This is a genomic window from Paenibacillus curdlanolyticus YK9, from assembly GCF_000179615.1.
Taxonomy (GTDB): domain Bacteria; phylum Bacillota; class Bacilli; order Paenibacillales; family Paenibacillaceae; genus Paenibacillus_T; species Paenibacillus_T curdlanolyticus.
Window position 1 is genome coordinate 202024 of sequence record NZ_AEDD01000004.1, and the last position, 115343, is coordinate 317366.

General features: G+C 54.2%; 91 protein-coding genes and 1 pseudogene (1 of these 92 running past the window's edge). 28 read left to right on the forward strand and 64 right to left on the reverse strand.

Features of this window, described 5'->3' with window-relative positions:
* A pseudogene (locus PAECUDRAFT_RS26790) lies at window positions 1-2793 on the reverse strand (hypothetical protein); the annotation flags it as partial.
* A gap of 40 nt (window positions 2794-2833) precedes the next feature.
* On the opposite strand from PAECUDRAFT_RS26790, the gene PAECUDRAFT_RS08770 reads away from it, so the two are divergent.
* The gene (locus PAECUDRAFT_RS08770; protein ID WP_144266492.1) at window positions 2834-3331 is read left to right on the forward strand and encodes a hypothetical protein; all 498 of its coding nucleotides are present in this window, start codon (window positions 2834-2836) and stop codon (window positions 3329-3331) included.
* Between the two features lie 110 nt (window positions 3332-3441).
* On the opposite strand, the gene PAECUDRAFT_RS24550 is transcribed toward PAECUDRAFT_RS08770, so the two are convergent.
* The 20 genes from PAECUDRAFT_RS24550 to PAECUDRAFT_RS08870 all read right to left on the reverse strand — a co-directional run bounded on the left by PAECUDRAFT_RS24550 (window position 3442) and on the right by PAECUDRAFT_RS08870 (window position 28680).
* Complete coding sequence (locus PAECUDRAFT_RS24550; protein ID WP_006037773.1) at window positions 3442-4323, reverse strand: peptidoglycan-binding protein; 882 nt, start codon at window positions 4321-4323, stop codon at window positions 3442-3444.
* Between the two features lie 32 nt (window positions 4324-4355).
* Window positions 4356-5459, reverse strand: a complete 1104-nt coding sequence (locus tag PAECUDRAFT_RS24555; protein ID WP_006037774.1) for a VgrG-related protein — start codon at window positions 5457-5459, stop codon at window positions 4356-4358.
* A 23-nt stretch (window positions 5460-5482) separates the two neighbouring features.
* Window positions 5483-7942: a hypothetical protein gene (locus PAECUDRAFT_RS24560; protein WP_006037775.1), complete on the reverse strand. Its 2460-nt coding sequence runs from the start codon at window positions 7940-7942 to the stop codon at window positions 5483-5485.
* Window positions 7943-7971: 29 nt separating this feature from the next.
* A complete protein-coding gene (locus PAECUDRAFT_RS24565; RefSeq protein ID WP_006037776.1) occupies window positions 7972-10065 on the reverse strand; it encodes a phage tail protein in 2094 nt (697 codons plus the stop codon).
* Window positions 10046-12040 (reverse strand): putative baseplate assembly protein, encoded by a 1995-nt coding sequence (locus PAECUDRAFT_RS08795; protein WP_006037777.1) that lies wholly within the window; start codon window positions 12038-12040, stop codon window positions 10046-10048. The genes PAECUDRAFT_RS24565 and PAECUDRAFT_RS08795 overlap by 20 nt, the downstream gene beginning before the upstream one ends.
* 438 nt (window positions 12041-12478) lie before the next feature.
* Window positions 12479-15589, reverse strand: a complete 3111-nt coding sequence (locus PAECUDRAFT_RS08800) for a putative baseplate assembly protein (protein ID WP_006037778.1) — start codon at window positions 15587-15589, stop codon at window positions 12479-12481.
* A gap of 18 nt (window positions 15590-15607) precedes the next feature.
* Window positions 15608-16003, reverse strand: coding sequence for a GPW/gp25 family protein (locus PAECUDRAFT_RS08805; RefSeq protein ID WP_006037779.1), 396 nt, complete (start codon window positions 16001-16003; stop codon window positions 15608-15610).
* 45 nt (window positions 16004-16048) lie between these two features.
* Complete coding sequence (locus PAECUDRAFT_RS08810; protein ID WP_006037780.1) at window positions 16049-16339, reverse strand: PAAR domain-containing protein; 291 nt, start codon at window positions 16337-16339, stop codon at window positions 16049-16051.
* A 36-nt stretch (window positions 16340-16375) separates the two neighbouring features.
* On the reverse strand, window positions 16376-17044 hold the full coding sequence (locus PAECUDRAFT_RS08815; protein WP_006037781.1) for a phage baseplate assembly protein V: 669 nt from the start codon (window positions 17042-17044) through the stop codon (window positions 16376-16378).
* The gene (locus PAECUDRAFT_RS08820; RefSeq protein WP_006037782.1) at window positions 17041-18126 is read right to left on the reverse strand and encodes a phage late control D family protein; all 1086 of its coding nucleotides are present in this window, start codon (window positions 18124-18126) and stop codon (window positions 17041-17043) included. The genes PAECUDRAFT_RS08815 and PAECUDRAFT_RS08820 overlap by 4 nt, the downstream gene beginning before the upstream one ends.
* A gap of 1 nt (window position 18127) precedes the next feature.
* Complete coding sequence (locus PAECUDRAFT_RS08825; RefSeq protein ID WP_006037783.1) at window positions 18128-18763, reverse strand: CIS tube protein; 636 nt, start codon at window positions 18761-18763, stop codon at window positions 18128-18130.
* Between the two features lie 55 nt (window positions 18764-18818).
* Window positions 18819-21557 (reverse strand): hypothetical protein, encoded by a 2739-nt coding sequence (locus PAECUDRAFT_RS08830; protein WP_006037784.1) that lies wholly within the window; start codon window positions 21555-21557, stop codon window positions 18819-18821.
* Entirely contained in the window at window positions 21554-21994 is a 441-nt protein-coding gene (locus PAECUDRAFT_RS08835) for a phage tail protein (protein WP_006037785.1), read from the reverse strand. The genes PAECUDRAFT_RS08830 and PAECUDRAFT_RS08835 overlap by 4 nt, the downstream gene beginning before the upstream one ends.
* A gap of 24 nt (window positions 21995-22018) precedes the next feature.
* Window positions 22019-22246, reverse strand: coding sequence for a DUF6760 family protein (locus PAECUDRAFT_RS26630; RefSeq protein WP_006037786.1), 228 nt, complete (start codon window positions 22244-22246; stop codon window positions 22019-22021).
* On the reverse strand, window positions 22198-22566 hold the full coding sequence (locus tag PAECUDRAFT_RS08845; RefSeq protein ID WP_006037787.1) for a hypothetical protein: 369 nt from the start codon (window positions 22564-22566) through the stop codon (window positions 22198-22200). The genes PAECUDRAFT_RS26630 and PAECUDRAFT_RS08845 overlap by 49 nt, the downstream gene beginning before the upstream one ends.
* A 45-nt stretch (window positions 22567-22611) precedes the next feature.
* Window positions 22612-23049, reverse strand: a complete 438-nt coding sequence (locus PAECUDRAFT_RS08850; protein WP_006037788.1) for a phage tail protein — start codon at window positions 23047-23049, stop codon at window positions 22612-22614.
* 48 nt (window positions 23050-23097) lie between these two features.
* On the reverse strand, window positions 23098-24858 hold the full coding sequence (locus tag PAECUDRAFT_RS08855; RefSeq protein ID WP_006037789.1) for a phage tail sheath family protein: 1761 nt from the start codon (window positions 24856-24858) through the stop codon (window positions 23098-23100).
* Window positions 24859-24904: 46 nt separating this feature from the next.
* Entirely contained in the window at window positions 24905-25753 is an 849-nt protein-coding gene (locus PAECUDRAFT_RS08860) for a hypothetical protein (RefSeq protein ID WP_006037790.1), read from the reverse strand.
* A complete protein-coding gene (locus PAECUDRAFT_RS08865; protein ID WP_006037791.1) occupies window positions 25750-26334 on the reverse strand; it encodes a DUF4255 domain-containing protein in 585 nt (194 codons plus the stop codon). The genes PAECUDRAFT_RS08860 and PAECUDRAFT_RS08865 overlap by 4 nt, the downstream gene beginning before the upstream one ends.
* Window positions 26335-26394: 60 nt before the next feature.
* Window positions 26395-28680 (reverse strand): ATP-binding protein, encoded by a 2286-nt coding sequence (locus PAECUDRAFT_RS08870; RefSeq protein ID WP_006037792.1) that lies wholly within the window; start codon window positions 28678-28680, stop codon window positions 26395-26397.
* Between the two features lie 296 nt (window positions 28681-28976).
* Between PAECUDRAFT_RS08870 and PAECUDRAFT_RS08875 the strand changes: the two genes are divergently transcribed.
* On the forward strand, window positions 28977-29159 hold the full coding sequence (locus PAECUDRAFT_RS08875; RefSeq protein WP_006037793.1) for a hypothetical protein: 183 nt from the start codon (window positions 28977-28979) through the stop codon (window positions 29157-29159).
* Between the two features lie 46 nt (window positions 29160-29205).
* Here PAECUDRAFT_RS08875 and PAECUDRAFT_RS08880 read toward each other — a convergent pair whose 3' ends face one another.
* On the reverse strand, window positions 29206-29829 hold the full coding sequence (locus tag PAECUDRAFT_RS08880) for a hypothetical protein (protein WP_006037794.1): 624 nt from the start codon (window positions 29827-29829) through the stop codon (window positions 29206-29208).
* Between the two features lie 184 nt (window positions 29830-30013).
* Window positions 30014-31429 carry a pyruvate kinase gene (gene pyk, locus PAECUDRAFT_RS08885; protein WP_006037795.1) on the reverse strand — a complete coding sequence of 472 codons (1416 nt, stop codon included), beginning with the start codon at window positions 31427-31429 and terminating at the stop codon, window positions 30014-30016.
* Window positions 31430-31552: 123 nt separating this feature from the next.
* Between pyk and PAECUDRAFT_RS08890 the strand changes: the two genes are divergently transcribed.
* On the forward strand, window positions 31553-32320 hold the full coding sequence (locus PAECUDRAFT_RS08890) for a helix-turn-helix domain-containing protein (protein WP_006037796.1): 768 nt from the start codon (window positions 31553-31555) through the stop codon (window positions 32318-32320).
* A gap of 13 nt (window positions 32321-32333) precedes the next feature.
* On the opposite strand, the gene PAECUDRAFT_RS08895 is transcribed toward PAECUDRAFT_RS08890, so the two are convergent.
* The 6 genes from PAECUDRAFT_RS08895 to PAECUDRAFT_RS08920 form a co-directional block, all read right to left on the reverse strand.
* Window positions 32334-33152: an N-acyl homoserine lactonase family protein gene (locus PAECUDRAFT_RS08895; RefSeq protein ID WP_006037797.1), complete on the reverse strand. Its 819-nt coding sequence runs from the start codon at window positions 33150-33152 to the stop codon at window positions 32334-32336.
* Between the two features lie 94 nt (window positions 33153-33246).
* On the reverse strand, window positions 33247-34170 hold the full coding sequence (locus PAECUDRAFT_RS08900; protein WP_006037798.1) for an NAD(P)/FAD-dependent oxidoreductase: 924 nt from the start codon (window positions 34168-34170) through the stop codon (window positions 33247-33249).
* Between the two features lie 125 nt (window positions 34171-34295).
* Window positions 34296-34511, reverse strand: coding sequence for a zinc ribbon domain-containing protein (locus PAECUDRAFT_RS08905; RefSeq protein WP_006037799.1), 216 nt, complete (start codon window positions 34509-34511; stop codon window positions 34296-34298).
* A 174-nt stretch (window positions 34512-34685) separates the two neighbouring features.
* Window positions 34686-35465 carry a MerR family transcriptional regulator gene (locus tag PAECUDRAFT_RS08910; RefSeq protein ID WP_006037800.1) on the reverse strand — a complete coding sequence of 260 codons (780 nt, stop codon included), beginning with the start codon at window positions 35463-35465 and terminating at the stop codon, window positions 34686-34688.
* Window positions 35466-35497: 32 nt separating this feature from the next.
* Window positions 35498-36358, reverse strand: coding sequence for an AraC family transcriptional regulator (locus tag PAECUDRAFT_RS08915; protein ID WP_006037801.1), 861 nt, complete (start codon window positions 36356-36358; stop codon window positions 35498-35500).
* Between the two features lie 259 nt (window positions 36359-36617).
* On the reverse strand, window positions 36618-37391 hold the full coding sequence (locus PAECUDRAFT_RS08920) for a dioxygenase family protein (RefSeq protein WP_006037803.1): 774 nt from the start codon (window positions 37389-37391) through the stop codon (window positions 36618-36620).
* Between the two features lie 152 nt (window positions 37392-37543).
* On the opposite strand from PAECUDRAFT_RS08920, the gene PAECUDRAFT_RS08925 reads away from it, so the two are divergent.
* Window positions 37544-37852: a winged helix-turn-helix transcriptional regulator gene (locus tag PAECUDRAFT_RS08925; RefSeq protein ID WP_006037804.1), complete on the forward strand. Its 309-nt coding sequence runs from the start codon at window positions 37544-37546 to the stop codon at window positions 37850-37852.
* A 97-nt stretch (window positions 37853-37949) separates the two neighbouring features.
* On the opposite strand, the gene PAECUDRAFT_RS08930 is transcribed toward PAECUDRAFT_RS08925, so the two are convergent.
* The 5 genes from PAECUDRAFT_RS08930 to PAECUDRAFT_RS08950 form a co-directional block, all read right to left on the reverse strand.
* Complete coding sequence (locus tag PAECUDRAFT_RS08930) at window positions 37950-38582, reverse strand: fumarylacetoacetate hydrolase family protein (RefSeq protein ID WP_006037805.1); 633 nt, start codon at window positions 38580-38582, stop codon at window positions 37950-37952.
* A 34-nt stretch (window positions 38583-38616) separates the two neighbouring features.
* A complete protein-coding gene (locus PAECUDRAFT_RS08935) occupies window positions 38617-39744 on the reverse strand; it encodes a metallophosphoesterase (protein ID WP_006037806.1) in 1128 nt (375 codons plus the stop codon).
* 169 nt (window positions 39745-39913) lie between these two features.
* Entirely contained in the window at window positions 39914-41392 is a 1479-nt protein-coding gene (locus PAECUDRAFT_RS08940; RefSeq protein WP_006037807.1) for an alpha/beta fold hydrolase, read from the reverse strand.
* On the reverse strand, window positions 41382-44006 hold the full coding sequence (locus PAECUDRAFT_RS08945) for a tetratricopeptide repeat protein (RefSeq protein WP_006037808.1): 2625 nt from the start codon (window positions 44004-44006) through the stop codon (window positions 41382-41384). The genes PAECUDRAFT_RS08940 and PAECUDRAFT_RS08945 overlap by 11 nt, the downstream gene beginning before the upstream one ends.
* Before the next feature lie 89 nt (window positions 44007-44095).
* A complete protein-coding gene (locus PAECUDRAFT_RS08950; RefSeq protein WP_006037809.1) occupies window positions 44096-45331 on the reverse strand; it encodes an MFS transporter in 1236 nt (411 codons plus the stop codon).
* Between the two features lie 357 nt (window positions 45332-45688).
* Between PAECUDRAFT_RS08950 and PAECUDRAFT_RS08955 the strand changes: the two genes are divergently transcribed.
* Complete coding sequence (locus tag PAECUDRAFT_RS08955; protein WP_006037810.1) at window positions 45689-45892, forward strand: hypothetical protein; 204 nt, start codon at window positions 45689-45691, stop codon at window positions 45890-45892.
* A 91-nt stretch (window positions 45893-45983) separates the two neighbouring features.
* Here PAECUDRAFT_RS08955 and PAECUDRAFT_RS25875 read toward each other — a convergent pair whose 3' ends face one another.
* Entirely contained in the window at window positions 45984-46145 is a 162-nt protein-coding gene (locus tag PAECUDRAFT_RS25875) for a hypothetical protein (protein WP_006037811.1), read from the reverse strand.
* 151 nt (window positions 46146-46296) lie between these two features.
* Window positions 46297-47157 carry a hypothetical protein gene (locus tag PAECUDRAFT_RS08960; RefSeq protein ID WP_006037812.1) on the reverse strand — a complete coding sequence of 287 codons (861 nt, stop codon included), beginning with the start codon at window positions 47155-47157 and terminating at the stop codon, window positions 46297-46299.
* Window positions 47158-47351: 194 nt separating this feature from the next.
* On the opposite strand from PAECUDRAFT_RS08960, the gene PAECUDRAFT_RS08965 reads away from it, so the two are divergent.
* Window positions 47352-47999 (forward strand): hypothetical protein, encoded by a 648-nt coding sequence (locus tag PAECUDRAFT_RS08965; RefSeq protein ID WP_006037813.1) that lies wholly within the window; start codon window positions 47352-47354, stop codon window positions 47997-47999.
* A 65-nt stretch (window positions 48000-48064) separates the two neighbouring features.
* On the opposite strand, the gene PAECUDRAFT_RS08970 is transcribed toward PAECUDRAFT_RS08965, so the two are convergent.
* Window positions 48065-48961: a DNA-3-methyladenine glycosylase 2 gene (locus tag PAECUDRAFT_RS08970; protein WP_006037814.1), complete on the reverse strand. Its 897-nt coding sequence runs from the start codon at window positions 48959-48961 to the stop codon at window positions 48065-48067.
* 163 nt (window positions 48962-49124) lie between these two features.
* Here PAECUDRAFT_RS08970 and PAECUDRAFT_RS08975 point away from each other — a divergent pair, with 163 nt between their 5' ends.
* Both PAECUDRAFT_RS08975 and PAECUDRAFT_RS08980 read left to right on the forward strand, forming a co-directional pair.
* Complete coding sequence (locus PAECUDRAFT_RS08975; RefSeq protein ID WP_006037815.1) at window positions 49125-49709, forward strand: bifunctional transcriptional activator/DNA repair enzyme AdaA; 585 nt, start codon at window positions 49125-49127, stop codon at window positions 49707-49709.
* Window positions 49702-50280 (forward strand): methylated-DNA--[protein]-cysteine S-methyltransferase, encoded by a 579-nt coding sequence (locus PAECUDRAFT_RS08980; RefSeq protein WP_006037816.1) that lies wholly within the window; start codon window positions 49702-49704, stop codon window positions 50278-50280. Before PAECUDRAFT_RS08975 ends, PAECUDRAFT_RS08980 begins: the two co-directional genes overlap by 8 nt.
* Window positions 50281-51254: 974 nt before the next feature.
* Here the strand turns inward: PAECUDRAFT_RS08980 and PAECUDRAFT_RS08990 are convergent.
* Window positions 51255-55241, reverse strand: coding sequence for a hypothetical protein (locus tag PAECUDRAFT_RS08990; protein WP_006037818.1), 3987 nt, complete (start codon window positions 55239-55241; stop codon window positions 51255-51257).
* A gap of 357 nt (window positions 55242-55598) precedes the next feature.
* Here PAECUDRAFT_RS08990 and PAECUDRAFT_RS08995 point away from each other — a divergent pair, with 357 nt between their 5' ends.
* The 5 genes from PAECUDRAFT_RS08995 (at window position 55599) to PAECUDRAFT_RS09015 (ending at window position 60932) form a co-directional block, all read left to right on the forward strand.
* A complete protein-coding gene (locus PAECUDRAFT_RS08995; protein ID WP_006037819.1) occupies window positions 55599-56285 on the forward strand; it encodes a response regulator transcription factor in 687 nt (228 codons plus the stop codon).
* A complete protein-coding gene (locus tag PAECUDRAFT_RS09000) occupies window positions 56282-57799 on the forward strand; it encodes a sensor histidine kinase (protein ID WP_006037820.1) in 1518 nt (505 codons plus the stop codon). Before PAECUDRAFT_RS08995 ends, PAECUDRAFT_RS09000 begins: the two co-directional genes overlap by 4 nt.
* Before the next feature lie 166 nt (window positions 57800-57965).
* Window positions 57966-58979: a hypothetical protein gene (locus PAECUDRAFT_RS09005; protein WP_040711969.1), complete on the forward strand. Its 1014-nt coding sequence runs from the start codon at window positions 57966-57968 to the stop codon at window positions 58977-58979.
* A gap of 132 nt (window positions 58980-59111) precedes the next feature.
* Window positions 59112-60125, forward strand: a complete 1014-nt coding sequence (locus tag PAECUDRAFT_RS09010) for a hypothetical protein (RefSeq protein ID WP_006037822.1) — start codon at window positions 59112-59114, stop codon at window positions 60123-60125.
* Window positions 60126-60461: 336 nt separating this feature from the next.
* Entirely contained in the window at window positions 60462-60932 is a 471-nt protein-coding gene (locus tag PAECUDRAFT_RS09015) for an NUDIX domain-containing protein (RefSeq protein WP_006037823.1), read from the forward strand.
* 92 nt (window positions 60933-61024) lie between these two features.
* Here PAECUDRAFT_RS09015 and PAECUDRAFT_RS09020 read toward each other — a convergent pair whose 3' ends face one another.
* Window positions 61025-61702: a YEATS-associated helix-containing protein gene (locus PAECUDRAFT_RS09020; RefSeq protein ID WP_006037824.1), complete on the reverse strand. Its 678-nt coding sequence runs from the start codon at window positions 61700-61702 to the stop codon at window positions 61025-61027.
* A 104-nt stretch (window positions 61703-61806) separates the two neighbouring features.
* Here PAECUDRAFT_RS09020 and PAECUDRAFT_RS09025 point away from each other — a divergent pair, with 104 nt between their 5' ends.
* Window positions 61807-62955 carry an NADase-type glycan-binding domain-containing protein gene (locus PAECUDRAFT_RS09025; protein ID WP_006037825.1) on the forward strand — a complete coding sequence of 383 codons (1149 nt, stop codon included), beginning with the start codon at window positions 61807-61809 and terminating at the stop codon, window positions 62953-62955.
* A 1-nt stretch (window position 62956) separates the two neighbouring features.
* Entirely contained in the window at window positions 62957-63673 is a 717-nt protein-coding gene (locus PAECUDRAFT_RS09030) for a hypothetical protein (RefSeq protein ID WP_006037826.1), read from the forward strand.
* 57 nt (window positions 63674-63730) lie between these two features.
* On the opposite strand, the gene PAECUDRAFT_RS09035 is transcribed toward PAECUDRAFT_RS09030, so the two are convergent.
* The 3 genes from PAECUDRAFT_RS09035 to PAECUDRAFT_RS09045 form a co-directional block, all read right to left on the reverse strand.
* Window positions 63731-65710, reverse strand: coding sequence for a glycoside hydrolase family 3 protein (locus PAECUDRAFT_RS09035; RefSeq protein WP_006037827.1), 1980 nt, complete (start codon window positions 65708-65710; stop codon window positions 63731-63733).
* A 133-nt stretch (window positions 65711-65843) separates the two neighbouring features.
* On the reverse strand, window positions 65844-66698 hold the full coding sequence (locus PAECUDRAFT_RS09040) for an NAD-dependent epimerase/dehydratase family protein (RefSeq protein ID WP_006037828.1): 855 nt from the start codon (window positions 66696-66698) through the stop codon (window positions 65844-65846).
* Window positions 66699-66720: 22 nt separating this feature from the next.
* Window positions 66721-67944 carry an enolase C-terminal domain-like protein gene (locus tag PAECUDRAFT_RS09045; RefSeq protein ID WP_006037829.1) on the reverse strand — a complete coding sequence of 408 codons (1224 nt, stop codon included), beginning with the start codon at window positions 67942-67944 and terminating at the stop codon, window positions 66721-66723.
* Between the two features lie 221 nt (window positions 67945-68165).
* Between PAECUDRAFT_RS09045 and PAECUDRAFT_RS09050 the strand changes: the two genes are divergently transcribed.
* A complete protein-coding gene (locus PAECUDRAFT_RS09050) occupies window positions 68166-70808 on the forward strand; it encodes a beta-glucosidase (RefSeq protein ID WP_006037830.1) in 2643 nt (880 codons plus the stop codon).
* 114 nt (window positions 70809-70922) lie between these two features.
* Here PAECUDRAFT_RS09050 and PAECUDRAFT_RS09055 read toward each other — a convergent pair whose 3' ends face one another.
* From PAECUDRAFT_RS09055 to PAECUDRAFT_RS09105, 10 genes are all read right to left on the reverse strand, one after another.
* The gene (locus PAECUDRAFT_RS09055) at window positions 70923-71807 is read right to left on the reverse strand and encodes a copper amine oxidase N-terminal domain-containing protein (RefSeq protein ID WP_006037831.1); all 885 of its coding nucleotides are present in this window, start codon (window positions 71805-71807) and stop codon (window positions 70923-70925) included.
* Window positions 71808-71835: 28 nt separating this feature from the next.
* A complete protein-coding gene (locus PAECUDRAFT_RS09060) occupies window positions 71836-73032 on the reverse strand; it encodes a hypothetical protein (RefSeq protein WP_006037832.1) in 1197 nt (398 codons plus the stop codon).
* A 79-nt stretch (window positions 73033-73111) separates the two neighbouring features.
* Window positions 73112-74320, reverse strand: coding sequence for a hypothetical protein (locus PAECUDRAFT_RS09065; RefSeq protein ID WP_006037833.1), 1209 nt, complete (start codon window positions 74318-74320; stop codon window positions 73112-73114).
* A gap of 368 nt (window positions 74321-74688) precedes the next feature.
* On the reverse strand, window positions 74689-76797 hold the full coding sequence (locus tag PAECUDRAFT_RS09070; RefSeq protein WP_233516745.1) for a carbohydrate-binding protein: 2109 nt from the start codon (window positions 76795-76797) through the stop codon (window positions 74689-74691).
* 123 nt (window positions 76798-76920) lie between these two features.
* Window positions 76921-82809, reverse strand: coding sequence for an S-layer homology domain-containing protein (locus tag PAECUDRAFT_RS09075; protein WP_006037835.1), 5889 nt, complete (start codon window positions 82807-82809; stop codon window positions 76921-76923).
* 92 nt (window positions 82810-82901) lie between these two features.
* On the reverse strand, window positions 82902-84455 hold the full coding sequence (locus PAECUDRAFT_RS09080) for an extracellular solute-binding protein (protein WP_006037836.1): 1554 nt from the start codon (window positions 84453-84455) through the stop codon (window positions 82902-82904).
* Between the two features lie 91 nt (window positions 84456-84546).
* Window positions 84547-85428, reverse strand: a complete 882-nt coding sequence (locus PAECUDRAFT_RS09085) for a carbohydrate ABC transporter permease (RefSeq protein WP_006037837.1) — start codon at window positions 85426-85428, stop codon at window positions 84547-84549.
* A 24-nt stretch (window positions 85429-85452) separates the two neighbouring features.
* A complete protein-coding gene (locus PAECUDRAFT_RS09090) occupies window positions 85453-86379 on the reverse strand; it encodes an ABC transporter permease (protein WP_006037838.1) in 927 nt (308 codons plus the stop codon).
* Window positions 86380-86890: 511 nt separating this feature from the next.
* Window positions 86891-88693, reverse strand: coding sequence for a sensor histidine kinase (locus PAECUDRAFT_RS09100; protein ID WP_006037839.1), 1803 nt, complete (start codon window positions 88691-88693; stop codon window positions 86891-86893).
* Entirely contained in the window at window positions 88686-90317 is a 1632-nt protein-coding gene (locus tag PAECUDRAFT_RS09105; RefSeq protein ID WP_006037840.1) for a response regulator, read from the reverse strand. The genes PAECUDRAFT_RS09100 and PAECUDRAFT_RS09105 overlap by 8 nt, the downstream gene beginning before the upstream one ends.
* A 248-nt stretch (window positions 90318-90565) precedes the next feature.
* Between PAECUDRAFT_RS09105 and PAECUDRAFT_RS09110 the strand changes: the two genes are divergently transcribed.
* The gene (locus PAECUDRAFT_RS09110) at window positions 90566-93289 is read left to right on the forward strand and encodes an alpha-mannosidase (RefSeq protein ID WP_006037841.1); all 2724 of its coding nucleotides are present in this window, start codon (window positions 90566-90568) and stop codon (window positions 93287-93289) included.
* Window positions 93290-93791: 502 nt separating this feature from the next.
* Here PAECUDRAFT_RS09110 and PAECUDRAFT_RS09115 read toward each other — a convergent pair.
* The gene (locus tag PAECUDRAFT_RS09115; RefSeq protein ID WP_006037842.1) at window positions 93792-94748 is read right to left on the reverse strand and encodes a CapA family protein; all 957 of its coding nucleotides are present in this window, start codon (window positions 94746-94748) and stop codon (window positions 93792-93794) included.
* Between the two features lie 256 nt (window positions 94749-95004).
* On the opposite strand from PAECUDRAFT_RS09115, the gene PAECUDRAFT_RS09120 reads away from it, so the two are divergent.
* Entirely contained in the window at window positions 95005-95502 is a 498-nt protein-coding gene (locus PAECUDRAFT_RS09120) for a DinB family protein (RefSeq protein ID WP_006037843.1), read from the forward strand.
* A 179-nt stretch (window positions 95503-95681) separates the two neighbouring features.
* Entirely contained in the window at window positions 95682-96539 is an 858-nt protein-coding gene (locus tag PAECUDRAFT_RS09125) for a CAP domain-containing protein (RefSeq protein ID WP_006037844.1), read from the forward strand.
* Between the two features lie 405 nt (window positions 96540-96944).
* Here the strand turns inward: PAECUDRAFT_RS09125 and PAECUDRAFT_RS09130 are convergent, their stop codons facing one another.
* The gene (locus PAECUDRAFT_RS09130; RefSeq protein ID WP_006037845.1) at window positions 96945-98363 is read right to left on the reverse strand and encodes a hypothetical protein; all 1419 of its coding nucleotides are present in this window, start codon (window positions 98361-98363) and stop codon (window positions 96945-96947) included.
* Window positions 98364-98408: 45 nt separating this feature from the next.
* Window positions 98409-99107 (reverse strand): ankyrin repeat domain-containing protein, encoded by a 699-nt coding sequence (locus PAECUDRAFT_RS09135; RefSeq protein ID WP_006037846.1) that lies wholly within the window; start codon window positions 99105-99107, stop codon window positions 98409-98411.
* Between the two features lie 125 nt (window positions 99108-99232).
* On the opposite strand from PAECUDRAFT_RS09135, the gene PAECUDRAFT_RS09140 reads away from it, so the two are divergent.
* From PAECUDRAFT_RS09140 to PAECUDRAFT_RS09165, 6 genes are all read left to right on the forward strand, one after another.
* On the forward strand, window positions 99233-99586 hold the full coding sequence (locus tag PAECUDRAFT_RS09140; RefSeq protein ID WP_006037847.1) for an ArsR/SmtB family transcription factor: 354 nt from the start codon (window positions 99233-99235) through the stop codon (window positions 99584-99586).
* A gap of 85 nt (window positions 99587-99671) precedes the next feature.
* Entirely contained in the window at window positions 99672-100193 is a 522-nt protein-coding gene (locus PAECUDRAFT_RS09145) for an SRPBCC family protein (RefSeq protein WP_006037848.1), read from the forward strand.
* A 465-nt stretch (window positions 100194-100658) separates the two neighbouring features.
* The gene (locus PAECUDRAFT_RS09150; protein ID WP_006037849.1) at window positions 100659-100961 is read left to right on the forward strand and encodes a hypothetical protein; all 303 of its coding nucleotides are present in this window, start codon (window positions 100659-100661) and stop codon (window positions 100959-100961) included.
* A 94-nt stretch (window positions 100962-101055) separates the two neighbouring features.
* The gene (locus PAECUDRAFT_RS09155) at window positions 101056-101550 is read left to right on the forward strand and encodes a MarR family winged helix-turn-helix transcriptional regulator (protein ID WP_006037850.1); all 495 of its coding nucleotides are present in this window, start codon (window positions 101056-101058) and stop codon (window positions 101548-101550) included.
* 5 nt (window positions 101551-101555) lie between these two features.
* The gene (locus PAECUDRAFT_RS09160; protein ID WP_006037851.1) at window positions 101556-102803 is read left to right on the forward strand and encodes a multidrug effflux MFS transporter; all 1248 of its coding nucleotides are present in this window, start codon (window positions 101556-101558) and stop codon (window positions 102801-102803) included.
* A 118-nt stretch (window positions 102804-102921) separates the two neighbouring features.
* Entirely contained in the window at window positions 102922-103470 is a 549-nt protein-coding gene (locus PAECUDRAFT_RS09165; protein WP_040711972.1) for a DUF4269 domain-containing protein, read from the forward strand.
* Here the strand turns inward: PAECUDRAFT_RS09165 and PAECUDRAFT_RS09170 are convergent.
* From PAECUDRAFT_RS09170 to PAECUDRAFT_RS09180, 3 genes are read right to left on the reverse strand one after another with little or no spacing between them, the layout of a single operon-like run.
* The gene (locus PAECUDRAFT_RS09170) at window positions 103451-104242 is read right to left on the reverse strand and encodes an ABC transporter permease (protein ID WP_006037853.1); all 792 of its coding nucleotides are present in this window, start codon (window positions 104240-104242) and stop codon (window positions 103451-103453) included. The two genes, PAECUDRAFT_RS09165 and PAECUDRAFT_RS09170, sit on opposite strands and share 20 nt — an antisense overlap.
* Window positions 104243-104246: 4 nt before the next feature.
* Window positions 104247-105035, reverse strand: coding sequence for an ABC transporter permease (locus tag PAECUDRAFT_RS09175; protein ID WP_040711973.1), 789 nt, complete (start codon window positions 105033-105035; stop codon window positions 104247-104249).
* A gap of 2 nt (window positions 105036-105037) precedes the next feature.
* Entirely contained in the window at window positions 105038-106027 is a 990-nt protein-coding gene (locus tag PAECUDRAFT_RS09180) for an ABC transporter ATP-binding protein (protein WP_006037855.1), read from the reverse strand.
* 193 nt (window positions 106028-106220) lie between these two features.
* Here PAECUDRAFT_RS09180 and PAECUDRAFT_RS09185 point away from each other — a divergent pair, with 193 nt between their 5' ends.
* Together PAECUDRAFT_RS09185 and PAECUDRAFT_RS25220 are read left to right on the forward strand one after the other, a co-directional pair.
* Window positions 106221-106823 carry a histidine phosphatase family protein gene (locus PAECUDRAFT_RS09185; RefSeq protein WP_006037856.1) on the forward strand — a complete coding sequence of 201 codons (603 nt, stop codon included), beginning with the start codon at window positions 106221-106223 and terminating at the stop codon, window positions 106821-106823.
* Between the two features lie 121 nt (window positions 106824-106944).
* Window positions 106945-108296 (forward strand): IS1182 family transposase gene (locus PAECUDRAFT_RS25220; protein WP_085979468.1). Its coding sequence is split into 2 segments (ribosomal slippage): window positions 106945-107512 and window positions 107512-108296, totalling 1353 coding nucleotides; the frame shifts between segments, so codons are not numbered across the junction.
* Window positions 108297-109005: 709 nt separating this feature from the next.
* Here the strand turns inward: PAECUDRAFT_RS25220 and PAECUDRAFT_RS09205 are convergent.
* From PAECUDRAFT_RS09205 to PAECUDRAFT_RS09215, 4 genes are all read right to left on the reverse strand, one after another.
* Window positions 109006-110124 carry an IS110 family RNA-guided transposase gene (locus PAECUDRAFT_RS09205; RefSeq protein WP_006036924.1) on the reverse strand — a complete coding sequence of 373 codons (1119 nt, stop codon included), beginning with the start codon at window positions 110122-110124 and terminating at the stop codon, window positions 109006-109008.
* Window positions 110125-110217: 93 nt separating this feature from the next.
* Window positions 110218-110490, reverse strand: coding sequence for a hypothetical protein (locus PAECUDRAFT_RS25660; RefSeq protein WP_144266496.1), 273 nt, complete (start codon window positions 110488-110490; stop codon window positions 110218-110220).
* The gene (locus PAECUDRAFT_RS09210; RefSeq protein WP_006037859.1) at window positions 110447-111553 is read right to left on the reverse strand and encodes a lactonase family protein; all 1107 of its coding nucleotides are present in this window, start codon (window positions 111551-111553) and stop codon (window positions 110447-110449) included. The genes PAECUDRAFT_RS25660 and PAECUDRAFT_RS09210 overlap by 44 nt, the downstream gene beginning before the upstream one ends.
* A gap of 242 nt (window positions 111554-111795) precedes the next feature.
* Window positions 111796-112983: a glycoside hydrolase family 130 protein gene (locus tag PAECUDRAFT_RS09215; protein ID WP_006037860.1), complete on the reverse strand. Its 1188-nt coding sequence runs from the start codon at window positions 112981-112983 to the stop codon at window positions 111796-111798.
* 166 nt (window positions 112984-113149) lie between these two features.
* Here PAECUDRAFT_RS09215 and PAECUDRAFT_RS09220 point away from each other — a divergent pair, with 166 nt between their 5' ends.
* A complete protein-coding gene (locus tag PAECUDRAFT_RS09220) occupies window positions 113150-113965 on the forward strand; it encodes an AraC family transcriptional regulator (RefSeq protein ID WP_006037861.1) in 816 nt (271 codons plus the stop codon).
* Window positions 113966-114046: 81 nt separating this feature from the next.
* Here the strand turns inward: PAECUDRAFT_RS09220 and PAECUDRAFT_RS09225 are convergent, their stop codons facing one another.
* Together PAECUDRAFT_RS09225 and PAECUDRAFT_RS09230 are read right to left on the reverse strand one after the other, a co-directional pair.
* Window positions 114047-114874, reverse strand: coding sequence for a hypothetical protein (locus PAECUDRAFT_RS09225; protein WP_006037862.1), 828 nt, complete (start codon window positions 114872-114874; stop codon window positions 114047-114049).
* On the reverse strand, window positions 114871-115343 hold the 3' portion of the coding sequence (locus PAECUDRAFT_RS09230; RefSeq protein WP_006037863.1) for a histidine phosphatase family protein. The gene runs 67 nt beyond the window's last position; the window shows 473 of its 540 coding nt (coding positions 68-540); its start codon lies beyond the right edge, outside the window; it ends in the stop codon at window positions 114871-114873. The genes PAECUDRAFT_RS09225 and PAECUDRAFT_RS09230 overlap by 4 nt, the downstream gene beginning before the upstream one ends.

Genomic DNA, 115343 nt, shown 5'->3' on the forward strand with positions numbered 1-115343 from the left:
TTTGGCATTCACGACAAGCTCATTCTGAACATCGATATTAAACTTCGGAAGGACATGCTCGCCTAAAGTCGCTTTCGTATACTTATCTAATTGATTGTAAGCTTCCGTAAGCTGATTCAATTGGCTTTGTGTCGCTTCTCTCACTACCCGCTGCACGGTATCGATGTCAGGGTTGATCTGCCAGCTCCAGATCTCCTTCTTGTTATCGTAAATCTTCTCGGCCAACTGCATCAACGGATTGTCATTTACATTGAGCGTTGTAAGCTTGGCCGCTCTTGCTCGTTGGATATCATCCAATATCGCGTCTTTTCTGGCGTCTATTGCTGCCTCTTGATCCTGATTTCCTTTGTAAACGACGCTTGCCACTGAGATACGAATGATCTCGTCGTTAAGTTGATCGAGCTTCGTGTTGAACTCTGTTGATAACGTAGCAAATTCGTTTTTGCTCATGCTCTTCAGCTTATCCGCGGCCAGCTTCATAATCTGATCGTCCATCGTGACAGCTGCCGCCCAAAAATCTGATTTTGCTTTCAGTATGACTTCATTTGCTTCATCTAGCTTCACAATCCGATCCGCAAGCCCATTCGCACCCAGCACATTCTTCGCAATGACCTTATACTTATCCAAGCTAGCGTCGGGAGCCAGCAGATTCTCCTTGCGCGCCCACTCCCGGCTTTTCAATTCATAGAGGAAGTCGTCGACCTTGGATTGCACGAGCGTGCTGTTGCGTCGGATATTGAGCGTTGCGCCTTTATCCTTCAGCTCCTGCATGTAGTCTAGCGCGTTCATGGCTTTATCGAACTGGGCATTCTTCAAATAATCGTTCAGGGCATTACGCGCCGTCAGGAAATTGGTATTCAAGGTGTCCACTGCCGTCGTCTTAATAATGCCTTCCACGCCTGCTGCATCTTTCTGAAGCCCCAGGTAGATAGCCTGCTGGGAAGCAGCGAGCTTGTTATAATCGTTCGTGCTTGCCGCATCTGCGGTCGTATTCGCCAAGTCGGTGTAGGCCCAATAATTTTTCTTGGCTTCCATGATCTGCGTGTTTACCGTGTTCACATAGGTGTTCCTCGCATCTACGTCCAGCTTCATCGCTTTGAACTGATCATAGATGCGTTGGCGGTCTGCCGCCTTCTGGGCTTGGCTGCCTGGGGCTGCTGTCGTGGATTGGGAAACCTCCTGCCAGTACGCGATGTCTGCCGCTTGAACGTCCCGAATGGCTTGAGACAAGCCGCTCGTGTCGACCTTCGTAATTAAGCTTTGGAAGGACCGATCCTTGGTTTTGGCATTGGCATACAACGTATTCGCTTCCGTTAACGCCGTGCTGGCAGCCTTGGGACTCCCCTGCAGCGTGAGTGAGGCCCAGTCTGCAAGCTTCGATAAAATTTGCTCGCTAACAAGATCAATCTTATACGAGCTGCCGTATAACGAGGCCCCGTTGTTCACAGCGCTCTGCATGCCTGCAAGCGCATCGGCCATCGCCTTCATATTGCTTGCATCTATGCCGGTTCGAGCATCATAGTATGCTTTCTTATTCTGCAGGAACAACGCGTTCTGCGCGTCGAGCTTCACCATCGCATCCGTATGGTCGTTCACGTAAGCGTGGGAGCGCAGCTCCTTGGCCGTATCCTCTGCGGACTGCATGCCTGCTGCATCCATATCGGCGTAGGCTTTCCACCATTCCTTCTTGCTTGCCAGCAGCTTGCTCTCGTCCGACAGCTTCGATTGCAGCTTTTTATTATAGTCTGCGTCAAGCGCTCTTGAAGCGTCTGTTTCCTGAGCGCCGTGCGTGCGCAGCGACTGCCCTTCTGCCTCATATTTGTCCATCAAGGTCTGGTTATCGGCAAGTCGAGCTTCCCACCAATTCTTCTTGGCAGTGAGTAACTGCTGATTGAGCTGACTTTGCTGCGCAGCCGGCAGTGTACCATTCCCTGGATTCACAACTGGCGCGGCTTTGGACATATTGTCCCATTTGATCTGGTTTTGCTTATCCATGTTCTGCATCTCGGCCGTTTCTACTGCACCTTGCGAACGTAGACTGGCGCCCTTCGTAACTGCTGCATCCATTGCCTGCTGATCGTTACGGAACCGAGCGTCCCACCACTCAGCCTTCGCGTTATACAGCCTTTGGTTCAAATCGTTCTGCCGATCGACGAGCAGCTGCGTATTGGTCTGGTCCATCTTGCGCATCGCTTCCGTCTCTTGCGCGCCCTGCTTGCGCAGATCCTCGCCGCGTTTAGCCGCACTGTCCATCTTCGTTTGGTCATTGGCAAACCTGGCATCCCACCAATCCCGCTTCGCTTGCTCCAGCGCCTGGTTCAGTGATTGCTGACTAGGCCCTGTGCCAACCGAGCCCGATGACGTTGTAGGCGTCATACCTGTTGTCGGTGTTGGTTTGCTGACTAATGGAGCTGCCGGAGCTTGCGCCGGCGTCGGTGTCGATACCGGTGCAGGAGCTGGAGCTGCACTTCCGGTGCTAGTGCTTGGCTTAGCCGTGCTGGCAGTACCGCTGCCCGCTGACACGTTGACATTCGTTCCCGTGGTCGTCGAGGACGGAGCGGCTGTTACGCCTTGCGCATTATACGTTACAGGCGCTGGCTTGGGCGTGAGCGCCGCTGACTGCTGCAACGCTGCTTTGGCTTCCTCTAGCGTCTGATCGGCTCGAATCGTCCCCCCTTGCTGACGCGCTTTCTCTGCCTGCTCTTGGGCGGCCTGCATCGCAGTCCGATTTCCGGCAGCTGCTGCTGCCGCATATTCCTCTTTTGCTTGTACAATCGCTCGGTTGGCATCCATCTGCGCCTGAGTAAGCGGTGCTGTCGCTGCTGGCGTGCTTGTGGCTGGCTTGCTTGCTGTGGATGTTGATGCTGCTGGCGTGCTCGTGGCTGGCTTGCTTGCCGTGGATGTCGATGCTGCTGGCGTGCTCGTGGCTGGCTTGCTCGCCGTGGTTGTCGATGCTGCTGACGTACTTGCGGCTGGCTTGCTTGCCGTGGATGTTGATGCTGCTGGCGTGCTCGTGGCTGGCTTGCTCGCCGTGGTTGTCGATGCTGCCGGCGTGCTTGTGGCTGGCTTGCTTGCTGTGGATGTTGATGCTGCTGGCGTGCTCGTGGCGGGCTTGCTCGCCGAAGATGTCGATGCTGCTGGCGTGCTTGTGGCGGGCTTGCTCGCCGTGGATGTCGATGCGGCTGGCTTAGATGCAGTCGATGTGGTCGTTGCTGGTTTTGAAGTTGCGCTTGTAACTGCCAATACGGTTTACCCCCTATATCTTTACAGTTCCATAATGTATTACCAATATAAGGTCGAAACCAGCGGCTGTCTATTAAAATTTACATAAAGTTACAAAATGTATCTAATATTAATCGCTTACATAAAATTATCCAAATAAAAAACCACTCAGCATCCTTCGCCAAGTGGTCCTCACTACTCTAGCTACCTAACTTGCCCTTAATTGCTAAACACCCAGAACTGTCCCGCTTCCCGGCGAAACAGCGATTCTCTCGCGGTAACTCGGCCGTCGTCCTTCGTGCCTTCATCCACGAGATCATCATGGCCATACCGCGTATTGTCCATGTTTGGGTCCAGCACCTCGATCCATGCATCCATCGATCGTTTGATTATGCCATGCAGCAGAATGTAGTGCCCACCAAGCGTAAAATGTCCCGGCCGCATCGAGGCGATAACAAGATGGCCATCCTGCGCGAGCGCATGCTTGGCATCCTCCCAGTCCGAGGTCTGGACGCATCGAACGCCGTGAACGGGAGCGATTTTGCCGAAAAATCCCCATGCCGTTCCGCTATCCATGGTACGGAAGCCATTGTCGACGGCGAACTTCGCCAGCACAGGCGGCAGCAAAGCCTTGCCCGTAAGCGTACTGATCGCCATGGCCGCGCAGGTCGGCCCGCAGCCGGACGTTCCGACCGTCTGGCTCGCATCCCGACGATTGGAGTAGAGCAGGTTGCGCCAGCGCGCATCCTCCTGATTGTAATACACTAGCTTCTTGCTCGAAGCCGCTGACGAACCGCCGCCGCCAACCCGAACGCCAGCGGCATTCAACGCATCCGGCGAGAACAGCGCCTTCCAGGTTTGCGGGCCGACCTTGCCCTGCGAAGCGCCGGTATTGCCCAGCTTGTTGGCCGCCTTGAAGGCGTTCACGGCATAGAGCGTATTCGGTCCAAATTTGCCATCGGCGACGAGCGGCTTCTGCGTGGAGCCTTTATAGCCTAACGCATTAAGCTGGCTCTGCAGCTGCTGCACCTCGGGCTTGAACGTGCCAGGATCCAGCGACAGTACGCCTTCAGGCGGGTTTTGATCCGGTCGGTTGGACATGGGACGACACTCCTTTGTATAGAAGGAATAGATTAGAGGCCGTTGAACTTATAATCTTTGCCGTAAAGCAGCTTAAGCGCCTGCTCAGGCTCGCCTTTATTCAAGCGATAATACACGCCAGCCTGCATCGCCGCGCCGTTTTTGGAAAAATGCTTCATATACTTCCCATCAACCTCGTCAGCCATCGCTTTGACGTTCTTTTCCTTGCTCTTCTTAATCGTATCGCCGTCCATCTTGTTGCTGGAGTCCGAAGGCTTATCTGACGTCATCTTGCCGCTTTCCTTATAAATCGCCCGAATGATCTGCTCATCGTTGGCGGTCGTTAGGTCCATGCCCTCGAAGGAAGTTATAAGAATTTTGAGCAGTCCCTTATTCTTATTCCCGACGCCGTGCTGGACAGCCCTGGACCAGATGACATTCTTAAGCGCGAAGCTTCGCGAGTTGATGTCGAGCCCGAACTGGCTCTTAATGCTGGCGACCGACTTGTCGTAATACATTTCCTTCGTATATTCATGCTGCAGCTTCAAGAACGCTTTAGGCTGATCTTGCCCCAGCTTCTCGAACGCCTCGTTGAATTTGTCCCCGATCTTGTTGCCATCCGCTTTGAAACCCGCTTCCAGTATCGCGTAGGTTTCGGAGTCGTGATTTTTGACCCATGCATAAAAGTCGTCGATGACCTTGAACTTCGAGCTGAACTGATACGCGCCGTAGGAGCGGCCGCCGGAATCTCCCGCACCGCTGGAGATCAATCCCGGCTTGCCGTTCGACTCATACTTGGATGACAGAACGCCAAGCTCCTGCTCATCGCCTCCGGCGGATTTCGCTGCGGGAGCCGCTGCGCCGGAAGCCGTCTTGCTCGCTTGATCGGCCGATACGACAGGCGAAGACCTCGTCTCAGGCGCTTTCTTCGCTTCATGCTGCCCTTCATCGCTTAGAAACGACTTCAAATATTTCACTACCGAGTTGTTGCCGATATATCGCTGCATCTGCTCCAGAACGGACGGCTCCGTTGCCGGATGCGCCTCAGCTTTCTTCTGGGGGGCCGCCGCCTTCTGTGCCGTGCTCGTCGCCTTCGCTGCAGCAGCCGGCTTCTTTTTGCGCTTGCGCTTCGGCTTCTCGGCTACGCTCTTAACCATTTTATCAGCTCCGATCGTTCACCTTATGATTCAGCCGGCGGGTCGCCCGGTGCAGGCTGCGTCGTATCCTTCACGACTGGCTTACGGACACGCTTGATCGTCTCGGGTGCAGGCTCCGTCAGCTTGATTTCGTCTGCCAGCTTGTTATCCGCAACCGTCTCTTCCGAAACCTTCAGATCCGTCAGCCTCGCACTGGAAACACCGCCAACCAGACTCGTATCCACGCCTCCTGAGCCTGTTCCTCCCCCTTGCACGATGATGCCGCCTGTTTGGACCGTTCCAGCAAACGCCCACCATGTCACAATCCAATTGACTGACTCGTTAAGCCCGGTAAAGACTCGGCGATCCTGCAGCGTGATGGAAAAGCTGGACGACGAGTTCGTTCGATAAGAGGCGACGACAAGCGGCGATTCCGGCTCAAGCTCGGCAACATTACCCATCTGCATGAGCGGGTACAAGTTTGGGAAGCTTGGCGGGACCGGGCCAGGATCGGGCTGGACGATAATCGGCGGTGTCGTTCCGCCGCCCCCCGTGCTAAGCGACGCCGAGAAGCTTTCGGCCGCATCCAGCTTTTCGACAGTCGCAAGCTTATCGATCGAATCGGAAGATTGAACGAGCTCCGCTGACTCAATGATTCCCCCGGACAAGAACGATTGGGCCACGCCCAGCACGATGCCCACGTTATTGGACAGCAACTGATGCGAAATGGCAGGAGAGGTAAGAATCTGACCCGGCGCGACGTCTTGGAACGTTACCGAGCCGGAGGAAATAATCGCACCCGAGCCGCCGCTCGATCCGCCGCCAGCAATGGTGACGTTAATTCGATTGTTCGTCGGATCGTCCGTCGCGATAACGCCAGCGCCCGTAAAATTGATTTTCGGCCGCGCCGTGAGCGCAGTGCCCTCATCCTGCACGAGCACCTTCTGCGGATCGGCAAGCGTGCCGGACAGATTGTTCACGTTTATTTCGTCAGTCCCGCCATCCTGATGCGTCGCTGCATGGCTTAATGACGCGCCGCTGATCGAGACGTTGATTCGGCTATTCGTTGGATCATCCGTGGCCGTTACGCCCGGGCCGACGAAATTGATTTTGGTACGAGGCGTCAGCGCAACGCCCTCTTCCTGTACCGTAACCTTCTGCGGATCGGCAAGCGTGCCGGACAGATTGTTCACGTTAATCTTATCCGCTCCGCCGTCCTGATGCGATGCCGCATGGCTGGTCATGCCTGCGATTGTCACGTTCGTACGGTTGTTGACCGAATCATCGGAAGCCGTAACCCCCGCCCCGACAAAATTGATTTTGGTGCGAACCGTTAGCGCAGTGCCCTCGTCCTGCACGGCAACCTTCTGCGGATCAGCAAGCGTACCGGACAGATTGTTTACATTCAGCTCATCTGGCCCGCCGCTGCGATGCGTCGCCGCATGCGTCGGCAATACCGGGGGACGCTGCTTCTCGCTGAGCAGCAGTTGGAACAGCAGCTCATTGTTGTACACGAACGGACGGACCGATTCATCGATCGCCGTAATCAATCCTTTGTTGCTAATCGTCAGCGCCGCAAGCACAACCGTTCCTTCGCTTGCTCCGCCGTTGCTCAGCTGCTTGTCAAAATACTGCTCCGCCAGCAGTCGAATGACCGAGCGGTCCGCAACGACTGCCAATTCCGACTCATGCTGCGAATTGAACAGCACGCTGTTAATGAAAACATTGCCCCCGATCGTTCCTCCGGCAGGCAGCTCCCCTGCGCGCGCATAATAGCGCTGCGAACGCGTCGTATTCATCGGCAACCCCGTTAAGACGAACGGAATTTTGTTATCCTTCCAGCTGCTCAGCTGCGTGAACAGGCTCGGCAGGCTTTCGACGATATCGACCTGCAACGTACCGGTTGGCGCCAGCTTGGTCGTCACGCTCAGCACAACCTCGATAATATCGCCGGGATTGACGACGCGCGGCACGGAACGGTTCACGATGATTTGGTCATTTTCAAAAATCGTGACCGTCTTGCGATACACAGCGTCCAAATTGGCCGATGCTGCCGGCGGCTCCGTCGTTAGCGCGAAGCGGAACGTCTCGCGGATTTTGTTCGTCTCGATGCCGTCCTGCCCCGGAATCGCGTTCGCTACCGCCGGAACCGGCTCGCGCGCTGTCTCGTCATACGATAGCGTCGCATACAGCACGCCGCCGCCATAGACAGGCGGGTATCCCGCAAGCTTGCTAATATCAGCGATGTCCACGTTCGCGGCAACGACGATCTCGCGCCCGTTAGCATCAAGCGCTGTGCCCGGCGTCAGCCGAATGCCCGTGCCATCGATGGGAGCCAGATGCAAGCCGCCGATTACGCCCGTGCCATGCACGAACCGATTAAGCAGATTGCGTTTTTCGTTCATGTAGCTCTGTTCCAGTTGGAAATCCCTTACCGTTAGAAGCTTGCCATAAAAATAATGATTGCGCTCAAATTGCTGCAGCTGCAGCTGACTATTCGTCACGACTTCATGCCTCCTATCATCACTCTCGATTAAGCTAGCCTTGTATCCGCGCCTATTCCGGATCGAACATCCACTTGCCCGAATGGCGTATTGTCAGTCAACAACGTATCCCGCTGCAGAATTGAGTCGTCATCCAATCGGGAGGACGGCTTCGTCAGCAGGGTGTTCATGCCCAAATAGGTGTGTCCGCCCAAATAAATCCACGGCTGCAGCCATGTCACATCCGCAACGGTATGCGCCGGTTTATCGAGCTCAATCATTCGCTTCACTGCCGTTAGCTCGGTTAGCCCCGTCAGCTGTTCCGGCTTTAGCAGCACGCAAAACCGATACGGATCATCGCCGAACAGCTCCGCGTACACCTTCTTGGCCTCGGGATCCGGAATCGCGCTCAATTGATGGTTCTCGACGATGATCGGGCGCTCGCCCGTATAGATTTCGACCAATTGCTCCAGTCCTGCCTTCGTGCCCCGCTTCCGATGCAGCTCAGGCATCTGCTTGATCAGCTTGCGAAGCTTCGCCTCCGGCCAACCCGGGTCCGCCACCGCGCCAATCCATGTCGCGAGCCACCGCAAGTAGTCGCCTTGCATCGCGTCAACATCCAGCCAGCGAGGAGAGGAAGCGATGGTGCCGTCCAGCTCGGTCATGAACGATTCGATCAAGGCGAGGAACCGCTCTAGCAAGTCGCGGCTGGCGGCATCCTCCTGATAAACCGCAGGCAAATATCGCAAATACGATAATCGCGGAAAATCAGCGCGGATGCCTACCACGCTGGGTGTCAGCTTATCGCTGCCATACAGCTGAATACGCACCCACATATAGCGTCCCGGCTCGGCGCGGACGAGCACTTCCCGCGGGTTCACGCTAGGCTCCGACCAAGGCAGCTGCGACAGCGCCGCCGCCTTCTCACCGGTTCTCAGCGCGGAGTCGGCAAGATAATCATCCAGGCTCCGATCCATGCCATCGATGTGAAACATCGGCGAATCGGACACCAGATACGTAACACGGATGAGCGTATTGTCTGGTATGGTCCGGTCAATCGCGAGCTTATGCCACCGGATACCTTCCTCCGTGCTATCGAGGCTGTGCGAGATATACTCGCCTTTGGAAATCGGCGAACCGCTCTCGCGGAACAGCGCTTCTTTGCGCCGCAGAAGCGTCATGGTCCGATTGTCCCGATGAAACAAAATCATCCGCTCTCGGCTGAACACGATCCGATGGGCAGCGCCGCGGTAGGCTGTCATTGGACCAATCGCATCGCCCTGCGCGTTAAACAGATGGATCATCGGCTGCTGGATGCCTTCCTGCGCATCGCTTTCCCCGATGTAGATCACGCCGCGGTTATCCATTGCAATCGAGGCTGGATGCATCGCCGCATCCAACTGGACTTCGCGAAGCAGCACCGCCTGCGGCGAATATAGCCTTAGCACCTTAGCATCGATGTCGAGCAGCGCGAGCGAGCCATTATCGGCAATTGCCGCCGTCAGCCGCCTGCCAGTAGGCTGGTCAAGCAGAGTCGCGCCGAGCTCCTCCGAAGAAGGCTGTTCCTCTTCCTTCCCGATCCAACCTCCGAACCGACCTCCGGGATCGAAGCATGCGGCAAAAGCTCCTTCGGTTTGCGTCACGAAGCTCCAGCCCTTATGATCGATCGCAATATCATAGGGCGACCAGCCAGCCGCTTCTCCCTTCTGATGATCCGTGGTCCAGATGAGCTGTCCTGTAACTTCAGAGTAAGCGGCTAGTCGAAGCTGCTCGCCTTCTCCCCGCTCCAGCGCATAGATCACGCCGCTCTCGCCGCGAGCCAGCTTATAGCCCGCGTCCAGCAGACGAAGTGTCCCTTCCGGGCGATCCAGCTGCATCGTCAACGGATTAAAAGCATAAACGTTGCGCGTCGCTTCATCTAATAGCAGCAGCATGCCGCTCGGCCCTTCCGCGATATCGATGATATGTGCCCCGCTTGGCAGCAGCGCATCCAGATCAATAGCCAGCTCCGTGCTGTAGTCGTTAGCGGATTGAATCCGAATGCCGGCGTCGTCAAGCTCCAGCTGATGCAGCATGCCTTGGCGCCAGCTTAAGGGGGAGCGGATGGCATGATAATGGATTTCGTTATGGTCCAATACGGGCATATGCGGCTCCTTCCGCCGCCGGGCGCCATGACCACGGAAGCTCAATTTCCACTTGATGATAATCTGAAAATACAAGCGCGTTCGCGGCAATGACGACATTGCCCTGCTCATCGAGCAAACCGCCGTCTCCGCCAGCCGTGAACAGCTGCAAGCGCTCTACGCTGTCCACCCCGGGCACCTGATCAATCAGTGCATACAGCTCCGAGCGATAAACCGTTCGGCCAAACGCCCAGCCTTTCCCCGTCGCTCCACCCTCCAGCGGGTGAAGAAAACGCGTCAGCGCTGCTATTACTTCCTGCTGTACATTCACGCTGTCATAGCCGCTTCGCATCGTAATGAGCGTATTCACCTGCACCTTCACATACTGCGGAGCCACGACCGTAACGCGCGTCGTCAGCAGGCGATGCTGGTCGAGATGCCTTGCCACCGTCTGCTGATACCCGCTGCTCGGCTGCGGGTTTGGTTTGTCGCTATAGGGCACAACGACGACGGATACGGCATTATCGTCCAGCAGCAACGCTTTTGCACGAGCAACTCGAAGCCCTGGGGTCTGGCAGGCAAGCCGCTCATAGTCATCATCCGTGACCGCTCTTGTCAGCTGCTTCAGTTCCTTGCCCGCACGGGTGACCGCGTCATCCAAGCTCTCAGCATTCGCGCCCCCGATTGCAGGAGAACGCTGGTCAATCCGCAGCAGCGAAGCAAGCTCGTTATCCTCCTCCGCAAAACGCCGAATCGCCCCTGCCCCAACGTTGCTTGCAAGCCCCGCTGTACGCTGGCAGGACACCCGAATGCTTTGCGTCTGATCCGAGGCAGCGGCAGGCGGCACCATGCCGCGCAGGCCATCGCCGAATTGAATCGAACGGCTGTCGCGATCAAACACATAATGCCGATCATCCGGCACCGAAGCGTCCCAATCCGCCACGCGCGTCCATGCCTGCCAATCGCCGGCCAACGGCTCAAACACTTCAACCGCCATGCTTTCCGGCACGATTTCATCGCCGCCGCGAAGCGCATACGACTGATTGCCTAGCCCATTGGAGCGGCCCAGCCACTCCAATGAGGAGGCGAGCTGCACAGCAGAGACCGAGTTTAGCGTGACGCTATCGACCCGCGGTGCCAGCTCGTAGCCTGCTTCCACGACTGTGCAGCGGAACCAGCAGCAGGCTGCCGCCATAATTGGGAACAAGCGATGCAGGCCGCAGCTCTCCGGCGTACGAAACTGGAGGCGACCGGAGCGCGTCAGCATTCCCGTGTCATCGCGCTCGACTTGAAGCGGCGACCACTCCGCATTCTCGTTCATATACTCCCAAACCAGCTTGGCAGGCGGCGTCACTTCTCCCTCGCGCTCGTCTTCTGCCCTTGCTATTGGAACAGGGTATTGGTCATACAGGCGGAACAGAAGGGAAAGCGAGGTTTGCGGCGCCAGCGTCTGGTCAAAGCCGAGATAAAGGCTGCTGCCTGCCTCCGCCCTGTCACCAAACGCCATAAACGTTAACCCCTCGTGACCCGCCGCTTCCGTCTGGTCCAGCATTGCCGAGCCGGCTAATGTTACGATCGCGGCAAGCGATGCTGGTGTAACCGTTAGCTCCTGCTCGGTCTCGAATGCCAGCTCGCCAGCCAGCAGCCGCGTTCCTGCAGGCACTCGAATCGCATCCTTCATCGCAATGCCCAGCTCAGCCAGAGGAGGCGTTGACGACTCATCCCTGAACGAGAAGGATACGTCGGCTCGCGCTGGCTTTGGCGAAAGCGGCGCTGTGCCCAGCAGCTTCAAATATTTGCGAACATGATCATCCCGCACCTGATCCAAATAAAAGCGCTGGCTCTCGGCTAGCCAAGCAAACAGCTCCAGCATCGTAATGCCCGGATCATGCGCGTTGTAATCGGTCCATTCTGGCGCATACCGCGGAATTTGCTTTTTCGCATCCTCAACCAGCTGCGCGAATGTCTTATCATCCAAATTAGGGATGGGCAGCATCGTGTCACCTCCTCAGCAATTGTCTAGTTGCTTACGAATGAATATATTTCATTAATTGATTAGTGATCGCTTTCTCCCCATTGCAGTTTGTACAATGAAAGCCCAGTTATCTGCTCGCGGAAACGCATCCCATTGCAATCTGTACAATGCGCGCCTACCGAACGGCGCTTATAGGAGTAAAATCATCCTTTTCAACCGTATCCCGTTGTACAAAATGCAATGAGCTCATTAGCAGCCACGGCTTCCCAAGGTCTTATTGCATAAAGTGCAACGGGGGACCATTTTCCACATGCCACTTTCATACTTGAGACGAACCCCATGCACACAACACAGGAATACTGCCGCAATGCGAGACTAAACGCATGCGCATAGGAATACTTGCCGCGCGCGAGACGCTTCCTATGCCCGGGACTAACCCCGCACGCATGAAAACTCAGCTCATCGGCCCATACTCCTAACGACAACCTGATGCTCTCCGCTATAGATGAGCATATGCGGCGGGAAAGCCGTCATCGATGCGGGCTGCGATGCATTGATTACCCATTCATTGCCCTCGCTGTCGCGTATGAGCATCTCCAGCCGATCCACATAAGCTAAACCCGCCACACCGCTTAATAGCGCATACAGGTCGGACAGCGCCGGCACTCTTCCGAATTCCCAGCCTTGGCTGGCTGGCCCTCCCGCGAGCGGATGCAGGAAGGATTGTAATCGCCCGATCGCAATCCGTTCCACCTCGGGCACATCCTCCATGCCAACAGCAACCAGCACCGCTCGAACAGCCACTTCCGCATAGGCCGGGCCGCGCACATGAATATGCCCGCGCCCTGCAACGACGTTTGCTGCCCGCTCTTGAATATAGCCGGTTACGAGCTGCCTCAGCGTCGCGCTCGGCTGCGGGAGCTGGTCAACCGACTGCGGCACGATGATCAGCGTCATTCGGCCTGCCTGCGGAAGCCCCTGCTCATTCACATTAGGCAAACATTTGACCCTTGCGATTCCGCGTGCCGCTTCGAACGCCAGACTCTCATAATCAGCTGCCGTCACAGCGCGGTTGCGATGATGAATCATGACCGGTCCCCGCGCTTTTGCCGCTTCCGCATCCTCGGTATCATAGCCCCCAGCTGCGGCGCATGGGTTAACGACGCCATCTACATAAGCAATCGAAGACTTCAGCATCGTAATAGCGCCCGCCGGCACATTGCCTCTTGTTCCGCCCCCGCAGCGATAGTGCAGCTTGATGTTGTTCGTTCCGATCGGAGGAATCATGCCATGCACGCCATCGCCGAACTGCAAGCGTCCCGAGGTTCGGTCAATCGCGTAGCTCCGCTCGTCTGGAGCTGCGGCAGCCAGCGTATCCGTCGATTTCCACCGTACCCAAAAGCGCGTCACGATTCCCTTCTCATCCTTCTCCTCAACGAAAACCGTGCCATTGTCCTGCAGTAGCTGACGCTCGCGATCAGAGATCGAAGACAGCTCGTCAATGAACAGCTCCTCGGCTACGACTGGCACCTTGGATACCGTGAACACGGCATCAGGCGTCCCGCGCGATGAGCCGATAACCTCATCCCGATAGCTCTCGGCCTGATCGACCAAAGTTGTGTTCCGATGCAAGCCCTGAATGATCGGAGCAGGCGCACTGCCGCTCTCCCCCGAATCCGAATCCGCCGTTCGAAACACGCCTAATGTATCGACTCCCCTCAGCCAGTAGCGCTGTTTGCCGAACAACGCTGCCTCTGTCCAATCCGGCAATCCGATGAACGTCAGGCAACCGCTTTTGGTCAAATGATCCGTACCGTCGTCCACATCCAGCTTCATCCACCTCGAGCCGCCCCGCTTCTCTGCATAGTACTGCCACTCGATAAGCGGATGCCGATCGGGGTTATAGACTTGATCCGCCAAATCAGCATATAGGCTAATCGGCCCGCGAAGCGGCGCTCGATCAAAGCCGATATAGATCGCCTGCGCATCATCTCGTTCAAGGCTCGACTCCCTGCTTGCGCCTTCACGCCAATCTACATATTGCAGATTGCGATAAGCCAGCACCTGCTCAGGCGCTGCGCTAACCGAATAGGAAACGGAAACATCGCTAATCGCAAGCCGCTTGCCAGCCACCTCCAGCTGCCCGTCAGCATTGAATGCCAGAAGCCGACAGCGTATCCAATAGTTCTCCTGGCCTTGAACCGAGGCAAGCGCAATGTCATTGCCATTGCGGAACTGAATCCGGCATTGGCCCGCCGCTGCTTCATATTCGATCGATTGGCGATCCCAGCGCAACCAGCCGCCGCCGTTCCAATACTCCCAGGACACCTCATCTGTCAAAATCGACTTCACGGCCGACTCCTGCGATTCTTCCCCGATCGCGAAGCATAACGTTACCTCTCCGCCTCGCTTGGACAGCGCCTCCGCGCCCGCCAGATACAAGGTATCGCCCGTGCGCGGGCTAGGGCCGAACAGATAAAAACCGCCGCTGCCCCCATCAACCGGCTCGACGGGGTTGTTGTTGCTGAAAACCAAATCCGGCGGCACCGCATCACCTGCGGTTTTGATCTGCCACTGCCGCATGCTTGCCATGCCTCCGCTGCCCGTTTCGATGATCTGCCCGCGCAGCCAGCGATTCATCTGCCCATTCACAGCTATCATCCCAATCTGCGCCGTACCGGGCTTCACTCTCAAGTGATCGCCATCGGACAACAGATCCTCCCAACCGTTATTCCAATACTGCCAGCGAATGAGCGCATCGTCTGCCTCCAAGGCAGCGCCTGCTTCATTCACCAGCCGAATGGCCGTTTTTCCACCGCAGCCAAGCACGTTCTCATGCGCCAAATACAAAACATTATCCTGTTTGTTCACGCCTTCGAACAGCTGGAATGACGTTACTCTGCTGACCTCAGTGCCAGCAGCATAGGTCGCAAGCAGTGGTGACGCCAAGGTGATCGTCTCTCCTTTGGCTGCTTGCACCTCTGCATATCCGCCCGCGTCGCCAAACGACAGCAAGTCGCCTGACGCCAGTCCTTTGGCGTTGTCGACAAGCAGCGTAACATCCCCTTGGCGCGCTGGCGCTGCAAGCACCGCCCACAAAGGGGCGACCGGCTGCTCCGCCATGCCTGGCGGGGCTTGATAAATTCCGCCGCTGGCGGTGACGCTCAGCAGCTCCACGATTCGAGCGGGCGTCGCCAGCATCGGCTGTCCCGTCTCATACACGATCGGCTTGCCGCCATCCGTCGGCGAAGCCGCTACCTGCGTCCGCGCCGGAATCAGCACCGCATCCTTCAAGCCTGCGCTCAGCCGGAACGTAACCGGGGCGCGCGCTTGCGTCGCGGGAAGCAGCGAGATGCCGAGCTTGCTGAGGAATACGATGAAATTTTTATCCGGAACCCGATTAAGGCGCTCCAGCGTATCCACGTACTGGCCCGCAAAAATACGCAATACCGCGGCCGCTGGATCGCGCTCATTGCGCATATTCCATTCCGGCACGTAATATGGAGCCAGCTCCAGCAGCTGCTCGATGATCTGGCCGACATCCCGGCCGTCAATGAGCGGAGCACGCATCGCAACACCCTCCTGACGCTATCCCTCGCGCAAATAAAACGGATAGACCAAATTAAATTCATTATTCGTGGAACGAACCCGATATCGGATGGCGATCCCCAGCTTGCCGACCGCGCCGCGCTCAGGCTGCACCTCGACGGACAGCGTCTCAATACGCGGCTCCCATCGGTTCAAAGCATCGCGAACGCTCGCTTCCATCTGCCCAGCCGTCGAGACGCTCATCGTCTCAAACACAAAATCGTGAATGCCGCAGCCAAAGTCAGGGCGCATGACGCGCTCCCCTTTCGCCGTGAACAAAATGATCCGAATCGCCTCCTGGATATCCGACTCATCCGCCGACATTGCGAACGCGCCCGAGCCTGGCTCCAGGGCGACAGGAAATTTCCACCCTGTACCCAGAAACGATTGATTCATCGATCTTCGCCACCTTCAACCGTTATATGTAAATCGGTGAGCCCTTTATCCGATCAGCACGGTCGGCTCGCCCATCATGATTGCATTAGGCCCTCCCGCTTCGGTGATCGTGTCACCCATCCGTACAGCGGGAAGCCCGTTAATAAACACTGTGGCCGATCCAGCCGCGACTACGCCTCCTGCATGCGGATTCGGCGTTGCCAATGGGCATGCATGAAAATCGGAAGCCGCTCGCCAAGCCGGCTTTCCCCCGATCAGCACGTTGGCGCTGCCCGGTCCCGGGCTAAGCGGCGTGCCGTGGCTTGTCGGATCTCCCATTCTTGCTGCAGGCGGCATCGCGCCAGCCCCCCTCATTTTGCGAATAAGACTGCATTAGTTGATTTGCACGATCGAGCCTTGGATCTTGAGCGTGCCGCTGGACTTCAGCGTCATCGACGCATTCGCCTCCAGTTGCACCTCATTCGACTTTATCGTGATCTTCTGGCTGCTCTTGAGCGTTATCGCGTTGCTGGCGCCATCGATTACAACTTCATTGCCGTTGGCATCCTTCAGCGCAATGGCCGGACCATCCGAGCCGTCGGCTAGCTTAATCGTCTGGCCGTCTTTGCTCGTAATGGTAATGTTCTCTTTGCCGTCTGTATCATCAAGCACGATCTCGTGCCCGCTTCGCGACTTGATGATTCGTTTATTGTTATTGCCGTCATCATTGCTGCCAGGCGGCGTGTCTTTGCCATTCCAGAGCGAACCGAGGACGTAAGGGTAGTTGATGTCGCCATTTTCGAAAGCAACGAGCACCTCGTCATCCACTTCGGGCAGAAAATAAAAGCCTCGCGCCTTGCCGGCGCTCGGCACCGCGATGCGCGCCCAATTACTTTCGTCTGAAGCGCCTCCGCCGGTACCGCCGCGCCACGGATACATCAGCTTCACACGGCCTATTCCCTCGGGATCCTGATTGTTCGTCACGATCGCAATCATGACGCCGTAAATGCGCGTTCGATCCTGACCGCTGCCGCCGAGCAGTCCCCCCAGATCCATGGTCATATCATGTTCCCCTTCACTTTAATCGTCGTCCGGTAGCCCGAGGCATCCATGCTATGGCCCGTTTCTTCAATATAGTAAACCGTGCTGAACATTCGTCCGAGCCCCTGCAATGCAATTCGCGAGCCCGGCAGCAAATCGGGAATGCCTATCGCCTCCGCACGGCCGGTAACGAATTGCTCGGCGCGCTTGTTCAACATGGACCGGGCAATACGATCCGCCTCTGCCTGTGAAAAAACGGGGCGCCGCACCGTTTCAACGACTTTGCCTCGATGCAGCTGCTTCATATAGGCGCTTCCGCTCTTGCGTCCTTTGCCGTCATCTGCGAGCTGCTCATCCCCCGAGCGCGCCGTCCCGATGATCTCCTTCTTCTCCTTCGGGTCCCAGCCGCGCACCTCGACCTCTGACACTTGGCCGGTCAGATTAACATCGGGACGAAAGCTGAGAAGCGATTTGCGCCATTCCAGCGTAAGAATCGGCTCCGCCTTGATCGCTGGCGTTTTGAACATAAGCTTATCGCCTGCAATGTAAAGGTCGTAATAATTTTGCTCGGCGAGCGACTTGAGAAACTGGTAATCGCTCTGCCCCTCCTGCTTGGTCAACTTCGGATGCGTGACCGGCGTTGCTTCGCAATCCGCTTGAAGCCCGTAATCGCTAGCGATCGCGGACGCGATGTCGCTGTGCTTGATATTGTCCCATGATCGCGCTTCGTTGCCTTTCATCATCGCATAGGTCGTGTCGTATCCGCTGACCGTCATTTGGGGCGTGCCCGACTCGCCAAAATCAACCGAGATCGCCGTCACATGGCCGATCAGCATCACCTTCATTGCATCTGCGTAACCGAATTTGATCTCGATTTTTCTGCCGAATGAAAACAGCGACTCCACGCTTCGCAAATCCTGCCGCACGTGATCAAACGCATCGTCGATGGTGAACGAGAAGTAGCCAGCCTCCTCCAGCGAATGCTCGACGCTAATGCCGGCAATCACCATTCCTTGACGAAGCAGATCCTCGCCCTCGATACGGATTTCAAAGCGCGGCGCGTAAAAATTGCGATACTGCTGCTCTAGCTGTTGAAATTCCATCTCATGCCTCCTGCGGCGGTATGATGAGCGTTCGGCCCGCAGGCACCTTACGCGGATCAGCGATGCCGTTCGCGCGTGCAATCGTCCGCCATTTTCCTGGGTCGCCATAGATGCGGCCTGAAATCGACCATAACGTTTCGCCTCGCTTGACGGTTACCTGCTTCGTTTGATCCGCCTGATTCGTCGTCCGCTGCTGCTGCTCCGTTATCGTCCGATACTCTCGGAACGTGACGCTGAGCGTCGCACGCACCGGGATTCCTGAATCCAGAAACATCGTAAAACGCTGTCCGACCCGCTCTACGACGGCTTTGAACTGCATTTTGCCCCAGATCACCATGCAAACCGGCGGTGCGTGCAAATCCGGATTCATGTCCATCAGCCCGGTTACCTTGCCCGTATGCTGCCGCACATCAACGCCCTGCTCATACGTATCGAAGAAGAGCTCCATCGACAGCGTCTGTCCGCCGCCGCCGATAAATTGCGTCACTGGCGTGGGCAGGCCGGGAATAACCGTGCTTTGCAGCTGATTGCTTTTATCGATGGCATACTCCGTCGGGTTGAACAGCACCTTGACCGCTTCGCCCTTCGGATTGCCCTCGTAATCGAGCGGCTGAATCAGCGCCTTCTCCAATGCCATGACCTGCTCTCCCTTCTATTGAACAACTGACATTAACTCAATGATAATGATTGGCCTACAGGCCGCGGCGCTCCTTCGTAATCGCAAGCTTTCGCTCCAACAGCCGGTAAACCTGATCCGTCAGCCGTTTCATATCCGCAGCGGAAAGTCCGGCATTCGGCTGCTGCGAGCCCGGTTGAAACGTGGAAGCTGGCGTCGAAGCGAATTCGGGCGCAGGTGCAGCTGCTCGCTGCGTGGATGATGCGCCGTTCGCACTGCTCTGTCCGCCATCGCGATTGCCGTGGCTGCCAGACTGAGGCGATGGATGATGGAGCTCCACTGCCGAGTTCGGCCTCGCCGAAACCGGCGGCGTTAGCGATGATGTTGAGGCGGCGGATTGATCCGTCTGCACTGCCGCGTGCTGTAAGCGCGCGCTCGCCTGCGTTTGCTGTAACGCTGCTTGGACAGATGAGGCTGCCGCAACTTGCGATGCCATTGTGGCTTGCGATGCTGCTGTCTGCAGCGGTACTAAAGCTGCATTCGCTGCAAAAATAGGCGATGCTGCAGGGCTTAATGCTGCTGTTTGCGTTACTGCGGACCGCGGGGCAATTTGTGCGATTGAAGGTCCCATGGCATTGGCTAGAGTCGCTGATGCAGGTGCCATCGAGCGTGAATTCACTACGCGTCCTAAGCTGATTTGCGCAAAAGGCGCATGTGATGTCCGCGCAACGGCCGATTGCTTCGGCGCTGGCGCAGGCCCTCTTTCCGCCCGATCCGATTGGGTGCGCAGCCGCTGTGCATCGGTCGAAGGCTCTATAGCCTGCGCAGGTTCGAGCCATTGCAAATTGTGAGGCTGCAGGTGCCTCGCCACAGGCAGCGTTTGCGAGACGAGCGCATGCGTTGCAACCTCGGGCGGCTGCTGCGCTGACGCCGTTCGATGCAGCGCAAGCGCTCGCGTTGCCACTACCGCGAGCGGCTGCTGCGCTGACGCTGCTCGATGCACCGCGCGTGCATGCGTTGCGACCCCGGGCGGCTGCTGCGCTGACGCCGCTCGATGCAGCGCAAGCGCTCGCGTTGCCACTACCGCGAGCGGCTGCTGCGCTGACGCTGCTCGATGCACCGCGCGTGCATGCGTTGCGACCCCGGACGGCTGCTGCGCTAACGCAGCAGCTGTTGCTTGCCCTTGCCAGTGGGCTTCGCTTGATCCGCTGCTTCGCAGCGGGCTCGCCTTTGGAGCGTCAGACCGTAATACGTTTGATGCCCGCCGTTCCTGCGGCATGTGCAGCTGAATCGTTGGTTGGCCTGCACGTTCATGTGTCACATCAGGGTTCTTCGGCTGCTGCGTTGTTGCCGCAATTGCATGCAGCGCAGTAACGCGAAGTTCGCTTGACGCCAAAATCCCGGATTCTAATATGCTGGATATTGCTTGGCTGGCTAGTGGCACTCGCATCCGTATACGCGTCGCATTTGGCGAATTGCGCTGCTGCTCTGCTGCTATCCTAGCTCGCGGCAAAGCAGCCATTGGCGAAACCAACTGCGACGGTACACGCCACTCCCGCTCCCCTCGCGTTGCTAACAAGCCGCCAGCTTTTGAGGGCATTGATGCATTCGTTTCGAGTGCAGCCTGCTGCCGTTGTGTCTGCAACGACAGCATCGCATTTAATCGAGCTAGCTGTTCCGCTGCCGACGGCAACGCTGTTTTGCGCTGCTGCAATTGCTGAATTTGCTCGCCGTGCACAGGATGCTCCGCATGCGCCAATCCATGGGAGGAAAACGGATGGACCGAAGGCTCCGCTATTGGAATCAGCGTCTGCTGACGTCTCTGACTATCGGAATGCTGCCTGCCACTTTGCTGCTTCTCCATCCTACCGACAGGCATTTCACCTAGCAGCTCCAAACGCTGCTTACTGAGCTGGACAGTAAGCGACGGCTCAGCAGGTGTCGCCATCCTCGCAAAAGCTGCGCCCCGCTCCTGCCCTTGCCTGCCCAAATACCGCTGAACCATCGATTGCAGCAGCTTCATGCCAGCCGCCGTTTGCGTTCCGGGCTGCAACCGCAAAGACAATCCTCGTGCAAGCGAGCCTCTTTGCACATATGGTGGCTGCGCTAAAACCGGACGCCCTGATTGCTCAGTATGCGCGGAAGCTCTAGCTGCCCCATCGGCATTAGCTTGCTTCCTTACCGATGGATTCTCAGCACTCGCCGTTCTATCCGCAGCAGGAGAAGGAGCAGGCATCGCAGCCATTTCCAGCCCCGTCTGCCATGCTGCGCCATGCCTCTGCGGCGAGCCTGCATCCGCCGCCAGCGGGCGGATCTGTTTCGCCAATAATCCCTGCCTCATGGACAAACCGCTTGCAGCAGCGGCAACAAGTTGTGCTGCAAGCGAGCTGTCCTCTCGCATGCTTGTAAAACGAACAGCTTCTATTGCTCTGGACAACAGCGGCGGCACCGTCAGCGGTGCTCCTACATTCCCGGCTGCTGCATGCAGCTTACGCCCCCGATCGTGCTGATCGGAAGGCGATCGCCGCCCAGCATCCGCTTGTTTTCCGCCTTCTTGCGCCAATCTCGGCGAAGCCGTCAGCGGCGCGGAAAGCCGATCGCGTACGATAACCGTGCGCTCAATTCGGCGCTCCACCAACCGCTCAATCGTCTTCTCGGTGCTTGGCGACTGCTCACTATCGCCATCGCCAGTCTCATTCATCAAATAAACGAGCGCTAGCATCGCCGGCGTACGGATGGCTTTGCCATCCGCATGCTTCTGAACCAACGAAGCGGCAAAGCCCGGATCGCTAATAAGCCGCAAACGGCCGATCATATCCCGAACACCGATAAGCCTTGATGGGCAAGCTCAATCGATTCGACAGCAATGCTGCTGCTGTCTGCGCGCAGCTCGGGGCCGGTCCATTTGACAGGGTAGGCGCCGGCAAAATTCCACCGCCACGCCTCCTCGCCATACGCATCGAGCAGGATGATGGAGCCGTCGCGGCGAGACACCCAGCCGTCGGATGCATCCTTGAACCAGAACCACAGGACATCCGAGCCGGTCAATCCGCGCTTCAGCGTCAAATTCGACTGGCGCGTCATTTTGGGAAGCCGATGAATGAATCCATTGACCCCGCCCTCCCGGTACTCCTCCGTCTCGATCTCTGCTTCAAGTCCCTGCACCTCGCTGAAGCCCCCGACAATAAGACCGTCGAGCTCCACTAAAAACCGGAACCCCGACAACGGGTCTCGCCTCGATCCTGTCGGCATGAACCGCCCCTCCTCCACGCATCATCATCTGATGTCAAAAATATTTTTGGGCTCCTTGCTCACCTTCCGGTGAATGCGCGATACCTCCTCGCACCATCGCTGACGCTCGCGATGATCCATCGCCATTATGTCGTCATGCGTCCAATGCAAGTAATATGCGATGAAGGCTACCTCTTCATAGAGCCGATCCACCGGGTAGCTGCTTAGAACTCCCCCGCCGCGGCTACCTCCAAATGAAACTGGTGCTCGCATTTCGGGCACTCCGCCTCAATGGTCGCGCTGCCGTCATCGTTAATGCGCTTGTATAATTGCTGCAGATAAGCGAGATCCGAAGAGAACAAGCCCTCGATAACCGCCGGGTTAATCATCTGCACATCGCCAAGCTTCGTAATGACGCGGGATAACAAAATGATCGTTAAATAGGCCGGGTTTTGCTGAACGCGCGGGTCCTTCAGCGGCAAAATCTCATCCGCCGCCGTCGATAAGCGCATCGTCCCTTCGCGATGAAGCGTCCCTTGCTTATCGACATACCCTTTAGGCAGCACAAATTCAAATTCGGTTACAAATGCCATCGATGATCCATCCTCTCATTGCTGTTCATGACCTTAGCTGCCCGATTAGCTCTCGCGCGTCATGCCTTCATGCACGATCTCGAGCGATTCGATGCCGACATCGCTGCTCTTCGCGCTGAAGTCAGGCGCATCATACTTGGAAGGCCAAGCATTGATGAAGTTCCAACGCGACTTGTCGCTGCCCGTTTCGTCCACAAGCACGATCGAAATGTTTTTGCGCTGCACGTTGCCCTTCGTCACTTCGTTATACCAGTTATAAATTTCGGCCGAATCCGTAATGCCCCACTTCAGGCTGATGTTGCCGTACTTCGTCAAGCCCGTCAGCTTGCGCGTCGTCGGCACCTCATTGCCCTCGCGGTATTCAATAACGTCCACCGACGAATCGAATCCCGATACGTCCGTAAATCCAGCCTGCTGCAAGCCGTCAATTTCCACCCGGAATCGGAAGTTGCGGTATGGATCCTTTCTTTGCCCCGTTGCCATTGCTTGCTCTCCCCCTATTCGATTAACTAAAAGTAACGTTCAACCATCTTACTCGGCTGCGTCTGCGCCGCCGGATACTTGCGCGATGCGGAAAATAACGAACTCGGCCGGCTTCACCGGCGCAACGCCAATCAGCACGATCAATCGGCCATTGTTGATATCGTCCTGCGTCATCGTCGAACGATCGACCTTCACGAAGAACGCCTCTTCCGGCTTGCGGCCTTGAAGCGCGCCGTCACGCCATAAGCGGGTAAGGAATTCCGTCACTGTACGGCGAACGCGCGCCCACAGCTTATCATCGTTCGGCTCAAAGACGACCCACTGCGTGCCGTTAAAGACCGACTCCTCCAAGTACAGGAACAACCGGCGGACGTTCACGTATTTCCAGAGCGGATCGCTCGAAAGCGTGCGTGCGCCCCATACGCGAATGCCGCGGCCCGGGAATGCGCGAATGACGTTTACGCCCTTCGGATTCAGCACGTCCTGCTCGCCCTTCGTAATCTGGAATTCCAAATCGACCGCACCGCGAACCGTATCGTTGGCAGGCGCTTTGTGCACGCCCCGCTCCACGTCCGTTCGCGCATACAAGCCGAGCACATGGCCGCCCGGAGGCACGATGCGCAGCAAACCGGAATCCGGATTCACGACCTTAATCCATGGGTAGTAGAACGCTGCATACTTGGTCTCGTTCGCGCTGCGCGGATCAAGCGAATCCGCCTTCGCGTTCACTGGCGAATCAAGAATAACGAAGCGGTCTCTCAGCCGCTCGCTGTGCGAGATCAGCTCGCCGACCAAGCCCGTCACGACCGAAGCGTTCGGCGAATACAGCAGGGAAATATCATCGATCGCATCCAGCGCCGTCAGGCCTTTGCGTTGACCAGGCTGGTTCGAATCCGCGCGGACAAAATCCGCCAGTACAAGCTTGTTCGAGACGATCCGGTAAACCGAGCCTGTCGTCGGCGTTGCCGCTGCGTCCCAGTTGCCGCCCGACACCGTCGCAACCTTAGTCGACCCGACATAACCTGTAATCGTCCGTACTTGCCCTTTGGCAGGCCCGTCGATAATGCGAAGCTCCATGCCAACGTAGTCGCCATCCTTCGCCGAAGCTTCTGCGCTCAGCGTGATCGTGTTATCCTTCGCTGCCGTAGGAGAGCCGTCCGCCTCATCCGAATCCGCGCCGCCTGCCAAATACGCGATCGCGCTCACATCGGGAATTTGAATCGTTTTGCCAGGAACGGCGCTAAGCGAAACGAGGTTCGAAATGCCGTTCACTTTCTTCTCGTAATAGTCCGGCGATGCGGCATCAAGCGATAGATTGTCGTATTGCTCGGCAACAGCCGGACGCGGCAGTTTCTTCGTATCCGTCTCTGGATCGAACACGGCAATCTCCTGCTTCCAGTAGTAGACGGACAGCTTGAAGCCGGAAAACGTGCCTTTCACGACTTTAACCGCGATGCGGTTGCCCCATGAGCCTTCGCCAATCGCTTCGACCAAAAGCGCTTCTGCCGCACCTTTCTTGAGGCGCAGCTCTGACCGAACAGCCGTCGCTCTCGTCACTCTAGCAATGTACGCGCGCTGGCCGCCGTTATCGAAGAAGCCTTGCACCGAATAAGGCAAATAACCCGTATCGCTAAAATAACTGCCGAACACGCGCTGGTAGTCAAGCCAGCTCGTTACGAATTGCGGCGTCGTCGGACCCCGCTCTGTTTCTCCTAGAAAACCTGCCGTACTCGTCGACACGCCCTCAACGGGCTTACTGCCGATCTCGATTTCTTCCACATAGACTCCTGGGGACAAATATTCAGGCATCGTCATTTCCTCCTCAACATGAATGAATGATGAATGGCTATTATTGCTATATAGACAACAGCGTAATGATGCCTAACGAACCCGTTCGGCCCTCGTCACACTGAATATCTCGTACATATGTCCTGTAGCCCTCTCGCTTTACCGACAGCGACACTAGCGTTCGGCTGAGCGGCATACGGACTATCGGAATCGCGACATCGCCCCGGCTATCTGCCCGGGAAACGATCGTACCTGCTTGCTTCACCGGATATACCGTCGTTCCGGCAGGATGCGCATACTGGAGAGGCGCTGCCAGCGGATAGCCCTCCGCGGCAGAATCGGCAGGCAGCGGCGTTGCAAATCGAACGTATTCCAACCGCTCGACGTTCGTATTTTTGAGCAGCCATACCGTATCGGGAGCCGGAGCTTCGCCCTGCAGCCCGCTTAGAAATAGCCGCGTGCCGCCCATGGCGCCAGCTGCAGCCAGCATCGCCGCGTAGCTGTCCGCCGGCTCCAGCCTTACTCCCTCTACGACAGCGTCGTTCACTGGCACGCCCGCCTGGTCCTTCACAACTCCCCTCAGCAGGGTCGCATGCGATGGAAAGGGATAGCTGCTTCTAGGCAGCAGCGGCACATCCAGCGCGACCGGGTCAGCCCCAGACTGAACCGTAATGGAAATTTCAGCGTCCAAATAATGCTCCGAAACGAGGCGCCCCACGTAATTCCCGCTGGGCAAATCCATAAAAACCTGCCAACCGCTTCGGTTCCGCAACGGTTTGGCCGTTATGCCCTCCAGCGTAATCTGCACCTGCCCGATGGGCGATCGGTCCGCTGCCAGCTCATCGATCGGGCGAATCGCCGCGGACACGCGGCTTACGAATGACTCTCCGTGCCCCGTCGAAGCCGCGCTGCTCATAAGGCCACCCCGTTATCGACCGGGTCGAAAGCCAGCGTCCGCTCTTTCACAGCAGCAGACTGGGCATCGATAGCCGAATCAAGCTTCACAGGCGATACTACATAGCCGATGGACGGACGGTAATGCTGCTTCGGAATCGCATGCCAGATCGAGGTCAGCTCCGTTAGCGGGAGCGGATTCATCGTGATGCGAAGCGTTTCATCCGTTCCCCGAAGCGAGCCCTGCAGCCGCGAGCCATACAGCAGGCTGTTATCATAAAGCAGCCGCATGGCTCGCCCGAGGACGCGCTGCTCCTCCAGCGTCCGCTGCTGAATGTCTTGCACCGGCGTATAGGCGGTGAGCAGATAGTATAGATCCAGCGCGAGCGGCGGACGATCCCGGCCGTTGAAGGGCTGATCATTTTTGAGATGAGGATTCTCTGCGATATAATAGAGGAAGAGCGTCAGGCTGACGTTCTGGCCCTCCACATCCGCTGGCGAAAGCAGCACGATCGAGCTTGGCTGAACCAAGTCGCTCATCCCCTCGCGCAGCAGCCGAAGCAATGAATCGCCGACATCGGCGATGGCGGTATCCGACGCCACTAGTACACCCTCCTTAAAATCCAAATCGATAGTTTTGCAGCTGCTTGACTAGCAGCCCATCTAGCTGATCCACTCATAGTAGGGACCAAAATCCGAACGCAAGCAAAGCTTGCCGAGCTTATCCAGCTCCTGCTTGACTGCGCGAATCAGATGGCGCATGCCGATCGGCGCGTCCTCTTCCGAAGCCAAGTAGGCGGCTGCCAGCACCGCGTTTTTGATATTGCCGCCTGCAAGCTGGATGCTTCTCGCCAGAAACGTATAATCGATATCGTCACTCCGCGGTGCCTCTGAAGGAAACATCGCTTGCCATAGGCGAAACCGATGCTGCTCCTCTGGAATCGGAAATTCGATACGGAACGCCATCCGACGTGCAAAGGCTTCGTCCATGTTGTGCTGCAGGTTCGTAGCCAGAATCGACATCCCATCGTACTCCTCCATCTTCTGGAGCAAATACGCGACTTCCGTATTGGCATGGCGATCATGCGAATCTTTTACTTCGGAACGTTTGCCGAACAAGGCGTCTGCTTCGTCGAACAATAATATCGCGTTGCTGTTCTCGGCTTCTGCAAACAGCCTTCCGAGGTTTTTCTCCGTCTCCCCGATGTACTTGCTGATGATCTGCGACAGATCGATCCGGTACAGGTCGAGACCAAGCTCGCCCGCAATCGCCTCCGCCGCCATCGTCTTGCCGGTGCCTGGGGGGCCAGCGAACAGCACGTTCGTGCCTTTGCCCCGCGACAGCTTGCGGTGAAAATTCCACTCCGTCAGCACGCGATGGCGCTGCTGCAGCTGCGCGATGATTTGCTGAATCTTGAGTGTCTGCTCAATCGGCAGGACAAGGTTCTCTACCCGATGCTGCGGAAGGATTCGCGTGGCGATGCCGTCTAGCCCATGGTGGCTCTGCCGCTGGCAGGCTTCGCGAATGTCGGCCTCCGTGACGCGGACCGCGTGCAGCCGGTCACCATTAACCGCTTCCCGCCACTGTGCCAAAGCCAGCGCAAGCTGCCACGCTCTGCCAATCCCGCCCGACGTCAGCTTATACTGTTCGGCGATTGCCATCCATCGGACAGGCTGCGCAAGCTCGATGCCTGTTTGTTCCGACTGCTGCTGCCAGAGCGCGGCGCGCTCTCGCACATCAGGCATTCGCATCGACAGCTCGATCAATGGCGCCGGATAAGCTTCGCCCTTCGGCACGACACGCTGCGTACTGAACAGCACCGTCGGCTTCGCACCTGCCATCTTATGCATGTACAGCTGCTGCCATTCCAGCTTTCTATCCGCATCAGCACGTTCTTGCAGCAGCTCCGCATGCAGCAGCCCCAGCACGGCCGAGCGCAGCAGCGCTTCCCGGCAAGCCAGCTCCAGCAGCGCGATGCGCTGCGGCTCTTCTTCCGGCAGCCTGCTGAGGTCAACCAGCATTAGCGGCGCCTTCGCTTTCGCGCATGCAGCCGCCGCTAATGCGACGCGGCCGCATCCCGGCTGGCCGAGCAGCAGAAAGGCTGGTTGTGACGAGCTCGTTTCGCTGCCCGCCCCATAAGGCGCAGCAGCTATCGCCGCCGCAAGCTTTTGCTCCAGCAGCACAAGTTCACGGTTCCACCTAAAATCAGCCGACATGCCCGCAGCGCCAGCACCGTTACCGCCCGGCAGCAAGCGAGCTACATCCCGAACGCGATCGTCTAGCTGATCAGGCTGCAGAAGAAACTGGATAACGCCATCGTCCAGCTTCACGTACGAAGCAAGCATGGGCTCGCCCCCCGCATCCGCTTGCCGAGGGGCAAGAGCAATTAGCCGATGCCTTCGAAGCCTGGCTGTCGGCAGCCAGTAGGGCAACTGCCTTGCAAACTCCGCATCTCCCGTGCATAGCAGTCTAAGCGTTAACGCGACGGTCGGCTGGCGGCTCGTTGCATCATCGAGCAAAAAGCCATATAGCTTGCTATATTTCTCATCCACTTGCACAGCCGCAGCGACGATAACCGCATCCCGCTCAAAACGATCTAATCCGTAACATTCAACAATCCGCTCTAATGGCAATATCCGCCCCTCAGCAGCTGTTGCTTGCGATCTCCTATAGATGCTGCGCTCCAGCGTCTGCAGCTCTTCTTCCAGATCAAGCAGCCTCATTCGCTCATGCGCTGACAGCTGTTCGTTAATCGGCCCGACCTCATCCAGCAGCCGAACCATCTCCTCGCGAGTCAACGCAATGCCCGCATATTGGCGCGTCAGCTCGTCCTGAGCCTCTTCCCGAATCGCCATCCGTTCCATCTCGATGCGAATGCGTAGATCCAACCGACCAAGCTCATCGAGCAGATGCTCCCAGTGGTCGGCATAAGGCTTTATCTCACCCATGCAGTCGGCGCTCCTTTTTGCACAATAAAAAACGGCGCACGCTACGTCGTGTATGCCGCCTTGCCACATCTCCCAGCAACCTGCAATTTGCCTCCTTATGGCAATTTTTTGTACAAATTGTATCATGAACCTCATAGGTAGGCAACGCAAAAACCGCCTTAATTTTTCCAATTGAAGCGCTTCCAATCTAAAGTATTATTAAAGAGATTTTCATGAGTGCGTTTTGCCCTTCCGGGGCAACCTATTAGCAGCAGTTGGAACCCCTATCCATAACATGCAAAAGGCGGCGATTACGAATGAAGCGCAGAGATCCTGATTACGATGAAACGTATAACGAAACATCCAATACGGCGGCAGGCATTAACACGCCCAAAGATCATGAGGATTCCGGTCCGATCGACATGATTAGCGAAGCTATCGAGGAAATCGTCGACAACGTCCAGCATACGTTCGATCACAAGGGACATGAGCGGGATTAGCCCGCTGCCTACATGAATCCCGCGCATATAAAAAAGGCGCCGTTGCTTACGCGGCGCCTTTTTTCTGCATGAATCTTCCCCCCCATAACTGATAACGCATCAATGCACTCAGTTCGCTCGCCTTCCGCCAGCGTCGATGATTTCGGACATACAGCCATCCAAGCGCGCTCCCATAAACCAGCAAAGGCGCGAGGACATCCATAAACCGAAGCGAAACGGGCGCCGCTAGCGCCAAATACAGCTCTGTCAACGCGCCCAAAGCTACGGCTTGAAACGGCAGCACAACGACAGGCTTCGCTGCCTCAGCCCTTAATTCATAGGGCAGCGCCCCATCCAGCTCCCTCGCCTTCGCGCGCAGCATCCGCAGTCGAGGCGCTGTTACGAGCCAGAGCGCCGCCATCGGCAGTATAGCTAGCGGCAAATGAAGCCCTAGCCAATCCAGCCAGAGATGCGGCGCCATATCCGCTGCCAGCATCAATGCAGCTGCGGCAATTGCCCCTGCTGCAAGCGACGCATATGCTGCCCATGCGATCAGCCTGCGCGTGCGGCGCGCCATTTGGCCGGCTGAGCCTGCGCGGACGAGCCGAAACGTCTTGATCCCCCCTACCCACGCCAATATTGCGAGCAGCGACAAGAGTCCCAGCTCGATTCCAAATAACGTACGGTACACAACAATGCCCCCTTATTGATTCTGATACCCCCATAATAGGGGAGCGAATCGCATTGCGAAACAGCCTTAAGGACAATGGAAACCCCGACCACAGGCTAGGAGGACTTTCGGCCTATAAAAAAAACGCCCGCGCTAGAAGCCGATAATCGACTCTAGCGCGAGCGTTTTAAGTTATAAATGCGATTTATACTTGTTCGATTTTAATCAGGTTCGTCGCGCCGGATTTGCCGCTCGGCACGCCAGCCGTAATAACGACCGTTTCTCCCGAGTTGATCAGGCCAGCTGCGCGGCCAGCTTCAATCGACGAAGAGAACAATGCGTCCGTCGACTCCGATTTCGTACCTTTAATCGCCGTTACGCCCCATACGAGCGCAAGGCGGCGTTGGATACGCTCGTCCGACGTAATCGCGACGATTGGCGCTTTTGGACGATATTTGGAAACCATGCGAGCCGTAAAGCCGCTCTCCGTCGGCGACAGAATAGCGCTTGCCTCAAGCTCCAGCGACGAGCTTACGACCGCTTGGCTGATGACTTCCGTAATGGAAGAGGATTGGCCGAAGCCTTTCTTGTGCAGGTTGCTGCCGTATTCGATCAGCGATTCCGCTTTGATTGCGATCGTGGACATCGTGCGAATCGATTCTACCGGGTATTTGCCGGCAGCCGTCTCGCCCGACAGCATCACTGCGTCCGTGCCTTGCAGTACCGCGTTCGCTACGTCCGTCACTTCTGCGCGCGTAGGGCGCGGGTTTACTTGCATCGACTCCAGCATGTGCGTAGCAACGATTACCGGTTTGCCAGCAGCATTACATTTGTCGATCATTTCTTTCTGGATCAAAGGCACGTCTTCGACTGGAATCTCAACGCCGAGGTCACCGCGGGCAACCATGATGCCGTCCGATGCTTCGATAATGGCATCCAGATTTTCAACGCCCTCTTGGTTCTCGATTTTCGATACGATCTGAATGTGTCCAGCGCCGCCCTCTTCCAAGAGGCGACGAATTTCGAGCACGTCTTCCGCACGGCGAACGAACGATGCAGCCACAATGTCCACACCCTCGCCGATACCGAACTCGATATGCTTCACGTCGCGATCCGTTACGCCCGGAAGCGTCGTGCGAACGCCCGGCAGGTTAACGCCTTTGCGCGGTTTGATTACGCCGCCATTGATGATTGTGCAATAGACGTTCGCAGCGTCTACGGAATCTACGCGCAGCTCGATCAAGCCGTCATCCAACAGGATCACGCCGCCCGGCTCCATTACCTTCGGCAGGTCTGCATAGTTAACCCACAGCTTCTCGCCATCGCCGAGCTGCTCTTCCGTTACAAGCGCCAGCTTGTTGCCTGCTTTGAGCTCATACGAAGCTTCCTTCAGCTTACCGATACGGATCTCTGGTCCTTTAATATCCATCAAAATCGACACGTTCGCGCCCGTCTCTGCTACCGCTGCGCGGATTTTGGCGATACGATCGCTGTGATCCTCCAGTTCGCCGTGCGCCATGTTCAGGCGCGCAACGTTCATGCCTTCATTCATCATGTTCTTCAAAATTTCTACGGAATCGCAAGCCGGACCCATCGTACATACAATTTTCGTTCTGCGCATTATTCGTTTTCTCCTCCTGATATGTGCTCTATAGTCCAATTGTACTGCCGAACCTTTCTTTCGCATATGAACTATAGTATTCTAAATGTACTATAGTATGATGTATAGATCGGAGGATTCGACATGCTGGAGCTGCTGGATGTGTCGCTGGATCGGGGAATGAATTGGTACGGGCAGTGCGATGATACGGACGGCGTATACACGCTCGTTCTAGTCAGCTACGGCAAATGCGTTTACTGGATTAATGCGGACAAGCTCATTCTCGAAAAAGGCGACGTGCTGCTGATTCCGCCCCGTGCCGCCTTTTATGGCAAATCTGTGCCAACTGTCTTCCACGAGAAGCTTGTGGCGCGATTCAAGGCTGCCCCTGCGATCGTGCGCGATCTGCCGCTGCTCGCACGGCAAGATGCCGTCCAAGGCAGGCCTGGACGGTTCGAATGGATGCTGGAGCGGCTTCGCGTGCTGCACGCCGAACGGGCGGACCGCACGCCCTATGCCGAGATCCGAGGCGCTGCAATCATTACAGAGCTGGCCGCGCTCTGGAATCGCGAGCTCGATCAAGCGCCTATGGCGTCAGGCACGCACAAGCTTGTCGAGCGAATGAAGCAGCATATCCAGCTGAACTACAGGGACAAAGTCACCAAAGAGGAGCTAGGCGCCTGCATTAACCGTACGCCTAACTATGCCGCTTCGCTTTTTCGACGGGCAACCGGCCAGACGATCAGCGAGGCAGTCAATGCAGCCCGGATGAAAACAGCCATCTACATGCTGACCGACTCGCTGCTTACCGTGAATGAGATTTCTGATTACCTCGGCTACCGGGACGTTTCCTACTTCCAGCGCGTATTCAAACGGACGACCGGACGCACGCCATCTTCTTTCTTGCGCTAACACCTCTACTGACTTACCCCACGCAATGGGGAATGATCTCAGGGTCATGATTCGTCAAAACGGCCCAACAATCCTCACGCCCAGCGAATTCCCTTACCCAATTCAACGATTGCTGCGCATCCCTCTTGCTAGTGGTTACGCCTGGCAAGATGTTCGCATGAATCGATCTCGCCGCATAGCCAACATCGCCGGCTAATAGAACCCATCCGTGCTGTGTACGGACCAGTACGGAGCAGTGCCCCTTGCTATGCCCGGGCGTATAAACCATATAAATCGATCCATCGCCAAAAAGATCAAGCCCAAGTTTATAAGGTCCGTATGGAATGGGCGCCAGTTCAAATGGCGTGATCGTAACCTTTCGCCACATGGACTTCACATAGCCTAGTTCGCGATGAGCCGCTTTCCATTCCGGTTGACTTACGAGCATATGACGAGCCTGCGATACCTGCTCGATTCCACTAACATGATCGTTATGCATATGCGTAAGAAGCACATAATCGATGTCGCTAGGGTGCATGCCATGACATGCCAATTGCTCATGCACTGCGCGGCCCTCAGCTACTCTTGCCTTGCATAAGGAAGAACCTAATAACCCCAAATGCTTTCTCTGGTTATGTCTAACTTCATCATGCCATCCCGTATCTACAATGATGTTTCCTTTGGGATGCTCGATAAGATACGCCGAAACGGGAAACCAGCTTTTGTACGATTGTGGCCTTAACCATCCCGTGTAGGGCATCGGATGCCAAGATCTCTCCCGAAATGCGAGCGCACGGTCCATGTACACCTCGCCGGTATGCCACACGTGGACTTTTGAATACTCCGTCGCCATCTGACTTTCCTCCATTAAATGACATGTCTCTCACAATAGATGACGCGTCATTTAACTGTCAACATCTTTCATTTTTTCAAAATGCCGCACCTGCTCACCAATCCGCATTCACAAGCGCGCGATTGATGGCGACCCCCGCCTCGTAGCCTTCTCCCGCTGCGCCGGCGATGCCCGTGAACCCATGCTTCGCATCGCCAATAATATACAGTCCTTTAATTCGCGTCTGCCCATGTCCCTTCGTCCGGTACAAGCCCGATTTATCCATCGTTATACCGAGCTGCCGCGGAAGGTCGGACGCTTGATAAGCGCCGGTATCCACCATAAACCCGCCTCTGCGAGCCACCCGTCGCCCATCTGCAAATACAATTTGCGTTAATTGCCCGTCAATCGCCTCCAGCGCAGCAATCGGCTGCTCGATAAGCGCAATCCCATGCACTGCGAGCTGCTCCCGTTCTTCCGCCTTCAACGCAGCTGGTCCATCCGAGCAGACCACGAGATCCTTCGTCCAGTTGTGGATAAGCTGGATATGCGACAGCAGGCTTTCCCCTCCTCCGAGCAGCGCTAGCGGCTCATTGCGCATTTCCCATCCATCGCAATAGGGGCATGGAAATACCGAGCAGCCGTACACGTCCGCCAGCCCTGGCCAATCCGGCAGCCGCTCCTTCATGCCCGTCGCAAACACGGCTACTCGGCTGCTCACCGCGCGTCCGCCGCTTGTCCTTAGTTCAAAGCGCCCCTCGGCCGCTTGAATGGCAACTACGGTATCCTGCCAAAGCTCGACATTCTCGTAACGGCGAAGCTCCTCACGCGCATGCAGGCGAAGCGCTTCCGGCTCGATTCCGTCACGGGATAAAAACCCATGCGATCGCTTTGCAATCCCGTTTCTTGGGTTTCCCTCGTCTACCACGACAACCCGCCGCAAGGCGCGACCCAGCACCAGAGCCGCGCTCAGCCCTGCCGGCCCTCCTCCAATAATGGCAGCATCAACGATTGCCATTTCCTCCGAAGCATGTTTCATTTTGCGGCGCCGCCCCTTTCCGTCACTCATTAGGTTGCGCCAATCGTAGAAATTTCGTGCATGGAGGGCAAAAAAACATCAAAAAGAGCGCACCCGCGAGGCGCGCTCTTGCATCATTCCTTAATCTAATCGATCCAATCGTCCAGCCCTTTGCGAACACCGGTGTGAAAAAACTCGCTGTGCCCGCAGTTCGGGCATACGTACACATTAAACGTTAGATGCTCCTCCACATCAAACAGTGCACCCAGCAGTCCCCGATTGTTATCCTTCGATTCGAATCGGTATTCCTTCAGAAACTGCATATCCCTACTGCAGCGCAAGCAGTCGATGGATTCTCCCACGTCAGCCTCTCCCTTCGCTCGCCTATTGTCATAGCTATAAACGAAGGAATGGGCAAAATGTTTCACTGTGCACAAGCCGTTTGGAAAAATTCACTTTTATTCACAATGTGGTTTAATTATACAGAACTCATCCACAACCTGATCTGTGCATAATGTGGATAAGTTGTGCAAAAGCTAACCGGATTCCGGTTCCCCATCGACGCGGTCGCAATGGATATGGATCGCTTCCCGCATGAATGCGGCAAGGCCAGGCGCGTACTTGTCAATATTTTTCGTAAACCTCGGGTCGTTCACGTACATATCCCCAAGTCCCCGGTAAATCGCAGTAGAGCAAGTGTAAAAGTTATCCGTAATATGCTGGCGATGGCTTGCAACAACCGCTTGCGCTTGCTCATCGTCTGGCCCGAACGACATTCGATCGATCAATCCTTGATAAATCCGCTGCTCCGCTGCTTTGATTCGTTTCCAATCCTCTTCCGTATACTGCGCGGTCTTGCGGGCCGATTCCTTGTACGCATCCGTACTGCCCCACCGCTGTTGGACTTCCTGCTCATATTTCTTCTGGTGATCCTCAATCTCTTTCATGTCAAACGGCTCAAACATGTCCTGCTTGCTCATCGCGTAGCCTCCTTCAATCGATTGCAGCGTCTGCTCCACCGACTGGATAATCTGTTCGAGGCGATGCTTCTTCTTCAATAGAAGCTCCTTATGAAGGGCCAGCGTCTGCTTGCGATCATACCGCGAATCGTCCAGGATGGAACGCACCTCCTGCAGCGGGAGCTCCAGCTCCTTAAAAAATAAAATTTGCTGCAGCCGCTCCAGATCCGCTTCGCTGTACATGCGATACCCATTATCGCCGATGGCGGCTGGCTTCAGCAGCCCGATCTCGTCATAATGATGCAGCGTCCGCACGCTTACGCCTGCTAGTGCTGCGACTTCCTTCACTTTGTACATCACGCATCACCTCTTAGCTGCATCGTAAAGGATCACGTTACGTGAGAGTCAACTTTATTTTCATTGTTTTGCGCCACTCGAATACGATACTCCTCCGGCGACATTCCGACTGCCGCTTTGAAGGCATGGATAAAATGCGCCTGATCATAATAGCCCAGCTCCATCGCCAGCTCCGGCCAGTTCAGCTCTGCGCCATCAGCCAGCTTCTCGATCGCTTCATGCAGCCTGTACCGTTGAATGACCCATTTTGGCCCGACTCCGACGTACTGGCTGAACAGCCGCTGAAGCGACCTTTTGTTCATCGTCAGATCATCCATCGCTTGATCCACTCTCGTAATCGCCCGATCTTGCATAATTCGCTCCGCAACATGCTGGACAACAGCAAGGCTCGGATCTGGCTCCGGCACGATGCCCAGTAAAAACTGGTCCACAAGCGATGCGCGTTCAGCAGGCGTTAACTGGCCAAACAGCTCCGACTCCAGCTCGCTGCTATTGCAGCCGAACACGTCTTCGAACGGAATAGACGTATCCGTCAGCTCGCTGACGGACTTGCGCCAGAACGGGTAGAAGCCGCCAGGCTGAAACAACACGCCAACGACGCAGCCTTTCCCCTGCAGCACTTGTGACGTGCGCTCGTTTGCGATGCCGTAAATTCTTGTCGCGCCCGGCATGAAGATAAGGTTTAAGCATGGCGGCTGGATAACTTCCTGCTTGAACGGCAATTGCCCATCCAAGTCCCATTCCACAACCCAATAATGCCGGATGAATGGCGTAAGCGCCTCTGAGGGAACATGCCGCGTGATCGAAAATTTCTGCTTCCCTTCGCGCAAATGCAGGATCGCTTTGTCCGTCATATGAAGATCGTTAACATCACGTTGGTTATGCAAGCCCACCTTATTGCCTCCTGTTCACGTTTCATCTATAGCTATAGTTAAACCAGAATGAGGAAATAATAGCAAGAGGGTTATACAGATGTTGTCCACAGCTTGTTCTGTGAATAATGTGGATAAAAATCGGGGTAACTTTCCTTTTTATCCATTGATACCGATCTCGCTGTCCACATGTGAACATGTGCGCTTTAAAGGTCTGGCTATCGCTCGTGAAGCACATAAAAAAGGAACCTGCTAACTAAAGCAAGTTCCTTATCTTGGTTTACTCAAACTTAATGCACAAATAGCTGAGCGAGCCCATCTCATAGCTGCGATGGATAATTTCCGGTTTGCGCTGCGGATCGCCGCTGCCATAAGCAATGTACAGGGGTACAAAATGCTCTGGCCGGGGAACGGCCAACCGTCCGTTAGGCGCTTGCGTATCGTAGTGGAACAGCGCCTCCAGATCGCGCTTCGTCATATGATCGACCAGCCAATCGTCAAAATCGATTGCCCATTGCTCCGGCTCGCCGCCTCCCCAGCGCATTTGCTGGAAGTTATGCACGGTCGCGCCGCTGCCGATCAGCAGCACATCCTCCTCGCCGATGCCGCGCAGCGCCTCGCCAACGCGATACTGGTATTCAGCCGGATGGAACGGCTGTACGGATACTTGAACGACTGGAATGTCAGCCTCCGGAAACAGCCGCGACAGCACAACCCATGAGCCGTGGTCCAAGCCGCGTTTGTGATCATATTGCACGGGAATTCCCTGTTCGCTCAACCGCCGACCAATATCTTCGGCAAGCGCTGCGGAGCCAGGTGCAGGATAAGTTTTCTCGAACAGCTCCCGCGGGAAGCCGCCGAAGTCATAGATCGTATCGTAAGGACCTTCCGTTGAGGAAATCGTCAATACATCAGTTTCCCAATGCGCGGTAAAAATAACGATAGCCTTAGGCCGTCCAAGCTTTGCTCCGTAAGAGGACAGGAACCGTCCGCAATCGTTATCCTCAATGGCCATCATCGGTGATCCGTGTCCAATAAATAATGCAGGCATCATGATCGTGCATCCCCCTCACTAATAGATAACTAATTACTTTATGTAAGTAAGTTTAAAATATGAACTACATCAAAGTCAACGGTTTCCTGATTAAACTAACTATATTTTTTTTAGTTAGCTTGCTATAATACACATATCGAGGTGATAAGAGGATGAACGGGACCGCCCTATGCCCCCGCTTTGAGAAAGCTGTCAGCTTGTTGAGCAAACGTTGGGTTTCGCTTATCGTATTTCAATTGCTTCCCGGGCCCCGCAGGTTCTGCGCGCTGGAAGCCTCCCTCCCCAATATTAGCGGCCGGCTGCTGTCGGAACGACTGAAGGAATTGGAGCAGGAAGGAATCGTACGAAGAGAAGTATTCCCCGAAACGCCCGTTCGAATCGAGTATTCGTTAACGAGCAAGGGACAAGCGCTTGCTCCAGTATTTAATGAAATCGGCCAGTGGTCCTCCAGTTGGCTGTAAGGAATTCGTCACAAACTCAAAAAGCCGTCCTTCATGCTGATTCAGTCAGCAAAGGACGGCTATTTTCGTTCATGCACGCAAAGGCGGGATCGTTGCTTTACAGCGATATGGTCAGCGGACCGAACGCCTCGCCGTTCAAAACCAGCGTCAGCTCGTCCCCATCCTTCACCGCGCCCACTCCAGCAGGCGTGCCCGTGTAGATAATGTCGCCTTCGCTCAAGCCGAAGGTGTCGCCAATATAAGAAACCAGCCGCTCAAGCGGGAAAATCATATCGCGAGGGCTGCCAGCCTGCACCGTCTCTCCGTTGCGCAGCAGCTGAAAATCCAACGAAGCGAATGCTTCCACGCCCGGGAACGGCCGGAACGGCGATAACACCGCCGAATGCTTAAAGCCCTTGGCCAGCAGCCACGGATGCCGTTTCTCTTTCAGAACGGACTGTACATCCCGCGCCGTCCAATCAATGCCGATCGCCAAGCCATCGATGATTTGATCGACTGATGCGCCAGCTTCGTAAGGACGTCCAATGCGAACGACAAGCTCTGCCTCATAATGAATCGATCCGATACCATCTGGCAGCTGCAACGTCCCTTCTGCCGGGTGGAGCGCATGCGTCGGCTTGGAGAAAATCATCGGCTCCTCCGGCACCTCATTGCCCAGCTCCTGCGCATGGAGCGCATAGTTGCGTCCTACACAGTAAATGTTTCGAATAGCTGCGAATGCGTTCGTCATAGCAAGCCCATTCCTTCCTTGTCCGTTCTCCTAATTAAGCTTCCCGAAGCTGTATCGTGATATCAATGATCTCCGAGCGACTCAGCAGCCGAATCGGCGGCCCCCACGAGCCGAAGCCGGACGATACGATAACGTGCATGAGCCCTTTACGCATATAGCCCCAATCAAGCTCGAACAGCCGACGAGTAAAGAAATGATTCGGGAAAAACTGTCCTCTATGCGTGTGGCCGCATACGAGCAGGTCCACGCCTGCCTCTGCTGCTTGAGCAAAGCCGTACGGCTGATGGTCCATCGCGAGAATCGGCAGCGACGGATCAAGCTTCTCGACGAGCTGCGCCATCGGCAAACGGCCAGCTCTCGCTTCCGCCGTCTTATCCTTTCGGCCTGCCACATGGAATAAGCCTGCCTTCGTAACGGTCTCGTCTTGCAGCACCTGAATCCCGATCTTCTCCATCGCCTGTACATATTGTTCAATATGCCCGCCGTAGTACTCATGGTTGCCAAGCACAGCATAGATGCCATGCTTCGCCTTCAGCTGCTTCAGCGTATCCCCCATCCGATTGCGCAAGAACGGCTCAATGACATCATCGAGCACATCGCCTGCGAGCAGCACCACGTCTGGCTCCATTGCATTCATATGATGGACGAGCTTGCGCAAATGCCGATTGCCGACCATCGTGCCGAGATGCAGATCGGAAGCCATTGCAACGCGCAGCTCTCGCTTACCGCCTGCCTGAGCTGCTTTATCTACCTGCAGAACATGCTCACGCACGATCGGAGACCATGCATTATAGGAGCCTCTCAGCAGCAGCACGGCAATAATCGCAAGGACTGTCCCGGACAGCAGTTGAATCACCGTATCTGGTTCCATGCCCGACAGCCACATGATCCATCCGGCCAAATCAGCGAACGGCAGCAGGAGCACCGCAAACTCGAAAAATGCCAGATAGTAAGCGCCAATATTTTTCAGAAGCCTGCCGACAGCTCCCAGCTTGGATATCCGGCCTGCCAAATAACCGAATGCGATAACAACGAACAGCAGCCAATAAAGTGCCGACGGAATTCCAAGACCTGCATGATCGACTGCAAGCTTGCCATGCCAACCAACATAGACGTTCAATACTAGAAATATCGAGATCATGATAACGAAGCGTTTGGCCATCTCTTACTCTCCTCTATGATCCTATCGAATGATCGAAAAATGTAGTCTATTAAAAATGTATCATAGGCGACTGCAATATCCAAATAAGCTGCTTCGAACGATCCTACATTATAAAAAAAGCCTGCCAATTCATCGAAGATGATTGGCAAGCCGCCCTATCCTTACAACCTTACACCACAAACGCTGGCACATAATCCGGCGCAGCATAATCATAGACATGAACAGGACAAACCGCCGTCAGCTCATGTCCAATGAACGTAGCAACGCTTAGCGGCCCGTTCATGAACAAATGGATTTGGCGCGCGCCATCCTTCACGAGCTCCGAAGCGGCCTCTTTAACCGCCCGGGCGAATGCTACCGCTTGCCCCGCGTTAGCGACGCCGAGCTCGCCCGGACCGCCTGGAGGTAACAAATGAGCAACGCATCGATACGATATACCCGAACGCTGCAAATATTGGAGGACGCCTCGCTCAATATCGTCCCTGATGCTGAGCACGATCACCGCACGCTCGTCATCGCGATTCCCGCTGCGCGTATACTGCGGCACGACAGCGTACCCCGGCTCCGCATGCTCGGACGACCAAAGCTCGTCATAGTGATCGACCTCGATCACGACATTTTTCGGGCGGGAGAATCGGCTGCCGAGCAGGATGCCGCCGGGCAAGCTAATCTTGGTGTACAATTGCAGGCGCCGGCTCTGGGCTGCCCACCGTTCCGACCAATGTGCCGCAACTTGATCCAATTCGCCCGCTAGCTCTGACCATTGCTCGCTTGACGGAAGCCGCTTCGGATGTACGGAGAAGTATCTCGTCCAGTCCAAGCTTTCATTCGCCTGCTGGCCGTATTGCCGTTTCTCATAGCCATGGACATGAAGCACCATCGCGCTCTGCTTGGTCGGCGCTGTCAGCTCATGGATATACCTTTTCAGCAGCTTATAGGTTGGATGCTCTTGCTCCATTTTACAAATACTTTTGTGCCCTTCATCTACAGCATGCCGCTCCGCATCAAGATAAAGCGGCGATGCCGAAGATTCCGGTACCACCTTGTCCCGCTTGCCATAAAACGTAATGTTGCGAATCGCATGCCTCAGGTTGCGCGGACGCGAAGGATCTCCTCCGCGGTCGACATAAACGCGCCACAGCTCATCCAATCGAGCCAAAGCAGGACTTTTACGATGAAGCGATTGGATTTGTTTATTCACGATCCATCGCGGCAGGATCCCCGCCAATCGGGAGCCTTGGAACGGTACGGCCAAATAAATAGCGCCTTTCACTCGCTTAAGCGGCGCTTCCTGCTGCTCATCGAACCGGTCGACAATATATTGGCGAACGATTAGCCCTCCCATGCTATGAGCGACGAAAATCAAATCGCGGCCGGGCACTTCCGCCTGTATCATTGTGTGAAGCACCTTCGCGTGGGAAACGAAATTATAATGACCGTATTCGATAATGCCTGTCGGATAACCGTAATAAAACAGCTCCGCGTTGCTTAGCTCCGGCTCTCGCGCCAACATGGCCGGCAGTGTGGCATCGGTTTGCGCTTTGCGCCACGTATTTTCTTTGTCTCCGTTTAATCCGTGAATGAAAATGACAGCGACGGGCGATCCCGTACGCCTTGTCTTGGAGACAGGCACAAACTCAGTCGTCATGGTTCTCCCCCTTTTTCTCTTTGTTGGATGCCGAAGAAGAATTGCGCCTGCGCGGGACAGGCTTGTCTACCTCGATCTCAAAACCCGCGGCCGCTTCTGGATTATCGATAACGAGCTCAAGCAGCCGCTGCTCTAATTCTGGGCTCTGTCGCCCTTTGGCTTCCTTTTCTCTATAAACATCCATTGCATATGCAATAAGATAAGAATTTTCTTTCAATAGTTCCATGAGTTTATTGACGTACTTGCTCTGATTGTTTTCAAGCTCTGCCTCAATTAAATCCTCGAGGGCAAGATTCGGTTTATCCATCCGCATATAACAGGTCGATCGATTCCAGTACATCCCATGGCGATTCTTCTGCCCGGCAAGCTCAATCGCACGCGTATAATCTTCCAATGCCCTAGCCTGCGCCTCGTCATCTTTTAACATATTCCCATATAGATCATCTGCAAAAGCTCGCATGTTATAATCTTGATACGTCATTTGCTTCTCGTAGCGGCGATCCGACATATAACGCTCAAACTCTACATTTGCCAGCCTATAGTATTTTAGGGTACTCTCTTGGTCGTTATTAACATATTCAATAATCAAGAGATTAAGATACGCCATTACGAGCTTTCGATTCATGCTTGGACTTACCTCGTCGTAGACTTCCAACCCCTTTTTATAATAACGAGCCGCTTGCTCATATTGCTCCTTCGATAGAAACGCTTCAGCAACCCGGTAATAATTGGACGGATCGATTTCATCTCCGAATGCCTCGATCTGCTGTTCATAGGTTTCAAATCTAGCAGGCAACGGCTGATCCTTCTCCCATTCATCAATCTTATCGATGAACGGGCGGAACAGATTACGGATCGTCTCCTCGTTCGGCAGCTCTGGAATGAGGTTGACCATCCCGTCCTCCGACACGATTGCGATAACGCAGCCTTTGTTCTCCTTGTGCAGCTTGTTCATATAACGAAACGCGGAGTTGTACCGCGCTCCGCGACCCGAGTCGCCTGTCTCAATCGCCAGCCCGTCAAGAATAACCCCAATTCCGTGACACTTTCCGTAAATATCCAAATAAATAGCGCCGTCAATGGCCGTCAAATGCTTAATAAACGCCGGATCAATGTCTATCGGATCGATAGGCGTAGATTGCATGCTTAGCGCGTGCAGCTCCGACTTGGCCGTGTCGCGATCGGTAATGACGACCATCGTGCCGTGCTGCTGCTCTTTGGCCTTCCTTACGATACGCTCCAGCTTTGTGATTTCCTTGCTCGATATACCAAGCGAAGCGAATTGCGAACGCACGATTTTTTCGAACCGTTGGGAGGAAAAGCCTCCTTCGCCGATTTCGGGATTTTTGAACGAGACGCCCAGAAGCTTGTCAGCTTTGATCTCGATATCCGCCCGCATCCGGTAAACTTTACGATCCTCCACCATCGTCAATTGCCCTTCCGAGCTTTGTTGGCTCTCGGTCGATATGAGCGTCAGACGGTATTGCGACAATCCTTTGAACTCCAGCTCGTATAGCACTTCACCATCGATCTGGTTCCATTCAATTCGCCCGATTCCGTACACAATTTCGTGGTCAGCGATCAGATAAAGATCGTTCTCTTTGTTCGTCATTTCCAACAGCTTGCGGATTCTTCTCGCATCCTGCAGCGTGATCGGGTTCATATGGGTGAAAAATCGGATGGAATAACTGACGGGCGCATATTCCCCCAATGAAGCATTGCTAATAAACATCATACAGCCGATCGGGCTATCGCCTTCATACGTACGCGTCGCGATGGCATCGATCTGTTCGAAAAAGCCGCTTTCGTAATATCGATCATTTACTTCGCCATCGTACTCATAATGCCCATCCATATCTTGAATCGAAGATAGCATGTTGTTATCTTCAATAAAGGAATGAATTTTGCCATAATAAAGACGCGTAAGCCGCTGGCAATATTGCTTGCCATTCTCCCGGTGCTTCGGCTGTATGCCTCGCCTCTCAGAAGTCAGGTACAACGTACCGTCGTGGCCCGCCTCATAATAATCCATAAAGAAATAGTCCAGTAGCATGCGAAGAAATGAGACTGCCGGTTTGCGGTAAAACTGCTTATAGGTATCCGCCTCCGCCCCTCCGACAGATACAATATAATGAAACACATCCGAAGCTGCATCCGATTGATAACGGAACAAATTCCGGTAAATGATGTTACCTCGCGTCTTGATGACTTCGCTGCCCGTCTCGAGCCCATCCTCAACGCCGAATGAACGATCCTCGATAACCATCGCACCGGCTAAATCCGAGTCCTCGTCGACATCCATCAATTGATTAAAAAGGTTATGGTTAGTCAAAAAATCAGCAGGCTTATCGAAAGCGGCTGCCGTAATCCTCAGCCTGCGAAAAACGCCTTCAAGCTGCAAGATCGACTCCTGCCGCACCTCTGTCCTGTCCGCCCGATTGCCGCTCGGCAGCACTCTCTTGACCTGGACGGTCTCTCGCGGTTCTCCGCTCGCATCGAGCGAAACGGCAAACAGCTTCAGCTCCAGCCGCTCGTCGAGCGTCTTCAGAATATGCTCCAGATCCTCATAAATACGCGTATTGATATGCTGCATCTCCGACATTGCTATCGACACGGCGATCCCCCACTGGCAAATAATTAATGACATGTACATTTTACCATGGGGGAATCTAGGACTTCTATACTAATCTTGTTAACCCGCTGCTAGCGAGGCTGATCCGAGTACGTTTTCTGCGCCTGCTGCGGGATTCGCATCGCAACGGAGCGCACCGCGACCGTCACGCCCGCTGTCACAAGCAGCGTGCCTGTCGCAACGAACAGCCATTGAATGCCCAGAAACTTGCCGAGGCCTCCGCCAATTAACGGACCAAGGAGCGAGCCCAACTGGTTCGCGCTCGTCGTCATGCCGAAGGAGCGCCCGCGAAATGCGGTATCGGTGCTTTTGACGACAAGGGTATTCACGACAGGGACGATTCCCGCAAGGAACAGCCCGAACGTAAATTGGACGACCGTAAACAGCCATAGCTCATGGACAAAATATTGCAGGCTGATGACGCAGCCCGATGCGATGAGGCAAATAATCAAGACCCGCAAATAACCGCGCTTCTCGCCCAGCTTGCCCCATTGCGGCGAGGCAAGAATGCCTGCTATTCCGATTAACGACAGTACGAAGCCCGCCGTTGCCGCGACATCCTGTACATTTCCTCGCATATCCGCAATATGAAGCGTCAGAAGCGGCTGCACCATATTGACCGACAGCTGGAACAATAACAACAGCGCGAGCAGATTGATCAGCTGGCGATTATGCAGCGCTGCACGGTAATCTCCTCGTATGGTCGACTTGGCAGCACTAGCTGAAGCCGCCGCCTCGCCGACCCTCCCTTCTTTAACGAACAGCATAACTGCAATCGTGGCTAACAGAATAAAGCTTGCCGCCACGATAAACGACTGCCGTTGCCCGAAAACGTGAGACAACAGCCCGCCGAGCAGCGGCCCCATGATGCTGCCAGTCATTGTGGCGGCCTGCATCATGCCGAGGCTCCAGCCCATCCGCCGCTCAGGCGCAATGGAGGCTACGATGGCCATCGACGCGGGCACGAAGCCGCCGACAAAGCCATGCAGCAGCCGAATGCCGACGAGCTCCCATGGATTATGCACGAACGAGATCAGCGCATAGACCACGGATAGGCTTAAACCGGCGCGAATGACCATTTTTCGTTTCCCATACTTGTCTGCCATCGATCCCCATAGCGGCGCCATCACGGCCCCAACTAAGAAGGCGGAAGATTGGACGATGCCCACCCACCAATAAATCGAATTCTTGTCTACCCCGAGCTCAGGCAAAAACAACGGCAGCAAAGGAATAACCATCGTATAGCTCGAGCTGCACAACAACACGCCAACCCACAAAATCCACATTTGACGCTGCCAGTTTTCCATTCACCACTCACTTCCGATCATGAAATTTCCGTAAATGCTGCTTCTGCTTCGAATATACGCCTGTTGGGCGAATCTAACAACGGCATAACAAAAAAGACTTCCGATGCTCTTAGGCGCAAGAGCATACGGAAGTCTCCACAGGAATGGTCGACCACATTGATTTCCATTAGAACCAAGTTAATAAATCGGAATTAGTTGCTTCGACAAGCATAGCACGCATTGATCATTCCTCGCAAGGACTAGATGCCCGTCATCATGGCGATACCTATATTAATAACGTTTGATAGTAACTGCGCTTGCGCAGCGTCGCGTTCCTATGCAAAGCTGCATAGGATGAAGGACAGAGGTGAACGACACGTGAATGTAAAGCACAGCACCATGCTCGAGCTGTTTATCCAGCATCGGCGAGGCGAGACGCTTGAAGCCCGCTCGATTCGAGACCTTGAGCTCCATAAGCTTGATATCGCACAGCCTAGCGACCTTATCGCCAATTCGCCAGTTTTGCAGCGGCTGGTCCGTAAACATTGGCAATCGATGATCGTGCCGCTGCTCAGGAAATAAGAAGGAATGAAAAAAGCTCCCTGCCGCAGAGCGCGCCGCAGGGAGCATATGGAATGAGTGCGATTAAAATGCAAATGGCTAGAAGTGCGAGTTACTTCGATGCGTATCGTTTCACGAGCGGATCGTCTCTCTCGACTGTTACGTTTTTCATGGCATCCTTGGCCGTCTTCGCCGGAACGCGGGGTCCGGACAGAATGGCGGATGCGCGTTTGATCACATCGGCGGCATTTATCGGCTTGCCTTTTTTGGCCATGTCCTGATCCCTCCATTCTTACTGCTATTGTACCTACAGTCGGACAAGCCGGTCAACCGCCCGGTCCGTCTCAACTGGGAATAAACAATGACGTTTCCTTGTCTATCCTGATCAAAATGCCTATATCCGGTCGATCCGGAGGAGGCTTTCCTTATCGCGTCCCGCCGCGGGCATCCGGTGGGTTCGGCGGGTTCGGCGGATTCTGTGAATTCTGCGGGTTCGTTGCCACCACCATGAGCTCGATGGACTCGATATTTTTGCTAATGACATTATGAAGCAGCGGGAGCACATGCTTGTCGAAAGCGTCGAATTGGGTAGCGTAGCTGCTGAGGGCGGTAAGGATGAAGCTCGTATCGCTCAATGGATAGTAATAAACCATTTTGTTCGTTTGGAAGGGGTGCCCGTTCTCCGGCTTATTCCACAACGCGGATTGTCCGGTTTCCTTGGAATGCTGGGCCATGCGCAAATATTTGGGCGGCACCTCGTCTTCATACACTTCGATCGTAAAGCCTGCATCAAACGTGTCGCGATACGCCGTTTGAATATCGTCAAGCAGCACCCGAAGGACGTCCGTGAACGTGATGACGTTGCCGTGCATGCAGCCCAATGTTTTAATAAATGCATCCCTGCCCGTCAAATATTCCATCAACGATGCCTTGCTTGTCGTAATGATCGCCCGCTGAATGGCGGCGCGTTCCCCCTCCACCTCAAACTCCACATTAAAGAACTTAAACCGCTTCAGCCGAAGAAAGGCGACGGGCACGACCAGAAACAGCATAACCCAGACAAACAAATAGAACAGGCAGCGAAAAATAATCCGATTCACCGGAGAGGTGACGATCGGCTTAATAATGAGCGAGGTCATCGTGTCGCTGGATGGAGCTGCAGCAGACCCTTGCGTAAGCGATGCGTATGGAGCAGTTAAATGAGCCATAGACCATATGCCGTGCGCGATGATGAGGGCTATTCCGATGACATAGAGCGCCTGCATATATTTGATGCGCCCGAGCATTGACCTCACCCGCCTGCCATTCTATGTATTTTTTATCCTAAACATGATGAGTTTACCATCAGAGCGTTTATCGCGTCTTGATGCTTATGTCACGATCCGGACCGTTTTTCCTGTCGAAACCGAAGCTGCACCTTTGGGCGGATGCCGCATACGATGAAAGCGAGAACTCTATCCGGAAAGGGTGCTTTTCCCTAATGCCGTGTTCATGTCAATCACCGCGCGTGCAGTCCGTCGTCTACTACGACCCACGCTCGTTTCAAATGCCGGTCATGCCCGGTCAGGGCGGCGGGGGCATGATGCCTATGCCTATGCCTATGCCCATGCCGGGCCAAGGCGGCGGCGTAATGCCTATGCCTATGCCGGGCCAAGGCGGCGGCGGCGTAATGCCTATGCCTATGCCGGGCCAAGGCGGCGGGGGCATGATGCCTATGCCTATGCCGGGTCAGGGCGGCGGCGGCGTTCCAGCCCAGCTGTCGCCGGCTAACCTGCCGAACGTCCTCGCCCAGCATCCGCGTCCGGTTGGCCAGCCGCCGGCTGAAATGCTCCTAATCTATAATTATTTGCGGAGCAACCCGCGCATGCTTCAAGCTTTTATTCAGCAACGCCCGCAAACGCTTCAGCAAGCCGTCCAATTCGCGCAATTCGGCACGATGGGCCCTCGCGAATCGGTTGATCGGCTGCTGCCGGGCATTTGCTATAACCGTTGGTCGCTCATCTTCACGTTCAGCAACGTATATCTGATGTTCCCGGTTACGAACCTGTTCGGCTTCGTTATCGGCTATTGCCACCCGCTAACGCCTTGCGTCGTGCCTGACTTCCAAATTCTATTCGCCTTCTGTTAAGGCTTAGCACGCGCAACAAGCCCGCTCCCCTCCACTACCGGAGGACGGATGCGGGCTTGCGCACGTCAATAGAGTGTTTTCCACATATAAAAGACCGCGTACGACTCCCAGCCCTTCCATGCCGCGGTCATCTCTCGAATCGCCTTAACAGAAGGCTTTTCCGCGAGCCCTAACCGATGCTTAATCGCCAGATGAAGCCCGACATCATCGATCGGAAAAGCGTCCGTCAAACGCAAGCAGCGCATTAGCGCATAATTCGCCGTCCAAGGGCCAATCCCGCGAATGCCGACCAGCAGCTTCTCCGCTTCCCGCACGCTGCCGGCAGCGATAAGCGCCGATTTGGACAACTCGCCCGCTTCCACCATTCTTGCGACATTGATCAAATACTCCGCTTTGCGCGTCGTAATTTGCATCGCAGTCAAATCTTCGACCCGCAGCGCCATAACGGTGGAAGGCTGGGGAAACAGCCAGAGCGTATGTCCCTCCCACTCGGTGTGCGCCCCATATTGCTCGACGAAGCGCTTTTTTAACGTATATGCGAATTTCAAGTTGATCTGCTGGCCCAGAATGCCCCAACAGACCGCCTCGAACAGATCCGGAATACCGATGAGACGCAGCCCTTCGAACCTGGCCGCTGCCTCCTGAAGAAGATGGTCCTGCCGCGCCATCGCATAGAACGGCACCAAATCGCGATCCATATCGAACCATTCCCGCACGAAACGGATGACCCCATCGCGTCCTTCCGGTGTAGGCTCCTTTTGGAAACGAATTCGCAAGCCTGCCTCGCCCGCGCTATTCGCTTCGCTTATTTCGACCGCAATGCGTTCGCCGTTAACTTCAATCCACCGATAGATACGATTGTCTTCAATCCGGTACAAGCACTCATCTGCCGCTCGGGACAGATAGCTTACATTTTGGGTGAAGGAAAAATAGGGGGGAGCTGCAATGAACAGGTCTTCCATGGCTAATGCCTCCGTTCTAAAATCCCTTATTCGAGCCGATGCGGCCAATAAACGTTATACCATAAACTGGTGAGATGACGCTTTCGTATTATTGCTTTTATATTGCCTCGCCCTTTCATCCGGGTCGGATAGAAGCGTATACTGAGGGCGTGGAGGCGATCATATGCTGAGCGACCAGCATTGGAATGCGATTGTGGCAAACGACAGCTCGTTCGATGGCTTATTCTTTTATGCGGTAAAAACGACCGGCATTTACTGCCGCCCTTCCTGCCGTTCTCGCGTCCCCAATCGCGCGCATGTCACGGTGTTTGAACAGGCTGAGCAAGCCGTCGCTAGCGGTTATCGCCCTTGCAAGCGCTGCAAGCCGGAAGGTCGTCGGTTGCCGGACGAGGACTGGGTCGATCAAATCATTCGAATCATCGAATCGCGCTTTGCGGAGCCGCTTACGCTAGATGCGCTTGCCGATGCGGTGCATGGCAGCCGATTCCACCTTCAACGAACGTTTAAGCGCGTGACTGGCCTGTCGCCTGCAGCTTATCTTCGGCAAACGCGGTTGGCCGAAGCGAAGCGGCTGCTCGCTAACACGGACATGCCGATAGCGGATATCGCTTCAGCGGTCGGAATGCCGAGCGCGGCGCATTTTGCCACGTGGTTTCAGAAGAACGCGCATACTCCCCCTAGCGAGTATCGCCGAAATTGCAAGAGATTAATAATACACGAGCAAGAAGGAGAGCAAAAATATGAATAAAGCGAATGACAGCAGCCCTATTGCGGGCCGATCATTCGAAGCCGATCGCGGGGGTCAGACCGTTTATTGGAGTCCTGTAAAAGCTGGCCCTTGGACGCTGCATCTGGCGGCGACCGCGCATGGTTTGTGTTATGTCGGCTCGGCCGACCAGCCCATGGACGAGATGAAGGCGTGGGTGGACCGCCGCCTGCCTCGACATTCGCTCTTCCGTGACGATGATAGGCTCGCGCCATATGCGGAATCGATTGGGGATTATTTGGAAGGCAACCAAGAAGCGCTCGATTTGCTCCAAATGGATTTGCACGGAACGCCGTTCCAGCGGCAGGTCTGGCAAGCGCTGCGCGAGCTCCCTTACGGCTGTGTCTCGACCTACTCGGATATCGCCGAGCGAATCGGCAAGCCCTCAGCGGTCCGGGCAGTCGGCACCGCGATTGGCGCCAATCCCGTGCTGATGGGCGTGCCTTGCCATCGCGTGATCGGCAAATCTGGCGCATTGACCGGCTTCCGCGGCGGATTGGCGATGAAACGCATGCTGCTGGAGCTGGAGGGCGCGCCAGTCGGCAACGCGTAGAGACTGCCCAGTATTCATGATCTCGGGTGCTCAGGTTCTCTGGTGCTCAGGTTCTCTGGTGCTCTGGTGCTCAGGTTCTCTGGTGCTCAGGTTCTCTGGTGCTCTGGTGCTCAACACTGAGGATCTCAGTCGCGCAGGATCTCAATATCTTCGGAAGCTCAATCGCTGTCCCAGGATCTCAATATCTCGGAAGCTCACTCGCTGTCTGAATGAGACGTTGTGATTGTATTCTGTACAATGATGAAGCGCCCGGACCCCTTCATTCCTGCTCTCGTTGCAAAACGTGCAATGAGATTTGCCCCAAAAGGCGGATTTAGTACAAAGCTGCCCGACTGAAGCGATTGCGGTTGCACGTTTTGCAATGAGACCATGTAAAAGACGCATACACACTTCTTCCCATTGCACGAACTGCAATGATGAAAGGGAAGCCGTTGCGCACCCGCAATACAGGCTCTCAGGTGCTTAGGTGCCCAATATCTCCGAAGCTCACTCGCTCTCTTATATGAGACATTGTGATTGTATTCTGTACAATGATGAAGCGCCCGGGCCCCTTCATTCCTGCTCCCGTTGCAAAACGTGCAATGAGATTTGCCCCAAAAGACGGATTTAGTACAAAGCTGCCCGACTGGAGCGACCGCCGTTGCACGTTTTGCAATGAGACCATGTAAAGGACGCATACACACTTTTTCCCATTGCACGAACTGCAATGATGAAGGGGGCCTGTTGCGCATAAGCACGATTAGCTCTGCCTGTAACCATGGAGCAGCTCAGACGGTTCAGCAGTTCCAGCAGTTCTAGCAGTTCTAGCAGTACGGCAGCGCCGCGCCAGCCATTCAAGCGGTTATCGCTCCTAGCGCACCGAGCAAAAAAGAGCTATGAGGGGCGTCGGCCCATCATAGCTCTCCTGCATGTCTAATTCTTCTCAGCTCCGCGCTTTCCGGATGTCTCCGATTCCTTGCCCTTCAAGCGCTTCCCTAGAAGCTCGCCGTAATATTGCCAATATAATTCGCCTTGAACGACGTCAACGTCGTGTTCATCGTTTTGACCGGCTGCGCCCATGTCCAGTAATCGAAGGTGACCTTGTCGTTCGCTTCGTCGACCGTAATTGGCCCTTCGAGCGTGATGACATGCGTGCCATCTCCCGGCTGGAGCAGCGCTGTTTTGATCCACAGTACGATATGATTGTTCGCGTTTTTGGTGATCGATTTGATCGCTGCTACGCTCTTATCTGTACTGGTGGTCGCGGATTTGTAGAAGCCCGTGTCTGTGTACCACTCGCAGAGCTCCTTGGTCGGCGTCTCAATCGCAGTGGACTCATCCGGCGCGCCCTCGTAATCGAAGAACCAGTTCTCGCTGTCGCGCAGCGAGGACATGAGCATCCAATCCGCTTGCGGCGGCATGCCTGGGAATTTAGCAGCGAGCGCGCCGTAATCCGCATTGCGCAGATCCGTTCCCGGCGCAACCTTCAGCTTGCCGAGGAAGCCGATGCCCCCGCCGAACAACGCCTTCGCGAACGACTCGAACTGCGCAGCCTCCTTCTGAATGATGTGATGATAGAAGCAAGCGGTCGTACACAGCCCGACGACGCCCTGATTAAACAAGTTGGCATCGCCCTTGAGATTGTTAATGCGCGTCAGCACCGTGTTGCTGTCGAGCTTCGGCCATGCTTTGCGCGTATCTAGCGGGCTGCTTGCAGGCGATGCATCGTCCCCGTCGGTAACGCCGGAAACTTTATCCAGTATGCGGTTGACGACATTGGAGCGCGGCTCACTGTCGCCCCATGTCGCCGCCAGAGCCGCCGGATTTTGCGAATACCCGGCTCCGCCTCCGCTTCCTCCACTGCCGCCAGTGCCCGCGCCGCCGCCAGAGCCGCCAGCTGCGCCACCCCCGCCGCTGGAACCGCTCCCGCCAACTGGGGACACCGCTCCACCGCTGCCGCTGGAGCCAGCACCGCTGCCCGACTGTCCCTGCGTCTTGTCGAAGTAGTTGATCTTCGCTCCATCCTGCGAATGGTTGCCGCCTCCGCTGATACCGCCGCCTCCGCCGCCAGCCAATCCGCCGGTGTACACCGATGCCGCCGTCTTGGCAAGGCTCGTGATCATCTCGGCCGCAATGCGCTGGCGCTCCGTATTCGCCGTCAGCAGGCTGTTCATATTCGTGCCAGCCTGTTGGCCAGCAGCAGCTGCGCCAGCCGACGTCGCTTGCAGCGCAGACTGCGCTAAGCCGATCGTGCCTTGCAATCCGCTCATATCGCGGAACATGTTGCCGTTTTGAATCGCTGCCAATATCGCCGCCGTGCCGCTTGGATCCGGCAAGGACGTCGGAGACGTAATGTTGACGATTGGCGCGCTAAGCTGCCCAGGCTTCACGTCCTCATTCGTCGCTCGGCTGCCCGTCTGGATCGCCGCAATCTCGGTCGCCTGCATCGGAATCGGCGAGTCCTGCCAGTTCCAGAACCGTGTAATGTCGAGCTTCTCCGCGCTGTTCGAGCGTCCCAGCACCGCTTCCGCGAATGTGCCGCCCGACGGCAGCGGAACGATGTCCTCTTTGGCGCTGCCGAGCTGAATCCCGTGATCCCTCAGCCACTTCGCCCACGTTTCGTCGCTGGACGAGTCCGTATTCATTTTGAAAGCGAGATAGTTGCCAATATATCGAATCGGCCTCGGCTCGACAACCTGCGAGACAGGTACGAGCTCCCCATTCAGCTCCACGCCGTAACCCGACAACAGAAGCGCCAGCTGCGTGCTGTCGAGCGAACGGAATACCGCTTGGCTGTAGTGCATCCGATTTTCCATCAAATGCGACTTCAAGTTCGCGTCTACGCCGCCAGGCTTGATTTGGACCACTGGCAGCTCAACTGTTGAGCCTTTGGGAATCGTCACCTTCGGCAGCTCCAGCGGGAATCGTACGCCGTTGCGGTTGAGCGTAAGCACGAGTGTCGCCGATACATTCACCTCTGGGCTGCTGCCGATCACGCCAATTCGGCTTACATCGCTCATCGCGAGCGGATGCGCTGCATCCACTGTCGTCACCGTTGCGCCCGACAGCGTATGGAACACGAATTTCACCGCAGTGCCGCCCGCCCACACAACGCCGCCCTCGATGATGACATCCGTCGGAATGTACATCGATGCGCTGTTCTGGCGAAGCACCGCCCGGTTCAGCAACCGCGAGATGCGCGCAGACTGTTCAATCGTCCACAACGCATCGTTCACCTGCTGGTATACGGGAATCGTATAAGACAGCTGGAATGCAGGGCCCATGTTGATGTTCATCGACGTATTGCCCGCTGGCTGATTAACGGCATTAGCAGCATTGGCAGCATTCGCTGCGGTATCCGTCTCCTTGTTCACCGACAAATTAGGCTGCGTACGAGACGCTGGCATAGTCGTCGTTGGCGGAGCCGCAAAACCGGTCCGCGTAATCATCGCGTCGCGTATCAAGACGCTGAGTCGGTTCCCGATAGCGGTGAAATACGTATCCTTCTCCGGAATGATCTCGAGCACATCAAGATTCATGAGCGCTTCACGAATCGGGTACGTCAATGCCGCTCGCGACAGCACGCTGCGGAAACGGCGGACGAGCGCGTCATTCAGAAAATCGATAAGTTGAATCGGAATAAAGACGACCTTATCCGCCTTCACGATCGCAACCTCGACGCGGTACACCTGAACGACCTCATAATATTGGATCGTCAACGCATGCATATGGTTGTAGTTCGCGATCACGCGCGTGCTCACGCCCTCGTGCTCGCTCTGCGAAACTTCCTTCACGACAGAGGCGCGGCGACTGCGGCTGCTGTGCGCATGCTGATGCGTGCGGTCATTCACGTTTTGCATCATCGTGCTTCCAATTTCCCGATGCCCGAATGACGTAGAATAGCTGTCCGCATGCGAGCTCGTCGATGCCGAGCTGCTTGTTTGCCCAAACGATGCGCTCGGCCCGCCGAACAAGCCGCCGAGCGGCGCCGACAGCTCCTCCGCCGATGACGAGCCCTCCGCCTTCGACTTGCTCTTCGCGTTCGACTCGGAAAAGCCGCTCTGGGCTTCGTTCGCGACCGCTTCCGTTACTTCGCTGATCGATCGATTATGCGATCCGTCATTGGTCAAGTCGTCGACCTCGCTAATGACCTCCGTCTCGCCCGCTCTGCTTTTGCGCGACCAATCCACAACAGCGATGCGGGTGCTCTCGCCCGGCGCAAGCGCCGTGCTGTGCAGCAGCTGCCCCAGCGTCACCCCTTGGGCGTACCAGGATTGGTTAAAGGTCAACAGCGCGCCAAAGGCGATTTTCTTGAAGCCGGCATCGCCAGCTGCCAGAATGCCAATATCGATTGGCTTGAAATTAGGGCTCACGATATCAATTATCTTCTCGTCGTCGCCAACTTGAATCTGGTCCATCAACAGCGTCGTATATTGAACGCGCTCCGTCGGATACTCTCCCGTTTTGGGCAGCAAATCCGGCGGACGCTCAGGGTCATAGGTCGAAACATTTTCGGGAAAATATACGGCAGTCAACAACTTCGAAGCAGCGCGGTATGGCGGATATAGCGCCAAGTCCCGCACGGTCTGCACATCCAGCACCTCAGAAATCGCATCTACTCGATCCTCTGGCACGCTCTGCAATACGCCGATCGTCAAAAACTGCAGCTCATTGACCTTCTTGCCTGCCGCTACCGCCTCCCGTACGAGATCAGCCGTCGGCGATCCGTGCTGGTTCAGCGCGGAATGAATGTCCGAAGCGGCATTCAGCAGCTTCGTCGCAGCGTCGAATACCCCGGATGTCGCCAAGTCGAATACGGTCGTGATCTCCAGTTCCTTGAGAATGTCGGCAGCTTGTGGACTGACGCCAAGCAGAACATGGGGCGATAAGCGCAGCAGCTCGCGCAGCGGCAAATTGCGATATTCCGTTCGAACCAACACGAGCAGTTCATCGAGTGCATTTTGATTAATAATGGCGGACATGACACCTCTCCTCAATTCATCGTTTAGGATGAAAAAAAGCACTGCTAATCCGTCGTACCTACCGTGCTCTCGCAATGCGATACGTATTGTATCATGGAGCGAATGAGGCTACAAGCGCCTTACGATAGGGTCCAAGACCCGAGTTTTCCTGCTGCGAAGCAGCCCACGGAACCATGCCGCTAGTCTTGTAAGCGTCGTCAGGCATGCTACAATAACATCATCCGAACGTTTAATTAAGCCCCTGCTCAGGACGCGTTCAGCGAAAGTTCAGTTTGGCAGCGGATAATTACAGTCATAATAGAAGCAAGTTTATTGCACTCGTACATCGTAATTGCGTACGGTGAAGGAGGACTCCTAATGAAGCCGACACCCGGTATTCGAATTCTGCTCGTCGATGACGAGCCTCATATTTTGCAATTTCTCGAGCTTGGACTGGCCAACGAAGGCTTCGACGTCCGCACCGCGCCCGACGGCATGACCGCCATTAATCTAGCCCAGGAATTCGTGCCGCATGTTATCGTTCTCGACGTCATGATGCCGGGAATGGACGGGTTCGAAACATGCCGGATGATCAAAAAAGGCGGCAGCGAGGTTGCGGTCATTATGCTTACGGCAAAGGACGAGGTCGATGACCGCGTGAAGGGCTTGACGCTTGGCGCCGATGATTACCTCGTGAAGCCGTTCAGCTTCGACGAGCTGCTCGCCCGTATTCGCGCACGGCTGCGCAACCAATTCCCGATGCTGTTCGGCGAGGTGAAGCTGGGACGGTTCAGCATTGATGACCGGCGCAAGGAAATTCAGTACGAGGGGCAGGCGCTAGAGCTATCTCCCACCGAGTATGAACTGCTTAAATACATGGTCGCCAATCATGGCATCGTGCTCAGCAAGTCCACGATTTTGGACAAGGTGTGGGGATATGATTTTGGCGGGGAGGAAAATATCGTCGAGGTATACGTCCGCTCCCTGCGCGATAAATTAGGGGACAAGGAGCATCGGCTTATTCGAACGCTGCGCGGCGCCGGCTACCGGATCGACCTGTCATGAAGCGCCCGGCGGCACTTCAGACGCTCAAGCGCCTTCTCCTCCCTCGCTCGCTTCGGTCGCAGCTGCTCGCGCGGTCATTGTTCATCCTGGCCGCGCTGCTCATCCTGATCGGAGCGTTCCAATACGTCATCATGCGGGATTTCTTATATCAGAATCAAGCGGAAACCATGATGTCCGAGCTGCGCAATATACCCAAGGAGCTGTTCGGGGAAAATCCCAATATGCCGCGGATGCCGCACGGGGACGGTCCCGACAAGGGCAATTATGGACATGACGGCGGCTATTATGGCGGACCTGTGCTGTTTATGCTCGATAAGTCGCTTGCGCTTGTCGGCAGCGACGGCACCTTCTCTGACGTAACAGCCGACAAGGGAATTGCCGCCCCTCAGCTTACGCAAGCGGAGTATGCAGCGATTCGCTCGAAGCCGGAGCAGCGCAGGCATGGGCGCATCCCTTATCAAGTCGCAACGGCAGCGGACGGTACCGAGCAGCTGCTCGTCTTCGTCGAAACCGGCCCGGGCCAAGAAGGCTTTCTGCAGCTAGGGCAAAAGACCGAGCCGCTCAAAGAGCTGCTGCTTCGCCAGCTCTCCATCTTCGCTGCGCTATCGCTGCTCGCGCTCGCTGGCGGGCTGCTGCTGTACTTGCCGGTATTGCGGCGGACGCTGCGGCCGCTTAACCGCATGGTCCGCACAGTGGAGCAGACCGATGCCGGCAGCCTGAACGAGCGGCTACCAGCCAATCAAGGCCAACTGGAAATTGATCTGCTCGCCGAATCGTTCAACGGCATGCTGGGGCGGCTCGAAACGTCCTTCGAGGCCGAGCGCGAAGCGAAGGAGCATATGCGCCGTTTCATCGCTGACGCTTCCCATGAGCTGCGTACGCCGCTAACCTCGATTCACGGCTTCCTCGAAGTGCTGCTGCGCGGCGCTGCCGACAAGCGCGAGCAGCTGTATCCGGCGCTGAACAGCATGCACGGCGAGTCCACCCGAATGAAGAAGCTCGTCGAGGATCTGCTTATGCTCGCCAAGATGGATCGCGCGCCGCAGCTGCGGATGTCGCCCATCCTGCTCGACGAGCTGATGGAAGAAATGGACCCTCATCTGCGGATGCTCGCTGGCGAGCGCACTGTCCAGTTCGAGCTGCAGCAGGCGGTCAGCGCCAATGGCGATGCCGACCAGATCAAACAGGTTGTGCTCAACCTCTTCCATAACGCCGTGCAGCATACGGACGCGCATAGCGGCATAATTCAGGTTACAGTCTCGGACAGGCCAGCGGGCCAGCCCATCGTCTCCATTACCGACAACGGGCCCGGCATCGCAGCCGAGCATGTCCCGCATGTATTCGAGCGGTTTTACCGCAGCGACTCCTCCCGCACGCGCAAGCACGGCGGCGCGGGACTCGGCCTCTCGATCTCCCAGTCGATCGTCAAGGCGCACGGCGGCGAAATAACGGTGGACAGCGTTATCGGACGCGGTTCGACCTTCGCTTTTAAGCTACCGGCGTCGAAGCCTTAATCAATCGCTTTCATCAAAACAAGACCCCATTTTTTAGATGAGGTCTTGTTTTTTTATTGCAAATGATCCGGAAATGGTCTGAAATTCTAGTCAGCATCGGATTTGGTTGTTATACTAAGCATGTATCATTTTTTTACATTTTGATTGTTTTGGAGTGTGTATGCTTATGCGTAAGAAATTGCCTATGATTATTCCCGAAATCACCTCATTCCAGCATCATACGGCCATCCTGTCGATAATAGGCGACGGTGACCATGTCCAGGAATGGAAGTTCGCCAACTTCATTCAGTTGTTCGCCCTCATGTACGATCATAGTGAAACAGAAAAGAACATCCCTTTCATGGATTTCTACTCCACGAGCTACATCGTCAAATCCACGCCATGGGTGACCAATCAAAGCTTCTCGAGGCATGCGCTGGATCAGACGGATATTATCGAATTTGTAATCGATTGCATTAATCAAAACAAATACGTTTACATGGTCGTGGAATGCCAACATATCGCCGCTCACCAGCATCCTGACGCTTCCTTCTCTCATCCGCTTATCATTCATGGCTATGATCGCGACCTGCAAACTTTTCATATTGCTGACTTCTTCAACTCCGCCTTTTCCTTTAAGGAAGCCTCCTTCGACGAGGTTCGAACGGCCTATCATGCGTTCGTGAAAGGGAGCTTCTGGTGGGAAGGCGCTCAAGTGCTGCAAGTAAACGACACCCCTTCGAAAGTATCCATCGATAGGTCCGAATATAAATCCCTCCTCTCCGACTACCTCAATTCCACGACGCTAGCGCCCTACGCTTTGAACTACGGCATCGATATCGTCCATCACACCAAGACCGTTCCAACCATCTATCATTCGATATTCGGCATGTCGATCTATGATGAGCTCATTGCTAACTTCAGAGGAAGAGGACCTGTCGATTATACCGTCCTGCCCGTAATGACAGACCATAAGCTGAACCTCTTTAACTTCATTGAATATTTGAAGGCAAAAGGCGTTCTGCCATCTGATTATCCCGATTATTGCGAAATTGTTACGAAAACGAAGGCCGCTCGCAATACATTCCTGAAAAGCGTCCTGCGGGGCGATAACCGCTATTACGAGCAGATTGCGGATAACTTGTCCGAGATTAGAGAGCTGGAACGGCGTGCAATTACTGATTTAATTCAAGCGATATAACAATGTTTTGTTGGACTGTCCACGGCCGAACAGGTCTTAGGGCAGTCCTTTTTCTAGCCAGCCATTCCAATGGTTGCTATACTGGAATTGTATCAATTTTTTACAATATCATGGTTTGGAGCGTGCAAGCTTATGCGTAAAATATTGCCGATGATTATGCCCGAAATCACCTCGTTCCAGCACTACACGGCCATCCTGTCGATAATCGACAACGATGACCGCATCCAGGAATGGAAGTTCACGCATTTCTTTCAACTGTTCGCCTTGGTGAACGACTATAATGAGAACGGGAAGCACATCCCGTATGTGGACTTCTATTCCACGACCTATATTCTGAAATCGACCCCGTGGGTGAACGTTCAGACCGTCACGATGCATGAGCTGAACCAGCAAGACATCATCGATTATGTAATCGCTTCCATTGATGCTGAGCAATATGTTTACATTTCCGTGGAGTGCCAGCATATCGTCGCACACAATAAGCCAGATGAATCGTTCCCGCATCCGATTATTATTTTTGGCTATGATCGTGAGCAGCAAGTGGTTCATATCGCCGACTTCTTCAACTCCGCCTACTCGTTTAAAGAAGCCTCCTTCCAAGAGCTTCGAACCGCCTATGAAACGTATGTCGAAGGCAGCTTCTGGTGGGATGGCGCGCAAGTGCTGGCATTAAACGATAACGAGCCGAAGGTATCGATCGATTCAGCCTTCTACAAATCGCTCCTCTCCGACTACCTCCACTCTACGACGCAAGCGCCTTACGTGTTGGATTATGGCAGCGATCTCATTCATCACACCAAGACGGTTCCATCCGTATATTCTACGAAATACGGCATGTCGATCTATGATGAGCTGATCGCTAACTTCGGGGGCAGAGGGCCGGTTGATTATACTGTGCTGCCCGTTCTGACGGATCATAAGCGGAACCTCTACCAATTCATCGAATATATGAAGACGAAGGGCGTTCTGCCGTCCGATTATCCCGACTACTGCGAGATTTTGAACAAAACGAAGGCAACCCGTAACACATTCCTGAAGGGCGTCCTGCGAGGCGACGACCGTTATTATAAGCAAATCGCGGATAACCTGGCCGAAATTCGTGACCTCGAGCGGCGTGCGATTGCTGATTTGATCGAGGCGTTGTAGCAACTATTGCTCACGTCGTTGCAGTCTGTGCAATGAGGACGCAGCAAATTCGTTTGTACGGAGCTATCATTGTAGTTCGTACAGGGAGAAAGTGGAGCGAACCGCTTTTTATCCGCTGAATAGGCGTTTTGATCATATCGCATTGTACAGACTGCAACGACAGCCCTCGCTAACTCCGCTCAAAACCAGTGTCATTGTAAGTATTGCAATCAAGTAGACCCTTAGCACGATTGAATAATAGATCGGAGATCTTTACTATTATTTGTTTATTGCACTTAAGTTTGGATTAATAGGACTCAGGTACATAATCGTATTGCCCATAGGAGGAAAACTATCATGCCAATGTCTGAATACTACCAACAACTGCGCAACAAAATCGGAACCCAATTAATATTCACTCCTAGTGCAGTCGCAATCATCCGCAATGAGAAAGGGGACATCCTTTTTCAGCGTCCCTCTTTAACGAGTGAGATTTGGAGCCTCCCTGCTGGCGCAATTGAACTCGGCGAGTCGCCGGCCGAAGCCGTTATTCGCGAAGTCTGGGAAGAAACCGGACTCCACGTAACCCCTACCAAATTGTTAGGCGTATTCGGAGGGAAAGATTACCGTCACACTTATCCCGACGGCAACCAAGTAGAGTATGTGATATTTATGTTCGAATGCCGCGTCGATAGCGGAACGCTTGAAGCGATTGATGGCGAATCAGCAGATTTGCGCTATTTCGATCCCTCCGCTCCTCCCCCGCTTGCACTCCCCTACCCGCCGGAGATATTCATCGCATCGACAGCCGAACGCACGATTTTTTAGCCCGAAACCACCCAAACCATGCCCCTTCCTGTATTGCACAAAAAAGCGCAGCCTCCTCAACGACTTGAGAAGCTGCGCCTTTTACTAAGCACTCACCGATACTCCCCCAGCTTCGCCCGGCCCAGCGGTGTAATGTGAAACCGAACCCCCTGCGGCCGCAGCGTCTGCTCCACCAGCCTGTCAGCAGCGAGTCCCGCCAGCACCTTATTCACGGTGGCGTCATCCAAGCTGCAGTCTCTACATATCCCTTCCGGCGTACGAAACGTGAAGCTCGACTTCGTTAATGCGTATAATACGCTTGCCCGATTCTGCTCTTCCGGCTGCAGCATTAATGTTTTGAATACCGGCTCCGCCGCATCGCCGGCCGTGGCTGAATCCTCGGTCAACGAATCCACGACGGCCTCCGCCGCCTGATTCGTCTGATCGACCTTGCGCGACAGCGTTTCCAGCGCGTGGTTCGTAATCATTTCGATAAATTTGCGGGAGGAGATCGCCGCCATCAAACAAAACCCTGCAAAAACAAGGTCATTGCTCGCGTCAAAGCCGCCCTTGCCCAGCTGATCGGCAGACAGCAGGTCGCTTGAGATCAGCTTCAAAAATAGCGGGACCATGAACGACGCCGCGATGCCGATCAGCATCGATTTGTACAGCTCCCGGTCCTTCAGCAGCGGCGGGCTCCCCGCCTTAGCCGGAGGCAGCATATAGCTGACCGCCCCTCCTACCCATCCGGCTGCGATCATTATGAATACGAGAATGATTCCATGGTCCATGACAATCCTCCTAATGGGCCTAATTTGGCGTAAAAAAGGAAAAATCTTGTCAATGGCGAAAACAAATGAAGCAGTTGAATTGAAATAGAGGGGGAGCACCGCAAGTGAAGCTACAATCCATTGCAAAGTATATGCTTGTGCTAGTTCTAATATCGCTATCCTTGACGCCAACAATCCAGAAAACGGCCAATGCCGCTGGGACGAGCGCAAAGGGATTTTCGAGCTATGGGGGCGCGTGGGTCGATCAGGCTTACGTGGAGGATGAGGAGGCCGAGGGTACCCTTGCCCTTTACTTTGATCAGACAGGAACCCGCGCTAACCTCGAGCTAAGCATGGATCGTTTCGGTGAGTACATTTATGAATTCAAAATAACGAAACGCCCCGCGGTTACCTTCAATGCGAAGGGCGAAGGAACATTCGCTTACGAGATGACCGATTTGGAAAACAGCGCTGGCGGCACCTTTAAAGGAACAGGCACTTTACAGCTTAAGAACAACCAAATCAAGCTATCGCTTAGCAATGTACCTAATGTAGCCAAACCTATTTTCAAAGCAGCCCATACGATGATCCGTGATCCTTATGCCTACCAAAGCTTCTCCGGCTTGGCTGCCCAAACGATTTTATCTGACTACTGCCAATGCTCGCCGTCGGATAATATCAAATTCAGTTATGTCGACGGTGACAATGAGGGGATTGAGCCCTGGATCATCTATTACATGATCGAAGTGAATAACATTATGATCGGCGAGTTTGAAGTGAATATGCATAAACGCACCGTTAAGCGAGTAAACGACTCCTATTCAGGTGCCACGGATGACCAGTTCCTCAAGCTTGATAAAAAAGTGTCCTCCTCCTCCACCCTGCCGGCAACGAAAACGGTCAATTATAGCCCTGACCGTGTCGTAGACGGCAACCTTACCACCTGCTGGTGCGAAGGGGTGAAGGGAGACGGCATCGGTCAAAGCATGACGATTTCATTCTCTAAGATGATTACAGTGAACCGATTAAATATCACATCCGGTTACGCCAAAACACCTGCTAGTTTCTTAGATAATGGGATGGTTCGTAAAGCGCGCATCACCTTTTCTAATGAGACATCAATTACGGTCGATTTAACCAAAGGTTCATACTTCAACTTGAACGATTACGGCCTTACAGACATCTCCACTTCGTCCATCAAGCTAACCATTCTAGAAGTACGTCCGGGGGCGAAGTTCCATGATACATGCATTTCGGAGATTTCTGCGAGCTAGCATGAGAGGCATGCGAGGCGGGGGGCAACCCGCTTCTTGCATAAGCAATCTGATCGCTGGTATGCCGCAGCAATCGGCCAGCTACAAGATTAGGCCGGATCAATTTCGGATAGATATCTACATTGGGCGGGATCAAACGATCGTGATTCACGCCCTCAAGGATAACAACTTCTCGGAATGGCTTTCCGTCGGCAAGCTTATTCCTGGCGATGCCGCTGCTGGAGCATGCATCCGTCACTTGCTTGAGCATTCCCCTTTGCCAACAACCTGCTCCCTCTATTGGACGCCTTTTGAGGAAGCTACGCAGATGAAATACCGTGAGCTTTTTGTATTTTATCAGCATGTGACGGTCCGCAAAGGCGATGCTTCGCATTTTGTCATGAATGGCAAACGAGTCGCGAGAGATGCTTCGCCTGATCGTATTCAACAACGACTGCTTCAGCTCCATGAGGAGTATCGGATAGCGTGTAAGGCGACGGATGAACCCGCTCCTACCATTACAAGGCTGCAGCAGGTGCTAGCGGAAATACGGACGATGGAGCAAGCTTGTCCATTGCCGGAGCTTTTAGGCAACGTCTCGGATCATGCTAGAGCCATGTTTGCGGCAATGAAACATCAATATGCGCTCTCCCCTCATGAGGAAGTCAGAAGCCTGCTCTATGAGCTTTTCCAGCTCCACTCATCGATCTACAATCGACACATGACGGCAGTCCGATGATTTGCAAAAACATACGAATGGCTCCCTTCACGAGGGAGCCATTTTGTGATTCATCGCTTAACGTACAGGAGGCTTTGCCGGCACCGGCTTCAATGCCGGAGTCGACTCCTTCTTCGTTAATCCGTAGCCGAAGTCGAACAGGATTTGATCCTCGTCCAAATTTCGTTTGCCCGGCGCAATCGGTTTGTACGATTCGGCATAGAACGGCCATCGAATCGGCAGCTTGCCCGTGAAATCGCGTTTTCCGAACAGAACATCCGCGACGCCAGCGCCCTCCGTGCCCGGAAGCCACGCCTCGACTAAGCCTGCCCAGTCGTTCATCTGCTCGGTAATGATCAATGGACGGCCTGACACCAAGACGACGACGGTCGGCACGCCCGATGCCTTCACATTCGCCAGCGTCGCCAGATCCACATCGCTCAGCTTTAGCCCGTTCAAATTATCGCCGTGCATCTCAGCATACGGCTGCTCGCCAATGACGACGATGGCCACATCATGGCCTGCCGCGCCGCGTCCCTCCTTATCGTATGTGACGGTCTTCCCATCGCCGACAACCTCCTTTATGCCCTGCAAAATCGTCGTTCCCGGCGTCGTATTGCCTGGGGAGCCCTGCCATGTAATCGACCAGCCGCCGAGCTGCAGGCCGATGTCATCCGCACTTTTGCCTGCGACGAAAATCTTGTTCATATCCGCAAGTCGGGAGAGAATCGGCGATCCGTTCACGTTATCGTTCTTCAGCAGCACCAGCGATTCCGATACCGCTTGGCGCGCAAGCGCCTTATGCGCGTCGGAGGCAAACGTGCTTGCGAGCGCAGGATCGGTCTTGGGATGCTCGAACACGCCGGATTCGAATTTGACGCGCAGGATGCGCCTGACCGCATCGTCAATCCGTTCCTGTGAAATCTCGCCTGTGGCCGCCAGATCCTTCAAATGCACAATCGTTTCACGCCAAATTTCCGGCATCATCAGCATATCGACGCCTGCATTAACCGCCGTGCGGATCTGGTCGCGAAGGCCGCTGACCGGATTTCCGTCCCAATCCTTCGTAATTTGCTGGACGCCGTTATAATCCGAAACGACGAAGCCCGTAAAACCGAGCTGGCCGGGGCCATGGCCTTTAAGCGCATCCGTCAGCAGCCGCTTGTTCGCATGCATTTTCAACCCTTGAATGCTGGTGTAAGAAACCATAACGGTCCGAACGCCTGCTTTAACGGCCGCCTTGTACATCGGGAGATTAATGTCCAGCACCTGCTGCTCCGTCAGCGTCGTAATATCGCCTTGATTCGCGCCGTTGTCCGTCAAGCCTTCGCCGATATAGTGCTTCGCGGTTGCAACGGATTTGTTGGACTTGGCCAAATCCTGAATCGCAGCGCCCTGCATCCCTTTAATGAAGGCCGCGCCCATCTGGGCGACCAGCGCCTCGTTATCGCTAAACCCTTCATAGGTACGGCCCCATTTTGCATTTTGCGGGTCCGCAATCATTGGCGCGAACGCCCAATTTGTGCCGGAAGCTTTAACTTCCTCTGCCGTTGCCGCACCGATTTGCTCGACTAGCCCCGTATTCCTCGTCGCCCCCAGCCCGATATTATGCGGATAAAAGGTTGCGCCAACGATATTGCTTTGCCCATGGACAGCATCTACGCCGTATAAGAGCGGAATGCCGAGCCTCGTGGAAAGCGCAGCGTCCTGATAGTCGTCCACCATAGCTGCCCACTTCTCTCGGGTGCTATCCGATTGCTTATCATTGGGGAATGAGCCGCCTCCGGACAAAACAGAGCCTAGCAAATAGGTCTTTACATCCTTCGGCGTCACCCATGCCCGCTCGGCCTGCACCATCTGGCCGATTTTCTCATCCAGCGTCATTTGTCCGAGCAAATCGTTTACGCGCGCTTCAATCGATTGCGTCGTGTCCTGATAGACCGACCAGCTTCTTGATGCCTCGGCAGCTGCTTGCCTAGGCACTATGTTAAGATATGCGCTAATACTCGCAATCAACAAAATAGCTGCAGCCACCGCGGTGACTATCCTTTTGCTCATCATGCACCCCCATAACCAGCTTATCCCAATATAATATTGCCATTAAGCATGTGAATATGTGATACGCGAAAAACCCGCTTCCCCAGCGTGCCGGGAAAGCAGGTTGATCATGTCGAGGCCGTCTATATCTGCATCAGTAATTATTGTGCTGATTCGTCCAAGTATGGACTGGCGTCCAGCCAAGCAGCTGCTTCGCCCGCTCGTTGCTGACGACCGCTTGGCGGCCATCCAAGCCCGCGCGCCGATCCGCTGCCTCTGGGAAAAACTGCGTGAGCAGCCGTGTCGTCTCCCAGTCGCTGAGCGTGTCATCGGCGGTAATGTTCAAGCAGTGTGCCCCCAGCGCCTTTGTTTCCAATGCGGCAATCGTCGCGCTCACCGCGTCGCGGATGTCGATGTAGCTCCACAGGTTACGCGTGTAGCTCTCGGGGCGGCTCGTCGCCAATCCCTTATATTCGTTAACGCCGACGATCATCGAATAGCGCAGCGAAACGATGCTCGTACTGCCGCTGCGTCTAGCGAACATTGCAGCCGTCTGCTCGTTCACGATCTTCGATAAGCCGTAGCATTCCTGCGGCTGCTGCGGATGGTCTTCGTCGACAGGCACATAATCCGGCGCGAAAGGCGCGGGCGCCCAGGCAAACCCGTAAGAGGATTCGCTTGAGCCCAGCACGACCTTCTCGATGCCGAGAATGGATGCCGCCTCCAGAATGTGATACGTGCTCACTGTATTATTGGCGAAAATCGTCGCGTTCGGATGGCCGAGCGGCGCGGGAATCGCCCCCAGATGAATGACGGCATCCGCGCCATGCAGCGCACCGACGACTTGGCCAAAATCGTTCAAGTCCACTTTGATCTGGTGAAAGCCCGGCTGGTCCGACCGCACGGTATCGAGCGATACGACCTCATAGCCCAGCCGCTGCAGCTCTGAAATGAGCTGTTTGCCAAGCTTTCCGCTGCCGCCGGTAACGGCGATATTTTTGATTGGCATGGTGCATGCTCCTCTCTAGCAACTAAGGGCGAACCAGCGTCCCGTCCGCCTTGCGGTCGAGCGAATACGGCGAATGATACGTCTTCCGGTTCCACCCGTCCCCGACGAGCAGCTCCGCCTTCTCCTCATCCAGCTCAATGCCGAGCCCCGGCTTGTCGGACGGATACAAATAGCCGCCTTTACGCACGACGTGACCCGGGAATGCCTCCAGCTCAGCGGGCCTGAAGTGATTCACTTCCTGAATGCCGAAGTTCCATACCGACATGTCCAGATGGACGGCTGCCGCCTGATTGACCGGATCGTTCTCGCCGCCCTCCTGCCAAGCGGTCCGGACGCCGAACGCTTCGCATAACGAAGCGATTTTGCGGCATGCTGTAATGCCTCCCGCCTTGGACACGCGTACCCGAATAAAATCGATCAGCCGCTCCTGCACGAGACTGAGCCATTCCTGGCTGTTCACGAACAGCTCGCCGACCGCCTGCGGGGTCGCGCTCTGCTGGCGAAGCTGGCGATACCAGCCGATCTGCTCAGGGGCCAGCACATCCTCCAGGAAGAACAGATTGTACGGCTCAAGCCGCTTTGCCAGCTGGATCGCCGTAATTGGCGACAAATGCTCATGCACGTCATGCGTGAACGCAACATCAGAGCCGAATGCGACACGCAGCTCCTCGAACATGCGCGGAATTGCGTTCAAGTACGACTGCTCGTCGAACACCGGCCCTTTGGTCCACGCGTTCTCCGGCAAATTAGCCCGCTCGTTCGGGATAAAGCCCCCGCCGCCGTAGCCGCCCAGTTGGGCGCGTATAACGGTATAGCCCTCCTCTAAATAATGGCTAATATCCTCCTTGAGCTCTGCGATGTCCGAGCCGCCTGCGTGTCCATAGCACGGCACAGCCGCGCGGCTCGCGCCGCCGAGCAATTGATAGACGGGCATGCCCGCCATTTTTCCTTTTATATCCCATAACGCCATATCGATGCCGCCGATCGCGGTCTGCAGCATCGCGCCGTTGCGCCAGTAGCTGCTTAAGTTCATCGTGTGCCACAAATCTTCGATATTCGCCGCATCCCTGCCGATAAGCTGGGGAGCGAGCATCTGCTCGATAATCGCGATGACAGCTTCCGGATTGTACATATCCGAAGCCGAGCCAATGCCGTATAAACCGTCTTGATCCGTCGTCACCTTCACAATCGTCCATGTGCCGTTCGTTCTCGTGCGAATGCATCGAATGCCTGTTATTTTGGCCACGTCTAAGCCCTCCTCTTGCGGTGTCGTGTCCATTGTAAGGGAATCAGCGCATGCGCTTAATGAGACATTATTAAACTTTCCACCGCATTATTGGCTTGTTCCCGCTCACCCGATGCCGACGCTTCGCGAATGCGTTAGACTGGCGTTGTAAGCGCGATTCAGAATGGCTGATAAGCGCGCCATGACGATGATGAAGAGAACCAATGAGGAGGAATTACGCAATGGCTGAGCCTACGTTATCTACTGCCTTGTATCGCAATCCCGAAGCGCCAATCGACGATCGGGTCCACGATTTGCTTACGCGCATGACGCTGCAGGAGAAGGTCCGGCAGCTTGACCAATATTTCGGGACGTCGTTCGTCAGCGCGACCCACCCGCACATGATTACCGTAATGGCCGAGGACGCGACGGTCGACTGGGACAAGGTCAAATCGGTCATCGGCGAGGACGGCATTGGCTGCATTCACGACCTGTACGGGACGGCGGACATGAACAACACCCTCCAGCGTTATGCTGTTGAGGAAACCCGCCTCGGCATTCCGATCCTGTTCAGCGAGGAGGCGCTTCACGGCCTGCTGCGCCCGGGCATGACGGTCTATCCGCATGCTATCGCAATGGCATCGACATGGAATCCCGAGCTGGTGAAGCAAATCGGACGCGATATCGCTGCCGAAACGAGAAGCTTGGGCATCCATGAATCGTTCGGCCCCGTACTCGACCTGGCCCGCGATCCAAGATGGGGCCGCGTCGAGGAAACCTTCGGCGAGGATACGCATCTGGCGAGCCGCATGGGCGTCGCGATGGTGCAAGGGCTTCAGGGCGATTCGCTCGATGCAACGGACAGCATTATTGCCGAGCCGAAGCATTTTGCCGTACACGGCATACCGGAATCAGGATTAAACCACTCACCTGTCTCCATCGGCGCGAACGATATTCGCACGTATCATCTGCCTGTATTTGAAGCTGCTTATAAGGAAGGCGGAGCAATCAACGCGATGTGCGCCTACCACGCGATGGACGGCGTCCCGTGCGCATCCGACTATGATTTGCTGACGGGCATCCTGCGGGACGAGTGGCAAATGCCAGGCTTTGTGCGGTCCGATCTCGGCGCCATCGCCCGACTTGAGCATGCGCACGGCACAGCAGACTCGGACAAGGAAGCCATCCGGCAGGCGCTCGTGGCAGGCGTCGACATGCAATATTACGACTACCCGCATGATGTCTATCAGAACGCCATCGTAGAGATGGTGCAAAGCGGCGAGCTGCTGGAGGAGACACTCGACTTGGCAGTCATTCGCGTGCTGAAGGTGAAATTCATGCTCGGCTTGTTCGAGAAGCCTTACGCCGTTCCTGGGCTGTCGGAGCGTGTCGTACGCAGCGAAGAGCATCTTCAAACCGCGCTCCAGGCGGCTCGCGAAGCGATCTGCCTGCTGCAAAATGAGGGCAGCCTGCTTCCGCTCCGCAAGGAAATCGGCACGATTGCCGTGATTGGACCAAGCGCGGATAAAGCGCGGCTCGGCGATTATACGCCATACATCGAAGGCTTTCAGCCGTCGACGGTGCTGCAGGGCATCGCGCAAGCGGTCTCTTCGCAAACCCGCGTCCTGCATGCGAAAGGAACGGGTATTCTCGACGGGGAGCTGGAGCCGATCCCGATGGGGAGCTTCCGCGAACCGAATGGCGGCGAAGGGTTGAAAGGCGAATATTTCAACAATGAGACGTTGGAAGGTGAGCCGGCGCTCGTCCGGAATGACCCGCATATCCACTTCAACTGGGCGATCACCAAAGCCGATCAGCAGTTGAAATCGTACGGCTTCTCCGTCCGCTGGACCGGCAAGCTTGTACCGCAGATGAGCTTCTCCGGCTATATTGGCACGGTCACGCAGGACAGCATGCGGCTATGGCTCGACGGTGAACTGCTCGTGGACGGCTGGGGCAAGGACAAGCGCGCGAGCGTTAGCGTGCCGATCGAGCTGCAAAGCGGACGCGAATACGATCTTCGCGTCGAGTACGTGAAGGATATGAACGGCGTCGACATTACGCTCGGCTGGAGCCGTGACGAGGAAGGCATTCAGGAGGCGGTCGAGCTGGCGCGGCAAGCGGATGTTGCCATCATCGCGCTCGGCGATTCCGAGCGGACATGCGGCGAAGGCGTCGACCGCTCCAGCCTTGATTTGCCGGGCAATCAGCTCCGGCTGCTGAAGGCGATTCACGAGACAGGCACGCCAGTCGTGCTCGTGCTCCAGAACGGGCGGCCCATTACGCTCGATTGGGAATCGCAGCATATTCCCGCTATCGTCGAGGTCTGGTACGGCGGCGAGCGCGCGGGCGAAGCAATCGCGGAGGTGCTGTTCGGCGACTACAACCCGGCGGGACGACTCCCGATCTCATTCCCGCGGACGATTGGCCAAATTCCGGTCTGCTACAATAAGCGCCGCGGCGGCCAGAAGCATTACGTCGGCGGAGACAACAAGCCGCTGTATGCATTCGGCCACGGGCTGAGCTATACGACATTCCGCTATGCGAATCTGCGTGTGGACAAAAGCGTCATCGCCCCTGACGAGAGCGTAGTCGTGACGATGGACGTCACCAACGATGGGAACGTTGCTGGCGACGAGGTCGTGCAGCTGTATGTCGTCGATCCGGTCGCTTCTGTCGCGATGCCGGAGAAGCAGCTGCGGCATTTTGCCCGCATTGCGCTGCAGCCGGGCGAGACGCGCACCGTCTCGTTCACGGTTACGCCTCGCGACTTGGCGCTGGTGAATAAGCAGCTGGCATGGGTCGTCGAGCTAGGCGAGTTTACGCTGCAGGTTGGACCGAGTTCAGATCAAGTCGCGCTGGAGGCGCGGATTACGGTGGCTTAGGTTAGGTCAATTTGGGCTCGCCTATGAGCGATTAATCAATAAAACAGCGGCAGCCCAAGACACGAAGAATGCATCTTGGGCTACCGCTTTGTTGTTCAATAATGAAGCGAGGATTTATTTTTTTGCAGCAATCTCCTCTTCCAGCATGCGAATGATTGCGTCATAGTCTTCTACTGTTGGCGTCAAGCTCTCATCGATGATATTTGTATACCCATCCTCGATCTGCTTTTGCCAATAACGTGCTAGCTCAAGCGGTGTGAAGCCGTTTCTTTCTGTTAGTTCGGGGTCAGCACCTTTCTCCAGCAGAAAGGCTACAGCGTCTGGTCGGCCTGCCGTTATCGCTGATGTCAGCAGCGTGCTTCCATGCCATTCTTGCGAATAATAGTTAATGTCCATTCCGTATTTCAAAAACAACTCATACAGAGGAATAGAGCCATTAGCGAAGACGAACCATTCCGGTCCTGCCGGACCGATCGGCACGGTCGGATCAGCACCTATTGCCAGCAAACGCTCAACCTCTTTCAAATCCTCAAACATGATTGCAGAGAACAATTGATCCTGCTTAGCCGAGAGCACCCAGACGACATCGTATCCGTCGTAAAATTCAACATTGCCGCCGCTTGCATCGCTGACGAATCGAAGCGGTACATACGTAACATTGTTTATGACCGCTGGCGCAAGCGGCATACTTGTTTTCACGCCATTAACAGCTGCGTCGCGTGATCCGACGGTTAGCACGAGCTTTCGTTCATCGTTGCTTGCAGTAATCTGTTTCGTTTGGGCATTCCAGACGGCATGGAGACCAAGCCGCTCGAAAATGGCGCGCATCGGAATCATCGTCGTTCCTGCACGCAAAAATGGCTTCTCGTCCAGCTTAAGCTCCTCGTTGTCAATTACAATGCTGTAGCTTGGATGCTTTAGCTCGTCCGCAGCGACAGATACGGATACGGCTGGCCTTACAATAATAAATAAGAGCAAGATGACCATTATTCTCTTCATTAGAGTTCCCCGTTCTTTGACTATCATTTTATTGGGCATAAAACGCTTTAATCAGCTGCAAAAAGTCATTCATTCTAGCTTGAAACGCTGCCTCATTAGTAAATCCATTAAATATATTGGGTTCTACGACCCCCGTTCCGCTAGGCAATTCTCTATAAATTTCATATGTATCCATTTGACGTTGATGATGCGTGATGTCCATATTCAGCATCAATTGATCATGCTTAAACCGAATTAGATCTTCTCCTTCGACTTGCTGATAGGAAACAATATATCCCGTTCTTAACAAGTCCTCATCGGTGTGTGTACGAACGAAACCAAGCGTTTGCAAAGTCCCATCAACAACCGATGAATATGTATTCTCCGGCTCGAACGACTCTACTTTCCGATTGAGCATATCTAAGATATCTTCTTTATGGCTATTGGAAGAGAGATACTGTGCCAGCTTTTCTCGCAATTCCTTTTCATCATGATAAGATATCGTTCCTAACATTTTATATCCGTACGGCCCTTCAATAATGCTTCTTATCATACCTTTATGATATGCATCCACTTTAAGTCTGAATCGATATCCATCTATTACCCTATGATAATAAAATACGAATTTATACGCTTCATCCTCACAAATAGGACTAAAACTGAGCTCCTCCTCTAATGTCGACCGGAAGCTCTTAGAGATAAGCTGCTTTAAATCTAGCCCTTTTTTATTCGCAATATGATGTAGCCGCATCGCTTCAATCTCGGTATCATTCAAACTCCATAATGAATCATAATTAACTTCCGTAAGATCCCCGACAATTAACATTCGCTGAAAGCCTTGCTCCAAGCCTACTATGCTTAGTTGTGAAGCATCCTGGTTCACAAGGTTCAGGAATTGATCAAATGCCGCCTCATCCAACACAAAATCTCGCATCGCTTCAACCGCTTGAATCTTCGACCGTTTCGGTCGCTCTAGGTCAAGCTTTATACCTGCAAGCTCTTCCCCATTCTGAATCAGCAGAGTCTTCCATATGTAATCATCATGCCATTCTAGCACGAAAACCGCAGCGTTCAACTCCATAGACAGCTTCTGGCCAAACGCGATCAGTGGTTTTCCTAGCAAGTTTGGCACAAGAACATGCCAGTTGCCGCCTTCGCTTATGTAGGTATACAAGTTGAACTTATACTTATTGAGGGCGAGTGTTCCGCTATTCCTCACCAGTAGAACGGAAGTTAGACTGCTCATCTATTATATTCCTCCAATAAAAAACTGACGCCAGAAGTTATAGACGTCAGTTAGTTTCCTAGATGTTGAGTGTCACTCACTAATCTAGTACAGGTCGAAGTGTATAGAGCGTTTTAATCATCTCCAATATTTCGACCATTCTAGCTTGAAACTCGCTTTCATTCGTAAATTCCTTGAATAGCTCACGCGGAGTACTCGATATGGCAGTCAATATATCTGACGGGAACATCCGCCTATTTTGATATACAGCCTGCACTTCGAGTACCATCCCCTTATACACAAAGAGAATCTCATCATCGCCATCAATTTGTTTATACTCGACAGCACCGGTCATCGGACACAGCAAGTCCTTACCTGTGTGGCTGCGAACGAAGCCAAGCTCATGCAAAGCCCTATCTGTCATTCTCAAATAGGTATTTTCAGGATTGAATAGTTCGAGGTTAAAGTTAAGCACCGTATTGATTTTCTCTAAATTCGAGCCGCTCAAATAATTCGAAAGTTGGCCTCGAAGCTCTTTTTCATTCGAATAGAAAATAATGCCCAGTAGCTTATGACCGTATTGCCCCTCCATGTTGCACATTATACGGCCACTTCGACTTCCACGACTGGCATCAATTCGTAATGTAAATTCCCGTTCATCTTCCACTTTAGTGTAATAGTAAATATTCTTACTACCTTCTACTCCGCGAATTGGATCAAATCCCAGCTCTTCCTCTAATGTCGATTGGAAACTCTTCGAGATAAGCTGCTTTAGTTCCAGCCCCTTCCTATTCTCAATATAATGCAGCTGCATCGCTTCAATCTCAGCATCATTCAGACTCCACATTGAATCATAATTGACTCCCGTGAGGTCCCCGGCAATTAACATTCGATGAATGCCTTGCTCCAAGCCTACTATGCTTAGTTGTGAAGCATCCTGGTTCACAAGGTTCAGGAATTGATCAAATGCCGCCTCATCCAACACAAAATCTCGCATCGCTTCAACCGCTTGAATCTTCGACCGTTTCGGTCGCTCTAGGTCAAGCTTTATACCTGCAAGCTCTTCCCCATTCTGAATCAGCAGAGTCTTCCATATGTAATCATCATGCCATTCTAGCACGAATACCGCAGCGTTCAACTCCATAGACAGCTTCTGGCCAAACGCAATCAGTGGTTTTCCTAGCAAGTTTGGCACAAGAACATGCCAGTTGCCGCCTTCGCTTATGTAGGTATACAAGTTGAACTTATACTTATTGAGGGCGAGTGTTCCGCTATTCCTCACTAGTAAAACAGAAGTTAGACTACTCAACGCGTATCCTCCCTATATTCTTTCACTTTCATCATCTTACCATCTCCTAAATATTAAAAAAACTGGAACCTGATAAACACAGGCGCCAGTTCAGATTGTAGAGAAACCCCGCGTCTTAAAAAGTATAGGGTAGATTTTTCTACCCTATTCGCTCTTCGGCGCGGTAGCCGACCCAATAGGGTAGGTTTTTCTACCCTATTCGCTCTTCGGCGCGGCAGCCGACCCAATAGGGTAGATTTTTCTACCCTATTCGCTCTCCGGCGCGGCAGCCGACCCAATAGGGTAGATTTTTCTACCCTATTCGCTCTCCGGCGCGGTAGCCGACCCAATAGGGTAGATTTTTCTACCCTATTCGCTTCGGCTGCAACCTACTGATGCGAAGTCGGATGATTCGTCGTCGCCGGGATTTGGCCGCTGAACATGCGGGCGATGTCGCCCGTCAGTCGCAGGTAGAAGTCCGACGATACAGCCACGCCATCCGCATCAAGCGATAGGAAATATTGATTATTCGGAATCATCGAGCTGTTTTCCGCCGCTTTGGCAATTGCCGTTCCTTCATCATACTCATCGAACATTGCAACATAACTCGTATCGACGCCGATGCTCTTCAGGTTGTACGCCTGACGCCACATGAAGTCGCCGTGCTGGCGTGGAATTTGGTTGCGCGGACCGCCCGTCATATTCGCCCAAGCGAAGCCTGGGAAAATAACCGGCTGGTACGTAATGCCGTTCTGCTTCGTCCAGTCATAGTCCGGCTGCCACTGGTTCACCTTGTAGCTGTCCGCGTCAGCAAGCGTGCCGAATCGGCCGACAAACCAAGGGGACAGCATGTCGAGCGAGCGGTATACGTTCTCGAATCCGGCTTTGGAATCGTTGTTGCCCGTCCGCCAATACGTCGGAACGCCGCCAATGACGTAAATGCCTTGATTTTTGAACCACGAGATCAGCTCCGACGATTCCGCCGCCGTACCCGGACGATCGGTGAAGCCGATGCCCCAAATACAAACGACTGGTTTGCCATCCTGAATCGCATAAGCGCTCGACGACGTTAAGTTCATATTCGCTTTAACGTTAACCGTCCAGTCGTGCTTCACTGCGTTTACCCAGTTGGATGCGTTCATCCCCGTAATGTCGTACATGACATAGAATTTCCGGCCGTAAGCTTCTGCTGCGTTTTTCACTTTAACGGCTACGTTGTCGCGATTCGCCCGCCAGCCGTCGTACGCATCGCTCTCGCTAGCCCCGAACCGTTGGAGCGCCGCTCCGGAAATGTTGTACGTCTGCATCCATTCAAAATGCTTGTTCACCGTCGATTGGTCATACGACGAGAACAGTTTTGCAGGCTGGCCGTTGCCGAGGTTGCCCAAATTCGTCGCATATTGCGTCGTATATTCGCGCATATCCGGGTAAAGCTCGAATTTGATATTCGAATTCGGCGTAGGCGCGCTGTTGTTAGTCGTCCAGTGAATCCAGCCATTGTTCGGCGAACTGTCGCCGGAAGCGTTGAACCATCCTTGGTAGCCTACGATCAGCTTGCCGACGACATCACCGCCGGTCGGATTTCCGCCACCTGTCGACGTGGCGAATTTAAACCAGCGAACGTTAAACAGGCTGCCTGTGCCGCCGACAAACTTCAGATACAGCGTATGCGTTCCGCTGATCGTGTTGACGCTGCAAGTGCGCGTCGTCCACGTCTGCCAGCCGCCCGTGCCCGGTATCGTGCAAGTGCCGGCTAACGTGCCGTTCACGCTATCCAACCGCACCTCGATGCTGCCGCCGCTCGTCGCGCTTGCGGTCCGGACCGAGAACGAGTTCGCGCCGGTGCCGAAATCCAGGTTCGCAAACGATAGATAGTCGCCGTTGTCGATATACCCAACGTTAAGTCCGCCTTCGCTCGACGTTTCCGTTTGAATGCCGGACTGCGTCGTGAACGACGATGCTGCCGTTTCCGTGAGCGCCGACGCAGAACTGCCGCCGAATGAGAACCAACGGATGTTAAACAAATTGCCTGTTCCACCGACAAACTTCAAATACAGCGTATGCGTTCCGCTGATCGCATTGATGCTGCACGTGCGTGTCGTCCATGCCTGCCAGCCGCCTGTAGAAGGCACGGTACAGCTGCCTGCTAGCGTGCCGCTGATGCTGTCCAGCCGAACCTCAATCGTTCCCCCGCTCGCCGCACTCGCAACACGGGCGGAGAAGCTGCTCGCCCCGCTGCCAAAATCGACGTTCGCGAACGACAAATAGTCGCCGTTGTCGATAAACCCGACGTTCAGCCCGCCTTCGCTCGACGCCTCCGTCTGAATGCCGGACTGCGTCGTGAACGACGATGCCGCCGTTTCAGTGAACGCAGAGGCAGCCGAGACGACCCCTGACTTGCCATACAGCTGCGGAAACGCCAGCGTAACGGCAAGCAGCATTGCGATGAGAATCGTGTGCCTTTTCTTGAAGCGTTGAACCGTTTGAACCTTCATCATTTCCATCTCCCCTTTCAAAATAAACGGCGAGCTGGACATATCGCGCATATCCAAACTCGCCGGTGAAACCACATGGTGTCAATCAGTCAGCCGCGCCTCTGGCTTAGCAGGCGCAGCACGATGTTAACGGATTGCCCGGTACAGCAGAACCGCTGCCTCCGCACGAGTGAGCGCACCCGCCGGATTCAGCTTGCCGCCGCTGCCCTGAAGCAAGCCGGCATCAAGCAGCGATGCCATCGCTTGAACCGCATAGTCCGATACCGAAGCGCCGTCCGCATAAGCGGACAAGCTCGCATTCGAGCCCGCTGCCAACTCCGCTTGCTTGGCTTTCAGCGCGCGGGCCAGCAATACAGCAGCTTCTTCTCGTGTAATGCGTGCATTCGGATTGAACGCGCCCTCTCCGCCGCCCGTCGCGATGCCCAGCTCACGAGCGATGCCGAGCGCATCGTAATAATAAGAAGTGCGCGGTACGTCGCTGAAGCTGCCATCGAACGAAGCGGACAGCTCAAGCGCTCTGACGAGCAGCAGGACAAAATCGGCGCGCTTGATCGATGCTGAAGGCTGGAACTCGTTATCGTTCGCGCCTTGCACAACGCCTCTAGCGCTCAGAGCCTCGATCGCTTGCTTCGCCCAAGGCACGCGCGTCAAATCCGCAAAAGTTTTCGTCGAGTACACGACAACGAATGTGCCGGATTGCGCCGTGTTGAACGTCATTTGGCCCGTTTTGCTATCGTAACGGCTGCTTGGAATCGGCGTCGCATGCCCCTGCTCGTCGATGTGCCAAACAACCAGACGCTCGCTGTGCGCCAGCTCCGCCTCGGTCGGCTTATATGGAATTGCTACCTTAACAGCCAAGCTAAAGCCGCCCGCTGCAGCCTTGCCTTGCGATTGCAGCGACAGCTCGACTGCCGGACGATTCCCGACCGCGCCGCTTACCGCTGCGTTCAATCCTTGAGCTGGCTTAATGGTCCAAACAACCGTGCTGCCGAGATCCTTGCTGCCAGCTAACAGGTCGCTTGGCAGCTCCGCGGAGCCGAGCGGCGTTGCGAGTGTAATGGCAACGCCTTTGCCCTTAGCATTCGCGATCACTTGCGTAGGCAGCTCGACCGAATAGCCGGATGCGCCCGCAGCCGCAGAAACGTTAACGGTAATACGACGGACGCCGCCTTGTCCTTGCTCGGCTTGCCCAGTCGCTTTATCTAATGCAGCGGCATCAAGCACGGCTTTCGCGATGCCCGTTGCCGGATCGACAACTGGCTTGATGTTCAGGCTGCTGCCTGTGCCCGGATTCACTGGAGGAACGGAAGGCGTTGTTGGACCCGTTGGGCCAGTTGGACCGCCAGGACCAGGACCAGCATCCAGCCGCGCCATCAGCGACTGCTTCAGCCCGCCGGCTGGCAGCAGGTTCACGAAGCTGCGCGCCGCATCGCGCTCGGTGACCGAAGTCGTTTTCACAGCATCGTCAACCGCTTGCTTCGCCGAGCTTTCCAGCAGTGCGGAATAGGTGCCGCTGAGCAAATACAAATCGCCGAACGCGACCGAATCCTTGCTCGTGCCAATCCCTTGGTTGTACTCCATGAAAGCAGCGCGTCCTGCGCCGTCGTTCTCGTTCGCAAGCAGCGTGAAGCCGATTGGCTTCGTTGGATCAAGCGAAACGCCCGGCCCGTGCAGCTCCGTCCATGGAAGCGTAATCGCATAAGTCGTGACGCCGCTCGCGTCATCGCGAACGATCGACGTATGCGCGCCCGGGATGTTGCCGGTCGCAAGACCCGACGGCGCACGCCATCTCCATTGCGTGACCGTGCCCGAATTGCTGAGCGCGAAGCCGAGCTCGCTTACGTTCGCGCTGCTCGCGCCAGCCTGACGGGACAGATCAAGTGCAAGCTGGATGCTGTCGCCCTGCCAAATATCGCCGCCCGTCCACGATTGCGCGTGCGCATCGTCACGAACGTCGATCGCAACGTACAGATTGTCGTCGTCCCACGATACGTTGGACTGAAGGCTAAGGTCGTTCACGCCATCCCACTTGCTGCCGAGGCTAAAGTACTGATCGGCTGCATTGAGGGCAATCGCCGGCGCGTCAGCCGTGCCGCCGCGCTTCGAGGCGAACGACTGCTTCGTTTTGACCGAAGTCATGTAGGAATAGCCCGAATCGAGCACAACCTTGAATTTGATCGCATCAGCCGCCAAATAAGGAAGCGGCAGCGTTACGCTCTGCCCATGTCCAAGCTGCTCGAACCGGATCGGCGCCATCATGCTCGCATAGCCCGCAGGCTGCACCCATTCGATTCGCCCGCTAAGCGGCTGCGGATCGGTTGCATTCGTGACCGAAAGCTTCAAGTTCGATTCCGCCGGATGCGCTTCGTCGAACGTCCCTTTTACTAATTGCAGCGTAACGGGCACAAGGTTCGTTCCGACGACTTTATCCGCCGCCTCATTCGCCAGCTGCATGCCGCCTTTGAACACGTTGTTGCTCACATTCAAGCGCTCGATGTCCGAGCCTGCGAATACATGCGTCGTACCCGCTTGCTGGAAGTACGAGTTATACAGGTCGACATCCCCGCCCAGCGCATTCACGCCGCGTTCGCCGACGTTCGTGAAGTTCGCCTGCTGGATGCTCAGCTTACCCGCATAAGCATCGATCGACCGCGTCGTATCGCCCCACATGGAGCTGTTGAAGAACGTTGCTTCCCCATCAAATGATGGCGCCGTCGTGATATACACCTTATCCGTCGTGCTCAGCGAGACGAGCTCCGTATTCACGAAGGACAAACCGTCCGCCCCTGCGCCTTCCAGATAAACGCCCTTCTTGCTGCCATCCGTGCCATGTCCGATGATGACGGCTTCCGGTCCGTTGCCGTTCTGATTCTCGAAGTGAATGCCGTATTGGGAGCCATAGACGAAGGTGTTGAAAATCGTCTCTCCGCTTACGTCGCCGACGCGGAACGCATCCAGATGCTCCTTCTGGTAATTCCATACCTTCTGGAAATCCGCATCCGTCGACGGATGATTCGGATAGTTGTTCCGACCATAATAATGCGGGTTAAACTGCACGTTGCGCACGATGCCGTCCGATGCGCCGCCGCCAATGACGATGCCTTCCTTGAGCGGCGAGCCTGCAACGTAATCGATATAATGGCCGCTCGTATCGTAGCTACCAAAGTCGAGGCCCAAATACGAGTTGATCAGCGTTGTATCGATCGCGTACACATCATGCCCGCGCCCTTGAATCGTCCAAGCATAAGGCTTGACAGTGTCCCAACTCTGCTGGTCGTAATAGACGGACAGTCCGCGTACGCCTGCCGATGCTTCCAGCGCGATCAGCGGTTCGCCGTCCACATCATTCTCGCCATGGTTTGTGAAAATCACGGTGCCGCCGCCAATCGTATGATGCGCGACATCCCATGAGCCGCGCAGCTCTACGCCGCTTGGCACCGTAATCGGCTGCTCCACGCGATAGATGCCCGCTGGCAAATACACGGTGCCGCCGCCTGCCCCCGATGCCGCATCCAGCGCCGATTGCAGAAGGCCGGACACATCAACGCCGCCGCTCTTGTCAGCGTTGTATGGCGCCTTCGTAAGATCAAACAATTCGCCGCTTGCCGGCTTAGGCGCTACAGCTAGGTCAGTCGAAACCGCGGAAGGCAGCGGCTTCATCGTGTAACGAGCGTCCTGATGAATGTTCAGCTCCGCTCCGTCGCTCTGGTCGTCAACCTTCAGCTGCCCATTGTGCCCCGAGTTAAGCGAACGGACCTCCGCCACGCCTCCGGTCAACAGCAGATGATGATCCGCCTTCGCGAACGTGGACTGCCCCAGAATAATCGAGCCGCCTTCCGCCGCCAGCGCATAGCCGCCCTGTTGCTCATTCCAATTCTCGAACGTACTGTTCTCGAACGACAGCACGCCGCTGCCTTCGCTCAGCACCGCATGCAGCGGCGCTCCGCCAACCGTAACCTTGTTGAACTGGACGATCGAGTGGAACCCTTGCGTCGCATAAATCGCCTTCGGCGCATCGCCGACGCTTGCCTTGAAGCTGCTGTCCGATACGAGCAGGCCGAAATCATTGACCCCTTCGATCTTCAGCGCAACGTTGCAATCCTCGATATTTACGCGGTACAGCTGTGCGTTCGCCGTCTCCAGCGATCCCGTCCGCGTCGTAATCCGCATGCCTGTCTTGAAGCCCGAGATGCTGATGTCGGACATGTATTCCCAGTCCGAGCGTCCCATCACGATGCCTTCCGCGTTCTCCGTCATATAGCCGCGCAGCGAAGCTGCGTCCGGCGCGCCTGGAAGACCGGAATTCGCCCAATAGCCCGGTGCGAGGTGAATCCGCTCCAGACGGCCGATATCCGTCGTGAAATCGAGGAAAATGCCCGTTTTCAAAGCGGTGCCGTACAGGTTATTCACGTAATGAAGCTCGTTCCATACCGGACCGATTTTAATGCCGTTATAGGCATTGACGAGCGTGACGTTCTTCACTGTCGCGCTGTCGCCCGACAGCTGCTCAATCGTCCATGGATAAGGAGTCGGAGCTGCCGCCGATTGCTCGGGATACCAGATCGAGAGATTCGTCACGCCGCTGACCGGCTGCATCCGAATGAAGCTCTCCCCGTTCTCGCTGCCGCGTCCGCCATAGGAAGCGAGCACCGTCCCCCGCACTGCGCCGCCTTGCGATTCCGGGCTCGCCCAGTCGCCGCGCAGCGTTACGCCCGTCGGAATAATGAGATTGCCGTTCACGCGATAGATGCCTTCTGGCAGGAACACGACGCCGCCGCCGTTATTGCCCGCTGCATCCAGCGCTAATTGCAGCGACTCGGTATCATCCGTCGCACCATCGCCGAGCGCCCCGAAATCGCGCCCGTTATAATCGGCGATCACGACGTCCGATGTCGGATAAGCCGTCGCATACACATTCGCGTTCGCTGGCGCGCCCACGCGCTTCGCCTTCGTAACCGTCACTGCATGCACGCTCATATCCGGATTGTTCGCCGGCGCGCCATTGCCGCTGATGCCGATCCGGAAATCTGCGCCGTTCGTCCGATTCGCGAACTTCGCGTCGCTCAGCTTGAACGTATAGCTCTTCCACTGGCCGGAATCGCCATACGTAAAGGCGGACGCGTCCTTAAAGCCCATGTTGTCGCCCTGCGCATCGTATTGCAGCACGATCGTGCCGCTGCCTTGATCGAGATATTCAACCGAAACGTATACGTCCTGCGTGCTGTTATCGAACAGATAGCCGTCGTCTACGTTCATGTACAAATAAAGCGTCCGGTCTCCCGGCGCGGCGCTATTCGTGCGCCAATAGCTTTTGCCAGCCGTCTCGCCTTTAATGAGACCGCTTTCATTATCGCCCGCTCTAGCCGAGATGCCCGACTCAACGGACGGGTCCCCGAGCACGATGCTTGCGCTGTCGGACGAAGCGCCCTTCAGCGTCTTCTTCACTGAGACGGAAGCGAGCTTCAGGTCCGCGTTCGTCTGCCAGCTAGCTCCGCCGCCTTCGATGCCGATCCGGAAGTCGCCGCCGCCCGTCCGATTCGCGAATTTCGCATCGGTCACCTTGAACGTATGGGTTTTCCATGTTCCTGTATTCGTGTAATTAAACAACGGCGCGTCCTTGTATCCTGCTGTCTGCGAATCATATTGAAGAACGATGCTGCCGCTGCCTTGATCGAAATAGTCGACGCTCACTTCTACGTCATAATCTTGGCTGTCATACAAGTAAGCGTCGTCTACGTTCATGTAGAAATAAATAATACGCGAGCCGTCCGTCTTGTTCGTCTGCCAATAGCCCCGGCTATCCTGCGTCCCTGTCACTAAACCCGTTGCGTCATCGCCAGGTCTGGCCGTAATGCCATCCTCCGTCGGCACGTCGCCAAGCGCAATGCTAACGCTTTCATTATTGGCCTGCGCAGAAGCGCGAGGAGGCAGATTTAGTCCTGTAACGACGAGCAGCAGCGCAAGCGCAGCCGCGACAATGATTCGAATTTGATCCCGCAATCGTCTTGCTTTCACGTGTGTGTCCTCCGTTTCGAGTCAATTTGCGCATACAAAAAGAGAGGCCTCGCTTTCACTTGCAAGGTCGGCCTCTCTCTACGGTGTCGGAATTACTTCTTGGTGGCCAGATATGCGTCGATTTGCTTCTGCGTTTCAGAGATGATTTTGTCGAGGCCGTTTTTCTTCTGCGTCTCGATATAACCATTTACCGATTTCTCTACGTCTTTCACCATGCCGTACTCGATCGGACGGCTGATTTCGTCTGCCGCTTGGTCGCGTTTCGCGATTTCATTGCGCATCGTATCTTCGGCGATAAACAAGCCGTCGATCGGCGAGTTGACGTTGTTCGGTTGGCTTGCGAAGTCTGCTTCTTGCAGCCAGAAGTCTTTGCCGTACGTCATCGTCGGACGCATGAATTGCGGCTTCCAGAACGCCCATTGGCCGCCCCACTCCATGTAGTTGCTCGTCGTTGTTTGCATGCCCTCCGGATATTCAGCTGCGTCGCCTTTGAGCACATACGTTTTGCCTTCGATGCCATATTGCACGAGATCATACAACGTACGATCCGTCTCCAGCATGTCGAGGAAGCGAAGCACGCGATCCGCATGCTTTGCATTTTGGTTAATCGCAACGACGTTCGCGAGCGCCGTGCGGTTCACGTAACGTTTGTCCGGGTAGAGCAGCGACATTTCTTGCTTGTAGGAGCTGTCCGTGAAGCCTGGGTTCGCGTTCGCCCATTCATGGGACGTTACCGTAAACAGCAGCTTGCCGTTGCGCCATTGCGACTCGGCGCCTTCCTTGTCGATCATGGCGTCGCGGTTGATCAGCTTGTCGTCGTACCATACTTTGGCAAGCTTCGAAGCTTCCATGTAGAACGGCTGCTGCTCGATCGCTTGAACCGTAATTTTCGGATCGTTCAGGTAGAAGCCGAGGCCGTGGAAGTTCAGGTCGACCCATTCGTCGCGAATCATATAGATCGACAACGGCGTCGTACGGGAAATTTTTTCGTTCGGGAACGCTTTTTTCAGCTCGCGAAGCAGCTTGTCGATATCCTCGATTGTTTTCACCGAATCCTTGGATACGTCGATGCCTGCTTGCTCCGCCAGATCAGAACGCCAACCGGCGAATTTACGCTCGTTCATTTTCATCGTCCAAGGCAGGCCGACGATATTGCCGTTTACCGTTGCTGCGGTGAGCGTGCCTTGCTCTTGGTATTTCTTGTACAAGTTCGGCGCGTATTTCGGCAGCAGATCATTCAGCGCCATGTACGAGCCTTTAGCGGCCATTTGTTTGTACGACAGCCAGTCGCCATCGAAGTTCATGTCCCAATCGTCGCCGGAAGCAGCCATGACGAGCATTTTCTCTTTGAAGTCGCCAAACGGAATGAAGTTGATGTCGAACTTGACGTTCAGCCCTTTGCCCTTCACATAGTTGCTGACTGCTGTCCATACTTCGTCCGTCGCTGCCTTCTTGTCGCCGCCGAAGTAGAACTTGAGCGTGACCTCTTCCTCTTGGCCTGTCGACGTCGAACCTTCTGCAGGCTTGCTGCCTGCGTCTTTGTTAGGCTCGGCTTCATTACTGCTGCCGCATGCTCCCAGCGCGATGCTCAGGAACAGCAAAATCGTGGTGAACAGGATCAGCCTAACTTTTCTGCCTTGCTTCATGTCAACCTCTCCCCTGTATGAAAATATATATACTAAACGGCTGTAGCGCGTCCGGTAAGCAGCTTGCCTCACCTTATTCTAGCCGATTTAGCTACCCTTTTACCGCCCCGACCATCAGCCCCTTAACGAAATAGCGCTGAAGGAACGGATATAGGAAAATGATTGGTCCGATCGTAATGACGGTAAGCGCCATTTTGATCGATTCAGACGGAATTTGCGCCGAGATGCGCTGCATGGCGGCGGCGTTGCTGGAGCTCTTGAGAAACTCCACGTTCGAGATCAGCGTTCGCAGCAGCAATTGCAGCGGCTGCAGCTCTTGTTTGTCTACGAACATGAGGCCGAGGAACCAATCGTTCCAGTAGCCCAGCGCGACGAACAAACCGACGGTTGCAAGCACGGGCAGCGCGAGCGGCATAATGAGGCGGCTGTAGATGCGAAGCTCGCCGGCGCCGTCCATTTTGGCCGATTCATGCAAATCCTCTGGAATCGACAGCATGAAGTTTCGGATGAGGAACATGTTGAAGGCGTTGGCCAGCGGAGGCAAAATAAGCGCCCACAGCGTATCCTTCAGATGCAGATAGTTCACGCAGATGATGTACCAAGGAACCAAGCCGCCGTTGAACAGCATCGTTACGATGACGTAGACGGACAGGATGTTCCGGTATTTGAACGACCGTCTGGCCATCACGTAAGCGCCCATGCTTGTAACGAATAGGGAGAGCGCCGTGCCAACGACGGTAACGATGATGCTGATGACATAAGCGTCAAGGATCCGGTTCGAGCCGAGCAGCAAAATTTTGTACGAGTCGAACGTGATGTGCTTAGGCCATATCGAGTAGCCGAAGTTCATAATGTCCTTCTCCGTGCTGAGCGAGCCGGAGATGACCATCAGGAACGGGAATAGGCAGGCTAAGCTGAACAGCGTGACAGCGGTAACGATGACGGTCTGGCTGATCGAAAACCGTTTGGCCATAGTGGCTCATGACCTCCTTTGATGTTAGAAAATAGCGGAATCCTTATCCACTTTGCGCGCAGCATAGTTGCTGGCTAGTACGAGCACGAATGCGATGATCGATTGCAGGAAGCCTGCGGCGGATGCCATGCCGATATCGCCCGATTTGCGTAAGCTGCGATAGACGAACGTATCGATAACGTCGGTTGTCGGGAACAGGAGCGAAGCGTCGCCAACCATGGCATAGAACATCCCGAAATCCGCGTTCATGATGCGTCCGACGGCGAGAAGCGTCAGAATGATAATCGTCGGCCTCAGCATCGGAAGGCTGATGTAGCGAATTTGCTGCCAACGGGTTGCGCCGTCGATCGAAGCTGCTTCGTAATACGAGTTGTCAACCGACGTAAGCGCCGCCAGATAAACGATCGTGCCGTAGCCCGTTACCTTCCAACGAATCGCCATCGTCAGAATGAACGGCCATAATCCGGCGTTGCTATAGAAGTCGATCGGCTCGAAGCCCAGCCACATAACGAACCGGTTGACCGCGCCGCTCTCGAAATTCAGCAGGTTGTAAGCGAAGACGCCGACGACGATCCAAGAGATGAAGAACGGCAGGAACGTCAACGACTGGGACAGCCGTTTGAAGAACCGATTCTTCATTTCGTTAAGCAGGAGCGCCAGCCCGACCTCGAACACGAGCCCGACGACGATGAAGAGCGCATTCAGCAGAATCGTGTTGCGAATGGCGCGGAATGCTGCGTCGGACGAAAACAAGTAATCAAAGTTATTGAATAACGGGTGCATCCAATCGCTGCCGAAAATGCCTTTTTGAAAATTGAAATCCTTGAAGGCAATGACCAGTCCGGCAAGCGGCAGGTAGTTAAACAGAAAGAGGAGCACCGCTACCGGCAGAAACATCAGCAGAAGCGTCCGGTTGCGCATCAGCTCTCGCAGCATGCCATTGGATCTCATAACCATCTACCTTTCTTCGTTGTGATAGTTCTATCTTAGCGCCTCGGGGAACGAGCCCGCCATGAGCCGATCTTAACGTTTGCAGGGCAATATTAGCGCGCGGAAACAATCTTTTGAAACCGCTTGCAATTCAAATTGCGGCCACCGGCACAGGTGATGGAAAGGAGGCGTTAGCCGCGTTGGCGTGCTCATCCGTCTGCTCATTGCAGTTCGTACAATGGAAGCTGCCCGAGCGCGTAAGCGAGCAAGGTATCCTTGCACATTGCGCAACGAGAACATTGGTTTTCTATGGTTTGAGCACCTCTTACCTCTTCTCGACCAAATCTTGTTGCATGAACTGCAATGGGACCTTCGAGGGCAAGCAACTTGCCCCTTTCTCGTTGTACGTCTTGCAACGACATCAACGTTTCGTTCAGCTCAAAACCGCAGAACACAAACAAAGCCGCCCGGTCGCCGGACGGCTTTAACATTTAATCGCGTTATGGCTTCGCTTGCTTAACCTTTAACCTCGTTAACGCAGCAGGTCGGAGGTCGACTGCGCTCCCTCTCTTAGTATCGGATGGCGAAGCGTAATCCGGGTGCCGATCCCTTCGCCGGTTTCGATGCTAAGCTTGTAAGCCGAGCCAAAATACAGCTTCAGCCGGTCGTTCACGTTCCGCAGCCCGACGCCGCCTCTGGACGCGCCCGGAGCCGCCGAACGCGTATCCTCATCCGCCTCCAGCCTCCGCAGCACCTCCTCGGGAATGCCGTTGCCGTTATCGGACAGCTCGATGACGACGTCGCGCCCTTCCGTTCTGCCCGTCAGAACAATCTTGCCTTGTTCAAAATTTTGCCGAACGCTATGCTCGATCGCATTCTCGACGAGCGGCTGGAGCAGCAGCCGCAGGAACGGTACGGCTAGCGTCTCCTCGTCGATGATGTACAGGATGCGGACCGGCTTGCCCATGCGGGCCTGCTCGATGAGCACATAAGCTTTGACCTGCTCGATCTCGCGCGCAAGCGTCGTAATTTCTTTGCCGGAATTCAAGCTTAGCCGCAGCAGATTGCCCAGCGCCGATACCATCTCGCTAATGTCGGTCCGCCCATGGTTTTCCGCCTTCCAGCGGATCGATTCGAGCGTGTTGTATAAGAAATGCGGGTTAATCTGGTGGCTGAGCACCTGGAACTCAAGCTCCTTCTTCTTGCGCTCGGAATGGGACGCCTCCTCGACCAGCCCTTCAATCCGATCGATGAGGCTGCCGTAGCCGCGATACAGCCACCCGACCTCATCCAGCCGCGTTGCAAGTGGAGCCGAGAAACGAAAATCGCCCGACTCCGAGCGCCGCATCAGCCGCACGAGCTTCACGATCGGCTGCGTATAGTTGACCGTAATGTAGGCGACGACGCCCACGCAGCAAACCAGATAGACGATCAGAATAATGACGAGCAGCCGAGTGATCTCGTCAATCGTCCCCGTCAGCTGCTCCATCGGCGTCAAGCTGACGATGCGCCATGGCTCGCTGTCCATGCCTACGGATGTCGCCAAATATGTGTTGCCCTTGATCTCAAGCGACTCCGAGCCATCCTCTCTCGCATCGATATAGGAACGGGCTGGAAACGGCTTGCCCGTCCATTCGTTCGCCGTTGAATCGTACAGCACCGTGCCGTCTTCCCCTAACAGCAGCAGCTTCTGGTCTTCCACTTGATCCGATGGGGAAAAATAACGCTTGATCTGATCCTCTGATAGATCAGCTGCGATAATGCCGCGCGGCGTCTGATCGTACAGCCCTGAGAATCGCTTCACATACATGAGCAGCGGACGCGCAGACTTGCCCCTCGCAGGCTCGGACAGATGCCATGTCGGGCTAATCGATGCTTTGGAACGCTGAAACCATTCTTCGCCAACGACGGTCTCCGACTCTCCGATCGTGCTCATGTAAGTCGGATACGTCCTTGGATCAATCGGAAACAGTCGTACGCGGAACGCATCGACGAGCGGCGTCGTCTGGTAGAGCACGGTCAGCATATTGACGGTGAAGCTCTCCTCCTCGGCAGGGTTCTTCGGTTCGCGCTCCAGCAGCTCTTGAATGCGCTTGTTGCCGATTAACACATTGATTTGGTCGTTCACGTCATTTAAATAGATTTCAAAGTTTTTGCGCGCCTGCAGCAGGTAGCTGGTCTGGATCGTTGTATTGGCGTTCATGATGCCTTCGATTGACTTGATATGCGCGTAGTAGGCGAACAGCAGAAACGGCAAAATAATAATGACGAAAAAGATCAGGATCATGCGATTGCGAAAAGACGACAGCATCTGAATCGGCTTTCTTCTAATCATCCGCAATTCCTTGCATATTGCGATATTCCTTCGGCGTGCAGCCCATCTGCTTCTTGAACAGCTTCGTGAAGTGGACCGGGTCCTTGTAGCCGACGCGGGACGCCACCTGATAGATTTTGAACTGCACATCGGACAGCATCCGCTTGGCATGCTCCATCCGGACATCCGTTACATGCTCAAGGAACGTCTTGCCCTTCTCCTTCTTGAACAGCTTGCTCAGCCAGACAGGCGTTACATGCACCTCCGCCGCCACGCTCTGCAGCGTAAGTCCGTCCGAATAATGCTTGGCGATATAACGATCCGCCTCTTGGATAATCTGGCTAGGCGAAGACGCGTAGCCGCGAAAATCGCGAGCGACCGCCAGCAGAAGCTGCTCGACCTTGTCGCGCAGCGATTCCAGCGTATCGTACTGCTCCAGCTGCTCCCATAGAGCAATCGGATTGCGTTCCCAGCTTCTATCTTGCCAGCCGAACTGCGCCGCTTTCTTATAAACATGCAGCAGCCATTCGAAAATTTGCTGATGAATGTCCCTGCTATGCGACAGCGACCATGACTGCACCATTTCGACGAAGCCGTCCATCAGACCGGCAATGTCTTCATCCGAGCCGTATCGGATCAGATCGAGCACCTCGTCCGGATTGCGGACGGACGGATTATCCTGCGTCGCCTCCTCCTCCCAGCCTTGGCTCGTCAGCAGCCGATTGCCGCCGTAGACCGCCTTTTGCTCCAAAATGCCGCTGCTCTCCGCGAACAGCTCATGCAGCTGCTGATACGAGCCGAAGAGCGAGCACAATCCGACGCTCACCTTCGCCTTAACGAACCGGTTCACCCGCTCGATGCACAGCTGCGCCAGCTCCTTGCACTGCTCCATCGCCTGCTGGTCTGGGCAGCCCACCATAATGATCCATCGCCCTCTCGCATCCTGACACAGCGTCGCAGGAAGCGGCGAGTCCTCCTCCAGCGTTTGTTTGACAACGTTTCCAATTCCAAACAGAATGAGCCCTTTCTCGCTCCGATCCCGGCGATTCTCGATCGCCTTGAGATCATCGACCTCCATCACCATGACGGCCATCTTCTCCCGAATCATCCACTCCAGCTGCAGCGTCTGCAGGCGGTGAACAATCCGGCTTTCCCGGCTCGCGCTATGGGGGTGCTCCAGCATTTCCCGCAGCAGCTCCTCGCGCATGATCGTCATCGCATTCTGAACATGCCTGTCCATGAGCGTCTGATTCGTCCGCTCCAGCTGCTCCCGCTCCAGTTGTCCAATCGCCTTGCGGACGACCTCGCCGAGCTCCGTTATATTAATCGGCTTCAGCACGTAATCCATCGCGCCGAGCTTCATTGCCTGCCTTACCATATCAAAATCGTCGTAGCCGCTAATGACGATCGACCGCCATCCCTCCGCCCGCTCTGCCGCCAACAGCTGAATGAATTCAAGGCCGGTCATTCTCTGCATTTTGATGTCGGTCACGATGAGCTCGGGCTTCCATTCGCGGGCTGCCGCCAATGCCATCTCGCCATCCTCGGCTGTCGAAATTTCTTCAATCCCGTAATCCGCCCATGGAAACTTTGTCTTCAGACCCTCACGAATTTCCAGCTCGTCATCTACGATCAGAACGCGCATCCAGGCCCCCGCCTTTCCATGATGAAATATCTTAATACGTAATTGTAGTTTCTCGCGGCGAAACACGCAATGAGGCAATCTTAAATTGGCATGGGGCGATCCAAGCTATCTTCAGCGGCGTGAAACCGGCGTGAGCGATACGATAAGCATGCCCGTGAAAGTTTGTATTTGTCTCATTGTGGGCGGTGAGGGGCGTTTCTTATAATTACAGCCATATCCGACTACTATCTACGAAACGAGGACTGCCCATGAACGCAAGCAAGCCCGTCATTCACATCGTATCCCACACGCACTGGGACCGCGAATGGTATATGCCTTACGAAGCCCATCACGTCAAGCTGATCGAAACAATGGATACGCTGCTCCAAACGTTCGAGGAGGATCCTGAATTCCGCAGCTTCTATCTTGACGGTCAAACCATTGTGCTAGAGGATTATTTGCAAATCTATCCGGAGAAAAGAGCACTGCTTGAGCAGCTCGTTCAAGAAGGCAAGCTGTCCGCCGGGCCTTGGTATATTCTTCAGGATGAGTTTCTGACCAGCAGCGAAGCGAACATCCGCAACCTGCAAATCGGCCATCGCGACGCGGAAGGCTTCGGCCCGGTTTCCAAGCTGGGCTACTTTCCCGATTCGTTCGGCAATATGGGGCAAGCCGCACAAATTTTGCGCCAAGCCGGCATCGATACCGCCGTCTTCGGACGCGGCGTCAAGGCAACAGGCTTCAACAATCAGGTCGAAGACAGCGCGAGCCTGGAATCGCCATTCTCCGAGCTCTACTGGGAATCGCCTGACGGCTCCCGCGTGCTGGGCATTCTGTTCGCGAACTGGTATAACAACGGCATGGAAATTCCAGTTGACCGGGAAGAAGCGAAGCGCTATTGGGATCATCGAATCGCAGCGGCGGAGCGATACGCGTCGACGCCTCATCTGCTGCTGATGAACGGCTGCGATCACCAGCCGGTGCAGACCGATCTGTCCGAAGCGATTCGCGTCGCAAGAGAGCTGTATCCCGACTATGAATTCATTCATTCCAACTTCGATGATTATGTATCGGCGGTTCAAGCTACCCTGCCGGAGAAGCTTAGCGTCACGCGCGGCGAGCTTCGCGGACAGCGGACGGACGGCTGGTTCACGCTTGCCAACACCGCATCTGCCCGCGTCTATATTAAGCAGCTTAACACGGAAAACCAGACGATGCTGGAGAAGGTCGCGGAGCCGCTCGCGGCTGTTGCGCAGCGCCTCGGCAAGCCTTACCCGCATGCCCTGCTGCAATATGCATGGAAAACGCTGATGCAGAACCATCCGCATGACAGCATTTGCGGCTGCAGCGTCGATGAAGTGTATCATGAGATGAAAACCCGGTTCGCCAAGAGCACCGAGGTTGCCCGTGCGCTGACGGAGGAAAGCGCGAAGTTCATCGCGGCGGAAGCAGACACGTCCAGCTTCTCCGCTTATGGCGCAGCTGCTGTGCCATTCCTCGTATTGTCCTCCAGCGGCTATGAGGGCAAGAACGTCGTAACGGTCGAGGTCGAATGGTCGAAGCGTTATTTCAATCAAAGCGAAAACCCGATCGCCGTCGCGCAGGAAGTGACCGACCGGACGCACGCGCAAGGTTACCTCGTGAACAGCAAAGGTGAACGGATTGCCTATACGCTCGTCGATCTCGGCGTTCGTTTCGGCTATGACCTGCCGAAGGACAAATTCCGGGCACCCTATTATGCCCGTGCTCTCCAGCTTACATTCGAGACCGATACGCTCCCGGCCATCGGCTTCGATACCTATGCGTGGGTGCCGGATCAGGGTGAACAGGCGGCACCGGCGGATGCTTCGTCTCTCGTGACAGGCAGCCGCACGCTGGAGAACGGCTTGATTCGCGTCGTCATCCAAGATGACGGCAGCTATGACCTGTTCGATAAGCGCGCCGGCGAAGCTTATGCCGGGCTTGGCGTCTACGAGAACGTTGGCGACATCGGCAACGAATATATTTTCATGCAGCCGCATGGCGATGTCGCCGTTACATCGCAAGGAGCTGCTGCGGAAATCCGTCTCGTGGAAGATACGCCTTATCGGGCAGCCTTCGAGATCGTTCACACGTTAATGGTATCGGAATCGGCGGACGAGCGGCTTGCAGCCGAGGTTGCGACGATGGTGCCGTTCCAAGTGCGGCAAGCTAGGCGCTCCGGCCGGTTTGTTCCGCTTCGCATTACGACGAGAATCAGCCTTGATCGTTCGGGCAAAGGCGTTCGCGTTCGCGCCGACATCGACAATCAGAGCAAGGATCATCGCCTGCGGGTGCTCGTGCCTGCCGGCGTCGATGCGGCTACGCATTTTGCCGACTCCATCTTCGAGGTGGCGGAGCGTTACACAACTCCTGCGCCGGAATGGCAAAACCCGAGCAACTGCCAGCATATGCAGGCGTTCATCGATGTGCATGACGACAGCCGCGGGCTTGTCGTTGCAGGCAAAGGACTGAACGAATACGAGGTGCTGCAGGACGGCTCAGGCACGATGGCCGTTACGCTGCTGCGCAGCGTTGGCGAGCTTGGCGACTGGGGCGTGTTCCCGACGCCGGACGCGCAGTGCATCGGCCAGCAATACGCCGAGTGGATGGTCATTCCGCATGGCGGCGAGCGGCGATTCGACGCTTATCAAGAGGCTTATCGGTTCCAAGTACCGAACACAGTCGCATTGACAAGCATTCATGCGGGCTCCCTGAGTGTACGTGAAAGCTTCCTTGATTGGAAGGGCGAACGTCTTGCGTTCTCCAGCTTGAAGGTAGGCGAAGCGAGCGGCGACTGGATGGCGCGCTGGTACAACCTGTCCGAAGCGGCGACCGAGCTTGCTCTCGAAGACGTGGCTCCCGGCAGCCTCTACGCGAGCAATGTGCTCGAACAAGCGGGCGAACCGCTCGCTGCGCAAGCAGCAGCCATTGGCGGCTATGCCATTTCGACGTTCGGCATCAAGCAATCGTAGATCGCTGCGCCATTACGAATAATAAAGGGTGTCCCGAAAGCCATAGCGGCTGGGGGACACCCCTTATTTTTGCAATGTTGCGTTTGGGCGTTTGTTTGATTGTGTACGGCTGCGGCGTACGCGTATTTAAAGTCGGTTTGTCGGTTTGTCGGCTTGGTGCGTGCAGCAGCCTGCTCATTGCAGTTCGTACAATAGAATCAACTCGAATGCGGAAGTGAGGAGACATCCTTGCATATGGTGCAACGGAAAATGCGGTTTTCTACGTTTTGGGCAAAGCTTGGTTCTTCTGGACCGTATCTCGTTGCATGAACTGCAATGGGAACCTTCGGGGCGGGCCACTCTTGCCTTTCTCATTGTACATAATGCAACGGCATGGCAATGGTCCTCTTATAGCAGCACCATGAGGTGCATTTGCGCATTTGTAACAAATGAAAAAACTGAGCTAACCATCTATTGGCGATGACTTTTGGGACAGCCCCCAGCCCTTGGCGCTTCACTTTCGCTAATTACCTGCCGGTACGACTCGGTACACTTTCCTTCCGTTCACCACGCTGGTCCGCACCTTCGTACGGACGCGCGTAATCCCCGTCAGATCAGTGCGTCCCTGCGCGTCTTTGTGAATTTTTAATTTCAGGATAAGGCCTTGCTGCGTGTATGGGTTTTTGCGAAGCTTCGTCGAAATGAAATTGCCGAGCGAATATGCCGCCACTCGGCGCTTCGTCACGCCCCGCTTATCGGTTACCTTCTTCAGCACAACAGGCTGCAGCACATGCGGATGCGCGCCCAGCACCGCGTTCGCTCCGTTCCTGAACAGCAGCTGGACGATATGCCGCTGCTTTGCATTCGGCGTCCGCTGAAACTCCTTGCCGAAATGGACGCAAACGATGATGAAGTCGGTCCGCTGGCGAAGCGAAGCCAGATCGGCGATCATTTTCTTCTCGTAAATTTTATTCACCATATACGGCTTCGGCACCGGGATCGAGTTGGTGCCTAGCGTGTACGACAACACGCCGACGCGGATGCCTTTTGCCGTAATAATCGTCTTCTTGCGGGATTCGGCGGGCGTACGGGCCGTCCCCGTATGCTTCAGCCCATGCTGGTCGAGAATGCGCAGTGTGCGCCTAAGCCCTGCCGATCCGCCGTCCATGCAATGGTTGTTGGCAGTTGTCATCAGATCAAAACCGCAGCGTTTCAAGGTTGAGGCCAGCGTATCCGGGCAATTGAACGCCGGGTATCCGGTTCGAGGGGCCCGGGTCTCGTATTTGCCTAGCTGCTTAGGCGTGCCTGAAAACGTCGTCTCCAAGTTGCCGATCATAATATCATTATTCCGCAGCGACGGCGCAACCTTCGCGAACATCGGCCCGAAAGCATACGAATTGGTCTTGGATTTGCGCGCAGATGCAATAATGGGCGCTTTCATCAGCAAATCGCCGATCGCCGCAACCGTAATTGAAGCCATGGTTCTGGTTAGCCCCCTATGGATGAATATCACAAAGTTTATGTTATCTATATGTCCCGCCAGGCAAAAGCTCCCGCCCAAAGATAGCATTTGCTGCAGGAAGCAAGCCCAATATTCCCATTGCAAAACAAACCCGCGATATAAAAAAAGATGTCCTATGGCAAAAATTCGATTCAGCCCATCAAACACTGACATACTGTTGTCGCAGCCGCCTAGTATAGTGAGGCATGTAAGAACAAATTGAGGAGGCGACGGCATGTTCACAAACATCCAAAACTTTATTGAGGAATATACAGTGGAATCGAACAACACCTATAAACTGCTTCAACTGATTAAGGATGAGGCGCTTCAGCAGCGCGTTACGCCGGAAGGGCGCACGCTTGGTTTCTTAGCTTGGCATCTTGTGCCGAGCCACGGCATTTTTGAACCGACCGGCCTGCAATTCGACGGCCCGCCTGACAGAAGCCCTGCGCCGGAATCGGCAGAAACAATTGCCCGGACTTATCTGAACGCTGCCCAGTCTTTGCTCCAAGCGATCCAGACACAACTGACGGATGAAGATTTGCAGCGCACGGTGACGACGTTCAACCAGCCTTGGAAAATCGGCTATACGCTATCGGCGTTCTTAAAGCATGAGGTGCATCATCGCGGGCAGCTTACGATTCTGATGCGGCAGGCAGGGCTTCCGATTATCGGCTTGTATGGACCGACCAAGGAAGAGTGGAAAGCGTTCGGCATGCCAGCGCCAGTGTAACAACGCGCTACAAGGACATTAACGCATGACATTAAAAGGGAGCCGCGGCGGTTCCCTTTTTTGCTATGCCGCAAATCCGCCCATTCCCACGGGTCCGCTCCATATCTTCACAGCATAACGGCATTCGTTCGCGGGGACATTAATCTCGTCCGATACTCTCAAAACGAGGTGCTAATCCGATGAAAAAGGTTGTCGCAATCGTAAGTGTCATTCTTCTCGCAGCAACAGGCTGTTCCATGCACAAGGTCGATAACACGCCGAATTACACGACCAAATCGACGTCACCGAACTACATGACGAGATCAACGACACCAGACTACATGACCAGGTCGACTTCGCCGAACTATGCGATGAAATCGACGCCGCACTCGCTCAGAACTACGCAAGCTTCATCCATTGCAACGAAAGGCTCGTCGCTCAAGTCATTGTCAACGCCGCAATATGGTTCGCAGCAGCGTTGGATCGTAATCGGCGGCAATGGCGCCGGTTTGGGCAACATTGGAAACATCGGCAATATCGGCAATATTGGAAACTTCAATCCGAACAATCCAGGCTCTTATCCGTCTTACCCATCGTATCCGAGCAACCCGTCGACTTCGTATCCGTCGAAGCCAGCGCCAAGCACGCCGTCAACACCAGCACCATCAACGCCTTCTACGAACGCGCCTGCCAGCGCAAATGCAACTAAGGTGCTGGAGCTCGTGAACGTACAGCGTAAAAATGCAGGCCTCCCGGCTTTAACAATGGATAGCGCATTGGCAAATATGGCTTTGGTTAAAGCCAAAGATATGATTAATAGCAACTACTTCTCCCATAACTCGCCGACATACGGTTCGCCGTTCGACATGATGGCGAAGTTCGGCATCACTTACCGTACAGCAGGCGAGAACATCGCGAAGGGCCAACAGAGCCCAGAGCAGGTTATGAACGACTGGATGAACAGCCCGGGCCACCGCGCCAACATTTTGAAAAACGGTTATACGAAAATCGGCGTCGGCTACTACAACGGCGCTTGGGTTCAGGAATTTACGGGCTAATATTGGTTTAGTACAAGTTTGAAAAAAGAGCAGCGTAAGGATTAGAGTCCCTACGCTGCTCGGTTTTATACATAGAAGGTCGACCACCTGCCGCCTAGCTGTTAGTTAGTTGCTGCTTCGGGAGTTGCTGCTGCTGTGTGCTGCTGATGCACAGCACATTTACGCACCAAGCAGCACTTGTCATTGCAGTTTGTACAATGATATATCAGCACATAGCTTGGAATATGGCCCCTCATTGCAAATCGTACAACAAGAAATGGTCAAAAACGCTCCTCGGCATGTCATTTGCAGAATTTGCCGTTTACTCCTTGCACGGTATGCAACGGCAGCTCTCGTCTGCGGCACATGAACGTATGCCATTGCACGAACTACAATGGGGCAGGCACATAGGAGCGGTTGATGACTTTACTTCATATCCGTTATTGTCCACTTGCCATCCTTCAGCACAAGCTGAATGATCAGCTTGTTCAGCCCTGAATAAGTAAGCTGGACTGTAGCCGTGCTTTTCTTCTTATCCTGTGTATCGGAAATAAATTTACTGTCCTCATCGAAGAAGGCGTTCGCTCCACCCGACTCTATAGCAATTGCCTCTCTCCACTCGGTCGTAAGCAATGCCTTCTGGCGGGAAGTACACGATGGGAATAGTTCCTTCAACCGCTTCTTTATTTTATCTGAATATCCGTCATCGATCATCCTAAGTGCAAAATAATGCCCAACTACACCTTTAACAGTATTGGGATACTCACCTGGATCAACGGATGTAGAAACCTGCTGGAACCCGCCATGCTGCAGCTTAAATGTTCGGAGCACACCGTAATTTAACACATCATAGCTGTAACGGGCTTGCGTATATCCGTCTATCTTCCCATCATGATTCGAATCCACCAATTCATCCTCGCCTGATCCCGTTGCAGATGCAGAGTACACAAGCACTTCAGGCACCTTATCTTTGAGCGTTACCAGCTCGAATCCCCAACCGCTCCCCATCCCTAACCCTAATTTAATGACTGGCTCCGGCCGATCTTGCAAGTAAACCAACGCTACTTCATAGACTTCATAGCCCATGCTAATTGATTCGCCGAGCTGTTTAACCTTGCCTTTCGCATCCACCTGCATAACGTATACATTATTATTATAATCGGATCTAACAATAGCCTCCTGCACGCCATCGCCATCCAAATCCGCTTCTTGGAAAAAGCTCAACTGCTGCACATCCAGCTTAATATTTTTCAAATAATCCACGTACTTACGAGGCACAATCACTCCGTTAGCTGTCCGCACAACTTCGCCATTCTTCACGTTTGACTGCCCTAGCTCATACGTTTCACCGTTTACAAGAATGGACGCCAGCCGCTTCTTTGTCTTATCAAAATGTACTTGTACCGCTATGTTATCCTGCTCGTTCTTCAACGTAAAATCCCAGTACCCATTCGCCTTGCCGATCTTCATGAGCACTTGCTGGAACGCCGCCGAATCCTTCAGCGCTCCTCCGTTCGGATAATGAACATAGAACGTCGGGTATGTTCCATCCTGAGACAGCTCCACTTCAGACAGCTCATACGGCTTGTCCTGCAAAATCGCCTTGACGGGGTGCTCCCACCCCGCAATGTCCGTTATGACCCGATCCTTCTTCTGCTCAGCTGCCGCATCAACCGGTTCAGCAGACGTATCCCCCGCCGCATCCTGCTGCTCCTTCGGCACAGCCGAAACAGCTTCCGCCTGCTTGTCCTTGCCCGTTTCTTCGGTCGAAGAGTTCTCGCTGCAAGCGGTAATTAATACGGTTAAACCGATAAGCAAAGCCATGCGTACGATCCATTTGTTCACGTGTGTTGGACTCCCCTGTTATCTCGCAATAGGTGTTAGATGATGTTATTCCACAAAGCCATCCGTCATGCTCTTCAATAGGGCTGCGATGTCCGCCTGCTCGTTAAGCTCCGCTACATCCCGCGCCGTCTGCCCATAATTGTTGCGAACCGTAACATCTGCCCCTTGATGGAGCAAATATTGGACGACTTCAAGATGCCCGTACATTGCAGCTTGATGAAGCGGCGCGCCGCCGTCCCCGTCCTTATCGCCCAAGCCGTCCACCGGAACGCCGCGCTCAACGAGCAGCTTCACGAAAGGCAGGCTGCCGATCGAGGCTGCCAGCACGAGCGACTTCTCCCCATGCACATCCAGACGCAGTCCCGCTTCCAGCAGCAATTCCGCTTCCTCCACGAACTCTCCGTAAACCGCATGCCACATGGCCGAATGGCCCAGCGGATTCGCCGCATTTACGTCCGCTCCCCGGTCTAGCACGTACTTCAGCTCTTCTAATTTGCCTCGCCCCGCCGCACACACAATAGCCGGGAAACTGGGATCGTTCAGCTCCGCGCCATGCTCGATGAGCAGCTGAATCAGCTCAAAATCATAGCCGCCAAACCTTCCCCATGCCCAGCTTAAATACGTCCCTTCCGCCGAAAGCGGATTCAACTCCAGACCTTGCTCGACGATTAGTTGACACACTGCTGCTTTATCCTTTTGTTTTATTGCTAGCATCATTTGGTCCTGCAAAACTGCTGTTTTCATATCGGCAGCTCTCCCCGTTATACGTTCGTTCTATCCATCATATCCGTTTTTTGGCACATTTACGACAGAAATTTGTTCATCTATATGCCTTGACAGGCATATTCCAAATAGGATACATTCATTCCATGCAATCAACACTATCCGCTCTGGCCGAGCCTAATCGCCTGCACATTGTTGAGCTTCTGCTCGACGGTCCGCTCCCCGTAGGAGAGATCGCCGATCGGCTCGAGCTTAACCAGCCTCAAGTATCCAAGCATCTGCGCGTATTAACGAGCGCCGGCCTCGTCGAAGTACAGCCGGAGGCCAATCGGAGAATCTATAAGCTGCAGCCCAAGCCCCTTCAGGAGCTAGATGAGTGGCTGGGCTCTTACCGACGCATGTGGGAGGATCGCTTCGACCGGCTGGATGCGTATTTGCTCGAGCTGCAAGGCAAAGCTAACCATCAGAACGCCAGCAAGCAAGACCCTAAGCAACCATAACAAACGCAATCCCGCAACAAGGCGCCAAAATGAATCGCAAGAAGGTGGCATCCAGCCATACTTTTACGAATTTGGAGGAATCGAAATGCCTGCCAATCACACAACCAGCTTAGACGAAGCCGCATTTGAACTTACGCGCGTATTCAACGCTCCGCGGGAGCTCGTATTCAAGGTATGGACCGAGCCTGAGCATCTGTCACAATGGTGGGGACCGACGGGCTTCGAATTAGGCGTTGCCAAGATGGACCCGCGGCCAGGCGGCGTATTCCATTACAGCATGCGCTCGCCGGAAGGCTTCGAAATGTGGGGCCGCATCGTCTATCTTGAAATAAACGCGCCGGAGAAGCTTGTCTTCACCACCTCCTTCTCCGATGCCGAAGGCAGCATTACGCGCCATCCTGTCAGCGAAACCTGGCCGCTGGTCGTGGAGAGCACGCTCGTGTTCACGGAGCAAGACGGTAAAACGACAATCGCCATGCGCGGCATCCCCGTTGATGCGACAGAAGAAGAAATCCGTACGTTCATCGAAGGCCACAGCTCGATGCAGCAAGGCTTCGGCGGCACGTTCGCACAGCTCGAAGGTTACTTGGAGCGCGTGCAAGCGTAAGTCTGCCTGTTTTAACCCGTATCCTCCATATCCAAAGCAGAAGGCTGAGACCGGACCTCCGGTTTTAGCCTTCTTTTTGCGGAATAGATTCGCTCGAAAACGCCGCGCTGTAGCCTGTTTATAAATTTGAAAAATCATTCCTTGTACAGCTGCCCCTGCAAGTATGAATCTCTCGCTTAATAAGCTAAATCCTAAAATCCCCCCTCGGACCGTACCGTTATCGTCCTTAAGAAACAAATCTCCTCGTATCTACCTCCCAACTCCGCGGGGAAATGTTTTAAATAAAATTTAGTTGTTGGAATTACAACTTAAAAAATCATTATGTTGCGTTCCAGATTATTGAAATTTATTACTAATCATAGTATTATTAACTAGCAATGATCTTGTTGTTGCTTTAAGCCCGAGAAAGTGCCCATCCTTCCACGAGGATTGGGCACTTTTTCGATCAGAACGGGGGTTCATAATATGAAACGGTTGATAGAACTGCATGAGATGAAAGCTGAGGGCGAGCTGCTGTCGGAGGTATTTCCAAATTTTGTAGAGGAAATTTACCGCGTTAAGAAGACATATAAACGTGAAATGAGCATCGACCAGTTTACTAGAGCGGTTAATACCGTTATTGATCAGGCCATCCAAGTGCATGCGCTGGACAAGGAACGCATACGCATCCTCGTCGGCATTTTTGATACGTACGTAGACACTTATCATTTGAATGGTCCGGATACTGCACTTAAATTCATTCATGACATTATTGGCAAAGACAGCTAAGGACTGGGGGAACACCCCCTTGTCCTCGCATTGACATAATCATCATCACCCCCTACAATGATTATCAATTAGCTAGCTAATGGAGGTTGTCAGCTTGACATCACATTCGTTTCAGTTCTCGCAGGCGACGATGCACCTGTTGGTCCACGTCTACCGCCTGCATCGGCAGCATGTCGATGCCCATGTGCAGCCGCTAGGTGTCTCGCCCGGACAACCACCTGTTCTAGCCAGGCTAACGGCGCAGGATGGGCAGATTCAGAAAGATTTGGCAGCGCTAGTGAACCTCCAGCCTGCAACGCTGAACGTGATGATCGGCCGAATGGAGAAAGCTTCGCTCGTGAAGCGCCTGCCCGATGCGGTCAATTACCGCGTGTCCCGCGTTTATTTGACTGATCAAGGAAGGGCGGCCGCGGCGGCCGTGAATGACGCGCTCGGCGAAATCGAACAGATCAGCTTTGCAGGCTTCTCTCCAGAGGAGCAACAGCTGTTCCGCCAAATGCTGCAGCGCGTGCATGATAATTTGTCAGCGCATAAAGAGCTTCGGCCTAATCCGACTTCCCTGTCACCCCATCAAGAAAATAAGGATTGATGCTTATGAACACGAACCGAACTCCAACGATTAAACAAATAGACTCCACGGATTCCAAGCGTTCAAAACGCCGCCTCGGCATCATTCTTATTCTAGGATCGTTGTCCGCCTTCGGCCCGCTTTCGCTCGATATGTACCTGCCGACGCTGCCAAAGCTAGCGGATGACTTAAACGCCAGCGCATCGCTCGGCCAATTAAGCTTGACCGCATGCCTGATCGGGCTTGCCGTCGGCCAGCTCGTCGCAGGCCCGATTAGCGATGTGCGCGGCCGCCGTTTGCCGCTTCTGATTGGATTGCTGCTGTTCGCTGTCACCTCGTTTCTATGTGCAATCAGTACGTCAATTGAAACGCTCATCGCGCTTCGCTTCATTCAAGGGCTGGGCGGATCGGCTGGCATCGTAATCGCAAGGGCAGTCGTCCGCGACATGTACAGCGGTACGGCGATGACGAAGTTTTTTGCCATGCTTATGCTCGTCAACGGCGTCGCACCGATCGCCGCACCGATCTTCGGCGCCCAGATGGTCAAGTTCACCTCTTGGTCCGGCATCTTCGTTGTGCTTGGCCTGATCGGCGTCGTTATGCTGGCTTCCGTGTTATTCGGCCTTGGCGAAACGCTTCCGCGGGAGAAGCGCTCGAAGAGCGGGCTGGGCAACTCCCTTTCCACCTTCGGCCGCCTGCTGCGCGACCGCAGCTTCATGGGCTATGCGTTGACGCAAGGGCTTGTGACTGCCGCGATGTTTGCCTATATTTCCGGCTCGCCATTCGTCATTCAGGACTTATTCGGCGCATCGCCGCAGACGTTCAGCCTTATCTTTGCAGCTAACGGCCTCGGGATCGTACTTGCCGGGCAGCTCGTGGGCAAGCTCGCCGGACGAGTAAGCGAATCGAAGCTGCTCTTGTACAGCTTGCTGTATGCAGCGGTCGGCGGCCTTGCATTGCTCGCCATGATTGTGGCGCACGCTCCGCTAGGCGCAGTGCTGCCCCCGCTGTTCATGGTCGTCTCGAGCGTAGGGCTCGTGGGCACGACTGCCTTTTCCCTAGCTATGCAAAAGCAAGGGCAATCCGCAGGCAGCGCCTCCGCTCTGCAAGGGCTCATGTCCATGCTCGGCGGCGCGCTTATAGCACCGCTAGTCGGCATCGCTGGCAGCGGCACGGCGCTGCCGATGGGCATCGTCATTGCGGCGACGGATGTCGGCGCGATAGTGGTTTACTTGCTTATGATCGTGCGTGCAGAGAGAGCGCGTCGAGGTTGAGAACAGAAAAGCTACCCCCGTTTAATTTTAATTGAGGGTAGCTTTTTATATTTGAGCGCAGCCTCAACGGCTGATATAGTGAATAAGTATGAAATGAAAACGATGAGGAGGACAGCTTATTTTTACATCGATTACTTATTTAAAATCCGGAAATACAACGCAGCAACGCGTATTCTACCTGTTGAACGAACTGGGAATCATGCGTGACTTGGCTCCCTACAGTCCCGTTTTATGTGGAACAATACCCATCTCCATTAATGTAGAGGGCTCCGATCTGGATATCATCATGGAGGTTTATGATTTTGAGACGTTTAAGCAGCAGGCTGCCAACTTATATGGTGGCTATGACAAATTTGTCTTGAAAGAAAAAACGATAAGAAACACACCCGTCATAAAAGCTAACTTTGAATTTGGCGGCTTTGCCTTCGAATTGTTCGCCCAGCCCCAAGCGATTGAGCAGCAGTACGCTTACCTCCACATGCTTATCGAACATCACTTACTCACCCGTCACCCTCACATAAGAGCCGAGATTATCCGATTGAAAGAATCAGGGATAAAGACGGAGCCAGCCTTTGCCCAAGTGTTCGGATTGGAAGGCGATCCTTATGAAGCACTTCTTGCGTTCGGCAAGGAATTAGGTTTTCCCCTTAGCTTCCTGTACTTGTAAATGCCCGAAGCCCTTTATGCCAGAAAGAATAGGCAATAAGACAGCAAGCAACAGCGACTAGTGGAGTAAGATACGAATAATAACTAAATCCCGATTGTTCAATAAAATAAGCTGCTGGGTAGAAGGCTGTAAAGCCATACGGAATAACGAAAGTTAAAACAAACTGAATACCTTTCTTATAGATGGTCATCGGATAACGAACAAACTCGCTTAAATTGTTGACAGCTTCCATAATCGGGAGACTATCCACCATCCAAAACGACAGGGAACCAAAAAACAAGTTTACAGCTGCGTAGATCAGCCCACTGGAGATAATAAATAGTATCAATATAAACACGTTCATCCCCGACCACTCCAGTTGAAGATGATTCATTGCTGTAAGCAGAACGATAGATGAGACAATAAGCGAACCAAACCCATCCTTGTGCAAGCGATCAGCGACAATATGGAATAAAGGACTTACCGGCCTTAACAATATGCGGTCAAAATCGCCAGGCTTTATGTACCTCCACCCGATATTCCACAAATTATCGAAAAATATATTTTCTAGTGCCTTGCCTGATAGCGCCACTCCATAAATAAATAAGACCTCATAATAGCCCCAGCCATGGATACTGTTCACGTGCTTAAATAAGATGTTAATAAAAATAATAGCGGTTCCTTGTGTGAACAAATTCGCCAAAACACCAATCATAAAGTCTGCCCGATATTCCATCATCACTTTTAAATGCTGTTTAGCAAATTTAATATACAATTGAAAATACCACGCCATCTTCTCACCCCCCGTTGATGGTTACTTTACGTAATGCCACTGACCAGATGGCTCGAATAAATACCATAATGCCTACTAGCCAACCTGCTTGAATAAGTAAGGAGACGATCGTTTCTGATAGAGAGAGTGTTCCCATATACACCGAAACAGGGACGTATACCATGTACTTAAAAGGAAGGACATCCGTGATGAATCGCAACCAATTCGGAAATAACGAAATTGGAATCAGGGCTCCTGTAAACAGCGCTAATATGGCCCCCTTCATCATTCGAAGACCAAACGTATATTTAAAATAGAATGCCAAAACGCCAATAATCAGATCAATCTGTGAGCCGAGCAAGATAGCCAACAATGCACTTACCAAAAACAGCACCATATGCTGCGCATTAGAGGGAAACGCGATTCCTAAAAAGAGATAAGCAACAAGAAGCATGGGAAGGCTTTCTCTAAAGAAAGTCGTTACTTTCTGTCCAAGGTCAATTGAAATCAGTTTGCCAATGACATCATAAGGCCGCATTAATTCAATGGCCACATCGCCTGTTCTGACTTGGGATGCCAATAATGCTCCGACTCCGGCGCTGTAATTATTCATAATGATGGCCAGAACAGCATAGGTAATCATTTGTCCCAATGTGATGTCGGTAATGGTGTTCGTGTTTTCATATACGGCAGACCAGAAGTAGAAAATGACAATGAGTTTGAATATCATAGAGGCTGTTTTAGACCAGTACCAAGCGGAATAAGAAATATCTAGTTTAATTTGGGATTTCATCATTTGCCAATATGCATTCATGCTCATACCCCGCGTTCATAAATTTCTTTCACGATGGTTTCGATTTTCACTTCATTAACCGTGAGGTCGCGCACCTGATATTGGCTCATCATGTAGCTTACGATTTCTGATGAGGTGATCTCATCTTGTTTGAATGACACCATTACGGAATTTGTGCTTTTATTTTCAATTACCTCGATCTTCTCTTCCATCGATGGGGGGAACGTCAGCGTTTCATAGGAATCCAATTCGAATTGAATCACTCGTTTATGCCCAAACTTGTGCTTTATGGACGAGAGATCGCCATCATACAAAATCCGGCCTTCATCAATGATAATAATCCGGCTGCATATTTCTTCGATATCCTGCATGTCGTGCGTCGTTAAAAGAACGGTCGTTTTCTTCGTTTCATTCATTTCCTTAATGAAGGATCGGATATGGTTTTTGACGGATACATCCAATCCGATTGTCGGTTCGTCAAGAAAAACGATGGATGGACTATGCAGAAAAGCAGCAGCGAGCTCGCATCTCATCTTTTGCCCCAACGAAAGTTGTCGCACTGGAATGTCCAATAAGCCGTCTAACTGTAATTTCTCAGTGAAATATGCTAGGTTCGCTTGATACTCTTGATCTGGAATTCGATAGATATGCTTGAGCAGATCATACGATTCTTTAACGGCAATATCCCAAAACAACTGCGTTCGTTGCCCGAAGACAGCGCCTATTTTTCTGGCGTTTTCCTTCCTATTGTTATAAGGCACTAAACCATTTATTTTCACTTCACCGCTTGTAGGATGCAAGATCCCGCATAACATTTTAATCGTTGTCGATTTCCCAGCGCCGTTGGCACCGATATACCCTACTGTTTCACCTTGATTAATCGAAAAGCTAATATCGTTGACTGCATGCTTCGTGTTGTATTCTCTAGAAACTAATCCTTTAATTGCTCCTGAAAGCCCTGGTTTTTTCTTTACGATCTTGTATTCTTTAGACAGCGATGATACTTCAATCATAGAAAGTCACCTCACGTTGAATGATTCAGCCGTTATATTCCAACTTGCCAACTAACTTCACAAGATTCTGCAAACGTTTGCGCAAATGCCATTTATTTATATTAACAGAACAAATATCCACGGTAAATATACCCAGCAACATTTAATAGTTATGATATAATAAGCGATATCCTTGGAAAAGGAAGCGAATCGCATGGAAATCATATTTATTCGTCACGGACAAGGCATTCATAACACTGACATTCCCGATCGGCTAAATTTCGAAAACCCTCGATTGACGAACAAAGGGCGTGAGCAAGCAGCGCTTTTAAAATCAACTTTTTCATTTCAACACAATGATGTGTTCATCACTAGTCCTACCATTCGAACCATCGAAACCACAGCGATTATGACCAGCGGCCTGCTCCATGCACGAAAATATATTAGCCCGCTAGTCGGGCCGCGCATGTTCCCACTCCCCGCGTCTCCAGAAGCTTCTGCTTTGAGATGTGATCGAGTCTACCCCCTGACGCTAATTCGAAGCGAGCACACCGACTTTATCATTACGGATCAAGAGGATGAAGATCTGTGGAAGAACGGCATCAATATTATGAGCGAAGAAGCGTTCCGCATTGTTGGGCAACGATTCCTTCAGTGGATACAAACGCTGAACGCAAACAAAGTTTATGTTATTGCTCATGACGGGACCATAACGAGCTATCGCATCCTATTAGGTGAAACCGGATTATCAAGATCCGATTTCTTACCCGAAACCGGCTGGCATCGGATCGAATGGCACGCAAAAGAGCAGTCATAATGACTGCTCTTTTCAGGCTGTCGAGAAAGTCTCGGCAGCCTTTCTTATGTGCATGTAATTTAACACGACACCGCGTTAATATAGTATAATAGTGGTAATAACTATGAACGGATGGTGTCGCATGCTGCGTTCTAATCGAGATAAACAACAAAACTATGAGTTAGTCTCCATTGAAGATTTAGTTCCCGCTGATCATATGCTCCGCAAGATTGATAAGTATATTGACTTTTCTTTCATCGATGAGAAAGTACGCCACCTTTACTGCCAAGATAACGGACGTCCAGCCATCGACCCCCTCGTGCTGTTCAAGATGATTTTCCTGGGTTACTTCTACGGCATTCGTTCTGAGCGTCAGTTGGAACGCGAAGTTCAAACCAACCTCGCCTATCGTTGGTTTCTTGGGCTTGGACTTGCTGACCGAGTCCCTGATCACACGACCATTAGCTGGAACCGGCGAACCCGATTCAAAGATACGTCTGTGTTCCAAGATATTTTTGATGAGATTGTACTTCAGGCTGTGTCGCATCGAATGATTGGCGGACGTGTACTGATCTCCGATTCAACTCATGTAAAGGCCAATGCGAATAAACATAAATACACGAGAGAGCAAGTGCAACAGAACACGCGGGATTACGTGGATGAACTGAATGCGGCGGTAGAAGCAGACCGTAAATCGCAAGGAAAAAAGCGCTAAAACCACGGGAGGAGGTGACGGAAGACAAGGAAGTAAAGGTTAGCACGACTGATCCGGACAGCGGGTATATGTACCGAGAAGGTAAGCCGGAAGGCTTCTTCTACTTGGATCATCGCACAGTTGATGTGAAGTACAACCTTGTTACCGATGTTTTCGTCACCGCCGGCAATGTCCATGATTCCGTGCCATATCTTTCACGTTTAGACCGTCAACTCCAGCGTTTTGGGTTTGCAGTAGAGGCAGTTGCATTGGATTCCGGCTATTTGACGACTCCGATTTGCAAAGGATTAGAGAAGCGTAAAATTTTTGGTGTCATTGCACATCGACGATTCCATCCCACACAAGGCTTACATCCAAAATGGAAGTTTATCTATGATGCAGAACGTGATTTGTATGTTTGCCCGCAGCAGCAAGAACTGTCATACCGAACAACAGATCGACATGGCTACCGGCATTATGCGTCGGATCCAAAACAATGTGAAACATGTCCGATGCTGGAGCAATGTACACGTTCCGCAACAAAACGAAAAGTGATCACCAGGCATATTTGGGAAGACAGTAAAGAACAAGTGCGATTAAACCGCCTCAGTAAGTCGGGCAAAAGGCTCTACAAAAAGAGAAAAGAAACGATTGAGCGAAGCTTCGCGGATGCTAAACAGCTCCACGGGTTTCGCTATTGCCGTTTGCGGGGGTTAAACAACGTGATGGAACAAGCATTGATGACCGCTGCGGTGCAGAACATGAAAAAGATTGCCCTCCACCTCGAAAGGAGGGCGTAAGGCGTTAAACCACCCTTTTTGCCTTTAAATACAGCTTCGATAAAACAAAGAGAAACCCAGCGTTTTGAAAAAACGTGGGTTTCTCCACAATCTGAAAAGAGCAGTCATAATGACTGCTCTTTTGTTTGTTGGTTGGTTTGGTTATCGCACCACGATGGCGGATTTGCGTTTACTAATTAGTGGAGCTAGGTCTGTTCGCTCAGACATTGACCATTGGGTATGACCGTTGGGTATGAACGCTAACGTAACGGACCTCAGGGGCGCTATTCGGGGTAAAATGCGCCTTTTCTACCTGTAACGGACCCAGCAGACCTTATACGGCTTAATATTGATCCAAATGCGGGCATTTCCCTTGAATAAAGGCTCCTGAGTCCGTTAGAAATCTTTTGACGCGCTAATGTGCCAAATAACGGCTGTACGGTCCGTTGCTATGAACGTTTTAGTCAATTCTCCAGTATTTCCATGCAGTTTCTCAAGCACTAAGCGCGGGAGCAAATATGCGAGCGACGGTTGGCACGCTGCTATCCGTGGGTTGGTTACCACATTTTATGCCTTCGTCAAAGAGAGCGATCACAAGCTAGCAACGCACGTTCAGTTTTTCAACTTAGTGCAAACGGACCACGTGGATTCTCTCTTGAACCTTCGTTTGCTCCCGGGCCTAGTGCTCGAGATTGTTTTTCTTTCTGGCGTGTTTGAATACAGCCTAGAACTAGGCTAAATTTGTTTGGTCACAGGTGCGAGCGGCCGCCCATATAAAACCAGCCAATTCACGAGCGACTGCTCCAATTGCCACATTTTTGTGCTTATTCATTCCAAAAACAAGCCGGCGATACTTCTTATGCAATCTCTCTTGCGCTTTCCAGGACAGCAGTTGCAAGTTGGGCGGCATGCCATCTAACCGTTTTGCCAATTCCCCTTTTACCGATGGGCGGTGACGGTAACTCCAGGCAGACTCTACCAAGGCTCGCCTTAAATGAGGGTTGCCGGCTCTTGTCATGCCTCCTCTTTTTACACTTTGCCCTGTCGAGTGTTCGCGCGGAACTAAGCCTAAATAGGCCATTAATTGCGCAGGTGACCGGAAGCGCTCAAACGAGTCAATCTCGGCGGCGATTGTAATTGCCGTAAGCAAAGCGACGCCGCGCAGGGACTGCAAGGCCTGAATAATTGACGCATGAGGGCCTTGGGTGCCTAATTGGAATAGTGCTTTTTCAATTCGCGCCATGCGTTGTTCAATTTCTTCGAGGGCATGCAGCATCTCAGTAAAGCAAAATTGCAGCGCCTCTTGTTCAAAAGTAAGCTGTCCAAGCCACTCCCGATACTTTTTGGTCCACCGACGTTTTATCGTTACGGGCGGATGGATCTGGTGACGAAGCAAAAACTTCAAAATGCGTTGTGCAGCGCGGTGCTTGTCTTCTTTCGCAGCTTCACGAGTACGAACAAGGTCTCGCAACGCTTCGCTGTCACGCGATGGAACATGAATAGGCGTCAGTTCTCCTGCACGGAATAGTCGAGCGAGTTGCACCGCGTCTCGACGATCGGTTTTAATGTGATCGCCTGGTCGTTTCGGGATGAGAGAGGGAGCAATGACGACACAGCTAGCGCCCATTGTTTCAATCCAGCGATAGGTTTCGTAGCCAGTCGGCCCAGCCTCGTAACAAAACGAAAGGCTTCCCGCCGGACCTAACTCTTTGATTAGTTTTCGAAGGGCAGCCGGGGTATGCGCAACGGTTCCGTAGTAACGAGGCGCTTCTCTTCCCTCGTCAGCAATAGCAACAGAAATTTTTTCTTTGGACACATCTAAACCGATGTATTTTGTGGCAGAATGCATAGTAACAGCTCTCCTTTTGCTTGTAGCTCTGAAAATGGTGGTTTTCACACTATCCATTTTTAACCTACGACCTGAAGCAAATACGGAGAGCTGTTACTTATTTACGTTCATCATAGCTAGCCGCCCGCGGCCTGCCGTCTTCCGCATGTTCTCTAGCCGCCGTCGTATGCTGCCCGCCGTATGCCGCAAGTTGTCTGCGATCTGCCGTCTGCCGTCTATCGGCTGTCGTTTGCCGCGTGTTGCCCGCCGCCCTCTGCCATCTACCGCATGCTGCTTCGCGCCGATGCTTTCGCCTTTTCCCGAGATGCACGCGACGGTCAGCTTATGGGCGCAGGCGGATGCACACGGGCTTCCGCAGCTCGACATGTTCATCCGTCAACGTCGGGCGGCCTTCGCCATCAATGGCGAGGACCGCAACCCGGTCAGATTCCTGATTCGCCGTCAGCAGCCACTGGCCGCCGGGGATCAGCTGGAAGTGGCGCGGCGACTGGCCGCCGGATGGCGTATGGCCAATTGCTGCGAGCAGGCCGTCCTCACCGATGCGGAATGATGCGATGCTGTCATGTCCGCGGTTCGAGCCGTACAGGTACCGTCCGTCTGCGGATACGGCAACCTCTGCGCAAGTATTTTCGCCCGTAAAGGTCGTCGGCAGCGTCGTAATCGTCTGACGATGTGCTAAGCTGCCGTCCGCCGCGTTCAACTGGAATACGGCGATCGCACTCGTCAGCTCTTCGATCACGTAGACGATAGGCTGAATCGGATGGAATGCCAAATGGCGCGGGCCCGTACCTGGCGTAACGCGCGTGCGCGATTGCTCGGATAACGTTCCGTTCGTCCGATCCAATCGGTACGCGTACACGGCGTCCGTGCCGAGATCGTTAACGAGGTAGAGATCAGTCTGCGGTACCGCATAGATGGAATGGGGGTGCGAGCCCTGCTGTCGATCCGGATTTACGCTGCTGCCCGTATGGGTCACGCTATGCGAAGCCGGTCCTACTGCGCCGTCTGCACCAATCGGATAGACGCTGATCGGGCCGCCGCCATAGTTGACGAGCAGCAGCCATTGGCCAGACGCATCGAGCGCGAGATGGCAAGGCGAATCGCCGCCGGAAGGCTGGCGATTAATCTCTGCGAGCTTTTCCGCTGATGAAGGCGATTGCGAGCTGCTGTCCGCGACAAGCTCCTCCGAACAACCAGTGAATCGATAAGCCACGATCGCTCCCTCTCCCAGCTCGCTCACCGCGTACAGCCTCTGTTTAGCGCTATCCAGCGCAACAAACGAAGGGTTTTCGACGCCTGCCTGACCTTCGGCACGGTGCAGCTTGCCGCTCTCTGTATCAAAGGTTAGCAGATGAATAGCGTCATGCTCTGATGTGTTGTATGAGCCTACGACGAGACGATGAATGGTTTGGTTCGTTGCTTGCTGCATCCTGTTGTCCTCTCCCTATACGGTCGTTTTTCTGCCAGCATACTTGGCGGGTGTACGGAAGTCAACCGAAGCGGCGGGAAGTAGACAATTGTATCCCATAAAATATAAAGAATAGAGGATATTCCCCCTATCCCTCATGTTCGCGCGTTCACATGCACATTCCCCTCCCTCCGTTTTCCCGCTAAAAAAGCAGCAATCCTCCGACAACGCGGCGAATTGCTGCTCTACAGCACAACCTGTAATTAACGATTAACTGTGATTTGCGCATTGCGCTCGATCAGTGCAATGCGCTGCTGTACGCTGGCATACGAGCGCAGCCCGTCTTCCGGCGTATTCAGCACATAGTCCAGCAATTGGTCGATCGAGCTCGTCGCCACATGGCAGCGCGTGTCGGAGGACGCGTAGTAGATGAACACTTCGCCGTTCTCGCGCGCCACAACGCCGTTGCAGAACAGAACGTTAGATACGTCGCCGATACGCTCTTCGCCCTCCGGCGCCATAAGATGGCCGCTCGGGCGGTGCGTGATTTCCCATGGCTTGTTCAGATCCGCCGCGAGGAACGCATACAGCACGTAACGCAGTCCTGCCGCCGTGTTGCGAACGCCGTGCGCGATCGTCAGCCAGCCTTTATCCGTTTTGATCGGCGCAGGCCCCATGCCGTTCTTCACTTCTTTGATCGTATGATACTGCTTCGGATCGATGACGATTTCTTCTGCGATAACCGCGTTTTCCATATTGTCAGCCAGACCCCAGCCAATGCCGCCCGCGCTGCCCACCTCGACGAAGCCGTCGGAAGGACGCGTGTAGAACGCGTATTTGCCATTGACGAACTCCGGATGCAGGACGACGTTGCGCTGCTGCGCGGATGGCGTTTTCAGGTCAGCAAGACGTTCCCATGTTTTCAAATCCTTCGTCCGCGTAATGCCGCATTGCGCAACCGCGCTCGACATGTCGCCGGCAGGCGCGTTTGGATCTTTGCGCTCCGTACAGAACAAGCCGTAGATCCAACCGTCCTCATGCTGAACCAAGCGCATATCGTATACGTTCGTATCCGGCTCATCCGTCTCTGGCAGCACGACAGGCTGATCCCAGAATTTGAAGCCGTCGATGCCGTTCTTGCTCTCTGCAATCGCGAAAAACGATTTGCGATCATAGCCTTCGACGCGGACCGCCAGATACACATTGCCGTTCAATTCAATCGCACCCGGGTTGAACGCGCAGTTCACGCCCAGACGCTCCTGCAAGAAAGGATTCGTTTCTTTATTAAAATCATAACGCCAGCTCAGCGGCGCGTGCTGTGCCGTTACGATTGGATATTTATACCGGTCCACGATGCCGTTGCCCAAGCCGTCAATCTCGTTCTTGCGGTCGATCAGCTGTTGGTGCTCGTTATGCAAAGCCTCAAAGCGGCTCTCGAATGATGCTGCCATATTCATCGTCTCCTATCGAGTTGGAATGGGTGTAGTGAGCTTTCTTGTCCTATTCCATTGTGATATGATTAATCTTAAACCCGATAGGCACGATAATAAATGCCTTTTCCTATTCTCCATTTGCACTTTTGCGTTGCATTATACAGACATTCGGAGGCGCGTTTCGATGTCCTTTTCGTTTGAAATTCCATTGCTTGGCGTCGACACGCCTCACCACGTCGATTTTGTGATCGATCATACGAGGGGCGGCGGCGCTTATTTGCTGACCTGCTTTTCCACCCCATTCTTCATCCGAACGATCAATGGCATGGAGGTTGGGCAGCCCGGCGACTGCATTTTGCATGACCCGGCGTTTCCGCAATTTCATGGCACGGTGAAAGGAGAACAGGAAGGCTTTCGCAATGATTGGGTTTATGTAGAGGGGGATGGCATGCTGGAGCTGGCGAGGACGTACGGCATTCCGTTTAACACGCTCATTCGAACGGGCGAAAAACAACTCCTTGCCTCCCCCATTCGGACCATCGAGTCGGAGCTGGCGCTGCGCAAGCCTTTTTGGAAGGAACGCATCGCGCTCGTCCTGCAGGAAGCGATGTTCATCATCGGCCGCCATCAGCAGCTTGCCTTGGAGCTTGAGCAATACAAACCCTCTGAACGGGAATATCGCAAAAGGTTTATCGAAGCCCGCTCCATCATCCATCAGCGATATGCTGAGCCGTGGGATGTGCAGCAAATGGGCAATCTCGTTAATTTAAGCGCTGTGCGATTTTCCGTGCTGTTCCAAACCTTTTTCCAGATCAGTCCCAAAGAGGATCTCATTATGAAGCGGATCGAGGAAGCCAAGCTGCTCCTCCATACGACCAACGACAGCGTAGAGCAAATTAGCGCCGCTTGCGGCTTCAATAGTTTGTATTATTTTTCCCGGATATTCAAAATCAAAGTCGGCTGCTCACCTGCGCACTATCGCAAAAGGCTGGGGGGCTGAGCGGATTTAAAAAACGGCGATCCAGCTCATCAATTGATGAACGGATTGCCGCTTTTTTGCTATCGCGTGCTGGAAACAGCCTCACATCGACGCGATCCGCGCCGCCTCATCTGTCAGTCCCATCGCCCGCATCGCCTCCACGATGATCGAGCATAGCTCATCTTCATCCTGCAGCACGAAGTTCATCTGGATATCCCGGAACAACGCCAGCTTGGATGCCTCCGGCGCCGCAATTAGATAATGCCGCAGCTGCTCAAAATCCAGTTTGTTCCTCTTGTCGACGGAGAACGGGTGATGCGATTCCCCCTCGTGCAGCGGCGCAGTTACGCCAAGCCCATCCTGCGTCTTCACCGTCAGGTGCTTCTGCCTCTCCTCATTCACCTGCTGAACGTAGCGAAAAGGATGGGGGACTTCGGGCAACTCGACTCTTCGTAACAGTTCATCCCAGATCTCCGCCTTATCCTGCTTCTCCTCATCCGTCGGCTGGTAAGGGGATTCGGCTGCTTCTGCCTGCCAGCGCCGCTTCGCCTCCAAGTAGCTCGCTTCACTCGCAAAGTAATTGTAGAACAATGCGCTATCCGTATGGTTTACGCTCAGAAACTCCTTCAAATTAGCAGCGGCGATCCGGCTCGGTTCGTCAAAATCCATCGGCGAAACGCATACGATCGGCGCTGTCTCTAGCGACTCCTCCGCCCCATAATCGGTCAGAAATCCATAATGAATGCCATCCACGCCGATATTCCCGAATACGACCACGTCGGACGGTGTACTGAAATATCGAAAATCATCTAACGCAAGATAAAAGTTAAACTCGTTATAAAATCGCTCCGAATCCGCCAGCTCGCGCCGGAGGTCGATCAAATGCTGCAACGTTGGCGGTACGCTATATTTGCCGAAGTTAATGTTCAATGGGATGAATGCCTCCACGTATATGTCTTGTACTGCCCATTATCAGAGGAATGCTTCAATATGTTCCCATCCTCTGGAATGCCTTGGAAATATGCACCGATGCAACCTGTCGTACAGCGATGCCCCGATAACAATATGTTAGCCTCGCTTGTGCGATACCGCCCTTCGAGCTCTTTCATAAAAGCAAACACTCTCGCGATGAACGCGGGAATTTGCTCCACGCCTTGATAAATCGCAGAATCCGGAACGACGCCGGCCAGCTTGACCTCTGACCGATGCAGCAGATCCGCTTCGCCCAAATCAAATACGTCGAGCCGCGCATCCACCATAGCTTTCATGCCGGTTGTGATCTCGGCGGTTTGAACGGCCCTCTCTTGCGGAGACGAGCATATATAGTCAAAACGGATATGCCGCAGCTCGCTTTTCAGCTGCTCCGCTTGCTGAACCCCATATTCATTTAATGGCAGGC

What these genes read in the sequence shown, in the direction of transcription:
- PAECUDRAFT_RS08965 (WP_006037813.1), top strand. Translation starts at nt 47,352, where the DNA reads ATGCCGTGTTCATGTCAATCACCGCGCGTGCAGTCCGTCGTCTACTAC.
- PAECUDRAFT_RS08850 (WP_006037788.1), bottom strand. Translation starts at nt 23,049, where the DNA reads ATGGCAACGGGGCAAAGAAAGGATCCATACCGCAACTTCCGATTCCGG.
- PAECUDRAFT_RS26630 (WP_006037786.1), bottom strand. Translation starts at nt 22,246, where the DNA reads ATGCGAGCACCAGTTTCATTTGGAGGTAGCCGCGGCGGGGGAGTTCTA.
- PAECUDRAFT_RS09170 (WP_006037853.1), bottom strand. Translation starts at nt 104,242, where the DNA reads ATGGCGTGGTATTTTCAATTGTATATTAAATTTGCTAAACAGCATTTA.
- PAECUDRAFT_RS08890 (WP_006037796.1), top strand. Translation starts at nt 31,553, where the DNA reads ATGCTGGAGCTGCTGGATGTGTCGCTGGATCGGGGAATGAATTGGTAC.
- PAECUDRAFT_RS09220 (WP_006037861.1), top strand. Translation starts at nt 113,150, where the DNA reads ATGTCCTTTTCGTTTGAAATTCCATTGCTTGGCGTCGACACGCCTCAC.
- PAECUDRAFT_RS09120 (WP_006037843.1), top strand. Translation starts at nt 95,005, where the DNA reads ATGTTCACAAACATCCAAAACTTTATTGAGGAATATACAGTGGAATCG.
- PAECUDRAFT_RS09035 (WP_006037827.1), bottom strand. Translation starts at nt 65,710, where the DNA reads ATGAGCAAAAGGATAGTCACCGCGGTGGCTGCAGCTATTTTGTTGATT.
- PAECUDRAFT_RS08855 (WP_006037789.1), bottom strand. Translation starts at nt 24,858, where the DNA reads ATGCCTGAATATTTGTCCCCAGGAGTCTATGTGGAAGAAATCGAGATC.
- PAECUDRAFT_RS08920 (WP_006037803.1), bottom strand. Translation starts at nt 37,391, where the DNA reads ATGATGCCTGCATTATTTATTGGACACGGATCACCGATGATGGCCATT.
- PAECUDRAFT_RS09125 (WP_006037844.1), top strand. Translation starts at nt 95,682, where the DNA reads ATGAAAAAGGTTGTCGCAATCGTAAGTGTCATTCTTCTCGCAGCAACA.
- PAECUDRAFT_RS08960 (WP_006037812.1), bottom strand. Translation starts at nt 47,157, where the DNA reads ATGCTCGGGCGCATCAAATATATGCAGGCGCTCTATGTCATCGGAATA.
- PAECUDRAFT_RS09210 (WP_006037859.1), bottom strand. Translation starts at nt 111,553, where the DNA reads ATGCAGCAAGCAACGAACCAAACCATTCATCGTCTCGTCGTAGGCTCA.
- PAECUDRAFT_RS09135 (WP_006037846.1), bottom strand. Translation starts at nt 99,107, where the DNA reads ATGAAAACAGCAGTTTTGCAGGACCAAATGATGCTAGCAATAAAACAA.
- PAECUDRAFT_RS09115 (WP_006037842.1), bottom strand. Translation starts at nt 94,748, where the DNA reads ATGGCTTCAATTACGGTTGCGGCGATCGGCGATTTGCTGATGAAAGCG.
- PAECUDRAFT_RS08820 (WP_006037782.1), bottom strand. Translation starts at nt 18,126, where the DNA reads ATGGAATTTCAACAGCTAGAGCAGCAGTATCGCAATTTTTACGCGCCG.
- PAECUDRAFT_RS09215 (WP_006037860.1), bottom strand. Translation starts at nt 112,983, where the DNA reads ATGGCAGCATCATTCGAGAGCCGCTTTGAGGCTTTGCATAACGAGCAC.
- PAECUDRAFT_RS08990 (WP_006037818.1), bottom strand. Translation starts at nt 55,241, where the DNA reads ATGTCCGCCATTATTAATCAAAATGCACTCGATGAACTGCTCGTGTTG.
- PAECUDRAFT_RS08870 (WP_006037792.1), bottom strand. Translation starts at nt 28,680, where the DNA reads ATGGGTGAGATAAAGCCTTATGCCGACCACTGGGAGCATCTGCTCGAT.
- PAECUDRAFT_RS09030 (WP_006037826.1), top strand. Translation starts at nt 62,957, where the DNA reads ATGAGAGGCATGCGAGGCGGGGGGCAACCCGCTTCTTGCATAAGCAAT.
- PAECUDRAFT_RS09175 (WP_040711973.1), bottom strand. Translation starts at nt 105,035, where the DNA reads ATGAATGCATATTGGCAAATGATGAAATCCCAAATTAAACTAGATATT.
- PAECUDRAFT_RS08845 (WP_006037787.1), bottom strand. Translation starts at nt 22,566, where the DNA reads ATGGCATTTGTAACCGAATTTGAATTTGTGCTGCCTAAAGGGTATGTC.
- PAECUDRAFT_RS09205 (WP_006036924.1), bottom strand. Translation starts at nt 110,124, where the DNA reads ATGCATTCTGCCACAAAATACATCGGTTTAGATGTGTCCAAAGAAAAA.
- PAECUDRAFT_RS09085 (WP_006037837.1), bottom strand. Translation starts at nt 85,428, where the DNA reads ATGGCCAAACGGTTTTCGATCAGCCAGACCGTCATCGTTACCGCTGTC.
- PAECUDRAFT_RS09015 (WP_006037823.1), top strand. Translation starts at nt 60,462, where the DNA reads ATGCCAATGTCTGAATACTACCAACAACTGCGCAACAAAATCGGAACC.
- PAECUDRAFT_RS08950 (WP_006037809.1), bottom strand. Translation starts at nt 45,331, where the DNA reads ATGGAAAACTGGCAGCGTCAAATGTGGATTTTGTGGGTTGGCGTGTTG.
- PAECUDRAFT_RS08830 (WP_006037784.1), bottom strand. Translation starts at nt 21,557, where the DNA reads ATGATCGGCCGTTTGCGGCTTATTAGCGATCCGGGCTTTGCCGCTTCG.
- PAECUDRAFT_RS09050 (WP_006037830.1), top strand. Translation starts at nt 68,166, where the DNA reads ATGGCTGAGCCTACGTTATCTACTGCCTTGTATCGCAATCCCGAAGCG.
- PAECUDRAFT_RS09100 (WP_006037839.1), bottom strand. Translation starts at nt 88,693, where the DNA reads ATGATTAGAAGAAAGCCGATTCAGATGCTGTCGTCTTTTCGCAATCGC.
- PAECUDRAFT_RS09180 (WP_006037855.1), bottom strand. Translation starts at nt 106,027, where the DNA reads ATGATTGAAGTATCATCGCTGTCTAAAGAATACAAGATCGTAAAGAAA.
- PAECUDRAFT_RS08875 (WP_006037793.1), top strand. Translation starts at nt 28,977, where the DNA reads ATGAAGCGCAGAGATCCTGATTACGATGAAACGTATAACGAAACATCC.
- PAECUDRAFT_RS09055 (WP_006037831.1), bottom strand. Translation starts at nt 71,807, where the DNA reads ATGAAGAGAATAATGGTCATCTTGCTCTTATTTATTATTGTAAGGCCA.
- PAECUDRAFT_RS09070 (WP_233516745.1), bottom strand. Translation starts at nt 76,797, where the DNA reads ATGATGAAGGTTCAAACGGTTCAACGCTTCAAGAAAAGGCACACGATT.
- PAECUDRAFT_RS08810 (WP_006037780.1), bottom strand. Translation starts at nt 16,339, where the DNA reads ATGCCGCCTGCAGCAAGAATGGGAGATCCGACAAGCCACGGCACGCCG.
- PAECUDRAFT_RS09080 (WP_006037836.1), bottom strand. Translation starts at nt 84,455, where the DNA reads ATGAAGCAAGGCAGAAAAGTTAGGCTGATCCTGTTCACCACGATTTTG.
- PAECUDRAFT_RS09060 (WP_006037832.1), bottom strand. Translation starts at nt 73,032, where the DNA reads ATGAGCAGTCTAACTTCCGTTCTACTGGTGAGGAATAGCGGAACACTC.
- PAECUDRAFT_RS08975 (WP_006037815.1), top strand. Translation starts at nt 49,125, where the DNA reads ATGCTGAGCGACCAGCATTGGAATGCGATTGTGGCAAACGACAGCTCG.
- PAECUDRAFT_RS09160 (WP_006037851.1), top strand. Translation starts at nt 101,556, where the DNA reads ATGAACACGAACCGAACTCCAACGATTAAACAAATAGACTCCACGGAT.
- PAECUDRAFT_RS08980 (WP_006037816.1), top strand. Translation starts at nt 49,702, where the DNA reads ATGAATAAAGCGAATGACAGCAGCCCTATTGCGGGCCGATCATTCGAA.
- PAECUDRAFT_RS09020 (WP_006037824.1), bottom strand. Translation starts at nt 61,702, where the DNA reads ATGGACCATGGAATCATTCTCGTATTCATAATGATCGCAGCCGGATGG.
- PAECUDRAFT_RS08970 (WP_006037814.1), bottom strand. Translation starts at nt 48,961, where the DNA reads ATGGAAGACCTGTTCATTGCAGCTCCCCCCTATTTTTCCTTCACCCAA.
- PAECUDRAFT_RS08900 (WP_006037798.1), bottom strand. Translation starts at nt 34,170, where the DNA reads ATGAAACATGCTTCGGAGGAAATGGCAATCGTTGATGCTGCCATTATT.
- PAECUDRAFT_RS08805 (WP_006037779.1), bottom strand. Translation starts at nt 16,003, where the DNA reads ATGAATCAATCGTTTCTGGGTACAGGGTGGAAATTTCCTGTCGCCCTG.
- PAECUDRAFT_RS09010 (WP_006037822.1), top strand. Translation starts at nt 59,112, where the DNA reads ATGCGTAAAATATTGCCGATGATTATGCCCGAAATCACCTCGTTCCAG.
- PAECUDRAFT_RS24550 (WP_006037773.1), bottom strand. Translation starts at nt 4,323, where the DNA reads ATGTCCAACCGACCGGATCAAAACCCGCCTGAAGGCGTACTGTCGCTG.
- PAECUDRAFT_RS08860 (WP_006037790.1), bottom strand. Translation starts at nt 25,753, where the DNA reads ATGAGCAGCGCGGCTTCGACGGGGCACGGAGAGTCATTCGTAAGCCGC.
- PAECUDRAFT_RS25875 (WP_006037811.1), bottom strand. Translation starts at nt 46,145, where the DNA reads ATGGCCAAAAAAGGCAAGCCGATAAATGCCGCCGATGTGATCAAACGC.
- PAECUDRAFT_RS09105 (WP_006037840.1), bottom strand. Translation starts at nt 90,317, where the DNA reads ATGCGCGTTCTGATCGTAGATGACGAGCTGGAAATTCGTGAGGGTCTG.
- PAECUDRAFT_RS09150 (WP_006037849.1), top strand. Translation starts at nt 100,659, where the DNA reads ATGAAACGGTTGATAGAACTGCATGAGATGAAAGCTGAGGGCGAGCTG.
- PAECUDRAFT_RS08800 (WP_006037778.1), bottom strand. Translation starts at nt 15,589, where the DNA reads ATGCGTGCTCCGCTCATTGACGGCCGGGATGTCGGCCAGATCATCGAG.
- PAECUDRAFT_RS08835 (WP_006037785.1), bottom strand. Translation starts at nt 21,994, where the DNA reads ATGCCGACAGGATCGAGGCGAGACCCGTTGTCGGGGTTCCGGTTTTTA.
- PAECUDRAFT_RS09110 (WP_006037841.1), top strand. Translation starts at nt 90,566, where the DNA reads ATGAACGCAAGCAAGCCCGTCATTCACATCGTATCCCACACGCACTGG.
- pyk (WP_006037795.1), bottom strand. Translation starts at nt 31,429, where the DNA reads ATGCGCAGAACGAAAATTGTATGTACGATGGGTCCGGCTTGCGATTCC.
- PAECUDRAFT_RS08935 (WP_006037806.1), bottom strand. Translation starts at nt 39,744, where the DNA reads ATGGCCAAACGCTTCGTTATCATGATCTCGATATTTCTAGTATTGAAC.
- PAECUDRAFT_RS09145 (WP_006037848.1), top strand. Translation starts at nt 99,672, where the DNA reads ATGCCTGCCAATCACACAACCAGCTTAGACGAAGCCGCATTTGAACTT.
- PAECUDRAFT_RS24555 (WP_006037774.1), bottom strand. Translation starts at nt 5,459, where the DNA reads ATGGTTAAGAGCGTAGCCGAGAAGCCGAAGCGCAAGCGCAAAAAGAAG.
- PAECUDRAFT_RS24565 (WP_006037776.1), bottom strand. Translation starts at nt 10,065, where the DNA reads ATGCCCGTATTGGACCATAACGAAATCCATTATCATGCCATCCGCTCC.
- PAECUDRAFT_RS08825 (WP_006037783.1), bottom strand. Translation starts at nt 18,763, where the DNA reads ATGGCATTGGAGAAGGCGCTGATTCAGCCGCTCGATTACGAGGGCAAT.
- PAECUDRAFT_RS08995 (WP_006037819.1), top strand. Translation starts at nt 55,599, where the DNA reads ATGAAGCCGACACCCGGTATTCGAATTCTGCTCGTCGATGACGAGCCT.
- PAECUDRAFT_RS09140 (WP_006037847.1), top strand. Translation starts at nt 99,233, where the DNA reads ATGCAATCAACACTATCCGCTCTGGCCGAGCCTAATCGCCTGCACATT.
- PAECUDRAFT_RS08795 (WP_006037777.1), bottom strand. Translation starts at nt 12,040, where the DNA reads ATGCTGCCCATCCCTAATTTGGATGATAAGACATTCGCGCAGCTGGTT.
- PAECUDRAFT_RS08895 (WP_006037797.1), bottom strand. Translation starts at nt 33,152, where the DNA reads ATGGCGACGGAGTATTCAAAAGTCCACGTGTGGCATACCGGCGAGGTG.
- PAECUDRAFT_RS08910 (WP_006037800.1), bottom strand. Translation starts at nt 35,465, where the DNA reads ATGTACAAAGTGAAGGAAGTCGCAGCACTAGCAGGCGTAAGCGTGCGG.
- PAECUDRAFT_RS08925 (WP_006037804.1), top strand. Translation starts at nt 37,544, where the DNA reads ATGAACGGGACCGCCCTATGCCCCCGCTTTGAGAAAGCTGTCAGCTTG.
- PAECUDRAFT_RS09090 (WP_006037838.1), bottom strand. Translation starts at nt 86,379, where the DNA reads ATGAGATCCAATGGCATGCTGCGAGAGCTGATGCGCAACCGGACGCTT.
- PAECUDRAFT_RS08930 (WP_006037805.1), bottom strand. Translation starts at nt 38,582, where the DNA reads ATGACGAACGCATTCGCAGCTATTCGAAACATTTACTGTGTAGGACGC.
- PAECUDRAFT_RS25660 (WP_144266496.1), bottom strand. Translation starts at nt 110,490, where the DNA reads ATGTCGAGCTGCGGAAGCCCGTGTGCATCCGCCTGCGCCCATAAGCTG.
- PAECUDRAFT_RS09040 (WP_006037828.1), bottom strand. Translation starts at nt 66,698, where the DNA reads ATGCCAATCAAAAATATCGCCGTTACCGGCGGCAGCGGAAAGCTTGGC.
- PAECUDRAFT_RS09000 (WP_006037820.1), top strand. Translation starts at nt 56,282, where the DNA reads ATGAAGCGCCCGGCGGCACTTCAGACGCTCAAGCGCCTTCTCCTCCCT.
- PAECUDRAFT_RS09185 (WP_006037856.1), top strand. Translation starts at nt 106,221, where the DNA reads ATGGAAATCATATTTATTCGTCACGGACAAGGCATTCATAACACTGAC.
- PAECUDRAFT_RS09005 (WP_040711969.1), top strand. Translation starts at nt 57,966, where the DNA reads ATGCGTAAGAAATTGCCTATGATTATTCCCGAAATCACCTCATTCCAG.
- PAECUDRAFT_RS08940 (WP_006037807.1), bottom strand. Translation starts at nt 41,392, where the DNA reads ATGACGACTGAGTTTGTGCCTGTCTCCAAGACAAGGCGTACGGGATCG.
- PAECUDRAFT_RS08815 (WP_006037781.1), bottom strand. Translation starts at nt 17,044, where the DNA reads ATGACCATGGATCTGGGGGGACTGCTCGGCGGCAGCGGTCAGGATCGA.